Consider the following 115,343-nt stretch of genomic DNA (forward strand, 5'->3'; position numbering starts at 1 on the left):
CCCACACAGTAACCCATTCTGGTAGGAGCCGCTTTATGCGGCGAGCAGTTAAGAGATCGCGAGGTGAACTCGCTCCCACACAATGAGCCGGATCCCACAAAATAAACTCGTTCTCACAACTCTCTCATACAAAATAACCCATCGCGCTGCGCTTGCTTCTTTCCTCAAGGCTTGGCTACCATCTCGCTAAATCAACTAAAAAGACTCAAAAATGAATCCTTTACTACGTGCTGCATGTACCTCCCTTGCTGCTTTCGTGACGTCAATCACCTCTGCAAAAGCGGTTTACCCAGATGTACCTAAGCAGATTAACCCATCCGCCAAATACGTTTTTTACTCTCATGGCTATATCGTTGAAGGTGATAATGAAACGCCTATTCATAAGCGCTGGGGGAAATATGACTTTCCAGCCATCAAACAAGCTTTAAGTGATGATGCCTATACGCTAATTGCTGAGCACCGGCCTAAAGGCGTCGCACCAGAAACATATACAAAAACCCTCGTTAACAAGGTTCACAAATTACTGGACGCGGGCGTCAGCGCCAGCAACATTACTCTGGTGGGGTTTTCTCGTGGTGGTGCATTAACGATAATGGCAAGCGATGCATTAAAAAATGATGCTATTCACTACGTGGTACTAGCAGGCTGCGCTGGACTTATCAAAAGTAAAACCGAGACTCAGCTCTATGGCAACGTATTGTCCGTTTACGAAACCTCAGATCAAGTGGGCTCTTGCGATTTTCTGAAAGCCCGCTCTGCAAACCTCAAAAGCTTTACAGAGTTTTCTATTTCAACTGGTAAAGAACACGGTGCTTTTTATCTCCCGAGAGACGAGTGGTTAAAGCCCGTTAAAAGTTGGATTTTAAATCACTAAATAATTAGCATGGCGTTCTATCAGAGGAACGCCGCACAGAGTCTTCATTTCACCTCCCCTCGATATCTTTAAATCCTATTTTCAAGCAAACAATACCCTGTTTACTTATTGCACTTTTAAAAATGCTCTCTATAATTGAACCTTATTCGAATATCATTCGAATAAGGTTCAAACTCTAAGGAGAAACGATGGCACCGGCACCTAAATATGATAAAGAAACCCAGCAACGCATGATTTTAAACGCTGCGGAACAATGCATTAATGAGTCTTCAGTCACTGACTTTACAATGGCAAAGGTCTCTTTGCTTGCAGGATTGTCTATGGGCTCAATCTATAAATTTGTGCAGACCAAAGAAGACCTAGTCATGGCGCTGGCCTATGAGTCTTTTACCCATACATCCAGTGTTTTTAAGCAGGTGTTATCCTTACCACTTAGCACGCCAGAACGCATGCTCGCGGTGTGTCTTATCTCGCCACAAAAGCTAAAACGCTTCTCTTTTGATTATGAATTACAGTCCTACTCAACCAATGAGGCGGTGATCAAAAGGGCTTCTGAGTTTTGGACCAATAAAATTATCGAATCCTGTGGTGGTTGTGAAAACGTGTTTAAACAAGCGCTAATTGATGGCATTGAAGCGGGTGAGTTGCAAGCTACACCTGACCTACACGACATGATAGAAGAAATTATCATCACCGGGTGGGCGCTTACCGTAGGATATGAGCAAGTAATGCGTTTACAACAAACTAAACAAATTGTAGAGGGCACGGCTTCATTGCTCGCACCACTTGAGCTTAATGACCCTGTTATTCGCAGCACGGTGAGGCTACTTAACAGTTATCCATGGCAACAGCCCATTACCCAAGATTCTCTGGTACGCATAGATAAAGAATTGCAAGCGCTCAAGCTTCGTTAACTTAAGGAAATCACAATGAACATCAAACGTTGGCTTATGGCCGTTGTCATCATTCTCATCGTTATTACCAGCCTTGGTTTTGTGAAATTTACACAAATCCAAGCGGCAATCGCCTTTGGGGAATCTTTCCCAGAGCCTTCGGCTTCTGTAAAAAGCACGTATGTATCAACCACTGAACATATTAAATCGGTTAAGGTTATAGGTCAGCTCCATGCCAAGCGCACCGTCACCATTAGTAACGAGTATCCAGGTCTTATCACTTACGTCGGCTTTAAGCCCGGCGAGCAAGTAGAAGCGAACCAAGTATTACTGCGCTTAGATAGTAGCATTGATGAGGCGGATCTATTAGCGGCTAAAGCTCGAGTAAAGCTTGCTAAATCAACCTATCAACGGGTTGCCAAATTACTAGAACAAAAACGGATCAGCCCAGATGAGGTAGACAAAGCCGAAGCCGAGGTGGCAATTAATCAGGCAGACGTAAAACGGCTAACAACATTAATAGAGAAAAAAACCATTCGTGCCCCTTACCCGGGTCAAACGGGGTTAGAGCAATATCAGGTTGGCCAATTACTTGATGCCAATAGCGAAATCACGTTTTTGGTTGGGTTAGACGACAGCATTTGGGTGGATTTCAAAATTCCACAAACCCTGCCACAACCTAACCTAGGCGAAGAGGTTGGCGTGGCAATTTCTAATGCCAACGGCCAAGTGCCTGCTCGCGTATCAGCCAAAATGCCAATGGTCGATGTCGCATCGCGTCAACAAAGTTATCGCGCTGAGCTACAAAACGGCAATGGCACACTAAGTCACAATCAAATGGTGTTAGTCAATGTACCAACGGAGGTAGTGAACGCCGCGGTAGTGCCAACCAATGCGATTACGCGCAATCACTTTGGCGAATTTGTTTATGTACTTGAAAAGGACGACAGCCAAAATTGGCGAGCAAAACCGGTAAAAGTTACATTAGGCGATAAGGTCAACGACCAGCAACTTGTACTATCTGGCCTGCGCGGTGGTGAGTTTATTGCTGCTGAAGGGGCATTCAAGCTACAAGAAAACTTACTGGTTTACACCGATCAGGTTGCCGCCGTTGATGGCAATAACGGAGGCCAGTAATGAGCGCATTACACGAAAATAAGCCGTCTATCATGGATATTTTTGTTAACCGGCCGGTACTGGCGATAGTGGTGTCATTGCTTATTGTGCTAGCGGGTTTTAATGCCGCCCGAGATATATCGGTGCAGCAATATCCAAAAATAGAAAGCGCCTCACTGGTGATCAACACTGTCTATACGGGCGCTGCCGCAGACGTCGTAAAAGGCTATGTTACCGAGCCCATCGAGCGAGTAGCCTCTACCGTTCCGGGTGTCGACTATGTAGACTCGATAACTACCTCGGGACTTAGCAAAGTCACCGCTTGGCTTGAACTTAATCACAGTACCACCGACGCTTTGGCTGAACTGACCACCCGATTAAACCAGATTAAGTTTGAGTTACCGAGCGGAGCGGAAGATCCAGCCATTCAAATCGTGCGTGCCGACAGCCCTTATGCGGTATTCTATCTTGATGTGGAATCTCAAGGTCTGCCACGTAATAACGTGAGCGATTATTTGATCCGTAATGTTGTCCCTTCTATGTCTGATATTCCCGGTGTCCAAAAAGTGACACTGGAAGGTGGCCGCGATCCCGCTATGCGAATTTGGCTTGATACCGAAAAACTCGCTATCTATGGCGTAAGTGCTAGAGATGTATTTACCGCGCTACAAACAAACAACACCATTGCCACCTTAGGTTACAGCGAAAATAACAGACAACGCATCGACCTGATGGCCAATACCTCGTTAAAAACGGTAGCTGATTTTAACAACCTAGTGGTAAAAGAAATCGATGGCACGCAACTCAAGCTTGGTAACATCGCCACGGTAGAAGTCGGTGAAGCCGAAGGCATGGTAACCGCACGCCTTGATGACCACGATACGGTATTCTTAGCGGTGTGGGCATTACCAGGTGCCAATGAAATCGATATTGGTGACGCGCTGTATAAAAAGATTGATGAGATAAATACCATCTTACCCGACGGCATGCATTTAAGAATTGGCTACGATGGCACGCTTTATATGCGTGATTCCATAAAAGAAATCTTCACTACGCTTGGGGAAACCGTCCTACTCGTGGGAATTGTTGTACTCGCGATGATGGGCTCGTTTAGAACCGCCATGGTGCCGCTGGTTACCATTCCTATCTCGATTTTAGGCGCAATCGCGGTGATCTCAGCAATGGGCTTTTCACTCAACCTACTGACTATTTTGGCTATCGTGCTTTCTGTTGGTTTAGTAGTGGATGATGCCATCGTGGTGGTTGAAAACGTTGCGCGTCATATGCGTGAAGGCAAACCCAGATTACAAGCGGCGCTTATCAGTTCACGTCAATTACTCGTCCCAATAATTGCCATGACGCTGACCCTTGCAGCAGTCTACGCGCCGATCGGCTTTTTAACAGGTTTAACGGGGTTCTTATTCAGAGAGTTCGCGTTCACCCTAGCCATTGCGGTATTAATTTCTGGACTGGTTGCTATTACCTTATCGCCCATCATGAGTGCTTACGTTAATCCCGAAGGCGGTAAAGAAGGTAAATTAACGCAAAAGGTCAATGGCTATTTTGATCGATTACAAGCGTTCTACTTTCGAGCGCTCGATACCTTGTTTAAGTGGCGTCCACAGGTCTTTTTTGTCGCTATCGTGTTCTCTTTATTGTCGGTGCCGTTTTACCTGTTATCACAAAAAGAGCTTGCCCCTATCGAAGATCAAAGCAGTATCCAAGTCGTAGTGGAAGCACCACCCGAATCTTCTCAAGCTTATACTTCAGCGAAAATGAATGACACTGCCGAAGTCATGAACGCCACTGAAGGCGCTGAGTTTACTTGGCAGATTATTACGGCGGCAGCAGGTTTTGGTGGTGTAGAGCTTGCACCATTTGATGAGCGAGAAAACTCAGTACACGACTTGCTATACAATCTATACGGCCGGTTAGGCAGCGTAACTGGACTAAGTTTATTCCCTATTCTACCGGCATCGCTTCCTACCGCAGGGCAGTTTGACGTTGAAGTAGTATTCCGTGCCAGTGACGACCCAACCGCGATGAAGCAGTACGCCGATGAGATTATTCAACGCGCCACCGCCAGTGGCAGCTTTATGTTCGTCAATACCGACCTAAAAATCGACCTGCCGCAAGCCGAGCTTGAAATCGACCGAGAGCTGGTTGCAGACTTAGGTCTCAGCTTATCGTCGGTAAACGAGCAACTTAGTATTTATATGTCGAATAATTTTGCCAACTACTTCAACAAAGAAGGTAAAGCCTACCGCGTCATTCCCATTGTCGGCGATGGCGAAAGGTACAATCCTGAGAACATTCTTAATATGCAAGTAAGAACGGATGCTGGCGATCTTATTCCGATTTCAGCGTTTGCTACCTTGCGCACCTTTACAAGCCCTAGGGTGCTTGGCTCATTCAACCAGCAAAACTCGTTTAGAATATTGGCAGGCACACTACCACACATTACCAAAGAGCAAGCGCTCACACAGGTAGAGGAAATTGCAGCAGACGTCTTACCTAGTCACTACTCCATTGACTACGCAGGTGAATCAAGACAGCTAAGAAAAGAAGGCAACACCATGGTTGGCGTACTTTTGTTTGCCATGATAGTGGTATTTTTCTTACTGACGATCCAGTTCAACAGCTTTAGAGATCCGCTCGTGGTACTACTCGGCTGCGCACCGCTGGCACTCGCAGGCGCATTGATGCTACCGTTTTTATCACTCACGACCGTCAACATTTACAGTCAAATCGGCCTAATTACGCTCATCGGTTTAATAGCCAAAAATGGCATATTGATTGTTGAATTTGCGAACCATTTACAGCTTGAAGGTAAATCGAAATTTGAGGCGGTAAAAGGGGCTGCGGCCACACGACTGAGACCCATCCTAATGACTACAGGTGCAACCGTGCTTGGTCACTTCCCGTTGGTCTTGGTAACCGGCGCAGGCGCAGAAGCGCGCAACAGCATAGGTATTATCTTAGTCGCAGGCATGCTCATCGGTACTTTCTTCACTTTGATTGTCTTACCGCTACTTTATGAAAAGCTAGCCAGCGATCACCGTGGCGAAGCCGAAACCATTGAAACCTATCCTGAAGAACAGTTAGTAGGCAAGGTCAGTATGACGTGACAACTGGCTAACAATCAAAAGGACACTAAGTGCCATACTTAGTGTCCTTTTTAATTGGTAAAACCTTTCTTTTGATAAGCCGGAATTTATAGCACTATAGTTTCTGGAGCAGATAAACCGCATAACGAAAAGCATCAATAGCAAGCCTCGCACGCGATTACTATTTATATACAGCTGAAACTGAGAGCAAATAAGTCGAAGCGACATTATTTTTCGGCTTCTTCCCTTGATAAATTATCTAATTTATATAAATTAGCTAAATCATATCCAAAAGAAGAATCGCCTTATGAATGAGCAAGCAATCTTCGATCATATCAAACAAGCATTAATTGAAGCGCCACGCAACCAGTACACCACTGAACTACACCTGCAAATGATCAAATACGCAGACGATTTAAAAAGCATGACAGCCAAAGAATTTTGCGAAGGCGTTGGCTTAAAACCTAGCTTTGGTACTGAATTTTCGAAAATGCGTAATCTCACTCACCGTTTAAAAGCCGCTGGCTTAAACACCGACTTGCTCTAACAGCGCTCTATCACAAGGTTTTTTAGGAACACACATGGCAATTAAAAAGACAGAACTTTATTCATCATTATGGGCAAGCTGTGACGAACTGCGTGGCGGTATGGATGCCAGCCAGTATAAAGACTATGTGCTAACGATGCTTTTTATGAAGTACGTCAGCGACAAATACAAAGGCGACCCATACGGGATGATTGTTGTGCCAGAAGGTGCAAGCTATGACGATATGATAGCCGCCAAAAACGACAAAGAAATTGGCGATAAAATTAATAAAATTATTTCAGCCCTTGCCGAAGAAAATGACTTAAAAGGCGTGATAGACGTTGCCGACTTCAACGATGAAGACAAGCTCGGAAAAGGCAAAGAAATGGTTGATCGCCTAACTAAGTTAGTCGGTATTTTCCAAGGTTTAGATTTATCTTCAAACCGTGCTGGCGGTGATGACTTATTAGGTGACGCTTACGAATATTTAATGCGTCATTTCGCAACAGAATCAGGTAAATCAAAAGGTCAATTCTATACGCCATCCGAAGTATCACAAATTCTGGCAAAAGTTGTTGGCATAACAGAAGACACGCCACAAGATGCCACCGTATATGACCCAACTTGTGGTTCAGGCTCACTATTATTAAAAGCCAGTGATGAGGCCCCGCGAGGTTTATCTATATTCGGGCAAGAGATGGATGTAACTACATCAGCTCTATCTAAAATGAACATGATTTTACATGGGCATGTATCCGATATACGTACAATTGCACAAGGTAATACGCTTTCGTCACCAGCATTTAAAAATGGAGCCGCGCTAAAAACCTTTGACTTTGCAGTTGCTAACCCGCCTTTTTCAAATAAAAACTGGACCAGCGGTTTAAACCCTGAAGCAGATATTTATGATCGTTTTACTTGGGGCATTCCGCCTGAGAAAAACGGTGACTACACCTTCTTACTACACATTATCAAAAGCTTAAAAAGCACAGGTAAAGGTGCAGTGATCTTACCGCACGGTGTGTTATTCCGTGGTAATGCAGAAGCTACTATCCGTGAAAACCTTATCAAACAAGGTTACATCAAAGGCATTATTGGTTTACCTGCTAACTTGTTCTACGGTACAGGTATTCCTGCGTGTATTATTGTGATTGATAAAGAACATGCACAAAAAGCCATTATCGAGTCAAGTGGTAGCTTTACCGAAGATGATGCAGAGTTACCAACTATATCAGGCCGCCCAATCTTTATGATTGATGCCAGCAAAGGCTTTATTAAAGATGGCAATAAAAACCGCCTGCGCAGCCAAGATATCCATAAAATTGTTGATGTCTTTAACAAAGGCTTAGAGCTTGAGCGTTACAGCCGTTTAGTGGAAATTGATGAAATTGCCGCTAACAATTACAACCTTAATATCCCACGTTATATCGACTCCTCTGAACCAGAAGACCTACACGACTTAAGTGCGCATCTGCAAGGTGGTATTCCAAACCGCGATATTGATGCCCTTGAACATTACTGGCGGGTATTTCCTAGCATTCGTGCAACGCTTTTCAAGCCAGAACCCAACCCAAAAAGAAGCGGCTATAGCCATGCACTCGTTGAAGCAAGCCAAGTAAAAAGCACCATTTTGGCGCATCAAGAATTTAAAGACTTTGCCGCTCGTAGCCTATTGCCATTTAAACAGTGGATATCAGTAGCAAAACTTAAAGAAATCAAGGTTGGCGATAACCCGAAGAACTTTATCTTTACCATTTCAGAAAACTTACTGAACAGCTATGCCAATAGCGACCTATTAAGCAAATACGACATTTACCAAATCCTTATGGATTACTGGGCAGATACCATGCAGGATGATGTATATGTATTGGTACAGGATGATTGGCAAGCGGGTAATAGGTTAAGACTGCTTTTACCCGTAAAAGATGACAAGGGGAAAAACGTATACAAAGAGCCTCATGATTTCATTCTGAATAAATCTCGTTATAAGGGAGAGCTAATACCTACACCATTGGTAATTGCTAAATACTTTTCAGCAGAACAAGATCATATTGATAGCCTAAAAGTATCTTTGGAAGGTGTACAAAGTGAAATGCAACAGCTACTTGAAGAACATGGTGGCGAGGATATGGCGCTTGAGCTATTTACTGATGGAGATAAAAAACCAAATAAAGCTGTAATAACAAATTGTGTTTTTGAGTGGGAAGAAACGGTTGTAAATCTACTTAACCGTCCCCTAGCCAACTCAATCTCAGCGAAAAGAACGGAACTAGCAAACTCAGAGCAATCGCTGTCGGAATTTGAAAACGATCCAGAACATAAAGCAGTCTTTGAGTCATTATTAAACAACAAAGGTAAATTAACCAAAACCAATGTTAATAAACGTATAAAAGCTATTGGTGAATTGGATACGGCTAATGAGCTTGTAACACTAAACAGCTATATCAATTTAAGCAATGACGTTGCAACAGTTAAGAAAGAACTTAAGTCTTTAGAGGCTCAAAAAGCCGAATTTATTGTAAGAGCATTAGAGCTTTATGGTGATGATGAAAATGTTGAATGCTTGAAGATTGCATACCAATATCAATCCCTCGCAGAAAAAGAAACACTGCTTAATTCTGAAATCAAAGATGCAGAAAATACGCTTTATCAATTGTTAATCGATAAGTACCCAACTATTCCATTAACAGAAGTGAAAGAATTAATTGTCGATGACAAATGGCTAGCAACACTGCAAGCCAATATCATTGCCGAAATTGAACGTGTTACCCAGCAAATGGCAAATCGTGTAAGACAACTGGAGGAGCGCTATAGTACGCCATTACCAACTCTTTCCAAATCAGTCGATGACCTTAGCGATAAAGTCGCAAGTCACTTAAAAGCAATGGGGTTGGAGATTGGCTAGTGAAAGAAAATAATACTGATTTCAAAAATACAAGATTTGGTTTCTTGCCTATTGATTGGGACTGTCTACCTTTAGGCGAACTAGTTCATGACGTGGCATATGGCTCGTCTGCTAAATCCTCTAGCGATGGTTCTACCCCTGTTTTGAGAATGGGGAATATGCAAGATGGCTTTATTGATTGGACAGACCTTGTCTATACCAGTGATGAGCTTGAGATCAAGAAGTATAAATTAGAGAAAAATACAGTGCTTTTCAATAGGACTAATACTGTAGACCTAGTTGGCAAAGCAGCAATTTATAAGGGTGAACGACCTGCCATTTATGCTGGGTACTTGATTAAAATAAACAATAAACCTGAATTACTTAATGCTGAATATTTAAACTACATTTTAAATACTTACCAAATTAAATCTTATAACAAGCTTGTTCTTAGTGTTGCGGTGAGTCAGGCCAATATTAATGGACAAAAACTAAAAACTTATCCAATTCCTGTTCCCCCCAACATAGAGGAACAGAAGGCCATTGCCAATGCCTTGTCCGATGTGGATGCGCTATTAACAGAATTGGAAAAGCTGATCGCGAAAAAACAAACGATTAAAACCGCCACCATGCAACAACTGCTGACAGGCAAAACCCGTTTACCTCAATTCGCCACTTACACTGAAGGCGAAAAGAAAGGTCAACAAAAAGGCACAAAGCCCAGCGAACTAGGCGAAATCCCTGAGGATTGGGATGTCATAACGATTGATGAAGCACTATCTAAAAAAATGATCATTGATCAAATGGATGGAAACCACGGGGAACTATACCCCAAAAGCCATGAGTTTAGTCAGGATGGTGTTCCATATGTTGGAGCAACAGATTTTTATAATGGCATCATTGATTATAAAAACTGTAAAAAGCTTCCTCTTGGTAGAGCAAAAAAGTTCAAAAAAGGTATAGCATTAAATGGCGATATCCTTTTTGCTCACAATGCTACAGTTGGTCCAACTACTCTGGTTGAGACTGAAGAAGATTTCATAATTATAAGTACAACTGCAACTTACTACAGATGTGACAATGAAAAACTCAAGAACACTTACTTGTTGAGCTTTTTCAAGTCGGATTTATTCGTAAAACAGTTCTCAGCCGTCATGTCTCAATCTACAAGGAATCAAGTACCAATTTTAGCTCAGCGCAAGTTCTACATTGCTATACCAAGTATTGAAGAACAAACCGCTATCGCAGCCATCCTCTCGGATATGGATAACGAAATCCAAACCCTTGAACAGCGCTTAGCGAAAACCCGCCAAATCAAACAAGGTATGATGCAAGCACTACTCACAGGCCGCATACGTTTACCTTTTAACCAAGCTAAGGGAATATAAAAGTGGTTTACAACTATAGTCAAACCCTTAACCCACAAAAAGCGTTGATTTGGCGCATAGTGCATCGTAACAATATACCGTGGATCTTAGATAACGGTTTGTATTGTGGTAATAGTCAGGTGCAGTCACCTAATTGGGAGGCTATAGGTAGTTCGGAGTTAATACAAAAACGAGCAACTCATCCTGTCCCGATTGCTCCTTTTGGTTCATTAAATGACTATGTGCCTTTTTACTTTACTCCTTTCTCACCTATGTTGCTCAACATAAAGTCAGGGCGAGGCGTTATTCAGCGGGCTAACGAAGACATTGTTATTTTGGTATCATCATTACATAAAGTTGAACAATTAAACTTGGAATTTGTCTATACGGACATGCATGCCTATTACCTATGGGCTAAATTTTATTCTGATTTAAAGCACTTAGGAGCTGTAGATTGGCCTATTTTACAGGCAAGAGATTTTGCTAGAGATCAGAATGATCCCGCCAAGTTTGAGCGATATCAGGCAGAGGCATTAATCAAACAGCATTGCCCTATCAATGCTTTATTAGGCGTAGTTTGTTACAACGCGCAAGTTGAACAACAATTAAAACAGCATATTCAACAGCGCAATATGAATTTGGATGTCATTGTGCGTCCTGGATGGTACTTTTAATGATCACATATACACAAGGTAATTTACTCGAAGCTAACGCAGATGCTCTAGTCAATACAGTTAATACTGTAGGGGTTATGGGTAAAGGCATTGCGTTAATGTTCAAAGAGCGCTTTCCTAAAAACATGGCTGAATATGCAGCTGCCTGCAAGGCTAAGCGAGTAAACACCGGTCAAATGTTTGTTACTGAAACAGGCGAATTAATGGGACCTAGGTGGATCGTAAACTTCCCTACCAAGCAGCACTGGCGTGCAAAATCTAAAATGGAATGGATTCAAGATGGTTTAATCGATCTTCGCCACTTTATAGAAAACAATAATGTTGGTTCTATAGCAATTCCTCCACTTGGCGCAGGGCAAGGCGGCTTGTCTTGGCCTGACGTAAAACTAGAAATTGAAAAAGCATTATCCGATATTGAAAATACAAATATCATTGTATTTGAACCTACCAGTAAATATCAAAATGTAGCCAAAAAAGCAGGTGTAAAGAAACTAACACCAGCGAGAGCTTTAGTTGCCGAGTTAGTAAGACGTTATTGGATATTAGGCATGGAGTGTAGCCTGCTAGAAATTCAAAAGCTAGCTTGGTTTTTGCAAAGAACCATTGAAAGATCAGGCTTGAAAAATGAGTTAAAGCTTAATTTCGAAGCAAATTATTATGGGCCCTATGCCAATAACTTAGAGCACTTGTTAAATGCTTTAGATGGTAGTTATTTGAAATCAGATAAACGTATTCCTGATTGTGATCCTTTAGATGTCATCTGGTTCAATGAAAACGAGAGACAAAAAGTTTCGACCTACTTAAGCACCGAGGCGAAAGAGTATTTACCTGCATTAGAAGAAGCAACTCAAGTAATTAATGGCTTCGAATCTCCTTTTGGCTTAGAGCTTTTGTCTACAGTGGATTGGCTTATTACTAAGCAAGGATGTGATAAAACGGTTGAGTCAATAAAAGAAGGCATAGCCAACTGGCCTACTGGAGATAAATGGGCACTGCGCAAGTTAACCTTATTTGGCGATAGAGAAATTCAATTTGCTTTGACTAATTTGGAAAACCTACATTAGCTGAATCGATCCAATAAAAACGAAATAAAGGAATAATATGAGTAATGTCGGTCAATTAGAGCGTAAAACTCAAAACCGCGTAGTTAAGTTTTTTAAAGAACAACTTGATTACGACTATCTAGGTAATTGGGAATACCGTGAAGGTAATAGCAATATTGAAAGAGAGCTGCTTACTACGTGGTTAGAAAATAAAGGTTATTCTGATGTCCTCATCACCCGAGCTTTACGAGTGCTTGACCTTAAAGCCGCATGCGGCGGGGCAAGAAAACTCTATGATGCCAATAGAACGGTTTACCGACTTTTACGTTATGGCATCAAGGTAAAAGAAGGTGCGGGTCAAAAAAATCAAACGGTTTGGCTGATTGACTGGGAAAATCCTGAAAATAATGACTTTGCCATTGCCGAAGAAGTCACCGTAAAAGGCGAATTAAAGAAACGCCCAGATATTGTTATTTACGTAAACGGCATCGCGCTTGGCGTGATTGAATTAAAACGTTCTTCAGTTTCTGTCAGTGAAGGCATTCGCCAAAATTTAGACAATCAAAAAAAAGCCTTTATCCGTAATTTCTTCACTACTATGCAGCTTGTGATGGCAGGGAACGATACCCAAGGTATTCGCTACGGCACAATAGAGACATCCGAAAAGTATTATCTTGAATGGAAAGAAAGCAGCGGCAAAGAAAACCCAAACCCACTGCCTTCAAGTAAAATTAAAGCAGAAAATTTACTCGATACCCATATCGCGCAATTGTGTGATAAAACACGTTTTCTGCAACTCATTCATGACTTTATAGTGTTTGATGCTGGTGTGAAGAAGACCTGCCGACACAATCAATTTTTTGGTATTCAAGCCGCTCAAAAATACGTTAAAAAGCACGATGATGGCATTATCTGGCACACACAAGGCTCAGGCAAAAGCTTAACCATGGTTTGGCTTGCTAAGTGGATACGCGAAAACGTGACAGACTCGCGGGTACTTATCGTAACTGACAGAACCGAGTTAGACGAACAAATAGAAAAAGTGTTCTCAGGTGTTGATGAAGATATTTATCGAACAGTAAGTGGCGGTGATTTAGTTGCGACGCTCAATGAGCCCAACCCCTGGCTATTTTGCTCTCTCGTTCATAAATTTGGCCGAAATGGTGAGGCACTTAGTGAAAAAGAAAGTGAAGAAGCCAAGACGCAAGCGACAACAGACTACATTGAAGCCCTAACTAAAAACTTACCAAGTGATTTTGTCGCAAAAGGCAACTTGTTTGTGTTTGTCGATGAGTGCCACCGAACACAGTCAGGTAAGTTGCACGAGGCCATGAAAACTATTTTGCCCAAAGCCATGTTTATCGGTTTTACGGGTACGCCACTGATGAAAAAAGACAAGAAAAAGTCTTTAGAAGTGTTTGGCCCTTATATTCACACCTATAAATTTGATGAAGCCGTGAGTGACGGCGTAGTGCTCGACCTTCGTTATGAAGCAAGAGATATTGATCAGCACTTAACTTCAAAGAAAAAGGTAGATCAATGGTTTGAAGCTAAAACCAAGGGCCTTTCGAATCTTGCTAAGATGCAGCTCAAACAAAAATGGGGCACAATGCAGAAGGTGCTCTCGAGTAAATCTCGCTTAGAACAAATTGTTAGCGACATGCTGATGGATATGGAGGTAAAGCCAGCATTGATGTCAGGCAGAGGTAACGCCATGTTGGTATGTGCCAGCGTTCATCAAGCTTGTGTGGTTTATGACTTGTTTAGTAAAACCGACCTTGCCGGAAAATGCGCGGTAGTAACCAGTTATCAGCCTGCTGCAAGCTCTATAAAAGGTGAAGAATCTGGTGAAGGCTTAACAGAAAAGCTATTTAAATATGACACCTATCGCAAGATGTTAGCGGATTACTTTGAGCAAAGTGAAGACGAAGCCGCGAAGCGTGTTGAAGAGTTTGAAAAAGCCGTTAAGAAACGTTTTGTTGAAGAGCCGGGACAAATGCGCCTACTCATTGTGGTCGATAAACTATTAACTGGCTTTGATGCCCCTTCCGCTACTTACCTCTATATTGACAAAAAGATGGCCGATCATAACCTTTTCCAAGCTATATGCCGGGTAAACCGTCTAGATGGTGAAGACAAAGACTACGGTTATATCATAGATTACAAAGACTTATTCCGCTCTCTTGATAAAGCCATTAAAGATTATACAGCAGAAGCGTTTGATGGATATGACGCTGATGATGTGAAAGGGCTTTTGAAAGACCGCTTACAAGAGTCTCGTGCTGATTTAGATAATTCGCTGGAAGCGGTAAGAGCACTATGTGAACCAGTGAAAGCGCCTAGAAATACCATAGATTTCATTCACTATTTTTGTGGTGAGTCTGGAGTTGCACCAAAAGATGAGAATGAGCGCACCGAAAAAGAAGCGCTGCGTTTAACCTTATATCAATCTGTTGCCAAGCTGCTCCGCGCATACACCAACCTTGCAAATGAAATGGAGCAAGCTGGCTACACCTTCGTGCAAGCAGAAAATATTAAGAAAGAAGTCGCGTACTTCGAAAAGGTTCGTGACGAAGTAAAGCTTGCCAGTGGTGACTTACTAGAAATGAAGCGGTTTGAGCCAGCCATGCGCCACTTGTTAGATATGTATATTCGAGCGGATGACAGTGAAGTGCTAATGGATTTTGAGGAGTTGGGTTTAATTGATCTAGTAGTGAACAACAATGGTAAGGGACTAGAGTCTTTACCTGAAAACTTGCGTGACAATGAAGATGCAATGGCTGAAGCCATTGAGAATAACGTAAGAAAGACCATCGTTGATGAAAACCCAGTAAACCCTAAATATTTTGACAGCATGGCAATTTTGCTAGATGAAATCATTAAGCAGCGAAGAGAACAAGCGATAAGCTATCAGGAGTACCTAGAGCAAATTAAAGTACTTGCCAAGAAAGTAGTTAACCCAACTGAAAATAGCGCACAGAATTACCCAGAATCTGTCAATACGCCAGCCAAACAGGCAATTTATGACAACTTAGGGAGTGACGAAGTGCTCACAACTAAAATTGATACAGCGGTTCGTTACACTAAAAAAGCCGATTGGCTTGGTGATAAATTTAAAGAGCGCGAGATTGCCAATGCTGTGCGAGAAGAAGCGGCGGGTTATGATGTAAATATTGTTGATGTGATGGAGCTAATAAAAGCTCAAAAGGAATATCACTAGTGCGTCATACCAAAAGTAATGTAGAGCGTGTTGAAGTAATTCGCATAGGTGACATTGATGTTGAGCTAAATCGCAGAGCGATTAAAAACATCCACCTAAGCGTGCTACCACCCAATGGCAAAGTGAGGCTGTCTATTCCCAATGAAACGAGTGAGCAGAAGATAAGACTGGCTATTGTTAATAAACTTGCGTGGATTAAAAAGCAGCAAGCTGACTTTGCAGACCAAGAACGCCAATCAATTCGTGAAATGGTTAATGGCGAATGCCACTACCTTTGGGGTAAGAAATATCGCTTAAAGCTAATTGAGGCCAACGGTAGATACAGTGTTACTGCAAAAGGCAACGGTAATTTAGTGTTAGCTGTTGCAGAAAATACGTCAACCGACAACAAGCTCAAACTGCTTAACCGTTTCTATCGAGATGAAATTCAGCGCTCACTTGAAAAACTATTACCTCAATGGGAAAAAAAACTAGGTGTAAACGCAGGTTCTATCAACATCAAAAAAATGAAAACCAAATGGGGAAGCTGCAATATTCAAGTTAAGCGTATATGGCTTAACCTCGAACTCGCTAAGAAGCCACCAGAGTGCATGGAGTTTATCCTTGCCCACGAGCTAGTTCATTTACTAGAGCGTCACCACAACGAAAGATTCCGTTCCCTCATGGACAAACACATGCCTAATTGGCGTGAACGCAGAGACTTACTTAATAGCTTGCCTCTAGCTTATGAGGATTGGAACTATTAATGAAACTTAAAACGAGACAAACTAATCAACACTTTCACATTTTATTAGATTGTCTCTTTTACTATTCAGAATACATCTAACAAGCCTGTCCGCATGCCCAGCCGGAGCTCCATGCGTATTGGAAATTATAGCCCCCGAGCCATCCGGTGACATCGGTGACTTCGCCGATAAAGTACAGGCCTTTTTGTTTTTTAGCTTCGAAGGTTTTTGAGCTTAATTCGTCGGTATCTACACCACCTAACGTAACCTCTGCGGTACGGTAACCTTCTGTTCCATTTGGTTTTATTTTCCAGCTAGTGAGAATTGCGGTGAGCTTTTCAATCTCTGTGTGGCTGAGTTGATTGGCGTTTTTATCTGGAATGCTGCCGTCGCTGATTAAGGCCTCAATAAAGCGCTTTGGTAAGATGGTCGAAAGCAAGTTCTTCAGGCTCTTTTGCCCTTGCTCACTGCGCCAGTCATGAAGTTGTGCTTGCACATCTAAGTCAGGTAGTAAATTGATGCTAACAAACTCGCCTGCTTTCCAAAATGAGCTGATCTGCAAAATTGCAGGGCCAGATAAGCCTCTGTGAGTAAAGAGAATATTTTCTCTAAATTGGATACCGCTTGCACTGGTCACTAGGCTATCTACGCTAATACCAGACAAACCATCAAAGCGTGCATTGTCGTGATCATGAAGTGTAAATGGCACAAGCGCTGCCGTGGTTGGTAATACCGTTAAGCCAAATTGCTCCGCTATTTTGTAGCCGATTGGCGTTGCGCCAAGTTTTGGCATGGTTAGGCCACCAGCGGCGATCACCACAGACTCGCAGTTAAAGGTTTGAGTTGTGGTTTTGACTAAGTAGCGACCATCAGCTTGATGTTCAACCGCAAGGACTTCTTGACGTAAGTTAAGTGACACGCCCGCCCAGTCACATTCTGTAAGAAGAATGTCGACAATGTCTTGCGCGCTATTGTCACAAAACAACTGCCCAAGTGTTTTGTGGTGGTATGCAAGACCGTGGCGGTCTACCAGTTCAATAAAATCATGTTGGGTATAGCGGCTCAAGCACGACTTTACAAAGTGTGGGTTTTTACATAGATAGTTAGCAGGTGAAGCATTTTCGTTGGTAAAATTACAGCGGCCACCGCCACTGATCAAAATTTTACGACCAGGCTTTTTTCCCATATCAACCACTGCAACTTGTCGCCCTCGGTATCCAGCCTGTGCAGCACACATCAACCCTGCAGCACCTGCGCCGATAACGACTACCTCTATTTGTTGCATAAACTCACTCAACTTTTTATCTAAGATTTCTACACTTACCGTTTTGCCAACAGTTTAGCTTTAAACGGCAAAATCGCGACCAAGCGAAAATTATACCTAGATTCTTTATCTAATCACAGCTGCGAATGTCAATAGCCACTCGCATACCTTTTAAACACTTGTAAACATTATGTCAGCGCTATCATTTCTTAAACCTTCAAAAACAAGAAAATACAACTAGAACAACCAAAAAAAACCAACCTTTCATACTAAGCAAGTCTCCACTCTATTGGCTACAAATGCTTCACAAAGTTAAAAACACTATTTTGTTTACAGTCATTTACAATGTAACTGAAATTTATTCTCCCTCTCACAAAAATGAAAAATATCGATTAAAAACAATACAGTAAGAATTTTTTATAGCCATTTATCCGTCCACATATAACTAAAAAATTAGTGCAAATAACAAAACAGCGCTTTCTTTTTTTTAACTAGGAGTTTACTTTCACTGACCATCAGCTTTTTATTAACAGCTGAACAACAAGTTAGAAACTAGGGAAACATTATGACAATCAATAAAAACTTTAAGCGCGCTGCACTAAGCGTCGCAGTGAGCGCATTATTCACTGCAACAGCAGTTACAGCCGCACCAGCACAATCAATCGGCCAAGATGCAGCACTTGCAGCAACGGCACAAAAACTATCATCACAAAGCACGCTTGGTACACAGTTCATCATCAAATACAAAGATGCTAGTTCGCAAATGATGGGCCTTTCAGCTGCGGATCTTGCTCCTGCTAAAATGCAACAACGTGCAGAAAGCTTTGTACAAGGCTTTAAGAGCAGTAAAGCGAGTGCTCGCGCTCAATACGTACGCCCAATGGCACTTAGCAATCACCACGTTATGCGTGCTGACAAAAAGCTTTCAGCAAAAGAAGCACAAGCATTCATGAATGAAGTGATGGCTTCTGGCAATGTTGAATACATCGAAATTGACCAAATGCTAAAGCCATTCGCAACGCCTAACGATCCTCGTTATAACGATCAATGGCATTACTTTGAAGCCGCGGCGGGTATTAATGCCCCTGCTGCGTGGGATAAAGCAACAGGTCAAGGTGTGGTAGTTGCGGTACTAGATACAGGTTATCGCCCACATTTAGACTTAAATGCCAACATTCTGCCTGGCTATGACATGATCTCTAATACCTTTGTTGCTAACGATGGTGGCGCACGTGACAACGATGCTCGTGACCCAGGTGATGCAGTCACTCGCGGTGAATGTGGAACTGACTCTTCAGGTCAACCTGTACCACGCGCGGATCAAGACTCAAGCTGGCATGGTACACACGTGGCGGGAACAGTTGCTGCGGTAACAAATAATGGTGAAGGTGTAGCAGGTGTTGCTTACGACGCTAAAGTAGTGCCTGTACGTGTTCTTGGTAAATGTGGTGGTTTAACGTCTGATATCGCTGACGGCATCATTTGGGCATCTGGCGGCTCTGTATCTGGTGTGCCTGCAAATGCTAACCCTGCTGATGTTATCAACATGAGTTTAGGTGGTGGCGGTGCATGTAGCGCAACCACACAAAATGCAATCAACCAAGCACGTAACAACGGTACAGTCATTGTTATTGCGGCAGGTAACGATAACGATAACTCAGCAAACTACAACCCAGGTAACTGTAATGGCGTAGTAAACGTAGCATCTGTAGGTCGTGATGGTAGCCGAGCTTATTACTCAAACTATGGTGCAAACATCGACGTTGCCGCTCCGGGTGGCGCACAAAGTTTTGCGAATGATCCTGAAGGTATCCTATCTACCCATAACTCAGGCCCTGGTGCTCCTTCAAATGATAGCTACCATTACTCACAAGGTACGTCTATGGCGGCACCTCACGTTGCGGGTGTTGCTGCGCTAATCAAGCAAGCAAAACCATCTGCTACGCCTGACGAAGTAGAAACTATCTTGAAAAACACCACACGTAGCTTTGCTGGTAGCTGTTCAAACTGTGGTACGGGTGTTGTTGATGCAGCCGCTGCGGTAAATGAAGCTTTAGGCGATGTTGTCACGCCACCTACAGGTAATACGCTTGAAGATGGTGTAGCGAAAACAGGCTTAAGCGGCGCGGCTGGCAGCAATCAATTTTTCACTTTTGATGTACCAGCTGGAAAAACCAATGTGACCTTCACAATGAGTGGTGGAACAGGTGATGCTGACCTTTATGTAAAACTTGGCAGTCAACCAACTTCAAGCAGCTATGACTGTCGCCCATATGAAGGCGGTAATGCCGAAGTTTGTAGCTTTGACGCACCTCAAGCTGGTACATATCACGTAATGATTAATGGCTATCAAGCTTATTCAGGCGTAAGTTTAGTTGCGACAACTTCGGGTTCTAGCACCGGTGGTCCACAAGCAGGTGGTGGTACAATTGAAGATATTTCGGCTTCAAGCGGTCAGTGGGTTCACTACACAATCGAAGTACCAGAGGGTATGAGCGACTTCACCGTGAAAACATTTGGTGGCTCAGGTGACGCTGACTTATTCGTTAAGTTTGGCTCTCAACCTACCGCAAGCAGCTATGACTGTCGTCCATATGAAAATGGTAATACCGAGACTTGTGTAATCACTAATCCGCAAGCGGGTACATGGCACCTAAGCATTAATGCTTACCGTACATTCTCGGGTCTAACATTAGACGCGCAGTACAAGCCATAAGCAAAATTTAGTAGGCTCAGATTGAGTCTTCTTTCCCCAATGAGAGGCCGCATTTGCGGCCTTTTTTAATTATTTTGTAGAGCGGCTCCTACGTTTCAACTTGCAGTAGTCGAGATAAATCTCGACCTACAAAACTCGCTGGTGGGAGCGAGTTTACCTCGCGATCTTTTAACTGCTCGCCGCGTGAAGCGGCTCCGACGTTTCAACTTGCAATAGTCGAGATAAATCTCGACCTACAAAACTCGCTGGTGGGAGCGAGTTTACCTCGCGATCTTTTAACTGCTCGCCGCGTGAAGCGGCTCCGACGTTTCAACTTGCAATAGTCGAGATAAATCTCGACCTACAACACTCCTAGTGGGAGCGAGTTTACCTCGCGATCTTTTAACTGCTCGCCGCGTGAAGCGGCTCCTGCGTTTTGGCTTATGCTGTCGAGATAAATCTCGACCTACAAAACACGCTGGTAGGAACGAGTTTACCTCGCGATCTTTTAACTGCTCGCCGCGTGAAGCGGCTCCGACGTTTCAACTTGCAGTAGTCGAGATAAATCTCGATCTACGGCACAATCCTGATTACCGCAGGCCTAAGGTACCTCTGATCTCCCGCATTTTTTCTTTAAGGCTTTGTTGAATTTGCTGAACTTGCTCATGTGAGCTATTAACCTGACCTTTCATGCTGTCCATGGCGTGGCCAAAGGTATCTAGTAGATCTGATTGCTGATTGGCAAGATCCATTGCATGGGCGGCAACTTGGTTGGCGCTTTGTGCGCTCTCTGCCACACCTTCTGAATTGCGTTTCAACTCTTGTGCATGGCCTGTTTGCTGCTGTGCCTCGTCTGCCAAAGCCGAGATTTGTGTCGATACTTTGTTTGAATTGTCACTCAAAACATTTAATTGCTGGTGAATATCAGTCAGTGAGGCTTGTGTTTGCTGTGCAAGCTTTCGTACTTCATCCGCAACGACCGCAAATCCACGGCCATGCTCACCTGCGCGCGCCGACTCAATCGCCGCATTAAGCGCGAGTAGGTTTGTTTGTTCTGCGATGGAGCTGATCATATCAATCACTTTGCTCACATCTGAAACACCATTAAGTAATTCATTTAAGCTCTCCAACCCCTGCTCTACCCGCTTTTGCGTGGTAGATGAAGCGCTCAACATAGCATCCGCATAGGACACACTTTGTGTCATTGCTTCAAAGGTGTTGTTAGCATTGTCGGCAACTTGTGCGTTGATTTGATTGGCATCCGCCCCTAGCGCTCTAAGCGAGTCGAGCTGTGCTTGATTTTGCTCCACCTGCTCGAAAGTGTCTCCAGCTTGTGCAGAGATCTGCGCCAAGTTAGTGTTCATCTCTTCCATAAAGGTATTGATCACACTCAGCATTTCTGAGCGTTCGTCCGCTTCTGCTCGCTGCCTATCGATTAACTGATTAAAGTAACTCGCAATTTCGCCAATTTCAGTGTCTTGGTTTTTACTTTCAATATTGCGTAGCTCATTACTTTCGATAAGCTGAGCGAAGCCATCGCGTAGTTGTCTTAGCGGAGTTAATACTTGATTGAACTGCACAAAGTAGACACCACCCGCAAGGAGCACGAGTAACCCAATTGCCACACCAAACAGCATAAATACATTGGTTTTTACGTCAGCCTGCTCTGTTTTTAAGTTGGTTTCTGCTTGCAGGATATTCTCTGAGATTGCTTTAATGTCACCTCGCAGTGCCAGCATGCCAGCTTGGCGTTGTTTGGACTGCTGTAAGGTATTTTCTAAGTCGCGGGCATAACGTTTAGGCCAGCTCACAAGCTCCGCTTTTATTTCTAGCGCCAAGTCTTCCGCTTGTGCACCTAAAAATAGCTCGTCTTCGTCTACCTCACTCATTACCCCTAAGTTTTCGAGTCGGTCTATTCGCGCGGCAATATCCTGCAACCGGCTTAAGCTCGACATTAAACTCTGCTCGGTCTGCTGTTCGTAAGCCATGACTAATTGGTAGGTATATAAGCTCAAATTCGAGACTTCGCTAAAGTAGTCTGAGGCGAGATTAAAGTAGGATTCTTTGGCGGCACTATCTTGTGCTTTAATTGCATACTTTACGAGACTCGATGCTGAGCCTGACATTTGTCTGAGCGCATTATCCAAAAGCGCAAGTTCATTACCTGAAAGCTTACCGAGTGCACGGTATTTACCTGCAATATCTTGTTGTAGTTGTGTGAGTTTAGTTTTAAGTTGCTCGGCAAGCGCTGGTGGTAACTGTTCCACACTTTGCTGTAATGCTTTGATTTGTTCATCGGCTTTACTTAAATACTGACTGTCGCCCGCACTTAAATAATCTTCAACTGTACCCTCTAGCTCGATGATCACCGAATTTTTAACTTGATTATAAGCGGCATCTTGCGCATCAAGCTCAGTTAACACTTGGCTCGCCCAAAACAGACTCGCCCCAAGTAGAATACTCGCAGTGGTCAATAATATTGCCAATAACCGAGTAAATGTAGACACGCGCATAGAATCACAACCCTTTTATCAAAATGCTCCGCAAGAGTATTAAGGATTTATGACAACTTGATTAAATCTGGTTACCTTTTCTGTGCAATAGTACAAAACCATACTTTTTACGTATATCCATCTAGATATCTACTGAACAAAATTAAATCAGGTAGCGGTGTGCTATTTCATTGCGGCATTAACATAAACGTCAAAGCGGTTTTTCTTGGTTTTTATTTGCATACTTGGCGTTTTATCATTTAAAAAGCCGGCGTAGTCTGGACGTTTTACCACTACCCTTTTTGTGGCTAATTGCAAAGCAAAAGGCAAAAGCGCATCCGCATCCAAGTCATTGCCAACTAAGTCTTGGAATACACGCATTTCTTTTTTCACTTGTGCTGATTTTTCACGATGCGGAAACATAGGATCAAGATACACCACATCTGGACGCCAACCCGCTTGCTCTAGCAAGTCATGGCTGGAGCCAAACTCCAGTCGCATGGTTGACTGCACCCATTCGCCAATCTCAGCATCTTGATAGGCGCGTTGCAAGCCGTCATATAGCAGCGCTGCAACTACCGGGTTACGCTCGTGTAACACAACTTTGCAACCCATAGACGCAAGCACAAAGGCATCGCGCCCAAGTCCCGCAGTTGCATCCAATACCGTAGGCACAGCACCTTTATTTAAGCCAACGGCTTTTGCAATTGCTTGCCCTTTACCACCACCAAATTTGCGTCGATGAGCAACTGCGCCGGTCACAAAGTCAACTCGGATAGCGCCGAGCTTTGGTTCATTTTTTTTGAATAATTGTAAGCCTAACTCATCATAAACCAATTGAAACTCCGCCTCGTTAATATCAAGCGCGGATAAATTGAACAGCTCAGTTAGCGTATCTAGGTAGGATCTGTTTTCTTCAAAAGGGGTGTGAATATACAAGCTAAGCTCCCAAGGGTGACCAACCGTGGCAGTATACCCCTTTCCCTTTCTAGTGTCTTTGATTATCCAGTGACTTAAAACAGTTCAATATCTGCTTGCGACGCCACTTCATCCTCGCCCCAAGGTTTCGCTATTTTGTTTAAACTCTCTATAAGCTGCTGACGTACCTCAGTCACCTCTCCTAACTTATATTTAATTATGGTTAGCTCATCGCTTAAATAAGTGAAATGTTCATAAAGCTCTTGCAGTCGCTCTCTTTCACTTGAGGCTAAAACTGCAAGCTTGTCGCTTTCTAGCACAGCCTGAAATTCAGCGACTTTGCCGCTGTAATGATCGCCAACGCCGCTTAAATGATCGCTCAGCTCAGCAAATACCTGCCCGATATGTTCCACTTTATTGAGCGCATCTTCACTGACTTCCATGTCTCTGATTTTGGCATCAGTGGCTTCCAGTATGTGCGGAAACAGATCTTTATAGCGACCATAAACCGCAACATCGTCCACTGGCATATTCTTAATCAGCAAAGAAACTTTAGGATAGTTAATGATTGTTCTGCGGCCAAAATCAACAAAGCGACTGCCATCTTTGTGTTTCTCAAATAACTCTTGCTCTATTGGTTGAATCGCCCCTTCACTGGAGTAAAACATCGCGTCTTGGTGGTACCAAAAAGCCACCGCAACATCGAGCTCCATCGGCATAAAAAACTCTAAAAAATGAGCGCTCAAAGTATTGAGGTCATGCGCGTGATACGATTGCCCAACGTAGCGCATTATACGACCCATATCACCAGAGTCGGTCATGGCTATTTCGGCTGTAGTTTGGGCGCGCTGTACGTCTTGTTTGAGCTGCAACGAGGTTTTTCTGTAGTCATCAAGGACATTAATACGCGCTAGCAACTCTTCAGCGTTAAAAGGTTTGACTATGTAGTCCGCTGCGCCGGCGTTATAACCCCGCATCCGCTCTGAAATATCGGCACGAGAAGACAAAAACATAACTGGGATCTCAGTGGTGTCGTCTTGCTTTTTAAGTTGCTCACATACCTCAAAACCCGATATACCGGGCATCTCGACATCGAGTAAAATAATATCCGGACGATATTTTTTAGCCAACCGTAAGCCTTCCTCACCATTTTTCGCATGTAATATTTTGCACGTACGCGATAACGCCTCATCAACAATGTGATGGACGAGTTTGTCATCATCAATGGCAAGAACCAGTTTCGTCATGTGGCTTTCCCTATTAATTCATATCTTTATAGAATAGTCAGAGATATTGAATTTGCTAACAAAAAGTCACACTTTCTAAGACAAAAAAAACGCCTTCAGAAGAAGACGCTTGGAGTGGAAATATAACTAAGCGGCAATCCCGCTGTGGCGTAGTAGCGCATCCACTTTTGGCTCTCGACCACGGAAGCGGGTAAACAGCACCATTGGCGCTTCTGAGCCACCCTTTTCAAGGATATGATGCATAAACTCACGTCCGGTTTGCGAGTTGAATATTCCTTCTTCTTCAAACTTAGAAAACGCATCCGCAGACAGCACTTCTGCCCACTTATAAGAGTAGTAGCCCGCGCTATAACCACCAGCAAAGATATGGCTAAAACTATGCTGGAAGCGATTAAACTCCGGAGCTTTAACAACTGCTGTACGCTCACGCACCGCATTAAGCATTGCTTGAATTTGGCAATCTGTGTTTGGCTCAAAGTCTGCGTGGATATGAAAATCAAACAACGAAAATTCCAACTGACGCAGCATCTGCATGGCTGATTGGAAGTTCTTTGCCGCCAGTAACTTGTCTAACATTTCTTTTGGTAACGGTTCACCCGTTTCATAGTGCCCTGAAATGAAGCTCAGCGCTTCTTCTTCATAGCACCAGTTCTCTAAAAACTGACTTGGCAGCTCAACCGCATCCCATGCCACACCGTTAATACCAGCAACCGGCGCTGCATCCACTTGCGTTAGCATGTGATGAATACCGTGACCAAACTCATGGAACAAAGTGGTTACTTCATTATGGGTAAATAGCGCAGGTTTATTGCCAACGGCTTTGTTAAAGTTACACACTAAATAAGCGACAGGAGTCTGTAGCTCACCATTTGCGCGTACTTTTCGGCCCATGCAGTCATCCATCCAAGCACCACCACGCTTATGTTCACGGGCATATAGATCGAGATAGAAATGACCACGCAACTCACCTTTATCATCATGAATAGCAAAAAAGCGTACGTCAGGATGATAAGTGTCAACGTCTTTGACTTCACTCACGCGGATCCCAAACAGGCGATTTACAGTTTCAAATAAACCGGCAAGTACTTTATGCTCAGGGAAGTAAGGGCGCAGCGCTTCGTCAGAAATCGCATACTTAGCTTGTTTTAACTTTTCGCCATAATATGCGTAATCCCAAGGTTTTAGCTCACTTACACCGTGTTCTTTATTCGCAAAGTCGCGTAGTTCAGCCACTTCTTGCTCGGCTTGTGGTTTTGACTTAGCAGCAAGGTCGTTTAAAAACTTAAACACTTGCTCTGGCGTCTCAGCCATTTTAGTTGCCAGTGATTTTTCTGCAAAACTAGAAAAGCCAAGTAACTGAGCCAGTTCGTGTCTAAGCGTAAGTTCTTCATGCATAATCGCTGAGTTATCGAACTCGCCAGCGTTGGGCCCTTGATCCGAGGCGCGTGTTACAAACGCACGATAAGCCTCTTCACGGAGCGTTTGATTATCTGCGTAAGTCATCACAGGAAGGTAAGAAGGAATATCTAGCGTAAATACCCAGCCTTCTAATCCTTTGGCTTCGGCTGTATGAGCGGCAAGTGCTAAGGCAGACTCAGGCAGCCCAGCTAAATCAGACTCGTCAGTAATATGCTTTTGCCATGCCTGAGTGGCGTCCATTACGTTGTTGCCAAACTTTGATGCCAACTCCGACAGTCGTGCCACAATTTCGCCATAACGTTTTTGCTTCGCAGCTTCAAGCGCAATACCCGAAAGTTGAAAATCACGCAGTGCATTATCCACCGACGTCTGCTGAGCAATCGTTAAGTTACCAAACTCAGCTGACTCTTTTACTGCTTTATAGGCTTCATATAGCCCTTGATGTTGGCCACAGTAAGTCGAATATTCTGAGATTAATGGCAAACACTCATCATACGCTTTGCGCAGCGCTTCTGAATTGACCACTGAGTGCATATGCGACACTGGCGACCACATGCGGCTAAGTTTATCGTCCGCTTCTTCTAGCGGTAGTACAAAGTTGTCCCAGGTATAATTCGACTGCGCTAAAACAGTGTCGATGGTTTCACGACAGTGCGCGATGGCAGATTTTAATGCTTCAACAATATGTTCAGGCTTAATTTTCGAAAAAGGAGGCAATCCTTCTAGCCCGATTAATGGGTTACTCATGGGCACGCTCTTTATTTTCTAATCTAATATTTAGGTTGAAATAAGGGTGAATGACCGCATTTACAAGTATCTGAACAGATTTTTGCTTAATATCGGTCTTCGGTTGTGCACTTTTGCTAGTTACTTAATATAAAGTAGTAGGATTTAAGCAAAACAAATAATTGGCGAGGAATTTTTATGGCTCAACATTTTGACTATATCGCAATCGGTGGCGGTAGCGGCGGGATCGCATCGGCAAACCGAGCGGCGATGCGAGGTGCCAAGGTGGCACTAATAGAAGCAAAGCACTTAGGCGGTACTTGTGTAAACGTGGGCTGTGTTCCAAAAAAAGCGATGTGGCATGGCGCTCAAGTTGCTGAAGCAATTAAACTATACGCACCAGATTATGGCTTTGATGTTGAACTTAAAAACTTCGATTGGGGTAAGCTGGTAGAAAGCCGCGAAGCCTACATTGGTCGTATTCACCAAGGTTACAACAGCTACCTAGCAAAAAATGGCGTCACCGTGATTAATGGCTTTGCCAAGTTTGTTGATAACAACACCATTGAAGTCAATGGTGAGCACTACACTGCCGATCATATCAATATTACCGTAGGTGGCCGCCCAACGATCCCTAATATTCCAGGCGCTGAGCATGGTATAGATTCAAACGGTTTCTTTGAGCTTAAAGAGCAACCTCGCCGCGTAGCTGTTGTGGGCGCGGGTTATATCGCGGTAGAGCTTGCGGGCGTATTGCACAGCTTGGGCACAGAAACCCACCTATTTGTTCGTAAGCACGCTCCACTTCGTAACTTTGATCCTATCTTGGTTGAAACCTTAACTGAGGTAATGGAAAAGGAAGGTCCAACGCTGCACACTCACTCAGTGCCACAGTCAGTGACCAAAGAAGAGGATGGCTCAGTCACCTTACATCTTAAAAATGGCGAGTCGTACACCGTAGACAAACTGATCTGGGCAATTGGCCGTGAACCAATGACAGATCTTATCAATCTCGCTGCGACAGATGTAGAAACCACACCTAGCGGCCATATTAAAGTCGACGAATGGCAAAACACCACAGCCAAAGGTATTTACGCGCTCGGTGATATTATGGATGGTGGTATAGAGCTGACTCCTGTTGCCGTGAAAGCAGGTCGAATGCTAGCCGAGCGCTTATTTAATCCAGAATTGCCAAACGCAAAAATGGATTACGATCTAGTCCCTACCGTCGTCTTTAGCCACCCACCGATTGGCACCATTGGCCTAACAGAGCCAGAAGCGGAAGAAAAGTACGGTAAAGACAATATCAAGGTCTATACCTCTACCTTTGCTGCTATGTACACCGCGGTCACTCAGCACCGCCAACCATGTCGCATGAAGCTTGTATGCGCAGGCCCAGAAGAAACCGTAGTTGGCCTACACGGCATCGGCTTTGCAGTAGATGAGATGATCCAAGGATTCGCCGTCGCAATGAAGATGGGCGCAACCAAAGCAGACTTTGACTCGGTAGTCGCAATACACCCAACCGGTTCCGAAGAATTTGTTACCATGAGGGGTTAGTGTAGGAAAAGCATCTTACACACGTACATAAATCTGGAAAATAATTAATCACTGTCCATACTGGATAGATGGGCAGTGATATTTTTCAGAGTGATTTATGACATACCTTGTACACTCCAGCGATACTTTCAAAGAGACTGAGCTACAAAAACTGGATAATGGTACATTCCATTGCCTCCCTTCCAATGACAATATCGGTTCGCTGCCAACCCTCTTTTCGCAAGATGGTGTATTCAATCACGAAGCCAACAGCTACCTGTTTTATCTCAAAGCCGTAAAGAAGGCAAAAGACTTATCTCCCTGTGCACAGGCCTTGCGTGCCTACTACCAATTTCTTGAGGATAAAGGGTTGAATTGGGGTAAATTCCCGCCAGTCAAACGGCTCAAACCAACTTACCTATACCGCTCTCACCTGCTCAAGCAAATAAAGCAAGGCGAGCTTGCACACAGCACCGCCAGTGTTCGTATGAACCAAATCGTCAATTACTATAAGTGGCTAATGCATGATGGTTACTTACGCGTAAAGAGTGAGAAGGAAGCGCCATTCAAAATGGAGTTTGTCTCTGTTCAGAACAGTGGGATATTTGCCCACATATCCCCAACTTTCATTGTTGCGACCAGTGATTTACGCATAAAGGTTCCGAGGGATGCGGATAGTAAAAACATCAGACCACTATCTCCATTAAGCCGTGATGCTCTTGGTATTTTAACTCAACATCTTCCACAGACGTCTGAAGAGTTACGCTTACAAGCCTTGCTTGCAATTGATACTGGGATGAGAGTTGAAGAAGTAGCCACGTTATCATTAGATGCGTTAGATACTGCAACTCCGCTTGCTGAGAGCCAACATCGCTTTGAAATTCTGTTATGCCCCCGCTCAACAGGCGTACAAACCAAGTTCCTAAAAGCTCGGTCTGTCGAGATTTCATCGGACTTGCTCCAAGCATTGAATGAGTATCGATTTTCAGAACGTCGCCTGAAGCGTACTACTAGGCTCAACGAGAAAATAGAACAATTAAACAGCGATGCTTCCTCCTTCAACCAGAAGACCATTGAAATACTGGAGCGCTGTGACCGTCATGAACCATTATTTGTTAGCCAACAAGGCAACCCTGCTACGGGGAAATCCATTGAAGCTCGATGGATTGAGTTCAGAGCAGAAATAAAACAGGCAGAGTCATCATTTTCCCATCGCTTCCATGATTTACGCGCCACCTATGGCACCTATCGCCTCAGTGACTTATTAGAGGCTGGATTGCCCGTTGTCGACTGTATGGAGCTTCTAATGGGCTGGATGGGGCATAAAGATGAAAGTACTACTTGGAAGTATTTACGCTTTCTAAAACGCAAAGAGGCGTTCAAAGTGAAGTTTGGTATCCTCGATTCCATCATGCACGACGCACTGGGAGGTAACGATGACTGAGCCAACCTACCTTTCTGGCTGGAAACCAGATCTTTGCTTTCAACTAAATACTAACAACTACGTTTTAGCTGACTTGAACCGCCTGTTATTTAAACACTTTCCTCCAACTAGCAAGCTTCAGCAAGGTTATCAATTCGAAGACGCTAACCGTAAACAGTTTGTCCTTAAATTAAAAGAAAGAATTAGTGAGAAGATAGATGAAGGTTCCAGCCATATATCTATCTATGGGGTTTTTATTGAATCATCACAATATCTTCGATGGTGCGATAAACAGAATCAGTCAGCATTTAGTCAACTGTCACTTGAAGGCTACATGGAGCATTTGCAAACTCGTGTCATGCTAGGGGAGTTAAAAAGAAATACATATAAAGGCAGAAGGGGAAATATGGTAACGCTGTTCACTAGATACCTTGATTTGCCACACAGCTATTTTAATAACGTTGTTGTCATGGATAATAGCGATCGAGAACCATTCGAGAGCTATACACGTAGCGATTTAAATCAGCTACTTCCTTTCCTAAGACGCCTTTTCAATCAAACCTATTCACAGTTTATTCGAGATCCTGAGAAGCACATTCATGCACCAAGAGTCGTGCCGACTATGACCTTTGAGTGGCAAGGTAAAAAATATCCACTTTGTGGAGGATTATCTAAGATGATGTGTGCTGCCACATACCTATTGGCTTATTACACTTATGCCAACACAAGCACCCTATTGCAACTAAAGCAACCCAACAATGCTTCGATATCTACAGGTGAAATCTGGTACACAATGCCAGCTTTCAAACGTCGTGCCTTTAAAACCATTCAAATTGAAATTGGCGAGCATGAATTAGAGATCCCCAAGTATGCCATGACTTTTTTCGACAAATTACTAAAGGTATCAAGAATAATAAGCAACGACGAACAAGCAACACTTCTTCAGACCATTTCACCGAAAAAGATACAACCATTACAGAGCGGTACTCTACAGGCTTTTATTAAACGTTGGGTCGAAAAAAACTTCACATTCACCGATCAAACAGGACGGCGTTTACGCCCTAACATTTGTCGGTTTCGTGAAACTGGAGCTCAGCTAACTGCTTACCATCAAGGGGAAATGGTTAATAACTTAATGCTTAACAATACGCCCAGTACCCGTAGGCGTCACTATAGCGAGGGAAATAAGCTAGCCAATAATGGTATGATGCAAGATACGATGTTAATTCGGGAGGAGCAGGTCAAAAGCAGCGTCAGCACCAAGCAAGCTCAGGAAAACCTCAATATAGAGGTGCTGGTCATCGAGGAAGAGAACAAGATTAACTTTCCTGACTTAAGCCGTATCTCTAATGGCGGCAGTTGCGCCTCCCCATTTGGTGAAAAGTCTCAAAAATACACCAAGAAAGCTCAAACACTGGGGCTTGCTAGGGAGAGAGAACGATTAGCCTGTGCAGACCTCCTGGGGTGCTTTGGTTGTCCTGAGCAAGTGATTGTACAGTCGGTCTCAGATATCTGGTGCCTGCTCTCATTCAAAGCTTGTATTGAGGAGTCACTATTCCTTCATCTGGATGCCAGCCATTACCAAAAGAACTTTAATAATATCGTACGGTTCATTGAGAAAAAAATACTACCGAACATAAATCAGCACATCTTGAGACAGGCAGAAACCAAACTTAATGATGATGGCCTGCACCCAGCATGGAGCGACAACGAGTCAGTTTTAAGCTTAATTCCAAAATCACCAGTCGAGGTAGGATAATGGATACATCTAAACTCTACTTACTCGATTTCCCACAGCAGCATAAGGTCACGGATGTTGATGTAGTCACGCTCTACCATGAAAGAAGATTTAAAGAGTTGGACGCCGTCGTCATCTGTAAGGATCACGACGGTAAAGTTACTGCCACCTTTGGACAAAACAGTTGGAACTGCTTACCTTTCTCTCGAAAAAAAGATAACAACAGTCTAAATTTTGAGGAACTTAACAGTTTCCTCATGTTACAGCGGGAACTTAAGTTATTGAGTCTTGGCTGGCTATTTAATAAGAGTCCGAAACAGAGGAAAGCAATAGAATTTTCAAGTGTGCGAAGTAGATTACGTAATATGAATGTGGTTTATAAATTCTTACTAAAAAATAAGCACAGTTCATTGAAATGTCTTTCTTCATCAGTGATATGGTCTAAGTTCGAACACTTTTTACAGGAAAATAACTATGCCCAAGGAACCATCGAATCTACTTTTGTGGCAATAAACGCAGCCATAAATGATGAGTCATGGCACAAACTTCAACTTGGCCTCAATCCAATAAAATCGAAAACTGAAGCAAGACGGATAAGTATCAATGAAGCACAACAAACTCTTGTTATACCTGAGCGTCTATGTGATGCAATTTATGGAAAAGCTATAGAATTGGTCAACGGTGCTCACCCACATAGACAATTAATTTTGGATATTGAGAAGTCTCTACAGCATAACTATGAAGAGGGAGTACGCAATCTTGAAGAAAAAATAAAGCAAGGGAACCGTTACTCCTTCATGGGTGAGGGCGGTAGAATTGATAAGAGAAAATACATTTCCGCAGCTCAAGTATTACAACCACATAAAGTAAAAGACCTTGTCGCTCCATTAGCAGCTAAAGTGCCAAGTATTAGACTAAAAAATGGAACGGACTTTAATCGCTACTGGGGTCAACTAACTAATGCTTGCTATATCGTTTGTGTAGGTTTTAGCGGTATGCGAGATTCCGAAATCGATAAATTAACGCCTAAAAGTTATTACAAGGATAGCTTTGAAGGACGTGATTTCCACATGCTGCAATCTCACACTTTTAAGTTAGGCCATAAGCGAGAAACATGGGTCACAGCCTCGTCTTCCAAAACTGCAATAGAGTTAATGGCCACATTAACTGAAGAATGGCGCAAAGAAATCACTTACCCAGATAAAAAATACAGAGACTCCATTTGGGTAAATAAAGCATACCGCTCCAAGCCCCCCGCATTAATTACAGGCTGGAATCACCGACTACAACGCTTTTGTAAACAATTTAATTTCATTGTAACTGAAGAGGATTCCGCTGAATGCTTTGAGTCGAACCCTCGCTCATTTAACCGTATAAAAAAAGATGTAACTGTTGGAAATCCATGGCACATGACAACTCATCAGTTCAGGCGCACCTTGGCTTTTTACTGCATCAAGAACCGCCTAGGGACATTAGTAGCGATAAAACAACAGTTCAAGCACTTATACCTCGCGATGACCGAGTGGTACACCAATGGTGGAAAGCTGGCGAGTCTACGGGACCTGAAAGTAGATGAGCAAGTGCAAAAGGCACTCGATGAAATCAATGCAGAAACCACAGCAAATAAAATATTTAAACAATGGCACTCTGATGAAAAACTATCTGGTATATACGGTAAAGCAATCATAAAAATGCGGGGGGATGTACCGACCATTTATAGCTCATGGGATGTTATCTATAAAGCCGTAAAGGATGGTAAGTTGACACTGCATGGCTCAATGCACAGCTATTGTAAATCTGGTTATGACTGCGATATGGACGGTGTGGTCACTCCCCAATTCTGTGTGGACTGTGGGTCTGGTAGTAGCATCATTGATGAACAACAAGCTAAGTGGTGGCAGAAGAAACACCACAGCTTGGTTGCTTATATGGAGTCTGGAGAAGAAATTTCGGTAAGTGAGCTGAGCCACTATATCACTCAAGTAAGAGCCGCTGAGAAAGTCATGACTGACTTTGATATGCCCTTCACCCCTTTCGAACCTGATTTGAAGGGAGCGAACTTATGAATAAGAGTCAAAACACACTGCTAGCACTAGAGGCTGCTCTAGAACGTATTAAACAGGGCAAGCCTAAGCGTATTCCAACCACGCGAAAACTTAGTGTAAGAGCAGTTGAGGAAGAAGCAAATCTAGGTAACGGCAGCGGCTATTACTACCCTGAGTTTGTAGAAAAGGTTAAAAAAACTAAAGCTGATATTGCAGCAGGAAAAGGTGAGACAGTCCAACCAGAGATCCAGGCAGTACGCATAAAGCTCAAAGAGCAAAAGCGGATAAAGGAAAACTATAAAGAGAAGTATGAAGCAGCCAAAGAGCAGCTAGCTTTGTTTGCCGCAGCGCAGCACCACCTCAATGATAAGTTAGTACAAGCGCTAACTAAAATCGATGAATTAGAGTTTGAAAACGAAAGCTTAAAAGCTGAGTTGGTCGAGTTTAAAAGGAGTAAAATAGCTTCTATCGACTCAATGAAGTCTTAATTTAACCAGTCAGATTTGGTTGGTAAAGTGCAACTAAATTTGACTACACTCTTGTGCCAATGGTGGGCGGTAGTAACGCCAAAACAGCGATGAACATTTATTGTAGGACAAAACTTAGAAATATGTGTAAAAACAGCCTAAATTCAATCTTTATCAACGGCTTTTTATTACTCAAAGCAAGTTACTCATAGCCGTTCCAAATTATCTAAAACGAAAAGTTAAAAGGAATAAATGAGTTAATTTTTAGCCACATATAAAAGGATATATTACAGATGCCACAGAACACAAAATATGTATATCACTACACAACAATAAAGGGCTTGGAAGGAATAGTTAAACATAGAACTCTAAGATTTACAGACCACCGTTTTTTAAATGATTTTGGTGAGTTTGTGCGAGCATATGAAAAACTAAAAGAGCTTGAACCTAAGATGCAAACGATTCTAACTGACTTATACAAGACTCTAAACGCGAGTTATTCGCTTGCTTTCTGTTGCGTGTCAAAGACTTGTGACTCTCTCGCTCAAATGAGGCTTTACGGTGATGACTGTAGAGGTGCAGCTATTGCTCTCTCAACCAATACATGGGAGCTAGCTAGCGAGTCAAATGGTCGACTTTTTCCTGCCGTTAAACTGTTTGATTCACCGAATAATTCGATATTTCGAGAGCCTGTATTCACACAGCTTGAGGACTGTGAATATACGGATCTAGATCATTACTGCACGCAAATTATTGACAACCACAAAGAGTTCCTAAATCAGCTAAACATTAGCAGTGAAGGAATCGTAAATTTACGAAATCTCTCTGCTTTGGAGGCAGAAGAACTTTTTAAATTTCTCGCGGACATCGCAAAATGGAAAGACAAGTCATTCAGTGAAGAACAAGAAATGCGATCTATCGCACTTGTACCTAAAGATAACTTATTGTTCGAAAGTCGAGCCAACGATATCCGACCTTATTGGGACTGGCAAACACAAGGAAACAATCTTGACCATCTGATCTTGGGAGTGATCTTAGGTGCTAAATGTTCAACCAATACTGCAGGCTTTCTTGCATACAAGTTAGGTTCAAGCAATTATTTTAGAGAACATCGCTCCCAAATAGAATGGAGGGAAAAGGTAGGTGATGAAATGTTCGACGTACTTGAACCTACAAATAATTACTTCTGCTTCAAACAAAAAACAACGTATCAATAGTTTAAACTGTAGTAACTAGGATTTGAGCTAACAGTATCAACTAATAAGTATAGAATCCAACTGATTGGCAATTATGTGCTAATTGAGAGAGTTGATTTTGGCGAGGGTTCATTCCTCGCTTATTTAAAGTTTGGCAATATCTCAACGTCGAGAAAAAGAATAGCAGACGGTCGATTTAACACTCTTTTGGACATTTAAGAGTTACGTAATTGTCGTTTACTGTAAATCTACTGAACTTTTGGCTTGAACACCTTGCCAGTCAAATAACTCAATAAGATCACTGAATGATTGAGCTGTATAGTTTGGTTTCGAGTCACTTAAGGCTTTTTTAAGTGATTCTTCTCTTTCTACATCTGCCGGTGTCCAGTGTGTGATAGAGACTAAAAGCTGCCAGAATTCTGGCGAATGCTGTTTCCCATACTCCGCCCATACTGAAGAAATACCAGCTTCATTAGCCATAGAAATATCTTTAACAATTGAGTCACCTATGTAGACAGCTTCGCTTGGTTGAACCCCTTCTTTTGAGCAAATATCTAAAAGTAGGTTGGGATTTGGCTTGAGCTCATTTTTTGATAGCAACCTTAGTGAGTTTTCGTGTTTTTGAAGCCACTGAAGCGTATGCTCATCTAAGTCATCATGAAATTTATCTTTGGGCGCATATAAGTGACTGAAATATCTTTTTATCCCTAATTTTTCTAAACGGTATAAGGAGTTTCTTACAGGGGCTTCCGTATGTGCGACAATTTTGACTCCTTTTTGACTCATGTACTCTAAAGTATCGATAACACCACTGTAACACTTTAGTACTTTTTTTCTCTTCGAGTTAAAACTGTATAGTGCTTCATCTAAATGCAGCTTCAGTACTTCTTTGTCTTTAGTTTTATATTTTTTTTGAATAGAGTCTAACTCGAAAATAGAAAACGGGTATTCGGTATTACTGTGGTACTGGTGAACTTGCTTAAAATCATCAACAAGTTCATCGCGATCTATCCCTGTGATTTCAACTGTTTTTTCAAGCATTGCACCAAAAGATTGGGCGAAAAAACTAACCCAATCGTAAAGTGTATTATCTAAATCAGTAATCAATAATTTTTTCATATTTATTCCAAAATTATGGGGTTTCCGTCTTCCATAACTCTATTTTCGTTAATAGTGTAAAATTGAATAGCTATATTTTTATTTGAGAAATCTAGTTCCGCAAGTTGGTTTAAGTGTCCCGGTATAAGGTGCGTGTGGTGCGCACTGGTACTTCCTAATCCAACTAACCAGACTGACTTTCTATCTACAAATGTATGGTCTTCCAATTTAACTACGCTTCTCTGGTGAGTATGACCATGCAGGATCACGTCTACATCATGCTCGTAACACCACTTTATAGTAGCCTGAGAATCATATACATAACTACCGGGTGATGATGTAACTCCCCCAAAAAATGAAACAGTTTATAAGTAGAATTTTCCATTAACTAAAATAGGAAAATTTACGATGAGAAAAAGCAAGTTCACCGAAACCCAAATTGTCAGCATGATCAAAGAAGCTGAGGCGGGTATTCCTGTTCCAGAAATCTGCCGCAAACATGGTATCGGCCAAAGTACGTTTTATAAATGGCGCTCAAAATATGGCGGGATGGAAGCTTCAGACGTTAAGCGACTTAAAGAGCTTGAAGAAGAAAACCGTAAGCTAAAAGATATGTTTGCAACGCTTAGCCTAAAGCACTCGATGCTTGAGGATATCATCGCAAAAAAGCTGTAAAAACAAGTAGGCGCAGAGCTTGGGTAGAGCATTTAAGAGCTCAATTTAACGTCAGCGTCGCATTTGCTTGTGAAGTGGCAGGGCTAAGCCGCTCAGTTTTTTATTACAAACATAAACGGCCGTCAGATGATGAAGTTATCGACGCATTACTTGCGCTGGTAGAGCGCCATCCTAGGTGGGGGCTGCCTAAGCTATTCAAAAGGCTTCGCAATAAAGGTAAGCCGTGGAATAAAAAGCGTGTTGAACGCGTTTACAACATGCTAAAACTAAACTTGAGACGTAAGGGGAAGCGCCGTGTTCCAACAAGAACACCTGAACCATTAAGTGCACCGACACAATATAATGAATCGTGGTCAATGGACTTTATGAGTGACGCATTAAGCTATGGACATCGTTTTAGAACACTGAATGTGCTGGATGATTTCAACCGACAAGCACTGGCGATTGAGGTCGATACAAGCTTAACTTCTGAACGAGTTATTAGAACGCTACAACAAATTATTGCTTGGCGAGGAAAACCAAAGCAGATTAGAGTGGATAATGGTCCAGAATTTACTTCAACGGCACTCGAAGATTGGGCAATGAAAAATGACATCAAGTTGGAATTTATAGAGCCAGGCAGTCCTTACCAAAATGGTTTTGTGGAAAGGTTTAATCGGAGTTACCGTGAAGAAGTGCTAGATTTATACTTGTTTGAGTCACTGCAAGAAGTACGTGAAATCACTGATGAGTGGTTAGATATTTATAATTATGAGCGACCTCATGATTCACTAGGTGATATGACACCGGTTGGTTACCTTGAGGCTGCATAAAATTCTACGAAATAGCTGTACTAAATTGGGTGGAGTTACAATGACCCAAGATAGGGTGTATTGCTATATTCAACAGGCAACAAGTTGTGGTGTACCACTACAATTCTTATGGTTCCGTATGCTTTAGGAATCGTCCACCCCATTTCTTTTGCAGCATCTACACGCTGGTCTTCACCAATTAATCCATTGCCTTGAAACAGATCTTTATATTGTTGCATTCGGTTTGAATTAAGGAAACAAATGTCTACAGACCTTTGTTGATTGACAAGAAACTTCTTCCCCATAGAAAGGTACTGATTAGGTGCGGTTGAAGCAACTGCTTCAAAGTGTGCTTCATAAGCAGCGACAGAAATTTCTGAATTTTCTATTGCTCTCAGATTATCAATCTCTTGTTGTGATAGCCTGTCCGGTGCATTTTCTTCTCCTCTTTGTAGCATTTGATACTTTTCTAAGGCACTTTTTTGTTCTTCTGTTAATTCTCCATTATATGCGAGGTCATGATTGCCGGGGCAGAAACCAATTTTATCGAAGCTTAGCTTAGTGTTTGAGCATAAGTACTCATAGAAATCTGAAGTCTTTCTAAACTCAGATGCAGAAGCTCTCCATGTCATATCACCAGAGACTATTAGCGCTTGAATTTGCTCTTTAAATTTATCTTCAATCAGTCGCTCAAGAGATTGATCTTGAAGTCTGTTATCAAAACCGTGTTGGTTGTCACCATCGGAAAAGTGTAAATCGGTCATCCAATGGAGTTTGGATGTGTAAACTTTACTGTGATTCTTCGGAAAAACACTCGGGTTAACACTATTATTATTATATAAGAGTATTTCGTGCGAGTCGTGCTCTGAAGCCACATAATCAGTCAAAAACCAAATAGTTCTGTCTTGATGTCTTAACTCATCAGGGCTAATAACACGCTTGTTAAAGAAATCTTTAAAGGGCTCACTTTCTTTAAATAGTCCATAGTTATTACCTTCGTAACTAAATTGATTAAGTATATCTTTTACGCTAGCGTTACCTATTTCGTTAATTGATGTAAGTCTAAACCAAGCTTTAAAAGACCTTTCTCTGTAGTAAGATGGCGTATATTCAGGTTCTGGGCATTCTATACCCGATGGTGCATTGTCGAACCTTATCGCAGATAATTGGGCTCGAAATAGCTTATTTTGTCCACTATCGAACAGAAATATTTCTTGTTCCCCCTCTGCCAATAATTCTTGAAAGTCATTAAACTTCGATGGGCATTTTTCGCCAGCTTTGCACCACCATCCCCAATAAACAAAACCATTATCTTCAATCATTTTCTTATGAATATTAATAGTGCCATCAGGCGGGGTAACGAGATCTCTAAACCTAAGTGCTAACTTTGTCATAATTATTATTCCTTTTTAGATATTCCGATACTGCTCTAAATATTAACAACAGGCGCAGTTTTGTTAAACCCTAGCTGCAACGCTGTCATTAACGGGGAAATGGATATTAGTTCTTCAGCTAGTTTCTACCAGGGGTAAAAGTGACTCTCAATAATCTTCATAATTTATAGTTGAGTCAACTCATATTGGGGCATTCGCCTAAACACGTTTAGGCGCAGAAACGAGTTACGCTGATGCTCCGCTCCTGGCACTGAACAGGCTCCGATTTAATAAATTCCTACTTAGCGAATCTGACAAATTAAGTTAAAACTTGTTCACTCAAAAGTACTTTTCAGAGTGTTGTGCTTGCCATGTATTTTTAACTCTTTGGTATCATGCTCAACGCTGCTTTGACTTGGTCTTTCTTTGCCTCATTAAATAAATGAGTATTGGTAATAAGCGTATTAATTGCCAAACCATTTTCAGCTGATTGTTTACGAATACGCTCTTTAGTTGCAAATGCAGACTTTTACCGGTGATAAACATCTTCCCACCAATCATGCCCATATCTTTTTCGCAGACTAGTTTTAATTGATCTAAAGCGAACTTTACTGTCAAAACCTTCTGCTGACGCTAAGACACTTGCCCATATCATACGCAGTTGCAGATCATTCGGAATCCACTTTTGATCGCGAAGCTGGCCAATCACTTCAGGGTGTAAATATAGCGTTCCCTCAGAGGCTTTTCGTTTTATCCACAGAGGTTGAGCTGTTTGAAATGCTACTTTCTTATCTTGCGCACTATATCCTTGACAATGTAGCTTCCATGTTTCCAACTCATCTATTGACGCTAGTTTCTGTATTAACTCTTCCATGGCTCAATTTCTCCGATAATTGCCTACACTCTCACACTTTCAACTTCTGCGGGCGTAGATTTTTTCCACACTTTATCTTTACGGCCATTAGCATTTACGAGAGCCGGCTCTATACCGTCCATATAGTTATGCTCATAAGTGATTTCTTTGGTGGGAGTTTTTAAAACGGCTTTAATGCTTACATGGCAACTTTGCCCATCTTCCAAACCAGCGATATGGTCCGCTTGTTCAGCGGTCAAATTGCCTTCAACAAGAATAACATCGTTAAAAGATAATCTAGGGACTATGCACCTATGTATGAAGTTGTCACATTTAACATTCACACCACCATAGTTAAACTCAATAGTTATTTGCTTTATCGTGATATCAAACGGATTGAAGTTTGCGCCTCGCAACCAAAGTTTAAACTTGGGTAACCCATCCAGCCATAACTCGAAAGGTTTATGTCTTGGACGCAGATCAATGTTCATATTATTTGCAGTGTGACTTTCCAGATAAAAAATACTAATCACATTGCTATAAGTTTTAACTATGACCTTTATGAGAACTTTTAGTATTGCCTTTACATTCAGTTTTGCGAACCACGCCAAGAGAACTACACCAATACCACTAAAAATCCACTCTTTGTGATCCATCAACATTTCTATCATGCAAATATCCTTAAATTAGTGCCGTTATGCACTCATGAGCGAGACAGACTAATTCACATTTATTTAGTGACTTAGCTTCTAGTACTGTCAGATTGAGCTCGAATTAATGTTATCTACTCATTGTTAAACAATCCTACCTTGTTCTACAAGTGTTAATTTTTAGTATCAAAGATATACCCATGGAGGGAGCGCAGCTGTCTTGTGCGACACACGAAATTAAAATCCAGTCGCAAGCAGAAAGTTACTCTAAATAGCAGGAGATTCGCCTACAGGGTATGTGAAGCTAGTTGCAAGGTTAGAGGTGGTATATTCAAATGAGTTAAGGGCAACCCAAGAAATAAGTTTACAATTAGCTAGTACTCAGCAACTAAAACAATAATCTCAGTTCAGTACAGCTCTTTGGCAAATATTGACGCTGCCTTGATGAGGATATCACGCTCTTTTGACACCTCTTCGAGGCGCTGTTTTAATGATTTAACGACCAAGCTACCGTTTGAGCTGTCATCTTGTTTAGCCGCTTTGATCCAAGCATATAACGTGCTTTGGCCTATCTCCAAGTCTTTAGCTACTTCAGCTACTCGCTCTCCCCCGGACAGTACTCTTTTTGTCGCCAATAACTTCATTTCATTTGAGTAAGTTTTACTCACTTTCATATTCCCCGATCAAGGCTTAGGATTCCTAAGTATACATGATAGAGTAAAGCTTAGAGAATCTAAGTACCAGCTTTTTATTATGATTTACCTTTGGATTTTATTAACCCCCTCCCAATTAGGCTTAAAGAAGCTAGGACAAGAGCAAATATTTCTCAAAGAGATTTGGGAATTAGAATTGGTCTGGAGCCAGGCTCTGCGAGTGGGCGTATGAATCATTACGAAAAAGGCAGGCATACACCTGATCTGCAAACATTAAAACGAATAGCTGAAGAGCTGGGTGTTCCGCTAAACTACTTCTTTTGTGAAAACGATGAAATGGCCAAGTTTGTTATTTTATTTGAACAGCTATCTAAGGCTGAAAAGCTTGAGTTAATCGACCAATTAGAATTAAGCATCAGTTCAAAGACCTAACAAAATCTAAATCTTAACAGTTTAAATCTCTCTTATTTACATAATTTTGCACTTGCGTTAGACTTTTCTTGTTACCACTCGGGTAATTCTCCAGCCGACTGAACCAAAGTAGCTTATTACGTTGCGTGATGAGGCTGCCTGTGGCAAACACAGGCACTAAATGGAGATTTGCCGATGAGACCAAAGATTGTGCATGTACGTCAGTACACTCGATTTCGTCTAGGCAAGCTTGAGGTTGTGTGTAAGCACCGCCGCTCGCTACCAAGACGATAAGTTGAATGAATACCTTAGTGGTAACATCCTATGAATGCATCATAGAGTCGTAATGCTCTTCCTCGTTACTAGTAACAAAAATCAACCTAAACCTTTCCAAATATACATCTGGTGCCACATCCACCATCAAACCTATGTTTGTCGGATCTGAGTGAGAACCTCGATTAATATAGCGATAAAAGGCTTTGTGCCCCTGATCCATTTCTTTTTCCGTTAGTTCATTTAAAACATCAGCAAGTTTGCTTTTTTTACGAACAAATCCAAAATAGTATTCAATGATATTTCTCATCACATTAGGCAACACAACTGTAGCAGCTCGACCGTCAACCACATCTGTAGTGGCATAGTTAATTTGGCCACCCATTAAGAAAGAAATGTTATGCTATTTGCATACAAATTTGGGTGAAAAAATGACGAAATTAAAACGCGCAACGTATTCTGCTGCAATCAAATTAGAAACAGCTCAGCTTGTAGTTGATCAAGGCTACACGCAAGAAGATGCAGCCAAAGCTATGGGGGTTGGTAAATCAACTGTAAGTAAGTGGGTAACTCAATTAAAGCAAGAACGGAATGGCCAGTCCCCATTAGCTTCACCAATGACACCCGAACAAATTGAAATCCGCGAACTTAAAAAGCAAATCCAACGTATTGAATTAGAAAAGGATATATTAAAAAAGGCTACCGCTCTCTTGATGTCAGACTCCCTGAACAATTCTCGTTAATTGAGAAATTAAATCAACGAGAGCGTTACCCAATTAGCGTGTTGTGTAGCGTATTCAATGTGCATCGCAGCAGCTATAAATATTGGGCCATACGGGATACAACGCCAACACCAGAGCAAATAAGGCTAGAAGCTGAAGTTAAAGCCATACATGCAATGAGCGGCGGTTCAGCTGGGGCACGGACAATCGCAGCAATCGCAACGAATAACGATTTTGAATTAAGCCGTTATCGCGCCGCTAAGCTAATGGTTAAACTAAAACTAGAGAGCTGCCAAGTACCACAACATCAATATAAAAGGGGTGGTAATGAGCATCTTGAAATCCCAAATTTGCTAGATAGGCAGTTTGATGTTGTTGAGCCGAATAGGGTGTGGTGCGGTGATGTGACGTATATTTGGACAGGCAATCGCTGGGCCTATTTAGCGGTCGTTGTTGATTTATTTGCACGTAAAGTCGTTGGTTGGGCAATGTCGTTGTCGCCAGATACTAACTTAACGCTAAAAGCGCTTGAACTCGCGTATGAAAGCAGAGGTAAACCAAGTGGATTGATGTTTCACTCAGACCAAGGAAGCCATTATACAAGCTTGAAGTACCGCCAACGTTTATGGCGCTATAAAATTACACAAAGTATGAGCAGGCGCGGAAATTGTTGGGATAATGCGCCAATGGAGCGATTTTTTAGAAGCTTTAAAACGGAGTGGATGCCAAAGGTTGGATACGAAAACTTTAAAGATGCTAAATATGGTGTGAGTGATTATATCAACGGATATTATAACAACGTTAGGCCTCATCATTATAATGCTGGTTTAGCGCCAAATGAATCTGAGGTTAGATACCAAGATTCTAAAACTGTGGCCAAAATTAGTTGACCACTACAACCTCGGCTCAACACAAAGTAGTTCTTTTGCTCTTGCTCTCTTGAAGCTATAATTTCAAAGCCTGTGATACCAAGGCTTTTTAGACTTTCGTTAATTCTATCTATCGTATCGTCAATATTTGAGGTTTTAGAACGAAGAGTGCTAATCCTGTTGGCAACTTTAAGACCGATCTGTTTCACTCTCTCCAGTTTATTTTCTAAAAGCCTAATCTCACTACTTTTTTCTTCAACTATACGCTGTTTCAATGAAAAAATTCCATCAGTGTGGTACCTTAGAGAGTCCCACATCCGATTTCTAATATCTTTTTCGTTTTCTTCGAATTTTTTGATTTTTAATGCGACTGAATCAACGAGTTTATTAATTTCATCAGCTAACTTATTGATTGGGTTTAGCTTGTCGCTACAATCATTAAGCTCTATACCTAGACTAGGGCTTTTTACCTTTGATTTTATTAAATCAAGGTTGTCCCGGTAGGCTCGCTCTAATAGTTCAATTAGGGGATCTACATCGTGCTGTTCTTGGTCGTACATCGAACAATTAGTAAATTCTGTTTTGATAGAATCTATATATCGCGTGAAATTCTGGCAATAAGAGCTTTCAATAGCCTGAACCTTTTCTACTCCGTGCTCATATGTTTTATCAAACAAAGCTGAAAGCTCACTACGGAATGATTCATCAATAGTCTCTTTTTGACAGAACGGACATTTTGTTTGATGCTCCTTCAAATACTCCTCTTTACCGCTTTTTACCCAGTACAAGTTATCTAGCTTTGCAATGAAATCACATAGCTGACTGTTAGTCGACCCAACTATCGGTTCAGAAAGCACAATTATGTCTTCCAGTGAAAGCTCTGGAGGAGCCGGTAATATAATGGCTTTTGGTAAGTTCTTATCGAATTGATTTAAAGATTGATATTCAATATCTAAATCATTTATAGATTGACTATTTTCTCCTTTTTGCCTTTCAACTTGCTCATAAAACTTGCGCTTGGGTGTCTTAAAGGACTTTAAGAATGGTTCCAGAGAGCTTTTTTCAATTACATGCTTTTGTTTAAAAACCTCATCAATGGCGGATTTTAACGCATCATCTTGCGCTTGTTTGGCTAAAGATATGTCAGACTTTATCTTATTATAAATAGCTAGGAGCTTTTCTCTAAGCTTAGACTTCTCTACTACTCTGGCCTCTAAATCAGCATTATCTTTGCTTAACGTAAATACACCTTCTTGCATTGAACTATTTACAAAGTTGTCATCGATAAAGGATTGGTTGTACACCGTTGGAGAAAAACTTCCATCAATATTAAAATTGCAACTTGGAAATCTATCAAGGTCGTAAAGAAATTTAGAAATCGTAGATTTTCCAGTACCATTCAACCCAAATATCAGGGTATTTTGTTTTTATATATCAATAACTTCTGATTCTGTAGGATGGTCAGGGTGAGAGCATACTTCGTTAACGACCATTAACCGAAGATAAGCTCTGCCCTGAATTCATCGTCAAAACTGGCCCGAACGCACTTACCACGTATCGAATCTTTACGACCTGTGTGCTGTTTTACCAAGTTGCGAACGACCCGTCTGAACAGCGCCATGTTTTCCGCCGAAATCGGCTCACTGATCTGGCAAGCATCTTCCTTAAACACCACATCCAGTACCCAATGCTGCTGGTTCTCGATGTGCCAATGGTGGCGGATAGCTTTTTGTAACATCTGTGCATCAGGCTCAACTGAAGTGACATAAAAGTGCGTGTCTATTTTTGTTATCGACTCGGATTTTTTGTGTCTTTCAACCGCGACTAGCGAAGTGAGTTCAGGCCATTTTTCTCTTATCTCTTCAGGCAGATTGTCGGCCTTCAGAACATAAGTGATGCGTGTTTCCTGACGTCCATGACCATTGCTGACTTGTACATCTTCAGGCAAATTCTTTTCTTCTTCAAAGGCTGTTTCAAAACATGAAGTGACTGCTTTATAGAGTGTTTTCTGATTTGCTTTGACCTGAACCAGATAGTCAGCCCCTCTTGAAATCAATGCTGAAAGTGTCGCTTTCTGACAATGTAGTGCGTCTAGTGTGACGATAGAATCTGAAATATCGAGCACATCTAATAAGGCCCTAACTGCCGGTATCTCATTGGACTTATTTTCTACCGTTCGCTGATACAAAGTTAAACCAGACTCGCAATCAAAAGCAGACACCAAATGTAAGTTATCCTCACGTTTTTTACTGGCACCGCGCAGGGTTTTGCCATCAAACGCAATAATTGGCTTACCAGACTGAGAGCGCTGTTCGTTGACCCAACTGAACAAGGCCAAAACCAGAGAGTCAGTTTCTACTGTTTTAAGAATACGTGCAATGCTATGTCGCGTTGGAATACCGTGCTTAAATGCTCTGAACTGCCTGAGCCAAGGCAGTTTACTGTGCCCGAACACCTCGATATCTTTCCAGCCTTCACAACCAGATAAAACCGCCGAGATGATAAGAAACAAAACATCAGCAAGATCATGATGTTGATTGATAGAAGAACGCTTATCTTCAACAAGTTCAAGGTGGCTAAATAACGACATAATTAACAAGTAGATAGTGATAATGTGGGCGTTATTAGATCAGAAAAAGACCGAGTGTTAAAGCCTTTTTACAAAGTGTGATCCCGCCGTGGTAGGATGGTAGCTTGTTACACCTTTAATTGAGATTGATTCACTCAAGTTAGTATTCCCTCTAAGTTGGCTGAAACTAGTGTTCATAAATATAGTAATACAGCTTTATCATCTCGCTGACCAGCAATAGTTGATGTATAACTTCGTTAGCCCGTTTCTCATAGCTAAGAATGGTTGATGTAGACCAGCAATATCAAATCAGGCAATCAAGTTCTAAAAGAGAGAAGTATTCTGTTAAAAAGTTATGCTAATTTTTTCTGGATTCTGATATGGTGAAACCTAGATTTTCTAGAAAATGACTAATAAAGTTCGATTGTTCTGGAAAACACTAATAGCCATTATGATTAAAGGCTTTACAGAAATCTTCCAGATTCTACGTGTGGTAGTAGTTTGCTACTATGCGATAACAAATTGATTTTATTGGTTATCAGATAAGAATAAAACGCGAGCGGCAGACAAGCTCGCGTTTTTTATTTCCACCCAGCACCTCAACACTAGCACTCATTCGGTATGCGAAGCAGCGTCATCCAACGCTGATAAAAGCTTCACCTAATGACTTCTAGAAAGATAACTACACCTACATCAATCCGATTAGCAAAGCTCTTCCTGTTAGAGTCGGTAACCCCCACGATCAGCACGCGAGCTTAACCGCGCTGAGCTGAATCGCTGCTATAAAAGCCCGCAGCGCATGGCGGGATAATAGTTTGTAAACAGTGTATTATATCAACTCACTCTTCTTTGTCTTCAAATCTATCAAGAGGTAGTGAAATTGAATATATGCACCCTTTATTGGCTTCAGATTCAACTGATAGCGTCCCTTTCAGGGCAAAAACAACTAAGTTATACACAATACTCATTCCAAGTCCGGTGTGCTCTGCAGCACCTTTTTTTGTGGTATAGAAAGGCGTAAATACTTGTTCTTTTGTTTCAGTGGTCATCCCTACACCATTATCTGAAAATGTGATTTGAAGCGCTTTTTGTGAGTACTCAACTTGTACTTTTATCCATTGTTCTTCAAGTTGTGCTTGATCAATATTTGCAAACCCATGCGTAATCGAGTTTGAGATTAAGTTATTGAATATATTTGTGATAATATTGATATCTGCTTCAAAGCTACAGATCGGACATTCTATATATTTTTTTATGTTTTTTAGCCCAAGTTGCTTTTCGTATCCCTCAAAAACTCTGTATAGAAACTCGCGAAATTCTATTACTTTAGACTCGGAATAGAGCTGAGAGACGGAAATCTCTTTAAATTTCCGTGTTAACTCACTACAGCGATTTAATGAGCTTTCAATTAGCTTGTTACTTTCTATCGCTGACATTATGAATTGATTAAGATGACTTGGTGTTAATTTTTTATTCTCCATCATTTGATGTAAGGTCTTAGTTTGGTCTCCAATAATACTACTAGAAGTTAGTGCTACCCCTATTGGAGTATTCATTTCGTGTGCTACGCCAGTTACTAAGTGGCCAATTGAGGCCATTTTTTCAGACTCTGCAAGTCGCTGTTGAGTTTCGAGTAAACTGTTAAGAGTACGTGCATTATTCAGTGCGACCGCAGCGTAAGCACCAATCGTGAGAAGAATTTGTATACTATTTTCGTCATACGCGCCTTGACGCTGGCTTTGAATACTCAAGCACCCAACCACTAACTTGTTAATTTCAAGAGGTAAATAAATAATCGACTCACATTGTGATCCTGCAAAAGGCTCAGGCCGCTTACCTAGAATTTGTGCTTGTTCTTCACCATTCTCTGCGTAAAATAACTGGTTTTTTGTAACACACCATGGACCTGGCCTGTCAGTTTTTCTCAGGTCTAGACTACGGTAAGGTAACTCTTGTCCATCCTCATAACTTGCAATATAGTCAAGTGTTTCCTTTTCTTCATTGATAATCCCAACCAAAAACACATAGCAATCCATTATGCTCGATATATTGTTGTAAAGCTGTTTAACTACTTCTTCAACCTCTAAATGAGCAGTCAGCTTTTTTCCAATTAGCCCTAGCTTCTCTATTTCTTTTGTTCTTTCATCAACTAAGTTGTTTAATCTCTGCTGCTCTTCCTTTAACTTTTTCACCTTCACCCAGTTAAAAAGGCTATTAACAAAATAAACTAGCAATATGAGTAGCGACACAAGCACAATTTTAGTACTCGTTTTTTCAAAAAACTTTTGTTCCTTAATTATCGCTAATTCCAGCCGCTTTTTACTCCACATGCCATCACTATTACTGCCTTTTACAACAAAGCGATATTCTCCACCATGCAGGCGGGGGTAGGTTACTTTCCTATTGGTACCAACACGCCAACCTTCATCATATCCTTCAAGCTTATAAGCATACTGATTTTGTAACGGTTGAAAATAATCAAGCGCAGAAAACTCTATATCTAGAGTTTTAACATCACTGTCAATCATCAACCTGTTAGACTCAGCACTCAACTCTTCACCGTCAGCACTTATTCTGGTAAAAACAAGCTCAGGTTCGTACGAATTTCCTTCATACTGTTCCGGGAAGGAGAGAATAACTCCTTTGCTTCCTCCTCTGAGAGTTAAACCGGAGCCTGACTGGAAGCGACTCCCATTCCAATGATCCCCGATGTCCCAACCTGCTGCTTTTTTTAGTTTATTATAAGTCCAGTGTTCAGTATCAATGATAAATTTACTGGTCCAGACCCTCCCTCGACGATCCTGAAGCAAGTTTGACCCAAGGTTCGTATTATCAAGACCTAGCTTCTTATTTACACTGTCGAAATAATATTTTCCCGAGTTTCTTTCTGTTAGCTGATATATACCATCGTCATTTTCAACCCATAATATACCGCTATTATCAATGAGTAAGCTGTTCACTGGTGCCTCGCCCAAGTTACTTGCGGTGCCTGTGCGTTCGTTGATTGCTAGCAAAGTTCGGTAGTCTTCACTTAACTGGTACAGTCCGGTTTCAGTACCGAGCCAGTAACCTCCTTGCTCACCTTTCTCCATCACGATAATACCTAGCTTTTCTGTATGTGGCACGTTGGATAGCACCTTTGAATCCTTTTCGTATTTGAATAACCCCCTACTACTTTTGATCAATACAGTATTATCATTAACAATAAAGACACCTTCATAAATAACACTTAGCTCTTCCTCATTGCCAAGCACCCTCTCAAGTCTCGCCAATTCGGGATTATATAGATAGACGCCATCTATCGTACTAATCCATAAGTCTCCGTCTCTATCTTCCGACATACCATATATTTCAGCTTGATTCCTTGCATTGAAGAATGAGTCTGATTTCACCTTGCCACTGTGAGGGGATGCCACCTCTAACTTGCCACTTCCGGAGCCCAGCCATAGTTCTCCATTTTTCCTTACGGTTAATGCTAAAATATTTTCAAAGCTAAGCCCCTTCCCCTTGACTGCACTATACTTCAGTGTCCTGATGTTTTGATTCCCTCTATTAAGCTTATTAACACCAGCCCCCCAAGTACCAACCCAAATGATCCCAGAGACGTCTTGGATCATTTCACCTATTTTGTCTAGAGATATTGTAGAGTAGTTACTAGGGTCATTGTTTAATGTTTCGAGTAACCGTAATGTACTGCGATCTATTATGTGAATCCCATTGCCGAAGGTTGACACCCATATTTCATTATTGTGGATTTTTAAGATATCCATTACAGGCTTAGTCGTTAGGGAGGCTGTACTTGTTTCGTTAATGACGAAGTGAATGCTGTTGTTATTGAGTTTTAATCTTGCAATCTTGTTCGCTGTGCCAACCCAAAGGTATTCTTCATCTAAAAGTAGTGAGCGAACATAGTATCCATTAAATTCTGGTATGCTCGTACCTGAAAAACGCTTTTCACTAAAGTCAATTTTTAACCTACATAACCCATCTTCATTTCCCGCCCACAATATTGACTCCGACTGCCAAACAACATATCTTACAAAATTGCTACTATAGTTACTGTCACACCCTTTCACTTCAGTGATATCAAGCGTATTTCCATTATTAATGTCGATAATCGTAAGCCCGCCTTTTGTCGCAACCGCAACGAGCCCGGAATCATGACCAGATATTTTGTACACTTCATTACCAAGCAGCTTATAAAGGCTATCATCAGAAGCACTTAAGTTTATAAACTTCTTTTTTTCAACATCTAAAATTGAAACGCCATTACTGTATGTCCCCAACCAGATATTATTATCAGGTGCTTGCCAAATAGTATCGACGTAATTTGCTGTTAATGAATTCTGATTATTTTGATCTTTCCTGAATAAGGTATAATCATACCCATCAAATTTCACTAAACCTTCTTGTGTCCCAAACCAAATAAATCCTGCCTTATCTTGGAAAACCGCTGAAATTGTATTGCTAGGGAAGCTTTCAGTGTCCAATCTTTCAAAGTGCAGCTCTCCCATTCTAAATAAAGTGGTACTTAGATCATCGCTTGCATAAATTGGACTCTTTATTAGAGAAAAAAACAAAAGAGAAAAAATGAAAGGTTTAAGGATCGATTTCATCACTAACCAATTAAAAAGGCATTATTTTCTTACGATAAAGAAAAATAAAAACCACCATTATGGACAAAGCTGCATATTGCACCTTTTCGCTTAATTCATTATCAACCTGTGTACAGAGGAGTACGACTTACTCATACAAGACACTAATCCTGCCATTTAAGCTGTCTAAACTAGAAATAACAAAGCTGTTAGCGTGAAACTTTCTGCCTCTACTGGAGCATGTATTAAGTTAATTCGATACTTGTTAGCAACCACTCTTAAGCTTCTACTACAACTAAGTGTAGCAATGAATTTAAAGATTGCTTATCTTCCGTCCTGAGCTCAAAGCAGCGTCAATTTAGATAAAGCGAATTAGTTAAATAGCATGAGGTTTGGATAAGGAGTTAACTTATTGTTTTTATATATGACCTTAAATTCCAACCTTTCCTAGGCTGCTAAAGAGGCATTTGTTACCCGAAGCTCAAGTGAAATACATTATTACAACCAATTAAAGGCTAGATTATTAAGTCAGTGTGTGATTCTACAAACTCTCAAAAAATAATGACTGGCAAAAAATATGCAGCTTATGCAAGCACCTCTGTAGCCACTAAAGTGATTGAAAGTCATCTAGACTTATAAAAGCTATTACATTCAACGCTAAGGCCATAATGAGTCTGGAAAACCATTTTCCAGATCTCAAAAAAGCCCAAATTTCTTTGCGATTTTTCACTGTTTTTGGAAAAGCCTTCTAAGCTAGATCGAGTGTAGGTTTCCAGAGTGTTTCCAGATTTGGATGTACAGAGATACTATGAGGTAACAAATTGATTTAATTCATTAGATCTTAAAAGTAAAAAGCGCGACTAGGTTTCTATCTCGCGCTTTTATAAGTTAACCCAACGCCTCAAGCGTTCATCTGGCAAATTAGATAAGCGCAATCATTGACTCGCAAGTTCAATCAACGCCTTCTTAATGAGCTCAGGATGGGTAAATGGGATCAAGTGCTCCGTTGAGGCAATTGGTAAGTATTGCCCACCACTGGTTTCAGCAACTTCTTGCGACCATTTTCTCCCCTCCGCTTCCCATTTCATTAGATTGGCTTTAACTTCTTCAGAGTCTGCATTCACGATATCTAGCTTTTCAAACTTACTGTCTATCACTGAGATCGGAACACTGCTGTCTGGCTGCCAGTTTCTTACTAACTCCAAATCATCATGGTAGTTCATCATCTCGTGTACTCGAGTAAGTTGAGCTTCAATACTATGGCGGGTTTGCATGATGTGATTGAAATATTGCCAATCCATGTAGTCTGCAAACTCGCTTCCTTCAAGTAGTGTTTCAATATGCGCCTGTTCTTCAGCTATTTTTCCATCCATTTTTTCTTGCCAATTACCTGCAGCAACATGATCAATCAAGTCTTGTCCGTATTGACGATAAACATCAACAGGGTAACCTTGATACTGAGCAATAGAATGTGGCAGTAAAATATCAGGGTCTAACCACAACATGCTTGCTATCTTTTGTTGAAACTCCTGTGATTTTTGCATTGCAATTAGCGGCACCGAGTTACTATTTGCGTAACTCAACAAATGCACATCACTGAGATTGAGCTTTTCAAATAGTACAGGGAGATCGAGTGCAAATTTATTCATGGAAGGCGCGTCATCAACACTACTTAATCCCTGCCCTAGCCTATCAATGACGTAAACATTAAAACTGTCTGCCAAGTAAGGCTGTAGTAACGCGAACCAAGCACTGTCACTATGAAAATGCATATTCGCGCCCGAGAGCATGACCACAATTGGTTTATCAGCGTGCTGTTTTAATTGCCGCACATGGTAATAATCGTTATTTACTGCGATAAGATCAGAACCTTGGGGCAGCGCATAACGACTTGTCGATTCAAAAAATGTCATTATCGATTCGGTGGTTTGGACAGGTGGTAAATTCCAGCTATGACGAGCCCCGTCTACACTAATTAGCTGCGTTTGAATATTGCGATTAGGATAGTGAGTTAGCGTCACGCCTTCCGCTACTTCTTCATCAACAGATAAAGCAGCCTCATAGTTTAGATTAGCAATAATTTTAATTGCTTGAGGTGACGAGAGTAGCCCAAAATTTGCGTGACTTTTGCCATTGTAAGGCAATACCGAGTCTGCTTTACCGTGCATAATTCGGTAGTTTGTAGGTGTCGAAAAATTACAGCTATCACCTAATTGGTAGGACATAGGTGCGGCAACCGTTACTATCGCATTAAACGTCTCCGAGCGGTTACATAATAGGTTTTGTACGAATAACCCGCCTTGAGAAAAGCCGGTCGCATAAATTTCACCGTCAATGACATCATATTTGGCTTTTATTTCCGCAATCATCTGATCAACAAAGCCTAAATCATCTACACCTAAACGATGCGCCTTGTTACAACCGCACCCTTCATTCCATTCTTCATTTTTTGACTTAGGATAGACGACGATGTAATCATCGCTTTGTTCATGTAATTTGGTCATACTAGCCATACCGTAAGCAGTGCCACCAGAACCATGAAATGCTAACATCAGCTTGTACGCTTTATGTGGCTTTTCAATCGGCTTCATATAATAGTAACGCTCATTAAGTTGATGAACCTCTAAACCATTTACGGGCTTTAACACTCCGTCATCATTGCTTGACGTCTTTTTGCTGTCGCTACTACTGCCGCAGCCCGCGACTAAAGCTGCGAGCGTTAGACCTAACGCCTGTTTTAAAAACATTCGACTTGTCATGTTGGCTATTCCTATTTTATTGTTTTCATGTACTCTAAATACCTTGAAAAAAGGCGCGACGAATTCACATGAAATCGTTGTGAGGAATTCCTTACCAATAAATATAAACAATATAATCAAAGGGATAATAAATGCGCTATGAGATTGCAGCCATTCGGTTTGATACGGTTAATCGAACGCTGACAAGTAGCACAGACTCCATCAGACTTGAGCCTAAGCCATACTTATTGCTACAAACCTTAATTGCAGCAAATGGTAATGTTGTTTCGCGCGATAAGCTCATTGAAGAAGTGTGGCAAGGTCGCGTGGTCACAGAGAGCGCAATCAATAAAGCCGTGTCGACATTGCGCCAGCATATAAATAAATTAGATGATAAAACTGAGTATATAGAGACTATCCCTACCCTTGGATATCGACTTATTCCCGCTGTCACAAGGCATACTCCGGCTACAATAAATAAGACCAGATCCCGGGTCGCGCCACTTTTGGGTGTTTCACTACTTATTACCAGTGTATGTGCATTTGTTGCCTATCAGCTCATGCAGCCAGCGCAAAATAACGAACCACTCGAGCCCCAAAAATTAACGAGCCAGAGCGGTATCGAACTGCAGTTAAGTAGCGCACCAAAATATAAAAGCTTTAGTTACCTACATCCTACCGACACTCAGCAGTCGGAGTTGTGGCTCAATCACAGCGAGCAACATAGAAAGCTGTTTTCTGGCAACATCAGCGCACAAGCCTTAAGCTCAGACGCCAAACACATCGTGTATATTGACGATGATAATGGCTGTACCGTAAAACAGTTTGATATCACGCAGGCACAGCACATGACGCTATTTTCTTGCCAGCCTATCGAAAACATTAAACTAATATGGGGCGCAAATCCGCACGAAATCATTTATCGAAAACGCACAAATATACATAGTGGATACGGCCTTTACCGTTTCGACTCGAATACAAAACAACATATCCAGCTAACGCTTCCTCCAATCTCAGGAAACCTCAGAGGCGACCATCTATTTAGTTTATCCACAACCAAAGACCAACTCGCCGCCGCACGCTATCTTGGAGAAGATAAGCACGAACTGACGGTGTACGATTACCCAAGCATGTCAGTAAAGAGCACCGTTAAGTTACCTTATAATCTCACAGCACTAACTTGGTCTGCCTGCGGGCAATCTATTTACTTTAGCGCAGGCAGTCGCATTTATCGCGCTGATATAAAATCGAGCAAAGTAGAACTGCTTCACAAGCTCACTGCACCAATCGAAAGCCTAGTATTAAGAGATAGCAATGAGACCCTGCTCTTTAACCAATATAAGTTAACTAGCCTAATTCACCTTTTCGACGCATCGGATCAAACCTTTTCACCACTTGTTGATAATCAGGCATTGAATCGCTTACCTCGCGCAAATCAAATGCCGCGAGTTTGGTATATTTCAGATCATGGCACGCATTCCGCTTTATGGTCTATGGACACTGAAACACAACAACACACTCAAGTTGACTTGCCTCACGTATTTAATTTTCAGCGCTTTCAACTTAACCACGATGCCTCAACAATACTGTATGAGTATCAAGATGCCATTTACCAGTTTGCTATCCACGAACAAAAAACAACACAACTTATAGTTCCTGAGCTTAAACCTTATGTCGCCAATTACAGCCAAGATAACGATGAAATTATTTACAGCAGTGAACGTTCTGGTAGTTGGCAGTTATGGTCTCTAAATCTAATAACAAACCAACATCAGCAGCTTACAACACAAGGTGGCTACAGCGGCTACAAGCTTAATAATGCTTTGTATTTTACCAAATTTACACAACCCGGAATTTGGCAATGGGAAGACGGGCAAGAGTCTGTTGTTGTGACGGATGTGCCGGTGAGAAATTGGCTGAATTGGCGACTTAGAGGTAATTCGCTTTACTATGAAAAAGACAAAAGCATCTGGCGATTTGACCTGAAGACTAAACAAGAAAAGTTGTATTTCACCCCGCCACAACGATTTATTGGACAGTTTGATATATTGCAAAATGGCGATGTGGTTTTTAGTGAGCTGAAGCAACCAAGTGGTGAGCTTTGGCAATTAACCGTGAAAAACTAAAGTACAAAAACAAAAAACCCAGCCGAGGCTGGGTTTTTATTGATTCTTGAAACGAATTACTTGATTTTCGCTTCTTTGAAGATCACGTGTTTACGAACCTTAGGGTCGAACTTTTTGATCTCCATTTTTTCAGGCATGTTACGCTTGTTCTTGTCGGTAGTGTAGAAATAACCAGTACCAGCAGTTGAAACTAAACGGATCTTATCACGCATGATTCAGCTCCTTAAACTTTTTCGCCGCGAGCACGGATATCTACTAATACCGCGTCGATGCCTTTTTTATCGATAATACGCATACCTTTAGTAGTAGTGCGTAGAGAAACGAAACGCTTTTCGCTTTCAACCCAAAAACGGTGTGTTTGTAGGTTAGGTAGGAAGCGACGCTTAGTAGCGTTGCGCGCGTGCGAACGGTGGTTACCAACCACTGGGCGCTTACCTGTAACTTGACAGACTTTAGACATGTCTATGTATCTCCAATAACTTCGCTCGAGCTTAATTTTCCCTTAAAGGCCTTTTAACTGCGTGCCCTAGGTAAAATCAAAGGGCGCTCTTTATACAGTATCTACAGGCAGAGATCAAGGATCTGATCCTACTGAAATCAGCTCATGGGTAAATTTGATAGCGGCCAATTATAATGATCCGAAGCCCACTAGGAAAGTAAAAACTGCATTTAAATTGAACTAATTTATAAAATTTATACAAATATGCTGATTTAACGAGCAAATTTCTTTTTTGGCCCTTTGTAGATGGTGATTTTGACTGTTTAATTTTCGTGCTTATGCGCATATTTGGGCAGCAACACTCCACCAGCCACCTCCCACTTCGAGTAAAAGTTGAGTGACCAAGCTCCATTCCATTTTGCTCAGTTCAAAAGGACAACTTGAGACAGCTAAACCCACCTGATAAAACAGGAACTCAGCTTAAATCAGTCCTCGTTCGGCAAACGAAATACAATGACTTCCGGCGACGATTAAATGATCAAGCACATTAATATCGACCAGTGCTAAGCCTTGCTGCAATTTTTTCGTGATGAGTTTATCCGCTTCGCTGGGCTCTGCCACGCCCGATGGATGGTTATGGGCAAAAATCACAGCTGCACAGTGGTATTTGAGCGCCGCCTTTACTACTTCCCTTGGATAAACCGAGGCTGCATTGATCGTGCCGTGAAACAGCACTTCATCTTTTATCAGGCGATTTTGGTTGTCTAGATACAGCACCATAAACACTTCATGCCCAAGCCCTCGTAGTTGAGCACTCAAATAGTCACGTACCGCAGTGGGGTTTTGAAATACCGTTTCTCTTAAGCACTCTTCTTTTAGATAACGCCGGCTTAACTCCAAAACGGCCTGTAACTGAGTGTATTTAGCAACGCCTAAACCTTTTAACGCTGAAAACTCTTCTAATGAGGCATTAAATAAACGCTGTAAAGTTTGCTGTTCTTGTAACAGGGATTCGGCAAGCTCTATGGCATTCAATCCTTTGATCCCAGTGCGTAAAAAGATAGCCAATAACTCGGCATTCGATAACGCCTCAGGACCTTGTTCTATTAACTTTTCTCTTGGCCGTGCGGATTTGGGTAAGGCTGATATTTGCATCCTACTATTCCTTATCGTTGTATGTCTCCTTGACTAAATTAAGCTTAGCGGGAGATCACGATTATTCAAAAGCAAACACAGACTGTGATATCTTTAGTTTATTGATACTGTGATCGTATAAAATAAACATGCAAAGAAACAAACGCCTCTTACTTGGGATCAGCGGTGGTATCGCTGCTTACAAATGCGCAGAACTCGTTCGCCGCCTAAAAGAACACCAGATAGATATCAAAGTGGTGATGACGGAGTCAGCTAAGCACTTTATCACGCCACTGACAATGCAGGCGGTCTCTGGTGAAATCGTTTCTGACTCTTTGCTTGACCCACAAGCAGAAGCATCAATGGGCCATATCGAATTTGCAAAATGGGCAGATCTAGTACTGGTTGCTCCAGCGACCTCAAATATCCTCGCCAAAATGGCGGCGGGTATTGCGGATGATTTACTGACCACATTACTGCTCGCAACTCCCGCGCCTGTTGCTGTGGCGCCGGCAATGAATCAACAGATGTATGCACATCTATCGACTCAAGCAAACCTCAACACCCTAGCTTCACGCCATGTCCAAATCTGGGGACCCGGTAAAGGCGAGCAAGCCTGCGGAGATGTAGGCGCAGGACGCATGCTTGAACCCCATGAGTTGGTACAACTGTGTTTAGCTGCACTTCGCCCTGCTGAGCAAGTATTAGCAGGAAAAACGGTAACTATCACCGCAGGACCGACACGCGAAGCATTAGATCCGGTGCGTTTTATTACCAACCACAGTTCAGGAAAAATGGGTTTTAGTCTTGCCGAGGCAGCAAAGGCTTTAGGTGCAACCGTAAACCTGATCGCGGGTCCTGTTTCACTGAATACCCCCACTGGAATTACTCGAATTAACGTAGAAAGTGCTGAGCAGATGCAACAAGCCGCACTCGAATATGCCGTACAATCGGATATTTTTATCGGCTGCGCTGCGGTCGCTGATTACCGTGCAGCCACCATTGCCGAGCAAAAAATTAAAAAGCAAGGCGATGAAATCATACTAACACTGGTTAAAAACCCCGATATTATCGCCAGTGTCGCAGCACTAAAACAGTCTCGTCCTTATACCGTTGGCTTTGCAGCTGAGACGCAGAATGTCGCCGAATATGCGCAAGGAAAATTGGTAAATAAAGGGTTGGATATGATCTGTGCGAATGATGTGTCGGATAGCACAGGTGGTTTTAATTCTGATAACAACACATTGACCCTATATTGGAAAAAAGACCGACTTGAACTCCCTCATTCTAGCAAAAAAGAGTTAGCACTTACTGTCATGCAAGCTATTGCCGAAAAGATAAAATAACCTTCATGTAAAAGACTGGAAAGAAACTGAATAAAACATTAACATGATACCCCGATAACGTGTAAACGAGTCGGGGTTTGCACTTCTGCGCATCACTCTCTGTGCTTAATAAACCCGGCAAAAACAATATAACAATTAGAAAAATAAGGGAAATTTCATGCCAGCGACAAAACGTAGTAATCGCAAAGAGCAAATTCTTCAATCACTCGCACAAATGCTGGAAACCAGCCCGGGACAGCGTATTACCACAGCTAAACTCGCTGCTGAAGTCGGGGTTTCAGAAGCTGCGCTTTATCGCCACTTTCCAAGTAAAGCGAGAATGTTTGAGGGGCTTATTGAGTTCATCGAAGATACGTTACTGTCACGCATTAATTTAATCCTAGAAAACGAAAAAGAAACCCGTAACCGGATCTACAACATTCTTACTCTACTCCTAGCCTTTGCAGAGAAAAACCCTGGGATCACACGTATTTTAACGGGTGATGCACTACAAGGTGAGCAAGAACGCTTACGTGAACGAGTACAAAGCTTATTTGAAAAGCTTGAGACACAATTCAAACAAGTATTAAGAGAGCGTAAACTGCGAGAAGGTAAGGCATTCACGAGCGAAGAAAGTGTACTGGCTAACCTATTCTTAGCTTTTGTTGAGGGTAAGATGAATCAGTTTGTCAGAAGTGACTTTAAAGCAAAACCAACCGCGCAATTCGATAAACAGTGGGTTGAGCTTGAGAAAATCTGGCTTTAAACACCTGCGGCTAGCCGCTTAAATACATCCGCACACCGCAGAGCATTTTAGTTTCACTGTTAAAAGTGATAGAAACATCATAAATACATACTAAAATGCTCTAAATATGACTCTAAAACTCTCTCTATTAAGCGCAGCACTTTTTAGTGTAAGCAGCTTAGCAGCTAAACCCAGCCTAGAATTTAAAGACGTTTTTGATTTTCGTTACCCACAGGGTACGGTGATCTCTGAACAAGGCACATTCCTCGGCCTAAGTGCAAAGCCTTACCGTGGTGACAGCGAAGGTCAAGTGTATTCTCTCAATAATAAAGCACTGATTGCATCAGTTCCCCGTGGCACGAATCCAGTTATCAATAAAGGCGCTCAATGGATTGGCTTTACCCAACGCCCTACCCTACTTGAAAAAGAAACTGCAGATAAAAAGAAGAAAAAAACGCTAAAGAACAACTTAGTGTTGGTGAACACCACAACCAAGGCCCTGCAAACCTTTAGCTCAGTTAAAGATTATCAACTTTCAGATGATGGCCTGTGGTTGGTGTACCGTGAGGATTTAAAAAAAGGCGACAACAAGTCAGACGCAAAAGCGAATACAGACGAGCAAACTGATGAACTCAAAATCAATGCAGATAAAGGTGATGACGCCTTAACGCTTGTAGTGCTGAATCTTTCTAACAATGAAAGCACTCGCTATGACGATATCGCAGCATACAAAGTAGCACCAAATAGTAACGCGATACTGGTCAATCAGCGCAGTGAAGACGGCAGTAAAAACCGTGTTGCCGTTATTGACTTAGCAAGCACTCAAATCACAAGTCTTATTGATGAGCCCGGTGTGACTTTAGGAGACATTGCTTGGCAACCCAATTCTCAACATGTCGCTTTTTATTTAGGTAATTATGTCAACGATGACAAACGCCGCCGCGACTACCAACTCAAATTATGGTCTCCAACAAGCAATAAAATTACCGACATCCACAACCCAAGCGGTTGGTTTTCAGGCAAGACAGCATCAATCAAATGGTCTGAAGATGGCTCACGACTGTTTTTTGAAAATCGTCCACAGCTTGAAGAAAAAGCCAAAGTACTCAAATACACAGATGAAAGCTCACTTTTTGATTACGATACCATTCGCCAGCAAAAAGGCTTAAAGGTTTGGCACAATGCCGATCCTGAAATCAAAACTCGAGAAATAAAAACATGGAATGAAAGCCGTCGAGATCAACATTATCAAGCGGTTTATCATATTAATGGCGAGCGTGTAGTACAGCTTGAAAACCTTCAAGTGCCGTCTATTTCACTGCGCACAAACGCAAATTTTGTGCTGGGCAGCGACGATACCCCTTACCTAAAGCAAATTATGTACAAGGGCTTTTATCGCGACTACTATAGCGTTGATATCAGCAGTGGTGATAAACAACTCATTGTTAAAGAAAGTTCAAATCGCCCTACTGTCGCGCCTGATGGTAAACATGCGGCCTATTTCGACGGTGAACAAGTCTGGTTGAAATCACTATCCACTCAACAGCTTACCCCAGTAAGCAAAGCCGTTAAAAATGCACTGTTTGCTGATGATAAACACGATAAGCCAGAACCAAATGAAGGGTTTGGATTTGCTGGTTGGCAGCTCGATGGTTCGACGCTCTACGCCTACAGTAAATATGATATTTGGGCATTTGATACCAAAACGGCAAAAGCAACTCGACTAACTGACGGCTATAAGACCCAAACGCAATACCGCATTGAGTATAAAGACAAGGACAAACTAGGTTTTAACCCGGACGATACCTTACTGTTAAGTGCGCACAACCTCGAAAATAAACAAACGCATATTGCAACGCTTTCCCTACAAGATAACAAGTTGCAAACTGTTTTGTCTGGCGAAGCTAAATATAGCGTAGTGAGAAAAGCCAAAGAGGCGGACACTTATATTTTCACAAGACAGTCTTATCAAGAATTTCCTGATTATTGGGTCTCAGATGGCAGCTTTAATAACCCGACAAAACTCACAGATTTAAACCCACAGCAGCAGACATTTGCTTGGGGCCAAAAACCTGAACTTGTGAAGTACAAAGGCTACGATGGTGAAGATCTTCAAGGCGTGTTAATCAAACCTGCAAATTATAAAGCAGGTGATAAAGTGCCGGTTGTTATCTACTTCTACCGCTATATGAGCCAGCGCATGTATGACTTCCCGAAAATGGAGTTAAATCACAGACCAAACCTGCCAATGTATACCTCTAACGGTTATGCGATATTCTTGCCTGATATTCGTTTTGAAATCGGTCACCCTGGGCGCTCTTCAACACAAACCATGATCAATGCAGCACAGGCGCTTATTGATACAGGTGTTGCGGATCCGGATAAAATTGGCTTACAGGGCCACTCTTGGGCTGGTTACCAAAGTGCATTTATGATCACACAGACGGATATGTTTAAAGCAGTTGTGTCTGGCGCACCAGTATCCAATATGACCTCTGCGTTCAGTGGGATCCGTTTAGAATCTGGCCTTGCAAGACAGTTCCAGTACGAAACAGGCCAAAGCCGTATAGGTAAACCATTAACGGAGGCGCCTGAATTATATATAGAAAATTCTCCAGTGTTTTACGCGGATAAAGTAAACACGCCGATTTTGATCATGTTTGGCGATAACGACGGAGCAGTGCCCTGGCAAGAAGGTATTCAATACTACTTAGCCTTAAGAAGACATGATAAAGACGCCATTTTCTTACAATACGAAGGTGAACCGCACCATCTGAAAAAGCTGCCAAATCAGCTAGATTATTCAATTCGTATGAAAGAATACTTTGATTATCACCTGAAAGGATCACCACCAGCAGAGTGGATTCAATCCGGTGAAGCATTTATCACTGAAGAGTAAGCAACTCCACAGGCATTCATCATCAAGGACACCATCGCGGTGTCCTTTTTTTTGGCAGCATCTTACCCATTCCTTTGTTTTACTTTTATCTAGAAATGTTTTGTTTCAACTTTCATCCGTATAATTTCGTTATAAAAAAACTCATATCTCCATTACATTTGACGGTTTTACAAACGAATCATTGAACTTTCAGTAGATGCGTTGTAAGTTCTATGTTGCAGGAACATTTTCCTACTCTGCTAATAAATAAATAAATAAGGAAATAAGATGAAACTTTCTAACCTATCAGCAACGATCAGGCTATCTCTACTGGCTTGTTCAACGCTGACTGCAGGCGTATCAGGTATCGCCCACGCTGAAGAAACAGATGCCAACGCTACTAATAGCGTAGAACGAATTGAGGTTACTGGTACTCGTATCAAGCGAGCAGCCATGACTGGTGCGAGCCCTGTAACAAGTGTTACGGCCGAAGACATTAAAGTTGCAGGTATTACTAGGGTAGAAGATCTACTCAACGATATGCCTGCAATCTTTGCTGACCAAACTTCAGGCCAAGCAAATGGAGCTACAGGTACCGCAACAGTAAACCTTCGTAACTTAGGCACAGAACGTACATTGGTACTCGTTAATGGACGTCGCTTGCCTTCTGGTTCTCCTGTTGCTGGTGGTATCGGTGCTGACCTTAACCAAATCCCAGCAGCTTTAGTTGATCGTGTCGATGTGTTAACTGGTGGTTCGTCAGCAACATACGGCTCAGACGCTGTTGCTGGTGTTGTAAACTTTATCATGAAAGACGACTTTGAAGGCTTCCAAGTTGAGTATCAAGGTAGTGTTTATCAACATGATAACGACCACAAAGACATGCAACGAGCACTAAAAGATAGAGGCTTCCCGGTACCTGACGGAAGTCAATGGGATGGTGACACCCATGATATCTCTCTGACTTTTGGTGCAAACTCTGCAGATGGCCGTGCTAACATCACAGGTTACGCGACTTGGCGTGATATCGAAGAAGTGACACAGGATAACCGTGACTACAGTGCCTGTGCTATGAATATCGATGCCACAGGTAAACGTGTCTGTGGTGGTTCAGGAACAATTCCTGATGGCCGTATTACCGATTTCGATACCTATGACTACAAAGTAGCTGGTACCGATTTCGTTCCTACGGCTGGCACAGTGTACAACTACGGCCCACTAAACTATTTCCAACGTCCAGACAAACGTAAAACATTTGGTTTACTAGGTCACTATGATTTTAACGACAGCCATACGTTTTATGCTGAGTTTAACTACATGGACAACCGCACAGTAGCTCAGATCGCACCTTCTGGTTCTTTCTTCAACCAAGTTGATATTAGCTGTGATAACCCGCTACTTTCAGCTTCACAAAGAAATACGCTTTGTGGACCTGGTGGTGTTGCAGTTGATGGTGTTGTAGAAGGTGCTTTCATCGGTAAACGTAATGTTGAAGGTGGCCCTCGTCAAGACGATATTCGCCATACCTCAACTCGTTTTGTACTAGGTGTTCGCGGTGAAATCGATGACAACTGGACTTATGATGCGTATATGAACTTTGGTAACGTATCATATGCTCAAACTTACCAAAACGACATGTCTACAACCAGAATCATTCGTTCATTACAAGCAACAACAGATGATGACGGCAACGTGGTATGTAAGTCAGTTGTAGATGGTAGCGATCCAACTTGTATTCCTTGGAATATTTTCGATCCATCGAAAATCACTCAAGAGCAAATCGACTACCTAACTATGCCTCTATTTGCTCGTGGTGACACGAGAACAAAACAAATTAGTGGTTATGTTACTGGTGACCTTACTGAGTACGGCGTTGTAGTACCTGGTACTTCCACTGGTGTGGGCGTGGTATTTGGTCTTGAGCACAGAAAAGAGTCGCTAGACTTCAATCCAGATCAAGGCTTCCAGTCAGGTGACGGTGCAGGCCAAGGTGGTCCAGTTCTTGGTGTAAGTGGTGAGTTTGACGTTAATGAATTCTTTACAGAATTCAACGTGCCTTTAGTTGAAGACTCTGAATTTGCTGATTATATAACATTAGAGTTAGCGTACCGCTATTCTGATTATTCAACAGATAAGACAACCAACACTTATAAAGGTGCGTTTGATATCCGCGTTAATGACCAACTTGGTTTGAGAACAAGCTTCCAACGTGCAGTACGTGCAGGTAACGTGCGTGACCTATTTAGATCTGCTGGACAAGGTTTGTTTAACTGGGAAGATCCATGTGGTGGTGACAACCCAACTCTAACCGTTGAACAGTGTGCTAGAACAGGTCTTGATCCATCTAAATATGGTTCAAACGCACTGATCAACCCAGCAGGTCAATACAACAGTATCACTGGTGGTAACCCAGACCTAGAGCCTGAGAAGTCAGATACTATCTCGTTTGGTATTCTATTATCTCCTGAAGCCATTGAAGGTTTAGATATTGCGATTGACTACTTCGACATTACTGTTGAAGACGCAATTCAAGCAATTCCTGAAGCAACAATCTTCAATCAGTGTGCGATTAATGGTAACGACGAGTTCTGTGGACTGATTAACCGTGGTCCGACAGGTTCTTTATGGCTAGGCCAAGATTCTATCACTGCAATCGATAGAAACATTGGTAGTGTAGATACAAGCGGTATCGATTTTGATGCATCTTACCGTTATAACCTACCTGATGATATGGGTCTTTTACGCTTCAAGCTAATCGGTACATGGCTAGATAAGTTTGCAACGCAAAACTTACCAGGTGGTGATATTGACGATTGTGCTGGTCGTTGGGATAGAGCGGTATGTGAATACCCAGTTCCTGACTTTAAGTCAAACTTCTCAACAACTTGGGTAACACCTTGGGATGCAAACGTTACAGCAACCTATCGTTATGTAAGTGAAGTGAAGGAATTCGCACGAAATGACGACGGTCAAGTAATCGATGGACCAGTTCCAATGACTGCGCGTGACTACGTTGATATTGCAGTAACATGGAATGCTTCTGATAACCTGCAATTCCGCGGTGGTGTAAATAATATCTTTGATAATACTGCTCCACTAGTACCAAATGGTCCTGCAGGCCCAGCAAATGGTAACACTTACCCTGGTTTCTATGATTCTTTGGGTCGCTATATCTTCGCAGGTTTCACATTTAGACTGTAGTCTAAAGCCTGCAAGATTTAGTCGTAATTATCAGCCCCCGCAAGTTTAAAGCTGCGGGGGCTTTTTAGTTTAACGTCACTCACACCACTGCTTAATCATGATGTCTAGAAGGCAAACATCTGTTAACTACTCACCTAACATCAAAACCTTTTTAATAAGGTGAGCTATTTTTGAGGTTAGAAAGTCTTGTCGCTTGCTCCACATCCAGCTAGCAACAAGGCACCTAGTCGTTCTAAAAAGAAGTTGTTAACGCAGCTAGCGTCAGATTTACCCCCTCACATTGAGTGGGTATTAAGGCTATTTGGTATTAAAACATGAGATACCATGCACACAATAATATCTGTCACCGCTAACGTTCATACACCGTAATCACAATTAAATAAATGGAGATAGTAAGGAAAGATAAAGCGTAATTTAAACTTGAGAGAAAGAAAGGTAATTGCTCTAAAAGAGGAGTTTTCAGCGCAACTCGCAACCGTTTCCTCAATTAGAGCAAATAATTAGACTGCTCGTGCTAGTCTAACAAAGCGAAATTTACTGACCGCCCTGAACGCCAACAGTACTCTGCTGTCGGTTAAGCATGTCTTTTGCCGCACGTCGATCATGCTCGATCTGGTCTTTAGTACGACATCTTCGTTTTGTAAACTTACTACCCGTGATGATATCTTGCTTACAGTATAAATCATCTTGATTCTTAGCTATCGTGCTCTCGTTATTGTTTTTTGCCGACTCGGTCGTTGAGTTACAACCCGACAGAAGCACCAATAGGACAACACAAACTCCTGCGATTTTCATAGCAAATCCTTTATTATTAATAATACAAAGTACCTAAGTACACTTAAGAACGGAGTGTTCGAACTTTAGTCTAATCAACATTACAAAGAAAAGCAATTGCACCGATTTTCACAACACAATTGACTAATTTGATTCTAAAAATTCAAGTAAGTCTCGCTCAGGCATCGGTTTTGCTAATAAAAATCCCTGTACCTCATCGCAGCCGAGTTTTTGTAACACCGCCATTTGCTCTTCTGTCTCAACGCCTTCAGCAATCGTTTTTAGACCAAGATGTTGACCTAAAGAAATCACAAGATCGGCAATTGCACCGCTGTCATCGTGAGGGATATCTTTGATAAACGCACGGTCGATTTTAAGCCGTGCTAAAGGTAGTTTTTGCAAATAGCTCAAAGAAGAAAATCCAGTACCAAAATCATCAATTGCAACCTCAACACCAAATTCTTGTAACTCTTGGAGTGTATTGATCACCGAATTTACCTCATCCATGACCACACTTTCTGTCACTTCGAGCTCAATATGCTTTGGCTCCACATTAAACGACAAAATAGTGTCTTTAACCTGCTGTGCATAGTTTGGCACCTTAAACTGCGGTACAGAAACATTCACAGCAATACTAAGATCACCAAACCCCTGCTGTTGCAAAGTTGCCTGCAACTGACAGGCTTGTTCTAATACCCATTGGCCAATTTCGACAATAAGCCCTGCATTTTCCGCAAGCGGAACAAAAATCGCAGGGGAAATATAATTCCCGTTTCCAGAAGGCCAACGCAACAAAGCCTCACAGCCAATCACCTTGCGATCAGCAATAGAAAACTGAGGCTGATACCAGACCTCGAGTTTTTTCATCTCAAAATCTTGCCTGAGCTGTCTTATTAACCCCAGCTTCCAAGCCATTTTTTCTTCTAAATCTGGGGTATACCAATCCAGTGGAATACTCGACTGTTTTGCTTGGTTAAGCGCAATATACGCAAGTTTTAAAGTTTCTATTCCTTGCGGTTGAAAGTCTTCTTGACGGCACACTCCAATATGAAAGTGCATAGTCAACAAATGCTCCCCGACATGGTAGGGCACGCACAAGTTATCAATAAAAGACTCTTCATCAAACTGCGACTCTGGCATTAAAAAGCCAAACACATCCGCGCCAATTCGTGAAATCAACTGGGCTTCAGGAAATTCAATACTAATTCGCTCAGCAACCCCTAATAACAACAAGTTCCCAACTTCTTGGCCTAAACCGTTATTGATGTCAGAAAATTGAGCAATATCAACAAGAATAAAAACGAGCGACTGCTGCTGGTTAAAGTAAGACTCTATTTTCTCAATAAAATTAGCGCGATTAGGCAGTTTGGTGAGATTATCTTTGTAAGCAACCTCACGTAATTCATTGAATAGCTTAATATTATCAAGACCAACACCAACGTTCGTCAGGAATATCTCAGCAAACTTCAATTGCGCTTCCGATGGCTCAGCCTCTAGCTCTAAATAAATGGCTGCCTTTTTGTTTTTGCTTTCAAGTAAGAAGGTAATGTCATGCGCGGTAGATTGGTGGGATTCGGTATCAATACAGTTTTGCACTTGCATGATGACACGACCATTATCAAGTTGCTCTATACCATGGCCAAAGAATTCACGGTACTGCTCACTACCGCCAAACACCCTTAAATGCGTATCATCGTCTAGGTAGCCACTCACTAAGCCTTCGCCTGACGCATCTAAAATATTTGCCAATTGGGCAATGACCGCTGCTGCAAAGGAGCCCATATCGGTATGGCCAAGTATGGCGCGAGAAGCTGAAAGGATCTGCTCTAGTGCATGGCTTTGCGCTTCGAGCTCACAAATTTGTTGATAAGAACGGATAGCGGTAAGTAAAGAAGTAACCAGTTTGCTGCGGGTGAGCTCAGTCTTCATTTTATAATCGTTAATGTCGAACTCACGAATGATCTTTTCTTCCGGTGCATATCCGGGTTGACCTGTACGCATAATAATACGTACTGCCATATTTTTGATCTCTTCGCGCACTCGACGGACGACATTTAGACCTGCGTCGTCGGTTTCCATCACCACATCAAGTAAAAGGATACTGATATTATTTTGTTCTTTTAAAATCTCAATGGCTTCTTTGCCAGAATAGGCGTGAAAAAACCTGAGCTTTTTGCCCCAAAACTCTAAATTAGACAGCGCAAGTTTAGTAACAGAATGGATCTCAGGATCATCATCAACGACTAAGACATCCCAAAAAGCACTTGTCGTTTCTTCTTCTTGAGTAACTTCTTCGTGCTCTGCAAACAAATAATCTTCTTGCTCAGGTGCCATGTTTTACCCTTTAAATCCGCACTACTCTTTAATTATAGGCACTGATTCACTCCAGTGTTTACCATCTTACAAAATATGGTACATTTTTACTATTACAGTTCTGTTTGATTAACATACATGAAATATTATAGTCGAGCATAGAACAAAATAGATGATTTAGCATACTTTTTACCAAAGAGGATTCTGTATCAAACGTTTATCTACTCCTATTAGAATGCTGATGATTTTGGCACTTGTCATTGTGATTGCTGGTTTAGCGATGCCACACCATTATAAAATGGTAAAAAGCACCGATATTTCTGCAAATAACACAACACTCTCTCCATTGGTGTTATCCCATTGGCCAGCATTATTTAATTGGCAAACAACTGAAGACATCCATTTTCGTATTTTGCCAAAAAAGCAACGAGTGGGCGGCTCAGCAGTATTAGTGCATCCTTGGGGAGAAGCTGAAATGACCATCACCAAAATCAACGAACAGAGTTTAGAGCTGTCATTACATGTAGACGATGAACATTTAGCCAAAATTAGCCTTAATTTGTTGACCGTTCAGGCCGATAAAAAACTGACCATCACGATTGAAGGAAGAGCCAATACGCCCTTTATTGGCAGCTTTATCGCACTTTTTATGCAGCAGTATTTACAGCAACTAACTAACTCTGCAGTGAACCATATGCACACACTGTATAAACTACGAGCTTGATATGGCAGTCAAAAATGCACAAGTAAAGTCAGCCTTAGCGCTTTCGATTGAAGAAAAGCTCGGCTACCCTATGGTGAAACGGATCACACCGCTTGTCACTCAAAATGACCGTTATCAGTCTGATAAAAATAAAGACAACCAATACACGGTGCGAACTCAACATGGCACACTAAAACGCGCTCTAAAGCGCCAACAATTAATCAAAATCCAGCGCCAGCAAAATCTTGAGGCCATTATGGGCATGGCGCTTACATTATGCCCCGAGGTTACCGCCCGAGGTCGCCCTGATCCCGATTGGTTGGAGCACTTCATCACCCTTGCAGAAGACATTGCCAACCACTCTATGCAAAAGTTGTGGGCAAAGATATTAGTGGGTGAAAGTATTACACCCGGTACTTTTTCAATTAAAAGTCTGCAAACCCTAAAGATGATGACCCAACGTGAAGCAACCGCTTTACAAAGATGTGCACCATTGTGTGGCTACTTAGAAAAAGAAGACAGCTACCTTATTCTTCATGGATACTATAAAAAGCCGTCTATTTTTGATTTGCTACGTAAAGGCAGTACTGAATCCATCAACTTAAGCCAAGCTGGGCTGAACTTCCCAAATATACTTACGCTGATGGATATTAATATCCTTTATCGGCAAGAAATTGAGTCCGCATCGCTACAAAAAGGACAGTCAATGCAGCTGGTGTATTTACGTAAAAAAATGACCTTAACGGCCAAATCCAATGATTTGGTACTGAGCTATTACAAGTTGACACAAACCGGAGACGAGCTAAAAAAATTACTCCAAAGCCCAATCAATAAACAATACAAGCAACTTGTAGAAAAGGCCTTTGAAAGCGAATTTTCTCTCGAGTGGGAAGAGAGATAAAGAAGCTGTTCTATTTATTCAACACAAACAAAAACGGCTTGGTCGATCACTCGTACCAAGCCGCTAAAGGAGTAAACTAGACTATCTTAGAAGTGTAGTTGGATCCCTGCAAATGGACCTGAGACATCCAAATCAGTGTAGATATCGTCAATATCATCTAGCTCAAGTACCATAGAGCGGTAACCCACTTTTACCGCGACATCAACAGCCATATTGTCGATAAACTCATAAGCGATACCAATTTGATAATCTTGAATTTTGCTGTCATCAATTGCCAGCATGCTGCCTTCGGCAAAAACGCTAAGTCCAGTAAACGGTAAGCCAACTTCACCACGTAAGTAACCTAGAGGAACAAAGCCAGAGAATTCAACTTCTTCTGTGCGAGTTTGACCATTTGCAGTACCAGTTACCATAATAGAACCGTCAAACTGCTTAAAGTTCACACCAAAGTCTAACGTCAACAAGTCATTGTCTAGCACTTCGTAATACAATGTGTAGTCGATGTGGTTTAGATCTGCGTTTGTTGTCGCGTCAGTACCTACTGTATAAACTTGGCCGCCAAAGTCAAAAGACTCTGTTAACGTCGTTTGACCATTTAACTCAAGCTCGGTATAGCGTAACTTGATATTTGGTACTAGCGGCACTGGGTGCTCAAGTGCAGCATAAAAACTCGTAAAAGTTTCATCGTCAAAGTTAAAGGTTTGCATATTGCCTTTTTCAGCAAAGCTACCTTCGCTTTCGGTATCCCACCCTTCTGCACCGACATAAAGCCCGAGTACCGTATCTGCATGTGCAGCTGGTGCTAAGCAAGCGAGAGATAATGCCGCTGCTAAAAAGTGTTTTTTCATGATGTTATCCTTGCGCTAAAAGTTCACTAAGTTCGATGAGAGCCGCATTGGCTCGCGAAATATAATTTGCCATAACCAGAGAATGGTTCGCTACCAAGCCAAAGCCACTGCCGTTTAACACCATAGGGCTCCACACTGTCTCTTGAGTCGCCTCTAACTCTCTGATGATCTGCTGTAGGCTGACAAGTGCATTTTTCTTTTCAAGCACTGGTCTAAAGTCATGCTCTACCGCTTTCATATAGTGCAGTAACGCCCATGTGGCACCTCTGGCTTCATAAAATACATCATCAATCTGCCACCAAGAGGTTTTCACCATATTATGGCTTGGCGTCATGGTTGCTTGATCGGCTGCCGAATCCCCAGCTAAATCGGTATTTAATCTGTCTTGCCCTACGCTCGCACTTAATCTTTGGCTTAAGCTGCCCATGCGCTTTTCGGCCTCTTTTAGCCAAGCTCTCAAGTTATCAGCACGCGCATAAAACTGACTGTCGCGGTTACTGTTATCAGAAATTTGAGTCAAATACTGACGTAGTAAGTCATTACCTTTTTGATACTCACCCTCAGCACTTGGCCACATCCACGCTGTTGAACTGATATTAAACTGTGGTTGGGCTAGTTTTAAACTCGGGTGTTCAGTCGATTGAGATTGTGAACGACTAAAATCTTTACGCATCGAAAGCGTAAGATCTCGTGTCATCTCAAGCACGCCGTATTCCCAAGCAGGCATGTTATCCATCATTACGCTAGGTGGCATCATGTCGTTCGACAAGTAACCACCCGGCTTATTCAAAAGCGTATCTGTCACTTTAATCAAGGTATGTGTCGTCACGTACCCAGTGACCAATGTATTGCCATTTTTCTGCGCATCCGCTTTTGCAGCCGCGACGACGTCAAACTGTTCTGGTTCCACACTCCAATACACGGCTATAACATAACCCAGAAGTATGACAGCGATAATGCCAGAGATGATTTTTCCCGTATGATTTCCCATTTAATACCTCACTGTTTTTAGTGATGAGAGTGATGTCCTGCGTTTGATTTTTCTTTGCCACCAAACATGTCTGCAAGTGCGACGACTTCCGCCATGGTGAAGATCCTATCGCCATCAGCAAAATATAGCGTAAGCTTACGCTTCTCACCGACTTTTAATGTTTCTACTGGTTCAAACACCATTAAGTGATAACCACCAGGCTGAAATGTCACTGACTTACCAGCGGGAATAGCGAGCTCGTCAACACGTTGCATTCTCATCATATCTTCTTTATGAACGTGTTCGTGAATTTCAACCCGCTTAACGCCTTCAAGCGCTGCCTTAACCAGCACTTTATTTTGCTGCGTTGGATTTTCAATAACGAGATAACCTGCAGTTGAAGGTGCTGCTGGTAAAAAAGTACGCACGGTTGCGTTGTGAACAGAAAGTTGCTCCGAACCATGATGATGTTCACCATGCTCATGCCCTTGATGAGCTGAAGCGTTAAAGCCGATAAAAGTTGATAAAGCAAAAATTAAGGTTTTGATTACACTTGATTTCATGTTGGCTTTCCTTGGATTTATAACTGCAAATAACTATATCACAGATCCCAATTTAGCGTGTTTTTTATCTCCTACCGCCAACAAAAACCCACTGCTCACACTTTTGCTTGAGCAGATTTGTCTACCACTAACCACACAATTGCAATAATACAGATGAGTGGAAATAGCACAATCAGCGAATTAAATAGCAATGTCATTACTAGCCCAATGAACACAATAAGGAGCAACCCTAAAACACCCGCGCTCAAGAGTGCTCCTAGCACCACCAGCGCTACAATTGCAAATAGCAACGTGAGTATTTCAAAGCCAAACCAACCTAGGTCGAATCCCATATCGAGTTGCAGATCGCTGATGTCTAACCATACCAGTGGCAGCGACACCCAAGATAGCGCCAATAAAAATACCAGCGCTAATAATATACCGGCCACGACTTTCATAGTGCCTACCTCATCGCCGTTACTTAGTTTTCGTATTGCGCTTTTGGCATTGCAAACCAAGCGACGCCATACGCCAATAACACCAACATTGGAAACTTAAAAAACAGCAATACCGTTAGTAAACGCGTTAACCAAATTGGCATATCAAAACGTTGTGCTAGTTGCGCACATACGCCACCAATTTTCTTTGAACTATTCATTTGAGACAGTGTTGATTGATATCTGCTTTTCATCTTTATCCCCTTTCGTCTTGATTGCTCAGTCGTTGCTTTGGGCGAGCCTAGCTCGCCATTTTTTGCTTCAGTTGGGCTAATTCATCGTCGATTTGTTGTTGCTTTTGCTCATCTTCAAAGCGCTGCCATACATCAGGTTGCCCTAAGTCATAGGATTCGACTTCGGCTTCAAGACGCGCCACCTTACGTTCTAACTCGTCGAACTTGCGCGTTGCGGAGCGCATGTCATCGCTATTAAGCGTTTGTTTGATGGTTAACCTTGCCTTACCAGTTTCCAAGCGGCGCAACATGGCCTTTTCTTTTGCCTTTAATTGCTGAATTTTGCTTTGCAACTTGTCCGCATCTGCGCTGAGTTTTTCAAGTGCAGGCGCAAGATCATCAATTTTTTGCTGTGCTTCTTGTGCTTTTTCGGTTTCTTGCTGCTTTTGCTCAAGGGCTGAGCGGGCAAGATCTTCACGACCTTTTTCAAGGGCATGTTCGGCTTTGCTTTGCCACGTTGTCGCAGCTTTATTTGCTTGCTCAACTTGACGCTGTGCTACTTTTTGTTGGCAAATAAGCTCAGCTGCCGTTGCACGACAATCAGATAGTGCTTCTTCTAAATCACGCACTAACTGAGTTGCCATTTTTTGTGGGTCTTCGGCTTTGTCTAATAAAGCGTTAAGTTCTGCTTTGATAAGATCTTCAATTCTGTTGATGATGGTCATTGTTCGGCTCCTTTTATAATATAGTTAGACTATTCCAAGAGCCGTGCCAAAAATAAAAACAAAATTAAATCATTGAGTTAAGGTTTTTTGAAAAGAAAAATAGATTTATTGAGAGACATTAAATAGTGAAAAAGACGATAAAATCGTCTTTTTCACACACGGGATTGAGCTAACATATTTTACGCTTCAGGTACAAAAGACAGCGCCTTTTCCATCACCTCAATGCCAGCCTCTTTTTTATGGCCATTTTCTGATAAATGACGACGGAACCCTCTCGCACCGGGCTGATTTTGAAAAATACCCAACATGTGACGCGCAATATGCCAAAAGTTTGCACCATTCGACATTTCACTTTCAAAGTAGTCATACATGCTTCTTACGACTTGATGGCGAGTTTGCGTAAACGCAGCTTCGCCATACAGCAGCTCATCAACCTGCGACAACATAAACGGGTTGCTGTAGGCTTCGCGGCCAACCATGACGCCGTCAAGGTGAGCCAAATGATGCTGACATTCCTCAAGAGTTTTAACACCACCATTAATACTGATATGCAGATCTGGATAGTCTTTCTTTAATTGATACACACGGGGATAATCAAGTGGTGGGATCTCACGGTTTTCTTTCGGGCTTAACCCTTGCAACCATGCTTTACGGGCATGAATGATAAAGTCATCACAGCCCACCGCCTGCGAGGCTTCAATCAACGCCGTAAGAAACTCATAGGAATCTTGTTCATCAATACCAATGCGCGTTTTTACCGTTACCGGAATATTCACTTGTGCCTTCATCGCCGCCACACAATCAGCAACGAGCTGAGGCTCAGCCATTAAACACGCACCAAAGCGACCATTTTGCACACGATCTGACGGGCAACCCACGTTTAGGTTTACCTCACTGTAGCCATATTCCTCAGCACGCTTAGCACACTCTGCCAGCGCCTTAGGATCAGAACCACCCAACTGCAATGCCACAGGCAACTCATGCGCACCAAATGCTAAATAATCCCCTTTACCAAAAATAATCGCACCTGTGGTGATCATTTCTGTATAAAGCACCGCATGTTTAGTCAGCTTGCGGTGAAAGGTTCTGCAATGGCGATCCGTCCAATCCAGCATGGGTGCAACGCTAAAGCGGCGAAAGGCTGAATCACTTGTATTTTCTGGCTTAGCGCCTGATTTAACTGAACTTTGCATAGTACCTCTAGTGCTCTGGATCGCCTTGAAATTCCATAAAATTCGGTATACAGTCACCCTCATGTCACCCCTCACGGGTAGGACAGATCAATAACTTATAAGGAATTCCTGTGGCTGGTTTTAGAATCGAAAAACGCAAGCTTAGCTCTGGCGAACTCCGCTATAAATGTATAGTTCGCGAGAAAAGCCAAGGCAAGATTATACACAATGAAAGCAAAACATTCAGCACAAAAGCACTTGCCGATACATGGGGCAAAAAGCGTGTACATGAACTTGAAACCGAAAGGGTGACTGAAAAGAAACGCACAGTCACCCTAGGCACCCTACTCAATATGTACTTTGAAGATCACGACTTGTGGAATAGAACAGGTCGCACTAAGCAGTACGTTATTAAAATGCTGATGGATTGTGATATAGCTAAAATCCAATCTAATGCACTTAAAGTAAGTGATGTCATAGAGCATTGCAGAAACCGCCGCGATGCTGGCGCAAGCCCTTCAACTATTTATCATGATGTTGCTTATCTGCGCTCGGTGATGAAGGTGGCCTATCCCGTTTGGAACATAGACGCCAACTATAAAATATTTGAAGATGCCGTACCGGTGTTAATTGATATGGGGCTGGTTGGCAAAAGCCAAAAGCGCACCCGCCGCCCAACAAGTGATGAACTCGAACGACTACGTGAAGGACTACAAAAGCGTATGGAGTACCGCCCGAACGGCACCAAGCGCATTCCTTACCTTGATATTTTAGACTTTAGCCTGCTGACCTGTATGCGAATTGGTGAGGTATGCAAAATCACTTGGGATGACCTAAACACCCAGCATAAAACGGTGATGGTCAGAGATAGAAAAGACCCCCGCAAAAAAGCAGGTAATCACATGATAGTGCCGCTACTTGGTGGCTCGTTTGATATTGCACAGCGCCAACCAAAAATAGATGAGCGAATATTTCCCCACAACCCACGCAGCGTAACCGCAGGATTTCAGCGGGTACGTAATGAGTTAGGGATTGAAGATCTGCGCTATCACGACCTGCGCCGCGAGGGAGCAAGTCGACTATTTGAAAAGGGCTATACGATTGAAGAAGTCGCCCAAGTTACTGGGCATCGGAATTTAAATATTCTTTGGCAGGTTTATACGCAGTTGTTTCCGCATAAGTTGCATTCAAAAAGTCTTTGAATATATTAAAGTAGTGGATATAGAAACCATTAATAATTAGTTTTTTCACGATTGAACCCATAAGTGCAGTGTTCCTGCACTTATCTTAACTTTTAAAATTAATCCAACTTTCATTTGTTAACTGAGTTTACGTACCACAGAGTCAATAGCCTCCAACGCTTGATCCCTGTAATCTTTCTTTACCTGTACTCTTCTACCTGCCACTGTTAGCTTACCTACAGGCATCGAAGAGAAAGGACAGCCTCTAGCAAAGGCTACAACTCCTGTCGTTCCAAAATCACGAACACTTGCCATAGCTCTTGATGGATCCTTGAAAGTAAAGGAAGTTGGATATTGTTTTACTAAATCCCTTAGGTCTGCATCCATTCCTAGCAACACAGCTTTGTAAGCAGAAGCATCCCCCATATACTGAGTAATTCGATTTTTAATTAGCAGATGAATTTTTGGCAGCGAGCGATCAGCATCTCCCAACTTTTTTGCAAATGTATAGTTTTTATAAACCTCTGAAGGCAAGCGAAGTCCGTAAATGAGCGAAAAAGCATTCTGAATTGCTCTTCTAGAGGAGTCATCAGCCATAACTGGCAAGATCACTCTATCAGAAGCTGCAAGTGCAATTTGGGTATACATAGAAAAGCTGGGATTGGTATCTATGAACACATAATCATGATCCAATTTGCTCAGTAGATCTTTTAGCCAATCAATTATTGCAATCCACGCATTTATGCCGGGAATATCATTATTAGCCAACGTATTCATTGCTATTGCTTGCAACTCAAGTAATGGGTCTCCACATACCAACTCTAGATTACGAGGTATAGTATCATTATCCACACTAGGGGTTGTTATAAAATCATTAGCATTAAAGTTAGGCACTGAGAATGGAGAACCTAGTCGATAATCAAAATATCCACCAATACTACAGCGTGGTATTTTGGCCTGATTGGCTAGTAGAGCACTACTGCCATTGCTTTCTTGGCCTCCTAGCAGTAACTCAGACATATTTGCCTGAGGACACATATCGATAACAAGTATCTTTTTGTCAGGATTAAGTTCTGCAAATCGAGTAACACACTGAAATGCAAGACTCGTTTTCCCTGTTCCACCTTTGTTGTTCCAAATTGAGTAAACCAGCATAATAAGCCTCCCTTATGTCCAAATTAAACAATAGCACGTACAAAAAGAACATCAATGCTTTTTATTTAACCTATATCAGCAAGCCTTGCTTATAACCAGCCTGGTTTTTTGTGTAGGTAACGGGCTGGTTCTTGCTTTCCAAGACATATTTAACAATTTAACGCTTCATCAAGGGCGTCGACTAACTCATCATCCAGCCTGTTCGATGACTTGCTCGCTAGGTGCTTAGCAGTAGCTAAGCACACTCTTTTAATAAATGCTTCCGTTGCCAGCTTGGTTAACAGGTATTTGCCTATCTTGCCTAGCATTTGCGATCCTCCAACTTGTTTAGCCGTGCTTTAATTGATCTCAGTTCCTCTTTAAAGGTGTCTTTTATCCACTTTACGTCTGTTTTGATGGTAGCAATGGTGGCAATGCCCACCCCAGCTTGAATTAAAATGCCTAAAATTGCGCTATCGCTCATTGTTACCTCGCTTGCACGGTTGCTATGGTTTGTGGTGATACCTCAGCGTCTAGCAATACTTGGTATTCTGGCCGCAAACGCATATCAGCATCAAAGATGGTATCTACTAATGCTTGGTTCTGTGGGTTTAACTTTAAAATGGCCTCAAGCCACAGTTCGTCTTTTACGCGATAGCTAAAATCGAGCTTTGACCTATCGAGAAAAAACCCCGCCCATTCGCGCTCAATATCATGTGAACCGTTCGCCTTAAATTGCAGTTTAGCGAGCCAGTTGCCCAGCGGCTCAGTAACCGACTTAGAGCCACTATCAATATATTTATAGACGTAATAAATACCGCCAATAGTGAGCAAAAGGCTCAAGTTTTTACTGATAAAATTACCCATAAAACCCCCATTCAAAACCGCGTTGTATTTGCTCAGGTTGATAAGGTTGCTCGCCATTTTCCATGGTTATCATGGCTGCTATCACCTTTGGGTAATCACTTTCAGACAATGGCTGCTGACTATCAACTCCCACTCGCTTCGATACGAACTCGATATAATTGGCCGTGTCGTTTTCGGTTGGCGGTGCCCATCTATTGATAATGCCGTCTATATTCACAATGCCGTATTTAGTGGCGTAGGTTCGCAAGATACGCGCGGCTGCACGAATACCATGTTCAGCGGTTTCAAAAATGGCAAAGCGGCCATCAGTGCCAACTAAGCCAACCCAATTTTCACCCGCTTCAATATTAAGTGGATTGTTATTGCGGATCCCCCGCGCTGATTGCTGCGTCGTCATATATACCCCAATTCCCAAAACAATTAACGCTGTGACGATGTGTGATGTTTCGAGCCTCATTACGCCCGTTCCTCAAGAATTTGCACATCACCCAACGAAAGCAGCGCATCTTGATTGGTGAACACCGATTCAAAATACATCACAGATGGTGTGAAGTTGGCGTGGCCGTTTTCCCGAGCGGTTGTTTTGGGTGGTGATACACAGGCCATAAATAACCTGTGCCACCCCTTTGATAGCGTGATACTTAACGTTTTATTGCCATAAGGCCAGTTTGTATCACCTTCAGGCGTAGACACTTTGCTCGTATTTACACTTCGGTCATACTTGAACAGCTTTAACACTTCCGTACCAATATCCCCAACCGTTGCGTATATTCCCGCTTCGTATGGACCGCCCCCTGTCTCAGTCCACGGATAGGTTCTGACTGTGTCGTCTATTTGCAAATCAAACGGGACGTTGTCCAGCTCATCAGGGATAAACACATCAAAATAAGGCACGCTCTCGCCCTCTAACTGAGAGCGCGTATATGGCATGTTATTGTTGTAGTTTAGCCACTTAACAACATACGGTAGCTGGATACTTTGGGATTGAAACACGCGCTTATTTTCGGCTGAGATAAAATAATAAATATCACCGAAGTTTGTGAGCTCAATCTCGGAACCACCTTTGAATAGCCGCCCATTTTTAATTGCGCCAAACTCGGCTTTCATATTCGCACCGCCAATCCACATATCAAAAGGTGCTTCTATTAATGCTCGTAATCGTGGTGGGTCGAAATCAAGTAATTTATTTACACCGGGTCTGGTTGCAATTGTTCGAGAAACTATTGAGACCGCACGTTCAGGCTGTGGAGTATAGTCATACTTATGCTTTCCAACCCATACTGTCACTCGCATATCTCGTTCAGCGTGAAGGTAGAGCGAGGCAAAGCGAATATCATTCAGATTAAGTCCCTGAACAACATCACTATCTAGTACCGCCTTACCATGTTCATCGAACATTTTCACTCTCAACCCAAGCGAGGAACGAACAACTGCGAATGCTGTTCCAGCATCGTTAACCTCCCAAACATCTCCCGCCTTTAACTCGTTACTTATCAACATTAGCTTGCCCTCATCATTGCTACGGCCATCGACATTCCACCTAAGCCCAGCATTACGTACATCATGGTTTTATTGGTGCTGATTGCGAGCTGTTGCCCATCGGAACGGCTCGCATGATCGGCAAATTGCAAAGCCTGTTTATGGGCAAGCAATGTTTGGTCATTAAAGGTCTCTTGTACCTTGAATGTTGACTCCATAAATTGAAGCCCCAAGTCTTTTGCCAAATTGGATGCGTTATCCATCGAATAGACCGCAACGTCACTCATCCGCGCATTCGCACCATCAAGAGCGCTTACGGTGGTGTCGATGGTGTCGCCCGCAAAACCGACAACGTCGCTACTTATTCCCGCTGAAATGGTCATCATCTCTCGGGCGAGATCGCTGTTTTCCGCTATCACGTCACGGCTAAGTGTGCTTTGCGCCTGAATGCTATCAGCTGCAATATCACTGGTATGCGCCATTGCATTTTCACCAAACAGCATTGCGTTACTGGCCGTATCACTCACTTGTGTAAGTGCGCGCTCTCCAAATACCATAGCGTCAGTCATCGCGCCGCCTGCAAATTCGAGCGAATCGCGATTAACTTGGCTGGAATAGTCAAAACCATCCCGAGCTAGGTCACTGGCATAATCAAAGCCCGCTATATTTGCAGCCATCATATCCGCCCCAAGTGACTCAACCGCCCCCACAAGGCCGTGATCGGTTTGTGTTATGTTGTAAGTGTTTCCATCACCATTAGTGATATAACCATTGTTATCACCCTGCACCCCAAGACTTGTGCTGGTATTGTGCGTGGTTTGGCTTGATCTGCTTCTGGATTTACTACCCATCTAGAGCCATCCTATAAACTGCATAGCCTTCTTCATCTGTCGATTCGTAGACAAATGAATAAGCCGACAATAAACGGTTTAACGCCTTGCGCTTTGTGTGATACACGATAGAGGGGGCTTGTAGTTTACGTGCCAGCGCGACAATACTTGGCGCGATTAATCGCAAGTTCTTGCCCTCTGCACAGACCACACAAAGCCCGTCGCGGTCTTGGCGAAGCACGCAATAGCAACCAGCGAACTCAACCAAGACCGCCAAGCCTTTTTCTACCTCTGCTTTTATGACTTCAAAATCTTGTGCTGCCGCAGATTGAATGTGGTGAATTTCGCTAATATTTGCCACTCGCATATCGCCCCCTACTTTTTCAACAAGTACCATGCGGCAACGGCCACAACCCCAATAATCAGCAATTGATTATTGTTACTGCCACCGAAGTTAATATTGCCGCCTGTAAAACCAATTGACTGTGTTTGGTCGCCTGTTCGAGATGACGCGCTAGAGCTAATCGGGCTGCCCGCGCCATTCGTCAGGTTAGGCACAGCCCCCGTTGCGCCTAACATTGCGCCAACCATCAGGCTTGATCCTTGTCACGCATCCAGTCGCGAACATAGTCCGCAACAATTGCACCGACTACCGAAATAGCCACCCCATACGCAAAATATTTCAAGTTCTTTGGATTATTCATTTATTTCATTGCCTTCATCACTAAAGCCACTGCTAGCAGCCCACCAAAGCTATACAGCACGGTTTTTTGAGGTAAACCGAAAACCATTGGCTCTCTAGGCTGCGCCGTTTGGGTTTTTGGCGCATCCACAAGCACAGCCGCGCCATTATCTAGCTCAGCTGTGTTCATGTGCTCTTTTTGGGTGATCCCGTTGGACGACTTAACCGCTTTTACTTTCTCGTAATCGCCCCACATTTTGAGCGCGTTCCCCAAAAATGAGTTCGCGCCATCCCAAAAGCCACCACCGGTATTTGTTGCCGCCACTGTTGGCGCTCCCTCTGGTTGCATAGCTCAACCCCCTTAGAATGTTGATTTCGCGTAATCGTCAAAGTAATGAACGACGACTTCAGCGCTGCCCGCTTCCGATGCCTCAACACGTAAGCGCATATCGTTAATGCTGTTGTCTAGTGCCAGCGCGCTAAACACATCACCAGATAAGAACAAGTCGATGGCGTGAGTATTCGCTCGCGGTGAGCGCCCGCGCTGTTTAAGGTGGTGTTTGTGTAGTGATGCTGGAATGTGATCGCGCCATTTCACGTTATTCACAAGAAATTCGGCTGAATCAACACCCGCCTTTTTAATCTCAATCAAGGCAATTTTTGCACCTAATGGGCGTGGTAAGTTCTCAATCTCGTTGATACCCACTGCAAAGTTGTAGCGAAATGTTCGACGCTTAAACAGCCAACCAGGTGCGCTTGGAGATGACTTTTCAGCAAATGCTTTAATTACTGGTGCGGTTGCATCTTGGGCAATATCAAACTTAATTTGCACGATAGAAAGCCCCACCGTACCAAGGGAGAAAAAGCGTTGTTCGACCAAAGACGGGTTTAATACACCTTGGATCTCAGGACGGGCAAAATACAATGTTGCATACCCTGCGGCTTGCTCACGCTTAAAGTAGGCGTTCTCATCCAGCAGGTCTTGCAGCGTACCGTACTCGGTAAGTGTGCGGCCTTGCAGCTCTACACGTAAATTTTTAATTTGCTCAGGCGTGACACCAGAATATTCAAAATGAATTTTCTCGTAAGTACGGCCAACTGGTAGTGTGACAGATACACTCCCGCCAGCGGCAACGCCAGTTAGATTATTGAGTGGAGAAACTTCTAACATTACGCCCCCTTAACCTACGATTGTGCGCTTGATTGGACGAAGTGCGCGGACGTTAGTTAGTACGGCTAGAACGCCCAAGGTCATACCCACGGACGTTAAAACTGTTTTACTGATCATGCGATTTACCTATGTGCTTGAAAAAATCGCTAAGTAATAAATCAGCCGTTTCGCTCCGCTGTACAATGGTTTTCGCTCCCCCTATAGCGAAAAGAGCGAAATTTCCGCTCTTTTTGTTGCTTTTTTATGCAGCTCGAAGTTGGTCAAAGGTGAGTTTTTTGGCTTGCCCTGTTTTTAAATAGATAACTTTTGGCTCAATGTTGCCTATCCCTCCTTTGTATTTCATCAGGTAATAAAGGCGTTCATCTTCGTAGTGAGCGTTTAATTTGCTGAGCTGATAAATGTCTTGCAGATCGGCATCTAGCTCTACCGCAACACGCTTTGCATCAGCTTGCGCTTCTTGTGCGCCTAATACTTTGCGCGGTGAATTATTCCAAATGGTTTTTGGTACTTCTTGAGAACGTTGAAAAACCGTATGAAGTACCACACCAAACTTGCGCCCACCTGTCGCCAGCTCTCCAATAATCGAGTCATCTTTACCAACGGTATCGCTTAACTTGGCGAGTTCTTCAATCACAACATGTAGTTCACGGTTCCCGTCTGCCGCTTCCCACATTAACTGACCAAACCAATACAGTTCGTTCTGCTTAGCCTTTTTCAGTTTTTCGCCCTTCAAGGATTTTGGAAAGTCGGGGCTATAAGCAACCACAAACTTTTTCCCCGAGCGCCACGCATCCACAAAGGCTTGAGCAAACTGCTTTCTGCTGCTGAAGTGATAAACCGCACGGCCACCCAAGCCATTAAAGTGACCGCGCTTGCGGCCATCATATTTATAGTCGCCATATAAATCGAAAATCGCGCACTGCTCGCCAACTAAATCTAATAGCTTAACGGCCGTTGTTTTACCGCCGCCAGTTCCTGCCAAATAACAAACATGCTTTGCTTTTAAAGCATTGTTAGGGTTAATGGGCACTAACCACCTCCTGTTTTTCGCTTTGGTTTTCGCTGCTGCTCTGCTCTTTTTCGTGTGCTTTGATCTGTTTGTAAACTGATATTGCAGCCGTACCAAGCACAAGGCCAAGTTCGATTTCTTCCTTCCACCTCGCAAACCAAGGCGGCATGTCACCTTTGCAATATTTACGAACAACAGGCGTTGCCTTTTCCGCTATTACCTCTCGGGTGTCATGGTCAATAATGACGGGGGCTTCAATCGTCGATTCAATAAAGTCAGCCAGTGACGACACTCCGTAACCTGCAAGGGCGCTAATATCTGTGTCGGTCATTGTTTCCGCTTCGCTCACTTCACCCGCTTGCGGTTCGTGACTCGACTCAGCGGTAAATTTATCGAGATGGCTGTATTCTTCCACCTGTGGCAATGGCTGCGACTCCAAGTGCGCAGACTGCGAGCCAGCCCCAAAGGTTAGATCCTCCATGGCTGTCGCTATCGGTGTCTTTTGCATCTCGTTCGGTAGTGATTTCGCTGGTTCTTGCATCTGCTTTTGCTCCTAGTTCGCTATTGTTTTGCTCAAATGTCGGTGTCCACTCGTCAGGTGCTGGAGTATAGTGGCTCACCGTTTGCTCTGGTTTTGAAATTTCGCTTTGTAAAGCTTGTGATTGCTGGCTTTGCTGGGTGATGGCCTTTGCCCATTTCGCTTGTAAATTCGCTCCGCTTCTTTGGTCTAATCCGCAGTTTTTGCAGTGCAAATACAAAAGCTTTTTGCCATTTTTACGACGGCGGATACTGGCAAATGTGCCGCATCCATCGCACTCAATTACACCTAATTCCTCGTTACTCGATTTCGCCATAGTGCGCCTCCAAAATTTCTATGCGGCTGACCATTTCATAAAGTAGTGAAACAGTTTCATCTAATACGCTTTCGGCAAGCTCGATTTTCTTGCCCGCTTTCAACGCTGGTAAGCGCTGCGCTTGTTCTATTTTGTCTTTGATTAATCTAACTCTGTGCTGCATAACTCATTGACTCCTGCATTAGCTGCCCACCGCTAACCCAATAATGGGTAACGGTTTGGTTTCTTTCGTCTGTTTCTTGGTAAGTTGCCCCCCGCATTACTGCATTGCGGTGCTCTGGGGGTATTAAAAAGATGGGATCTAACTTATCCCCGTGTCCGACCTGCCAATCATGGACTTGGGTATTACAGTTATTTCCAGTGCTCCAAGGAGAATCGCTGTCGCGCTTCTTTAGTAGCCACTGCGTGGCTCTGGTTACATAAGTCACCCCATCTGAAATAATCCCGACTACTCGCTTTTTATCCTCGCCATAGTGGTTAGTGCCGTTGAGTTCTTTGGCAAGTTCAACGGGGCATTCCCGTTCACGGAGCGCACCGCCTAGCAGTTCAATAAATTCTGCAAAGCGGCTATTGTCTGCGGCCTCGAATATCTCTTTTGCAATTTCAGAAAGCTTTTCAACAGATTCCTTTGGCACACGGCGAAACTCACGCCAAAGGCCAACGGGTGCGCCACCGATAAACTGGAATTGACGAATACGCCAACGACTCGCCCACGCAGCCACATTCATCACAATGCCGTTTTCTGGCTCTATTGGCTGGCCTGTTTCGTCGTCGTACATATCATCCATGTGCGCGCCGTTGATGTTCTTAGAAATGTATTTGATGATATAAGACACGGCATCACCTTTGCTTTTGTCTTCAGGCGTAGCATCAAAGCGGTTTTTCGCGGCTCCTTCTTCGCCGCCGTCATGTTGTAAAGCATAACGGCGCAGGGTGTTGGTTACTGTGGGCTCGTCACTCGGCTTCATAAACAGCACCATGTGCCAATGCGGGGTTGCATCGGCATGAGGCTCAACAATACGTAAGCCAAACACTTTTACTTTAGCTTTGGATAGTTCAGCACGAACCTTTGCCCACTGCTTTACCAAATACTCTTGGGTTTCACGTGGTGAAGCATTGTTGTATTTATCACTGTTAGCGTGGTACTTGGACGGTGCTGTGATGGTGTAAAACATGCAGGACATGCCTTGTTGTTCTGCCCACTCTTTGTAACCTCTGATCCGCACTATCATTTCAATGCGTCTGATCTCAGGGTTTGAAATAGACCCCTCGAATACTTTGACAAGATCAATGGTGTCGCCGTCTTTACTTTCTAACTGCATAGACTCGACCCACTCGGCCTGTGACTTTTTGCTGTGGCGAAACTCTTGCACCGCATCTTTACTGGCATAAGGGGAGAGCCCTTTTTTGACCTGCCCCATAGTGATATTCAAATGCTCAAGCGTGGTGTCACGCAAACGGTCGAGCTTTCGCAGCCACCACTTATCACATTGCATGCGGCGAATACCGCGTTCTAATCGGTCGGCCAGCAAATGAGTATTACAACGCTGCCAGCTATCCTCTATTCGCGTGGACTTGGCGGCATTAAACGTTGCTTGGTAAGGCGGCTTTATCCCCTGTGACAAAGTAAAGTCGTGCATTGCGATGTAACCTGCAAATACAAGTTGCTCTAAATCTTCCTCTGTCATTGAGTGAGTAAATTCGACAATACCCATTTGCTGGCAGATCGTTGCCAGTTGTTTGGCTTTATCTTTACGGGCTTTTTTACTATTTAATTCGCGGACGGTAAGCGGTGAACGCTCGATAATTTCGCTCACTCGCTCTGTGGTTTTGCGCAGATAAATATTGGCAGAACGTTCGGGGTTTTTAGCACTGCTTGAGTTAAAACGTTTGGCATATTCACGGGCAGCAATACGGCGCAAACGATTGGTAGGTATTTGCGCCAAACGCTCTTTTACTTGCTCTGCGGTTTTATCAAATCCAAACATGCCCCAACAATGAGGCGCAGCCCGTGTAATGGTAATGGGCTGCATCCTTGGGTTATCGGTATTGGTATCAACCAGCTCCCAGCAAATAGGGAGGGAGCGAGACTCAGGTGTCACGCTCACAGCACAACCCGCTCATTCATGCGATTGCGGGCGGCCATCGCCAGTGCCGACTTTAATAACTGATTGCTACGCTCACCATTTTTGCGCGCACGCTGTTCTTGCTCTAGGCGCTTGGCCTCTGCTTCACGCCTTGCCTTGTGCGCCCGAATTTGTGCGCGTAGTTGCTGAACTTTCATTACTTGGATTTCCCAATGGCTTGGATCAGTGATCAGCTCTTCAACTTCAACAACGGTATGGCTCATGATTGCACACGCTCCCACTCAGCTCGGGCGCTGTCGTATTGTGCTTGAAGATAATCAGCCAAATCATTCACGTTAACGAATGTTGGCGCACGTTCAGAGTCGCGCATTTTGAATGTAGGAATTGGAAACTTACCCGCTTTGGCATGTTGCTCAGCGGTCTTTGGGTTTACACCAAAAAACTCTTTACATACATCCCTTAACGGAACCACTGGATTATTAAAACGAGCTAAAAGCGCAAAAGTCATATTCATCGCTATGTCCTTATTTCTCGTGATCAGATAACAGCTCACTGACTGAAACCTGACCATTAGTCAGTTTTGAAATTTTGTTGATGTACTTTGCTGGGGCTTGTCCGTGACGATTTACCCAATGCCAAACAACGGACTGTTTGGTTTTAAGTAAGCGGGCTACTTGAGTTTGCCCACCAACCACCTCTACGGCTTTCTTGATAAACGACATAAAACCACCTAAAGATTACTTTTGGTAATAATAAGATCACCAAATTGAATTTTCAATAGTTAAATCACTAAAAGTAATCTTTTTGATTACCAAAAGGGGTTTGACGTTAATTACTAAAAGTTGTGATAATCAAACCAAGAAATCACTAATTGTGATAAAAGTAATCAACAGGAATAAATATGGACATTGCAAATAGAGTAAAAGAGCGCCGCAAGTCATTAGGGCTAACACAGTACCAACTTGCCGAAATGACCAACTCAGCACAGACATCAATTCAGAAGATTGAGCGCGGGGCTACTAAGAATCCAAGGAATATAGAGGCTATAGCAAAGGCGTTACAATGCACGCCTGAATATTTACGTTTTGGTGTGGGTGATTTTGACAATGCGTCAATCGGGCCCGAACTAAAAAGCAGACTACCGCTGATCAGCTGGGTACAAGCTGGCGCATGGATGGATATTCAAGAAGTGAGTACTTTGGAAGCAGAACACTTTCTTTGCCCTGTTAACTGTAGTGAAAAATCATTTGTGCTTCGTGTTCAAGGTGTGAGCATGGAACCAAAGTTCCAAGATGGTGATTTAATATTTGTTGATCCAGAAGCCGCCTGTATTCATGGCTCCTATGTGGTGGCTAGACTTGATGATGATAACCAAGCTACCTTCAAGCAACTTATTATCGAAGGCGGGCAAAAATACCTAAAAGCACTAAACCCTAATTGGCCGGAGCAGCTAGTGCCTATCAATGGGAATTGTACGCTTGTTGGCAGGGTTGTGTTTACTGGGAAGTCGCTTTAAGCAAAGTTTTCTATATTAAGCTTTTCAAAACGGACGTTTTGATTAGCTTCAGACTTTTCCAACTTCCCGAGAACTTTAAAAAGGTTTATACCTCTTGGCTTGGGCGATTTAACTTGTAAGGAACATTCTTATTTTTTCCAAAAGCCCCCCCAAAATGCTTACTTAGATCAATCTTATCGAAAACTTTCTCTTTTTGATACTGAAGAAACATTTCGTCATTCGCTAGAGGCTTTTCAGATCCAGCTAACTTATATCCACCCTCAACAGCTTGAATAGGTAAATGTTCGAGCATTTCATATCTGATTAATAAATTTTTGAACTCACCATTATCCGAAACGCCTTCAATACAATTTAAAAAAAGGATTGCCAGTTCTTTTGTAGATAGCTGAGCTCTCAATATGCTCGTATACTTCCTTTTATCAGCTTCTGAAAGCTTATTATCATCATAATTATTTATTATTTTTAATGCTTGATAAAGATTCCTAAAATAGTGACCAAGAATATGGTTAAGATTATTTTGAATAAATTTATACCTTTCCAAAGAGTTTTCTGCGGACTCAGAGTTGGATGTAAGAAACTTGATAATTGTTTCAAACACTTCTCTTCCTTCAACTATTTCATCCTTATCAAGAAGTGCGTTGCCCATAGTTCTTTGAAAGAATGTTTCCGCTATCTCAGTGAAAATTCGCTCAGCTTTTGTTTTGTTAGATAACTCTTTCATGTCTAGTTTTAGGTTTGAAACAAGATTATGATGAAGATCAAGAATATTAAAAAAAGTTGTCTCAATTGCTGTAGTACCCAAGGCATCAGCTGTTTTTTCATATTCAAACCTAGCAAGGCGGAATTCTTTTCTTTGAATTACTATCGTTACTATCAAACCAAATAGAGTAAAAAATGTAAGAATTGGGTTTAAAATTCCGCCAAAAAAATCACCAAAAGCACCTGCTTTATCAGTGATAAATATTAAAACTAAATTAACTAGAAATAATAGGCCTGCGATAGCTATCGCTAATGAAATTATCGTAAAGAGTACCTTATGCAACAATATATCTTCTTTCGACTCTCCTGAGTCCATAAGCATCCCTTGAAAGGAAGAATACTTTTTCTCCCAAAGGCCTTTCATTTTCTTTACCATCTTATCCATAAATTAATCCAATAGAAGTCAAATAGCTACGGACTAAATATTACTTAACTAAATAGCTCACAACAATCATTTAACAATTAAAAGTTTAAGTTACTTTCTTACCCCCCGAAAAAAGCATTCACCCTAATGTCACCCTTAACACCCTAAGCCTATTATTCTAACTATAAGTCCGTCCAATCCAGCATGGGTGCAACGCTAAAGCGGCGAAAGGCATCAACACAGTGGTTAGGTGTTTGTGGCTCAAAGGGTGGAGTAGGTTGTTGGCTCATGGTATGACTTTCTCAATCAGGTTTACTATCAATGACCTGTACTAGTTATGTCCATAGCAGTACATAGCTCAATTAGGTGATTGCGTAGTATACCGCAGCTTCTAATACTTCGTTAAGTATAGACAGCAATTTATTGCCAATAGTAAATAACCTGAGCTTCGGATAATCAGTGCCTTTCTAGCAGCCAGTTTTTGCGCTAACTGCGTTGAATTCACTTCCAATAGCCAGCTATTGGTGCGTAAATTCGCCTTGCCTACAAGGATGTAGGTACCAGGGCGGTAGCAGGACGCGAGAGCGGAGTTATCCCAAAACTCTCTGGCTAGATAAGGAAATAATTTAATGTGATTTTAAAAACAATGAGTTAGCTCATTTCTTATCCAAACCTCAGGTTAAATACTAAAAAGCCGCAAGTAATTGAACTTGCGGCTTTTAATTTGATTAGCCTACAGCCTCATGATGACTTACAGATACTCCTTTACTTCCGCCACTTTATTTTTTGCAAGCTGACTGTTTGGGTTTATCGCAAGTAACTGCTGATAATGCTCAAGTGCTTGTGCATATTGCTTGTTTAACTCATACGCTTCAGCGATACTGTTGTGATAATAAGGCTGCTCGTTATTTTGTGTAAGCGCAAATTTAAAGATTTCGATACCATTATTAACTTGGCCATTTTCGACAAGCTTATTGCCCCACTCCACCAAGATCTCTAAGTCATACATTACACCGGTATCTTGCTGCGCTTTTGCAAACGTAGCCGCGAAGTCGGCAAAACCTTGTTTATCTGTAAGCTGCTTTAAGTACGCCATCGGCTGATAGGCCTTTTGCTTACTAGCGTCGTTAAAATTAGGAATATAGTAAGCGGCAATATCATCAACAAAGGTAATGGGTAATCCGCCCAACAGATTAGTAAGTACAATCACAGAAACCTTGTCTTCAGGGTAAGTGATCACTGTGGTCGCATTTCCACCGCTCGCGCTGATGGTTGGGTGATATTTACGCTGAGTCACTTGCCAGCCCATTGCATAGCCGTTTTCTTTGTTGTTAAAGGCTTCTGTGCGACCGTTGTTAAGCTTAACTGGTGTCCATAGCATATCCAACTCTTTAACCAGCTCACCTTGTTGTAGTGATACAAAGTAGTTAGCTAGTTCCGTTGCTGTTGAACTCATTCCCGCTGCGGTTCTTAGCATATAAGGGAATTCGCCGTAAAAGTTTTTGTAATTCCCTTCACCTAAATGAATATATTGGCGAGCCTGATTTGGCACCATAAGTTCAAGATAATCAAAACCTGCCTGTGCTGTCTTCGGCATGTTGGCACGTGCTAACTGCATCTTGGTAATAAAAGCAGGAAACCCTTCAGGTGCATATTTATCAATGATTTTACCCAAAATCACATAACCGGTTTGGTTATAACTAAAACGCGAGTTAGGTGTAAATTGAAGAGGCTGCTTTTGCACAGCTTGCCATGAGGCTTCCGCATCATTCGGTACGATGGTTTCTAGGGCATAATTTGATGCCAGGATCGGCGGCAATCCTGTGGTATGACCCATTAATTGGTTAATTTTAAGTTGCTGCCAAGCCTTTGGTAAATCAGGTAAGTGCTTACCAATTTCATCGTCAATGTTTAGATAACCTTGCTCAGCGAGCTGTACAATCGCAACACCAGTAAACGCCTTTGTCATCGAATTGATCGGAAATAACGTCTGCTCAGTAACAGGCACCTTATGCTGTAAGTCTGCAAAACCATAACTTCCTTGCTTAATGATTTTATCGTCTTTAACAACGGCCAACTGTAAGCCCGGAATATGCCTTTCCTTCATGAGGGTTTTGATCAGCTTGTCTACCGACTCAGCCTTCACTAAGGATGAAAATAATGCCGACCATAAAAGCGTGCCAAACCATAACACTGTTGATAGTAATACTTTGTTGTTCTTGTACATGAGAGTTCCATCGTTCATTTACATTAAGATATGGTTATTTATTATCAAGTCTTATGCCAAAGATAAAACCTATTAAATTTCAAAATCTTAATGTTTTTTAAGAATATCCATTTAGTAAAAAAATTAAAACCTTTAGTGAAATACACCGTTTATTAGCCTTTTTCACAATGGTTTTAGAAATCAATCGTTTCCCCTAAGGTTGGAATATTCGCTAGAATGCGATGCTGGTGTTCGAGTGCGCATGCTAGGGTTTCTAATGCGTCTGGCTCACCGTGGACGAGCACCACTTTAGGGTGGCTTTTAAAGTAGCTAGCCCATTCAATTAATGCTGCTTGCCCGGCATGTGCCGAAAAGCCATTTAAGGTTTCAATATTGGCTTTCACTACAATATCGTCACCAAATAATTTAACGTGTTGGGCGCCGTCAACCAACACCCGCCCCAGCGTGCCATTGGCCTGATATCCGACAAAAATAATGGTATTGCGGCTATCCCAAATACGATGCTTAAAGTGGTGAGTGATCCGCCCACCAGTGCACATTCCGCTGCCAGCGATAATTAATGCACCGCTACTTATTTTGTTGATCGCCATTGAGTCTTCAGCATCTACCATCAAATGCAACGTAGATAAAAAGTTTTTGAGTAGACTTTGCTCTCCGGTGTGCAGTGTTTTAACACCCTCACAATCCAAAGTGGGGAGCCATTGGTCGTAAACTTCAGTGACCTCAATTGCCATCGGACTATCGAGAAAAATTTGCCAATTATCAAGCTCTCCAGCTTGTTGTAACTTTCCAAGATAGAGCAACAGCTCCTGCGCTCTACCCACTGCAAATGCGGGGATCATCACGTTACCACCTCTTGCGAAAGCATCATCCAAAATAGCTTTCAGTTGCGTTTGTGTATCACCTAACGACTTGTGGTCACGGTCCCCATAAGTGCCTTCCATCAATACAATATCAGCTTGTTCTAGCAACGCGGGGGCATTCATCAATAGCGTATCTTTATTGCCAAGATCCCCAGAAAAAACTAATTTTTTCTGCTTACCCTGATCATCAAATGTTAGTTCTGTGATTGCCGAGCCTAGTATATGCCCTGCATCGTGAAAACACAGACTTGCTCCTTTTGCAATCTTGACTTCTTGCATATAGGTTAGAGGTTTGAGGCAATCCAAAACGTCCAGTACATCTTCTTTGGTATACTGTGCGGGAATATCATCTAGACCCTTACGTGCGCGCTTTCTGTTTTCTCTACGCAAATCATTTTCGTATAAACTTAACGCATCAAACAGCATGATAGGTAACAGCTGTGACGTTGCTTCTGTGCAATAAATCGGCCCTGCAAAGCCATCATGTAACAAACAAGGTAACCTGCCTGAATGATCTAAGTGAGCATGGGAGAGAATAACCATATCAATGCTATTTGGATTAAATTCAAATTGCTCGCGCGAGATAAGGTGTTTTGCTCTCATTCCTTGGTGCATACCACAATCTAGTAGTACATCACCTAATGAAGGTGAGCTAATGAGGTGGCAAGACCCGGTAACTTCTTGCGCGGCCCCGTAGAAAGTAATTGTTGCCATTGCTTTTACTCAACGATTTAGCAGCGGGGTTAATGGTTAACCCCTCGGATTTATGTAAGTTTAGTTACAAAAACCCGAGTTGCTTATGCGCTGCATCAAAATAGTTGTCGCAACTAGCTTTATGGGCACATATAGCTCTGACGATTTATCTCTTCCGAATCCACAAAGCGGTGTACTTAGTCGATTCTGAATATTGACTTTTTCGTGCTCAGACATGTTGAATTAAATCATTCAGACCCAAATGACCGTTTTGTTTCATGTGTCCTATAATTGGAATAGGCTTTGCGCCTGCCCATGATGCGCTGAAACGATATCAACAAGCTCAAATTGCAAGTTTGGTTGTGCGATACAAAAAGTTGCAATTTGAGCGTAGTCAGATTGTTTATAACTTTAAGTAATTCAATAAATTAAATTGCTACAGGGTGGACAACTTATGCACAGCGGATACTACTTGTTTATTTCATAAGCTTCAGCAACACTGCTGACCGCATTAGCATGCCAAACCTAATCAAAAGCTGGGCCAAGAGATGTAATAAGGGCTCATATAGAGCCACTTAACTACTATGGAGAATGGACAAAAAGAATGTTAGTTAGCTCTATTTCTGAACAACACTATCGGCCAAAATAGTAACAACCATGCAAATGAACCTGAACTAGAGTTAGTCTCTGGCTCTGGTTTTATTGTCACAGGAGGTTCTTGTCCATCAGAAATGACTTTCAGATTAAAACCAGTTGACACCTTGTCTGATGGGTTTTCTATATCTGCGACAGTCACCGTGACTTCGGTATCCCCATGAAAATGAGCCTCAGGTAGAATGGTGACAGTATCTCCATCGACTTCGACATTAAAATGCTCTCCTGCCACAAGAATTTCATTCGCAGTGTTGTATTCGTCAATATAATGCACTTCAAATGATATTGACTCATTTTCTGCGGTTTCCAAATCATTCAGCGGAGCCAGTGTGATGTTACTGGGCACGGATAAATTGTGTGACTTAACTACGCTTTCCATACCATCGATTTCAATATTGGCGACGAAATTCAATTCTCGACCAACTGATGCGGGAGTGATGTCCGCCCATACTGTAATTTCAAATCGTGAAGACTCTGGCCCGATATAGTCTAGGCACAAGACCATACCATCTTTAACGACACGATCTACTTCATTGAAATTTATAGTGCGTCCCAAATACCCCTCAAGTGGCCCACGAAAATGTAGTGCCCCTTTGAAGCCTTGGATCCCGATACTACCTCTACGGTCTGTTGAGCCAAAATCAATATTATCGTAAGCAAGGTATATTTCGTGTTGATTGCCACCAAAGCGTGTATTTGCATTAAAGATGACTTCGAAATCAAACGAATTATCACGCTTTTGCCATTGATATTGTCCCGTACCTTGGTCATAGATTGGGTCACCATAATCCGAAGCATTATCCCATTCAACAATTCCCCAACCAGTCGCTGTTGTAGCAAGCGTAATCCCTTCCGACTGGCTTAAACCAAGGCTCATTACATCCATAGCATACCCAGGAAACCAACCTCTCCATAATGCGCTTAGCCCTTCATAAGGAAAGCTTTCATAAGGATATTTATCATGGAAAGGGAAGAATTGAGGACCTGGTCCGAAATCAAGCTTACCGTTAGGTCGCACCGTTATAAGGCCAAAACCAGTATTCACTGCCTCTGCATTGTTATACAAGCTTAGGTTGTCATAACTACCATCAAACAATGCTTTTACTGGAATTTCATAGCCTTTACGAAAGGTTATTTGATTTTTTTCATCAAAACCGGACAGTAGTGGCACTAACCCAAACTCTCGAAGATCAACATACCCACCTGGATTCGAGTTACCAAAGTCAGGCACACGACAAAACTCATCCGATATATTATTAGTGACGATGTAATCTGGAGTAACATCTCTGGTGTCTTTTTGCAGGCCAGATATCACTAATTTTCCTTCAGCCAATTCGATATTTACATCACTTCGCGAACTCTTTACTTTTTGTTTATCGACATGTAATCCCTCGGGGATATCAATACTAAAGGTGAAGTTACGATCCTGCCCGCTATTGTTTTCTAGTACTTCTAAGGTGAAAGGAACTGAATCGCCAATTTTAGCGCGAGTCTGTGGCACATCTAGGTGGACACGATCCGTGCTACGTTTTAGATCAAGTGGAATTGAACCTAAGTTGCTTGAATTCACTGCTGAAGAACCAACATCTATCACGCTGTAATAGACATCTTCTTCCGCCATATCAATATCCCAAGCAATCTTCATATCTACTTTATTATTACCGTCACTTGTGGGTAAAGACGCTGTAATTTCATTACTTACCTGACTGCCTACTACAGCTACCGCATATTTGAAGGTTTCTTCTAGCCCAACATATCCTTCTTCACGGTTGTTATACAGCATGTACCAATATTCTCCCTCCTCTGGGTTGTTAATATTACAAAAGTTATGGTAGATACTATGATTTGACACGCACAAAATTTCGTCTTGTGGCTGGATAATACCGTCACTATTGTAGTCTTTACCCACAAAAATGAGAGGGTTTCCTATTTTTAAACTTTTCTTTAATTGAGATTTTTCAACATCAAGTAGCTCCACCACTAAACGCTTAGCATTTCGGGCAACGCTAATAAAACCTGTATGTACCGCTTCGTCAATAATGTCTTCTTCACTGACCTCGCCAACACGATGTAATGACCAAGGAAAGATGCGATCATCGTCTTTGGGTAACACAACCGTTCTTATATCTGCTTTTTCTGGCCGATACGCTTGAGCTATAGGGGAGTCAACCAAAGGAAATACCATTCCTTTGGCAATATAAATATCCTGGTTTGCATGTGCAACCACGTTCAAACGCGAAGGCAAATCACCACGATCATATTTGAATGCGACGGGCCAGTGCGCTTCTGGAATATTCGCTTCTTGAGCTTTGAAAACTAAGTTGGTGTGTAACTCCACCTCCGAGTTGCTAAACCAATCTTGAGTATCCATCACAGAAGCTTTAACTATGATAGTTTGCGTTTCACCGGCTTTCAAAGAGAATGTATCGGGTAAAATCTCAATGTTTACACCGTTTTGAGCCGATTGTTGGCGCATATCATACGCCCAGTTAACAACATCTTCGTGACTAACATTCCAAGTTCCATCTTTCGTGGCTTTGACTGTACGTATCCATTGACATTCTGGTGCACAAGCAAAGTTAACTAGATTTGGCATATTTAGCTTATGTGGCGTACCACCATTGAAAGGATCTGCGGCAAAGAAGTTATCTACGGTTTCATCCATCACTAAACCTGATTTAACCGCATTTGCAACATTGATTCGCCCCGCACCTGCTCGGTAGATTTGAGCTTTGTCAAACTCCCCCCCTTTTTGGTTCAAACGATAATATTTCACTGTATTATCAGCTGTCATCACTAGTGCTGACTGAACCTCAGCCGCACTCCATTCTGGATGAGCTTGACGGATAAGTGCCATTGCACCAGCAACATGGGGAGATGCCATTGAAGTGCCACTGCTCATAGAATAATCCATACCGTAAGGCTCTGGTACAAAAGGATGTTCATCGGAGTATGCTGCATAGATAGAGACTCCAGGGGCTGCTAATGTTGGAGCTAAAATCTCAATATTATCAAATGAAGGTCCTCGTGATGAAAATTCAGCTAACCAATCGGCATCAGCATTATCAATATGTCGCCCAACTTCGGTAGCGTTAATCGTGATCATATGACCTTTTTCAGTACTACTATCAACCCAATCTGCAAGCCCCTTATTTGCTTCTACACCGTACCATTGGTCATAAGTAAAATGGACACTGGGTAAAGAATAGTTTTCTGGAACAGTACCTTGAGTGCGATTTTTATTGTACAAAATAAAACCATCAGCGCCGCCAGACTTAACATTCTCTACTTTAGCTGTGCGGGCATTAGCATCAGGGTCTTGAGGATCATGACGTTGACAGATAACAATAACATTCGTTTCTCCTTCAGCAGCACCTGGTATCTCTGTTCCATCTTTAAAGAAATTAAAAGTACTTGGCGCGAATTTATTAACACAGTAGCCATTACTGTCCATACTACCATTAGCATCCATATAATCTTTCGCCCAAACAACAACTCCTGTCAGTGCCTTTTTGTTTATTGAGCCACCAACGATCCCAGTGTTAGCCCAGTCCGGAATTTCGCTCCCCATAGTCGGATCTATAAACCCTGCATACTCTACAGGGGTTTCTACTCTAACAGTTCGACCATGAGTTGTTGCTGCAACCTGTGCTAGCCATGGGGAAGAATTATCTAGGTAACCCAAACATTCTTTTGCACCGCAAACATCTGTTCCATCATTGCCAGCCGCCGCCGCTACGTTGATACCCGCTTTTCGTGCTGACAAAAATGCCAACTGCACGGGATCCTCCCATACATTAGAGTCAGCCCCACCGATTGAAAAGTTAATAACGTCAATTCCGTCTGAAATTGCATCTTCAATACCCGCCACTAAAGCTTCCGCCGGACAACCTCTATAGCCACTATCATTTGCAGAATGACACACTTGGTAAGCAACGATATTGGCGTGCGGAGCAACCCCCGAAATTTCAGTAAAAAGACCATCTTTTATTACTTTGCCATCTTGTTCATCACCAATACCTGCGACCATATAAGGCACATCTCTAACAACATTGCCAGCTGCTGTCGATGCTACATGTGAACCATGCCCTTGATAATCCTCACCTATAGCTGGCCAATCAGGGATCATGCTAGCAAATGAGTCCGTTATCACATCGTAAGAACGCACTCCGATCAATTTATCATTACACTGGATGACATCAGCATCCTCCACACAATCACCGACATAATTCCCCGCCCCCCAAGGATTGCTATGATCATAACCATCCCCCGAAATATCAGCAAAAGAAGGGTGATCTGAATTGATCCCTGTATCAATAATACCTATGATTTGACCCTCTCCTTTATACTTCACGCCACTTGAAGAGGCTCCTCCCGACCACACTTCATCAGCTCCAATTTGCTTATGTCCTTGATCTGATAATAAATCATAGTTTTTAGAACGTATCACGGAAGCAACGCTACCCAAGTTTGCTATTCTCATCGCCTCTTGCTCAGTCATTTTCATGGAGAAGCCATTAATTGCTTTCGTGAATCGCTGACGTAGCTTAGTGCGGCCAGTCAACATGCTTATTTCATTTAGTACTTCTTCTTGTTTATCAATCAGTTGAACTTCGTAAGCTTTGAGCGCGTTGGGTATGATTTGACCACGCTGAAACAGTTTATTTGGTGCAGAATGCTGGGTTCGATCTAGCTGAGCGTTTAACTCATTCGCTGCGATTGCCACTGAGGCATCACGTAAGCGAACGATATAAATATGCTCACCACTCATACGCTCGGTAACAAATTTTCTTTTGTGTGTATTTAGATGAACATTCAGCCCCAAACGCGCCGCAATTGGCTGCCCTTGTTGATGAAGTTTTTCTTGTAAGTCTCGTATTTCCTCAAGATTAAAACTTGGTGCTTGCAACATATTCGATGATTGCTCACCTGTTTCATCCAACGCATAAAGCGACCCCGCACAAAAGAGCGCAACACCTACAGCTGCTGCAATTGCTGTTTTTTTCATAATAACCTCTCACCACACAATCTAATTGTCGAATTAATTAAAATAAAAAGTTAACAACTTGATTCAACCACATGAGAATAAGGTGAGCCTAGAAACATCTTGTACACTTTTGTACCCCCCGTTAGCTTTAGAAATAAGGCAATTAAACAAAGCGACGTCTGGTCAGGAAATGAGAGGTATTTTTGTAGCAATTTGTACAGCTATTCTTTGATAACTCGCATTCACAAAAATATAAAAATAAAATAATCAAACACTTAAATTATCATCCCTTAAAATATCACTGACCTAATTTAGTAATGGTTATTATTCAACTGCAAATTGGCTTGCTTAGCCTATGAAAATAGATAGGATTCAATAAAGACTTAATTCGGAACAATCCTGCAATATGAATAAACACCTACTTTATGCTTGCACTTTGTTTTCTGCTCACGGAATGTCACAAAGTCTCAACGCCGAATCTGAGATGTATGTTGGAGTGGATACCTATGAAGCATCGTTAGTTGTTGGATATGGCGGGATAGAAAACCCTTTATTAGGAGCTGAACATTTTAGCTCAATTTTCCTACCTCACTTTGCCTATTATGGCGATAGATGGTACGTCGACGACTTTTCTCTTGGCTATAGCTTGTATCAAGACAAGTCTATTTACATCGATCTAGTCGCCACCTTTAACGAAGACGGCTTCTTCTTTGAGCTTGACGGTGTAGATAAACTATTTACTACTTCCTTAATACGAGATATCCCCAGACCCAACAAGCCTCAACCCTCAGAGCAGACCGCAATAAAACGTAACCTCTCCTATGAAAGTGGGGTCGCATTTGGTTACGCCGCAAAAGATTGGGGAATTGAGCTCACTACTTTGCATGATGTTAGTGGGGTTCATAACAGCTTTGAAAATAAATTAATCGCTTATCATATACAAAGTTTGTATGACGGAGCATTTACCTTAGAGATTGGAGCTACATATAAAGATCGCGATTTAATAGCGTATTATTATCGTCTTAAACCTCATGAAACGGTGACAAAGACTCAACACGACTTACCTAACGAACATGCCATCAATTATCATATAAAACTGGAGTATCAATATCCTATAAATCAGCGCTATCACCTTATGTTTAGTATTTCTAACACTTGGATTGATAGGGATCTCAGTGATACAGCTATGTTTGACCGTGCCCGATACGTATCTGGTTTCACCGGGATTTTAATTAAATTTTAACCCGCTATGTTAATTGGCTTTTTTATCTCTCCTTTTATGCTTTTAACCACTTTCGCAGGTGATGGTGAAACTACGTTAGAAGTTTATCCCCATACCTGCATACAGGGCGAGCATGCTACTAACTGTACGATGGAAATAGAGATCACAGCATCATCGACAAACCACCCTCAGTTATGTTTAGAAATAGCCTTGAAGAAAGAACAGAAAGCATGTTTTAACAGCAACAAAATTTCCGTCACCTATCGCATAACGCTTGAGAGTACGACCACGATTTCGTTGACTAGTAGCAAAGGTGTAGTATTGATAAGTAAGAAACTTAATGTCGGGAAATTAGCTACAAAAAATTACCGGATCAGACGACGCTTTGGGTGGGGAATTTAGCAATGAAGCAAAACATTTTACTCATAGAAGACGACAAAGAGCTAGCCGACTTAATTTCCCGCTTTTTGGATCAAAATGGATTCGAGGTTTTAAAACTAACCAGTATCCGCGAATTTAAAGCAACATGTAGCATTCTCCGCCCAGATCTTATCATATGTGATATTATGTTACCTGATGGAGATGGCTTTAAGCTATTTCCCTTGCTTAAGAAGCACTTCAATTGCCCAATTTTTTTTCTCACTGCATTAGATTCTGATCACTCACAAATCAAAGGGTTAAATATTGGTGCAGATGACTATCTCATCAAACCCATTCACCCCGAGCTGCTATTAGCTCGTATCAATAGCACTTTACGCTTAAAAGGGATGGGAAATGTAACCAAAGTATTAGGGCCATTGACGTTAGATACAGCTCAACGCCAACTGCACTTTAATCACCTTTCATTACATCTGAATGATGATGAGACTCACCTGTTCGAATTGTTTATTCAGGCTTATCCAACACCGTTATCTCGTGAGAATTTATTTAGGGAAGTGATAGGGAGAGAATATGATGGCTTAGATAGGGCAGCAGATTTAAAAGTGAGCCGACTACGAAAAAAAATTCGCACACACGGCCTTAAAGGTCTAGATATTATTTCTGTCCGTGGCGAAGGCTATTTAATTCAAATACCGACTGTGCCAAATGCGTAAACAGTTTATCCGCCTTTATATCTTTATCATTTTTAGTGTAATTGCTGTACTGATCGCATTTGGTCAAATTTATCAAAATTATGTTTTTGAGTCTCCACCAAGTATCACACTGCCAATCACGGAATGGTCTAAGCTAGTTGCAGATAAAACGAATACATTAATTACCCTGCAACGTAATGAACTAGCACTACCAGCAGATCTTGAACGAAAACTATCACAACAACAGATGCTTACCGTTATTCAAGAAGGTAAGAACTATATCTATATTAAGGATTTGAACAAATCGAATGAAGCGATTTATCGGATTGGACCCATAACCATAGCCCCCAACCAAGAAGAACACAGCGTTTATTTTATGCTCGCGTACAGTACCATAGCCCTATTAGTTATGGCATTTATTTGGCCTGTATTTAAAGACTTAGCTAAATTAGAGCACATTGCAAAGCGGTTTTCTCAAGATAAAAAGCCATTTCCCCCCGCATTGAAATCCAGCTCCACAGTGTATTCACTGGCGCAGAGCCTTAGCGAAATGTCGACGCAAATTAGCCTTTTCATTCGGCTTCATGAAGACTTATCTCGGATAATTTCTCATGAAATTAGAACACCACTTTCACGTATGCGCTTTATGTTGTCATTGGACGAAGTGACGGACGAAGAGCTTAGGCAAACCATCAAACGCAATGTTGATGAAATAGAAAACAGACTGACCCAATACTTAGACTTTGCTCGGGTTGAGTATTTAACGCTGCCTATCCACTTCGAACAGTTGGATGCTCAAGAATTTATTAATAGAGAAGTTCAAAAGAATAATCTTTTTACACGCATTGATATCAAAACCAGCATATTAACAAACTCAATATATTGTGAACCGAATAGCTTCGCTATTTTAGTGCAAAACCTGCTTTTTAACGCAGTAAAATATGCACAGAAACAGGTATCGTTAACACTAAAAGAAGCCGATTGCGAACAAGTTCTCGAAATATATGATGACGGTGCTGGTTTGCCCAAAGATGCCGCTTCCTTACTTACTCCATTTTCATCCACAACGCACAGTAATATAGCAAGTGGCTACGGTTTAGGACTATATATAGTGGAAAGAATATGCATTTGGCACGCTGGTAACTTAACTTTACGCAATCATGACCACACTGGCGGTGCATATATCACCGTAAAATGGCCTATAAAAAAGCGTTAAATATTGTATCGCTCAATTATTACCATGTCTTGATTAAAAATTACGAATTAAATGGCACACTTTTGATTTTTTGCGTGACGCAAAAGTGGTTTAAGCGTAAGTGTTTGAGCTCTCAAACACTTACGCTTAATTCTGAGACAGCCTATAAGCCGGGTTCTGTTCACTCCCGAAGGAGATCGATAATCATTCGTCTAGGCCTAGGATCGCTCCTAGGCTCGAGCAACCTACCCGGTTCCGATGCGGGCCACACCATAAGGAACCCTATTTGGTCTTGCTCCGGGTGGAGTTTACCTTGCAACCAACTGTTACCAGTGGCCCGGTGCGCTCTTACCGCACCCTTTCACCCTTACCGGTCCCGAAGGACTTAGGCGGTCTTCTCTCTGCTGCACTTGTCGTAGGCTCACGCCCCCCAGCCGTTAGCTGGCACCCTGCCCATTGGAGCCCGGACTTTCCTCCCCCTGATCATTTTCGTCACAGGCAGCGATTATCCGGCTGACTCAGGCGGGCGATTATACGCACTTTAATGCAATAACGCACGCGATAAATTGCGTGTATTACGCTTCTCGCTCAGCAATGATAGCCTTATACAAGGCGTTCTTTTTTAGCCCTAAATATTCAGCTGCCACACCGCAGGCCTTTTTCAATGGCATTTCTGGCTCTAGTAACTCAATCAGCTTTTTCGCTTCTGGCGTTAATGCTTGTTCATCTCTTTGTTCACCGGGTAGCATCAACACCAGTTCACCTTTTTGCTTTTCAGGCGTTGCGGTTAAAAACTCAATGAGCTCAGTAACCGTGCCACTGAAAAAGGTTTCGTAGGTTTTGGTCAGTTCTTTAGCAAAAACAACTTGTTGTGTTTCGCCCAGCGCGATTTTCATATCTTCTAGACTTGCCATAATGCGGTGGGTGCTTTCGTATAAGATACTGGTGATACCAGAGGCGACTGCATCTTTAAAAAATTGCTGACGCGCTTGGCTTTTTGCAGGTGAAAATCCCACGAATTGGAATTTATCTGTTGGTAAGCCTGAACAACTCACCGCAGCAATGGCGGCACACGCGCCAGGAACGGGAGTCACAGTAGCACCTGCTTCACGGCACAGGTTTACCACGGCATAGCCCGGATCGCTGATAAGCGGCGTACCCGCATCAGACACTAGCGCGATGTCTTTACCTTCGTTTAACCAATCTAAAATTTGCTGCGCTTTTTGCTTCTCGTTGTGATCATGCAGTGCAAAAGTTTTTGCTTTAATGCTAAAGTGGCTCAATAATTTACCGGTGTGGCGCGTATCTTCGGCAGCGATTAAATCGACCTGACTTAACACTTTCAGTGCACGTTCACTGATGTCATCTAAATTACCTATTGGTGTCGCTACAATATGTAGGGTGCCGATTTTGTTTTCGTTGTGAAGATTAGCCATTGAGCTCTCCAATATCAGTCAGTAAGATATCCACTCAGTCGTGAAAAAGAAGGTTTGCCTGTGCAGTTTAAAAAGATAGCGCTTTTAGTTGCCATATTGTCGGGGTTATCCGCTTGTAGTACAAGCACAAATGTCACCAAATCCCCCCAAGAAACTAAAACAACTAAAGCCGTTAGCCAATCGGATGACAATGCCGCGTCGTTATTTGCAAAGGCGCAGAGTAAAGAAGGCGTTGCCAAAATCCAATTGCTATATGCAGCCAGAGACGCTGCTATCTTAGAAAAAGACTGGCAAATGTTAGAGCAAATTGGTTTAGCGATGGAAGCTAAAGCCAGTGTTGATCATATTCAAAACAAATTATACATCGCATATGCTCGCAAAGAATTGTCGCAGTATGCCAATGCGTTAGCCATCCTGAACACGCTAGAGGGTAGGCTCAACACCCCTGAACACCAAGCTTGGTATGAGTATTTACTGGGTAGTATTTATGCCTCGCAACAATTACCAAAAAAAGCGTTGGTTGAGTATTTTAAAGCGGCTGATATTGCCAATGAACATAACTTAGCGGTGGCTGGGTTACACGAAGAGATTTGGCTCGCGCTACAGCAGCTTTCAAGTTACGCCCTAGAGCGCTTTGATTCTGGCTCTGTTTTACAGCGTGGTTGGGTGACACTGGCTAAATATCAACAAATTTATTTGGGTTCGAGCGTCCAGCTCGACCAAGCTATGAATAATTGGCGTCGTCGTTTTACTAATCACCCTGCGGTTGCTTTGCTGCCTAAAGATTTACAAGGCGCGGTTGCGCTTGAACCTTACCAAGTTAAAAGACTTGCGGTGTTGTTACCACAATCAGGTGCGAGCGAGCGACTCGGTACAGCGCTTAAAAATGGTTTCTTGGCTGCTACTGACGAAGGGACGATTGAAGAGGTCTTCTTCATTGATGAAATGGCATCCGAGTCTGAAATCGTAACGCAACTTGCTGAGGCAAATGTCGATTTTGTCATTGGTCCATTATTAAAATCCAACGTTGAAAAACTACTCGCAGATAAAGGTTTTGCGGCTTACCCAACTTTGTTTTTAAATGCACGCGAAACGCTTACGCCTAGCAGTAGTGAACAGTACTTTTTTGCGCTTAACCCTGAGCATGAAGTCGAGCAAGCAATGAAGCACTTTCTTGCTAAAGGCTATAAAAAACCCATGTTACTGGCTCCAGCGAATGCCTCTGGTAAGCGTTTAATTGAGTATTTTGATCAAGGTTGGAAACGCTACAGTGAGACCGCACCAGAAGTGGGTTATTATACCAATAGTACCAACATGGCAGATGTCATCACGGATATTTTAGAGGTCGATGCATCCAAAGCACGCACTAGCGTCATCAAAAGTCTATTTCGCAAAGAGGTCAAAAGCGAAACACGCTCTAGACGCGACATTGATGCCATCTATATATTAGGTGATGCGATGGAAACTAGACTGCTCAAACCTTATTTAGACGTCAATGTCAGTACATTTGCCGATAGGATCCCTTTATATGCAAGCTCTCGCAGTTATAGTAAACAAATTGATGTCACTGATAAGGGCGATTTAGAAGGGCTTTATTTTACCGAGCAGCCTTGGATGCTACCGGGTGCTGTTGAAAAAGCACCGCTTCGAGATGCCTATCAATCTTTATGGCCTGAGCAGGCCGATTTAGAACAGCGCCTGTTTGCAATGGCATATGACGCCACGAATTTAGTTTTCGAGTTGCGCCAACTGGCTTGGCTCTCGGGTAAAAGTTTTGATGGCTTAACCGGTCAGCTCAGCATCCGCGGTGGCAGTGATGTTGTGCGAAAGCTCAGTTGGGCGCAGTATCATAATAAACAAATTCGTTTGGTGAGCTTAGATGAACAGCCTCCGCTACCATTATTTATGCAACAAGAGAAACCTGCGGGAGACTCTTTGATCAGATAGGATATCTGGATGTTTAAAGGATTATTTAGCAACACACGGAGTAAGGGCGAGCATTTTGAGCTGATTGCGGAGCAATTCTTGGTAAAACAAGGATTAACCCCCGTCACCAGAAACTATCTCTGTAAATACGGAGAGATAGATCTCATTATGCGAGAGTCGCAAACCTTAGTGTTTATTGAAGTAAAGTATCGCGATAGCAGCCACTTTGGTGGCGCAATTAACGCACTATCAAAAACTAAGCTTCAAAGATTAAAGCGTAGTATTTATAATTATTTAGCACAGCAAAATTTGCATAACACGCAACTTAGAGTCGACTTTGTTGCCATTCAAGGGGCCGATCCCCCTGAAATAAACTGGATTAGAAATATTTTTTAGCATGCAAGAATCTATAAAGTCTATATTTACAGAGTCAATTCAAGCGCAGATAGCGGCAGGCGAAGTATTGCCTAAAGCGCTAGAAACCGCAGCTATGACTATGGCTCAGAGCCTGATCAATGGCAATAAAATCATCTGCTGCGGCGCGCCAAGTAACCATATGTTGGCGCACCACTTCGCAACCATCTTAAGTAACTTTTACGAAACAGAACGCCCGTGTCTGCCCGCGATTGCACTAACGAATGAGCAATATAATTTGGCGTCACCAGAAAATGGCAAAGCCAGAGAGCGTTTTGCCAAACAAATACGCGCATTCGCGCAGCAAGGTGACTTGCTGGTGGCGTATGCCATAAACGGGCAAGAAAAGGCGGTTATTGGCGCAGTGGAAGCGGCTCTTACGAGAGATATGAAAGTCATCGCGTTAGTTGGCGATGATGGTGGTGAAATCACCGGCCTGTTGGGCCCACAGGATGTAGAGATCCGGATCCCAAGTAAACGCCCAAGCCGGATAATCGAGTCACAACTATTCAATACTCACTGTTTAAGTGAGCTAATCGACGCAATTTTATTCCCTCAGGACGAAGTATGATGATGAGAATAACCTCTTTACTTGCCGCCATCTTGTTACTACAAGGGTGTGCTGCTGCGGTAGTTGCTGGTACAGCCGGTGCGGTGTCTGCAGCAAATGATAGACGCACTATCGGTGCACAAATTGACGATAACAATATCGAGATCAAAGGTACGCTTGCCATCAAAGAGATTAAGCGCCTTGCAGATCATGCCAATATCACGCTGGTGAGTGTTAATGGCGTAGTATTAATGATTGGTCAGGTCACTAATCAAGAAATGAAAACGGAAGCTGAGCGTGCGCTACAGAACGTTGCAGGGATTAAGCAAGTACATAATCAGTTGAGAATAAGCTCAAATATAGGCATAACGACTCAAACACATGATACTTGGCTGACCTCCAAAGTTAAAACTAAACTGCTGGCGGCTGACGAGGTCAATGGCGCAAATATTAAGGTAGTTACTGAAAATGCCGAAGTGTTCTTAATGGGCTTAGTATCCAAACAAGAAGCAAACTCAGCGGTAGAAATCGCCAGAAATATTAATGGTGTAAAACGTGTGATTAAAGCCTTTGAGTACATATAAACAATAACGTATAGCCATAAAAAAACCTGCATCCGCAGGTTTTTTTATTTTATCACTCGAAGGTGAGAACCTTTTTTCTTTTCAGGTTCCGGCTTAGTCTCTGGCGCTTGTGAGACTTCCGTCTCTTCTACCAAATCAAACTCTTCATCTTCAAAGATTTCTTCTTCAGGTGTAAATACCGTGCCTTCACCATTTTCTCTTGCATAGATAGCCAATACTGCACCGTTAGGCACATATACCTGCATCGGTTGGCCACCAAACCGGGCGTTAAAGCTCAGCGCTTGATTGTCCATTGAGAAATTCGTCACAGCAGACGGGCTTACGTTCAACACAATTTGCCCTTCTTGCACAAATTGTGTTGGAACCTGTACCGAGGGAAAGTCTGCGTTCACCACTAAATGCGGTGTACATTCGTTATCGACAATCCACTCGTAAAATGCGCGTAGTAAGTAAGGACGATTAGACGTCATTACGATCTGATCTCACGCTCAGCATCCGTTAGCGATGCTTGGAATGAGTCACGCTCAAATAAACGCAGCATATATTCTTTTAGCTCTTTGCTACCAGCGCCATTCAGCTCAATACCAAGCTGTGGTAAACGCCAAAGTAGTGGAGCTAAATAACAATCAACTAGGCTGAACTCTTCACTCATGAAGTAAGGTGCTTCATTGAAGATAGGTGCTACAGCTAGCAGCGCTTCAGTTAACTCTTTACGAGCTTGAGCCGCTTCATCACCACCCGCAGTGATCTTTTCAGCAAGTGAGTACCAGTCAGTTTCAATGCGATGCATCATTAAACGACTACGACCACGCATTACTGGATACACAGGCATCAGAGGAGGATGCGGGAAGCGCTCGTCTAGATACTCCATAATGATATTCGCTTGGTACAAGCCAAGCTCACGATCGATTAGCGTAGGAACAGTGCCATACGGGTTAATCTCGTGTAGAGCTTCTGGTAAGTTGTCCTTTTCAGCCTGATGAATATCAACACTTACACCTTTCTCAGCAAGTACAATACGTACCTGGTGACTGTACATACAGTTTGACCCAGAAAAAAGTGTCATTACAGGGCGCTTATTGGCAGCAACGGCCATGCCTACCTCCATTAAAAAACTAAAAGTAATTAAATCACTTTAAACAGCAAAAGGGGCGAACGCCCCTATTGCAAAAATTACCTTTGAATATTCAAATTAATGAACATCTCTCCAGTATTCTTTCTTCAAGAAGAATGCCAGGATGAAGAAGATAACTAAGAAACCAATAACCTTAATACCAATAGCTTCTGACTCTAGGCGAGAAGGCTCACCTACATAAGCTAAGAAGTTTGTAAGGTCACGTGCAGCTTGGTCATATTCATCAACACTCATCTCACCGGTACCATCTGTTTCAGTGCCGACAACTTTAGTCACTGTGTGACCGTGTTCTTCCACTTCTTCAGTGATCGGTGTTGGCAAGCCTTGTAACTCTTGTAGTACGTGAGGCATACCCACCAATGGGAAAACAACGTTGTTCACACCAAATGGGCGAGACTCATCTTTATAGAATGACTTCAAGTAAGTATAGATGTAGTCCGGAGACTTAACACGAGAGATAAGTGTTAAGTCCGGTGGCGCAGCACCAAACCATTTTGCTGCATCATCTTTAGCCATAGAATTTTTAATATGGCTACCTACTTTTGAACCATCGAAAATAAGCGTTTCTTGACCAATTTCAGTTGGAATACCGATATCACGGAAAGTACGCTCATAACGCTGATATTGCATTTGGTGACAGCCAAGGCAGTAGTTCATAAATAACTTAGCGCCACGCTGCAGAGATGCTTTATCAGTTAAATCATTATTTGCTTCCATCAAAGGCACTGATGGGCCCGCTGCCATCGATAACGTTGGCAACAATGCGAATAAACCGATTACTAGCTTTTTCATCATTTCGTCAACCTCGTTGGTAGTGGCTTCGTCTTCTCGTTTTTACTGTAGAAGAATAGCAACACGAAGAACATAAAATAAGTTACTGTCGTGATTTGCGACAATAGCGTTTTAAAGTCAGTTTGCGGTGTTGCACCAATCCAGCCAAGGATAACGAATGTGACAACAAACTGAGCAATGTTCAACTTATGGAAACCACAACGGTAGCGAATTGAACGAACCGAACCACGGTCAATCCAAGGCAGTAGTGCCAATGCTACGATTGAAGCGCCCATTGCTAGTACACCAATCAACTTATCAGGAATAGCACGAAGGATCGCGTAGAATGGCGTAAAGTACCAAACTGGGAAAATGTGCTCTGGCGTTTTAAGCGGGTTTGCCGCTTCAAAGTTTGGCGCTTCAAGGAAGAAACCGTTCATTTCCGGTGCAAAGAACACAATGGCACAGAAGAAAATTAAGAATCCAGCAACACCTAAGACATCTTTTACTGTGTAGTAAGGGTGGAATGGAATTGCATCCACAATATCTTTTTTGTCAGTGTAATATTCATGGAATTTAAATTTAGGTTTGTCTTCCTCAGCCACAGAGCCTTTCTTACGCTTGATCTCAACGCCGTCAGGGTTATTTGAGCCCACTTCATGAAGTGCAACAATGTGGAGGAATACCAAGATAACCAGTACTAGTGGTAGTGCAATAACGTGCAGTGCGAAGAAGCGGTTAAGCGTTGCACCTGAAATTACGTAGTCACCACGGATCCAAAGCGTTAAGTCATCACCAATTACAGGGATTGCACCGAATAGTGAAATGATTACCTGAGCACCCCAGAAAGACATCTGACCCCATGGTAATAAGTAGCCCATGAAAGCTTCAGCCATTAGTGCTAGGAAGATAAACATACCGAACAACCACAGTAATTCACGTGGCTTTTGATAAGAACCATAGATCATACCGCGGAACATGTGAAGATAGACCACGATAAAGAATGCGGATGCGCCGGTAGAGTGTAGGTATCGCAATAACCAACCATATTCAACATCACGCATGATATATTCTACTGATGCAAATGCACCTTCAGCAGAAGGTACAAAGTTCATGGTTAGCCAGATACCAGTTACAATCTGGTTTACCAGTACTAGAATGGCTAGTGAACCAAACAAGTACCAGAAGTTAAAGTTTTTTGGCGCTGGGTATTGAGCAATGTGCATATTCCAGACGCGAGTCATCGGAATACGAGCATCGATCCAATCAACAACTTTGCCCACTACGCCCGTATTTGCTGCTTTATCTACATTAACAGACATTATGCAACCCCTTCTTCTTCACCTACCAAGATGGTAGTGTCGTCAATAAAGGTATACGGAGGGATCTCTAAGTTTAGAGGTGCAGGTACGTTTTGGAATACGCGCCCCGCCATATCAAACTTCGAACCGTGACAAGGACAGAAGAAACCACTATCAGTGCCTTCTACTTTTTCACCAAAGCTTCCATTAAGGAAAGATGGTGAACATCCTAAGTGAGTACAAATCCCAACCGCGACGAAAAGCTCAGGTCGCTTAGAACGGTAACCGTTCTGCGCGGATGCCAACTGCTGTGGCTCTTCAGAGTTAGGATCACGAAGTTGGTCTTCGTGTTGCTTCATTTGTTCTAGCATTTTTGGTGTACGATTAACAATCCAAACTGGTTTGCCTCGCCACTCAACACGAATAAGTTGTCCAGACTCAAGTTTGCTGATATCTACTTCTACAGGCGCACCTGCAGATTTAGCTCGCTCACTTGGATTCCAGGACGCAATAAAAGGAACAGCAGCTCCAACCGCACCAACGCCACCTACAACAGAGGTAGCGATAGTTAAAAAGCGACGTCGGCTGTTGTCTACAGGCGCATTGCTCATCCACTTATCTCCACTTGATTCCCAACACTTGCTATATTGAGAACATCAGTTACAGCAGGTTAATTTAAGAAATTACAAAATAGACGCGATCATAAATAAATACCTTGATTAAAACAAGGTTATTCCAGATCCATGCCCGAATAAACCCGCAGATAATCATCTATGATTACTTCGAGCATGAAACCGAGTATTTATAATATCGCATCTGACACAACAATATACTGACTAAGATCAACCCCCCGACTAAGGATACGCACCAAATCGCGTGACTGGATCTCAGGTCTTTCTACTTGCTTCGCCAATTGTAGCAAAAAAAACCGTCAAGTTACCGCTCGAATTGCACTAATTATTATATTTATTGAACTTTTTTAACTCGACGCGATATTTTTGAGCAAATAAGCAGGACAAAACGAATGAGATACCTCGTAAATACGAGAAATTGATGTGCATAGGAAATGCTAAAAACAAAAAACCCAGCATAAGCTGGGTTTTTGAATTCTTGAAACGTAATAAATTAACGCTTAGAGAACTGTGTCTTCTTACGTGCTTTCTTAAGACCAACTTTCTTACGCTCAACTTTACGAGCATCGCGAGTAACAAAGCCAGCTTTACGTAGAGTTGGACGTAGAGACTCGTCAAACTCCATTAGTGCACGTGTGATACCGTGACGGATAGCACCCGCTTGACCAGTTGTACCACCACCTGCAACAGTGATGTATAGATCAAACTTTTCTGTCATTTCAACTAGCTCTAGAGGCTGACGAACAACCATGCGAGAAGTTTCACGACCGAAGAACTCTTCTAAAGAGCGCTTATTGATTACGATGTTGCCAGTGCCTGGGCGTAGGAATACGCGAGCACTTGAACTTTTACGACGACCTGTACCGTAGTATTGATTTGCCATGATAGTGCTCCTTAAATGTCTAGAACCTGAGGCTGCTGTGCAGCGTGGTTGTGCTCGTTACCAGCGTAAACTTTAAGTTTACGGAACATTTCACGACCTAGAGGACCGCGAGGTAACATGCCTTTAACCGCTTTCTCGATGATCATTTCAGGCTTTTTAGCTTGAAGTTTCTCAAAGTTGATAGACTTAAGGCCACCTGGGTAACCAGAGTGAGCATAGTACATTTTGTCCTGAGTTTTGTTACCAGTTACAGTAACTTTCTCAGCGTTGATTACGATGATGTAGTCACCAGTGTCAACGTGTGGAGTATACTCAGCTTTGTGCTTACCGCGAAGGCGACGAGCGATTTCAGTAGCGATGCGACCTAAAGTTTTACCTTCAGCGTCAACTACGTACCAGTCACGTTTTACAGTTTCTGGTTTAGCAACAAACGTTTTCATTATAAAAATCCAAAGTTTTCAATTTTAAAACCACAGGCAGTCCTTGGACTACCGCTCTACTTGTATTTGCTTTAACCCCTTCGAGTTTAAGACTTTTATGCCGCTCAAGTCAGTGGCTAAGCCGACGAGGGCAATAGAACGCAACGTGGCAGGCCGCGGATTATAGCAAGCCTTCTGGGTGAAAACCAGCGCTTGGTGCTTTTTTCTACAAGAAAATCTGAAGAATTTCGAAAAAAATAGAAAAGGCAAAAAATCCAAGGAAATGGCGACGTGTGCGTGACAAGGACTCGTTCAAATAGGATGTTTACAAACACCCACACCGAACAAGTCCTCTTAACAAAAAAGTAATTGCCGTTAGGCTAAATGCTCTTTTGCTAAATACTCATGGGATTGCATTTCTTGCAAACGGCTAATGCAGCGTTTGAACTCAAAGTTCAGTGTACCTTCGGTATAAAGCTCAGTAATAGGCGCTGCAGCCGAGATGATAAGCGTCACATTACGCTCATAAAACTCATCGACAAGCGCAATAAAGCGCCTTGCCGCATCATCGTTTTGCTGACCCATTTGCTTCACATTAGATAGAATCACTGTGTTATATAAGCGACTGATCTCCATGTAATCCACTTGCGAACGAGCGGTTTCACATAGCGCAGGGAAATCAAACATGACAATACAATCAGACACCATTCGAGTTTGGATCATTCGACCTTCAATCTCAATCGCTTGTCCGGCTTTACCCGGCTCCGGAGAGAGTTTGTTAAAGTAGTCGAATAAGTTTTCATCCGCTTGTTTATCAAGTGGGCTGTGAAAAATTTCCGCTTGTTCCAACGTGCGCAAACGATAGTCAATACCCGAGTCCACATTAACTACCTCAGTATTGGCTTTTACCAATTCAATGGCGGGTAAGAATCGCGCACGCTGCAAACCATTTTTATACAAATCATCAGGCACAATATTCGATGTGGCCACTAACACGATACCGCGCGCAAACAGCGCCTGCATTAATCCACCCAGTAACATAGCATCTGTGATGTCTTGAACGAAAAATTCATCAAAGCAGATAATGTCAGTTTCAGATTTGAAGGTATCAGCGATGCTCTCCAGAGGATTTTTCACTTCATTAAGCTTTTTCAGCTCTGCGTGAACACGATGCATAAAGCGGTGAAAATGCACCCGCATTTTGCGCTCCGTCGGCAACGCATCGTAAAAGGTATCAACCAGATAAGTTTTACCACGCCCTACTCCCCCCCAAAAGTATAACCCTTTCACTTTTGGCAGCTCAGCTTTACCAAACAAGCGCGAGAAGAAGTTTTGTTTGACCGGAGGCTGATTGATAAGGTCGTCATACAGTCGCTGTAAATGCTTTACGGCATTTTCTTGCGCGCTGTCATATTGAAAATCATCACGTTGTAGATCTTGCTGATATTTTTCCCAAGGCGTCATCGACTTAAATATTTTTTTACGATTTGTTTGTAGGTTATATTAACACGACTGTATTCACAGCGTATATTTAACTCTAACAGAGTTTTAATTTTATTTGCCGTTGAGGCACACAGGGAGAAACCTATGACTACCGTTACTTGGCTTGGATTACTGATCATTGTTGCCATTGCTGCATTCTTTTTAGGTGGCTTTGTAACGAAAAAGCAGTTCAAACACGACGAACTGGAAGTGCAGGCACAACAAGCTAAACACGACCTCGAGCAATATCGTCAAGACGTATCAGATCACCTAGCTAGCACCAAAAAGCTAGTAAATAAAATGCAGGATAGCTATCAGCAACTGCTTACTCATGTGGAAGAAACCAACCAACTACTGACACAGGAGCGTCCATCTCATCCTGCTGATCCTTTTTTCTCGAAAGAAACCACAGAACAACTACAAGCTTCTCTTCAAGCACGCCCAGAGAGAAGACGTAAACAAGACCCAAGTTTTGAGGCACCACCAAGTGACTATGCCGAAGGTGAAACTGGGTTATTTTCTGGTCAAAAAAAAGAAAGTGAGCAAATTAAAGCCTCTTGATGAAACTTTTTGTTGACCCCATAGTCTTTAAAAGAAGTTATTGATTCTAGGGCCTATTGATCTTTCAAGTTTGTTTTTGCAGCAGTTTGATTGGTATTTATACAAGGCAGAGCCTGCGTAGCATAGTTTTTCTATGTAAGCCTGGCGATAACGCGGTAGAAATGCCAATCAAGCGCTGCCCTTCGGGTTCACCTTAGTGCGCTTTGTTCATTGTTGCTCAACTTTTACCTAGGTTACTAGGCGGCAAGTCGAGCGTCGCGACCAAAACCCACTCGGGGGAACAAAAATCAAACAGCAAAGGTCAACAGGCCCTCGTAAAGGGCTAATTATCAGCCCCTTATGACTTATATTAACGCTAATAGCGGAGCACTTCACGACTATGAAATTTAAATTATCTTTGTTATCGGCCGCTTTACTTTCTTCTAGCTTATTGCTGTTACCGCAGCAAAGCATGGCCAAACTTCCTGTTGCCGTAGACGGCCAACAATTACCAACATTAGCGCCTATGCTAGAAAAAGTAGCCCCCGGCGTTGTTAGTATCCAAGTAAAAGGCGCTAAAGAAGTCCGTCGCCGCGTCGACCCTTTCGACTTTTTCTTTGGACAACCGCAACCACGTAGCCAAAAGCGTCCTTTTAGTGGCCTCGGTTCAGGTGTCATCATCGATGCGGATAAAGGCTATGTCGTTACAAACAATCACGTTATTGATGATGCCGACGAAATGCTTGTCACTTTAAAAGATGGCAGAGAGTTTGAAGCTAAATTAATCGGTAGCGACGCCGAATCTGATATCGCATTGCTACAAATCGACGGTGAAGACCTAACAGAAATCAAACTCGCTAATTCAGACAAGTTGAGAGTGGGTGATTTTTCCGTCGCTATTGGTAACCCATTTGGATTAAGTCATACAGTCACCTCAGGAATAATCAGTGCACTAGGCCGTAGCGGCTTAAATATCGAAGGCTATGAAGATTTTATCCAAACAGATGCGGCGATCAACCAAGGTAACTCAGGTGGTGCACTAGTTAACTTAAACGGCGAACTCATTGGTATCAACACCGCTATTTTAGG

General features: G+C 42.4%; 100 protein-coding genes and 1 other RNA gene (1 of these 101 only partly in view). 40 read left to right on the forward strand and 61 right to left on the reverse strand.

Going from position 1 to position 115,343, the window contains the following annotated elements:
* Nucleotides 1-211 precede the first annotated feature (211 nt).
* The 11 genes from JJQ94_RS21765 (at nt 212) to JJQ94_RS21820 (ending at nt 16,450) form a co-directional block, all read left to right on the forward strand.
* Nucleotides 212-874, forward strand: coding sequence for an alpha/beta hydrolase (locus JJQ94_RS21765; protein ID WP_099031728.1), 663 nt, complete (start codon nt 212-214; stop codon nt 872-874).
* 188 nt (nt 875-1,062) lie between these two features.
* Entirely contained in the window at nt 1,063-1,788 is a 726-nt protein-coding gene (locus JJQ94_RS21770; RefSeq protein ID WP_099031727.1) for a TetR/AcrR family transcriptional regulator, read from the forward strand.
* 15 nt (nt 1,789-1,803) lie between these two features.
* Nucleotides 1,804-2,904, forward strand: a complete 1,101-nt coding sequence (locus tag JJQ94_RS21775; RefSeq protein ID WP_099031726.1) for an efflux RND transporter periplasmic adaptor subunit — start codon at nt 1,804-1,806, stop codon at nt 2,902-2,904.
* Nucleotides 2,904-6,011: an efflux RND transporter permease subunit gene (locus tag JJQ94_RS21780; protein WP_099031725.1), complete on the forward strand. Its 3,108-nt coding sequence runs from the start codon at nt 2,904-2,906 to the stop codon at nt 6,009-6,011. Before JJQ94_RS21775 ends, JJQ94_RS21780 begins: the two co-directional genes overlap by 1 nt.
* Nucleotides 6,012-6,297: 286 nt before the next feature.
* Entirely contained in the window at nt 6,298-6,537 is a 240-nt protein-coding gene (locus JJQ94_RS21785) for an HTH-like domain-containing protein (protein ID WP_045964924.1), read from the forward strand.
* 34 nt (nt 6,538-6,571) lie between these two features.
* The gene (locus tag JJQ94_RS21790; protein WP_099031724.1) at nt 6,572-9,421 is read left to right on the forward strand and encodes a type I restriction-modification system subunit M; all 2,850 of its coding nucleotides are present in this window, start codon (nt 6,572-6,574) and stop codon (nt 9,419-9,421) included.
* On the forward strand, nt 9,421-10,788 hold the full coding sequence (locus JJQ94_RS21800) for a restriction endonuclease subunit S (protein WP_099031723.1): 1,368 nt from the start codon (nt 9,421-9,423) through the stop codon (nt 10,786-10,788). The genes JJQ94_RS21790 and JJQ94_RS21800 overlap by 1 nt, the downstream gene beginning before the upstream one ends.
* Nucleotides 10,789-10,790: 2 nt before the next feature.
* Nucleotides 10,791-11,441: a type II toxin-antitoxin system toxin DNA ADP-ribosyl transferase DarT gene (darT, locus tag JJQ94_RS21805; protein ID WP_099031722.1), complete on the forward strand. Its 651-nt coding sequence runs from the start codon at nt 10,791-10,793 to the stop codon at nt 11,439-11,441.
* Nucleotides 11,441-12,505 (forward strand): type II toxin-antitoxin system antitoxin DNA ADP-ribosyl glycohydrolase DarG, encoded by a 1,065-nt coding sequence (gene darG / locus JJQ94_RS21810; RefSeq protein ID WP_099031721.1) that lies wholly within the window; start codon nt 11,441-11,443, stop codon nt 12,503-12,505. The genes darT and darG overlap by 1 nt, the downstream gene beginning before the upstream one ends.
* Nucleotides 12,506-12,542: 37 nt before the next feature.
* A complete protein-coding gene (locus JJQ94_RS21815) occupies nt 12,543-15,704 on the forward strand; it encodes a type I restriction endonuclease subunit R (protein ID WP_099031720.1) in 3,162 nt (1,053 codons plus the stop codon).
* Nucleotides 15,704-16,450: a M48 family metallopeptidase gene (locus JJQ94_RS21820; RefSeq protein ID WP_099031719.1), complete on the forward strand. Its 747-nt coding sequence runs from the start codon at nt 15,704-15,706 to the stop codon at nt 16,448-16,450. Before JJQ94_RS21815 ends, JJQ94_RS21820 begins: the two co-directional genes overlap by 1 nt.
* A 76-nt stretch (nt 16,451-16,526) precedes the next feature.
* On the opposite strand, the gene JJQ94_RS21825 is transcribed toward JJQ94_RS21820, so the two are convergent.
* Nucleotides 16,527-17,714 (reverse strand): NAD(P)/FAD-dependent oxidoreductase, encoded by a 1,188-nt coding sequence (locus tag JJQ94_RS21825; protein WP_099031718.1) that lies wholly within the window; start codon nt 17,712-17,714, stop codon nt 16,527-16,529.
* Nucleotides 17,715-18,258: 544 nt separating this feature from the next.
* Here JJQ94_RS21825 and JJQ94_RS21830 point away from each other — a divergent pair.
* A complete protein-coding gene (locus tag JJQ94_RS21830; protein ID WP_099031717.1) occupies nt 18,259-20,409 on the forward strand; it encodes a S8 family peptidase in 2,151 nt (716 codons plus the stop codon).
* Nucleotides 20,410-20,978: 569 nt separating this feature from the next.
* On the opposite strand, the gene JJQ94_RS21835 is transcribed toward JJQ94_RS21830, so the two are convergent.
* The 4 genes from JJQ94_RS21835 to prlC all read right to left on the reverse strand — a co-directional run bounded on the left by JJQ94_RS21835 (nt 20,979) and on the right by prlC (nt 27,211).
* Entirely contained in the window at nt 20,979-22,901 is a 1,923-nt protein-coding gene (locus JJQ94_RS21835; protein ID WP_099031716.1) for a methyl-accepting chemotaxis protein, read from the reverse strand.
* A gap of 162 nt (nt 22,902-23,063) precedes the next feature.
* Entirely contained in the window at nt 23,064-23,819 is a 756-nt protein-coding gene (locus JJQ94_RS21840; RefSeq protein WP_099031715.1) for a class I SAM-dependent methyltransferase, read from the reverse strand.
* A 74-nt stretch (nt 23,820-23,893) separates the two neighbouring features.
* Nucleotides 23,894-25,045 carry a response regulator gene (locus tag JJQ94_RS21845; protein ID WP_099031714.1) on the reverse strand — a complete coding sequence of 384 codons (1,152 nt, stop codon included), beginning with the start codon at nt 25,043-25,045 and terminating at the stop codon, nt 23,894-23,896.
* Nucleotides 25,046-25,171: 126 nt separating this feature from the next.
* A complete protein-coding gene (prlC, locus tag JJQ94_RS21850; protein WP_099031713.1) occupies nt 25,172-27,211 on the reverse strand; it encodes an oligopeptidase A in 2,040 nt (679 codons plus the stop codon).
* Nucleotides 27,212-27,388: 177 nt separating this feature from the next.
* On the opposite strand from prlC, the gene gorA reads away from it, so the two are divergent.
* The 6 genes from gorA (at nt 27,389) to JJQ94_RS21880 (ending at nt 35,619) form a co-directional block, all read left to right on the forward strand.
* Entirely contained in the window at nt 27,389-28,750 is a 1,362-nt protein-coding gene (gene gorA, locus JJQ94_RS21855; RefSeq protein ID WP_099031712.1) for a glutathione-disulfide reductase, read from the forward strand.
* A gap of 97 nt (nt 28,751-28,847) precedes the next feature.
* Nucleotides 28,848-30,173, forward strand: a complete 1,326-nt coding sequence (locus JJQ94_RS21860; protein WP_099031711.1) for a tyrosine-type recombinase/integrase — start codon at nt 28,848-28,850, stop codon at nt 30,171-30,173.
* Nucleotides 30,166-31,911 (forward strand): hypothetical protein, encoded by a 1,746-nt coding sequence (locus JJQ94_RS21865; protein ID WP_099031710.1) that lies wholly within the window; start codon nt 30,166-30,168, stop codon nt 31,909-31,911. The genes JJQ94_RS21860 and JJQ94_RS21865 overlap by 8 nt, the downstream gene beginning before the upstream one ends.
* Complete coding sequence (locus tag JJQ94_RS21870; protein WP_099031709.1) at nt 31,911-33,956, forward strand: hypothetical protein; 2,046 nt, start codon at nt 31,911-31,913, stop codon at nt 33,954-33,956. Before JJQ94_RS21865 ends, JJQ94_RS21870 begins: the two co-directional genes overlap by 1 nt.
* Nucleotides 33,953-34,423 (forward strand): hypothetical protein, encoded by a 471-nt coding sequence (locus JJQ94_RS21875; RefSeq protein ID WP_099031708.1) that lies wholly within the window; start codon nt 33,953-33,955, stop codon nt 34,421-34,423. Before JJQ94_RS21870 ends, JJQ94_RS21875 begins: the two co-directional genes overlap by 4 nt.
* 272 nt (nt 34,424-34,695) lie before the next feature.
* Complete coding sequence (locus tag JJQ94_RS21880; protein WP_099031707.1) at nt 34,696-35,619, forward strand: hypothetical protein; 924 nt, start codon at nt 34,696-34,698, stop codon at nt 35,617-35,619.
* Between the two features lie 216 nt (nt 35,620-35,835).
* Here JJQ94_RS21880 and JJQ94_RS21885 read toward each other — a convergent pair whose 3' ends face one another.
* Together JJQ94_RS21885 and JJQ94_RS24450 are read right to left on the reverse strand one after the other, a co-directional pair.
* On the reverse strand, nt 35,836-36,717 hold the full coding sequence (locus tag JJQ94_RS21885; RefSeq protein ID WP_099031706.1) for an HAD family hydrolase: 882 nt from the start codon (nt 36,715-36,717) through the stop codon (nt 35,836-35,838).
* Between the two features lie 2 nt (nt 36,718-36,719).
* The gene (locus tag JJQ94_RS24450; RefSeq protein ID WP_442960342.1) at nt 36,720-36,995 is read right to left on the reverse strand and encodes a hypothetical protein; all 276 of its coding nucleotides are present in this window, start codon (nt 36,993-36,995) and stop codon (nt 36,720-36,722) included.
* 109 nt (nt 36,996-37,104) lie between these two features.
* On the opposite strand from JJQ94_RS24450, the gene JJQ94_RS21895 reads away from it, so the two are divergent.
* A protein-coding gene (locus JJQ94_RS21895) for an IS3 family transposase (RefSeq protein ID WP_201435418.1) occupies nt 37,105-38,183 on the forward strand; the annotation gives its coding sequence in 2 pieces (ribosomal slippage) (nt 37,105-37,357 and nt 37,357-38,183; 1,080 coding nt in all).
* 35 nt (nt 38,184-38,218) lie between these two features.
* On the opposite strand, the gene JJQ94_RS21900 is transcribed toward JJQ94_RS21895, so the two are convergent.
* The 4 genes from JJQ94_RS21900 to JJQ94_RS21915 all read right to left on the reverse strand — a co-directional run bounded on the left by JJQ94_RS21900 (nt 38,219) and on the right by JJQ94_RS21915 (nt 41,706).
* Nucleotides 38,219-39,556 carry a metallophosphoesterase family protein gene (locus JJQ94_RS21900; protein ID WP_099032049.1) on the reverse strand — a complete coding sequence of 446 codons (1,338 nt, stop codon included), beginning with the start codon at nt 39,554-39,556 and terminating at the stop codon, nt 38,219-38,221.
* Nucleotides 39,557-40,064: 508 nt separating this feature from the next.
* Nucleotides 40,065-40,409, reverse strand: coding sequence for a hypothetical protein (locus JJQ94_RS21905; RefSeq protein WP_236596532.1), 345 nt, complete (start codon nt 40,407-40,409; stop codon nt 40,065-40,067).
* A gap of 23 nt (nt 40,410-40,432) precedes the next feature.
* Complete coding sequence (locus JJQ94_RS21910) at nt 40,433-41,059, reverse strand: hypothetical protein (protein WP_099032050.1); 627 nt, start codon at nt 41,057-41,059, stop codon at nt 40,433-40,435.
* Nucleotides 41,060-41,445: 386 nt separating this feature from the next.
* Nucleotides 41,446-41,706 (reverse strand): transposase, encoded by a 261-nt coding sequence (locus tag JJQ94_RS21915; protein ID WP_172439993.1) that lies wholly within the window; start codon nt 41,704-41,706, stop codon nt 41,446-41,448.
* 96 nt (nt 41,707-41,802) lie between these two features.
* On the opposite strand from JJQ94_RS21915, the gene JJQ94_RS21920 reads away from it, so the two are divergent.
* Complete coding sequence (locus JJQ94_RS21920) at nt 41,803-42,123, forward strand: helix-turn-helix domain-containing protein (protein WP_099032052.1); 321 nt, start codon at nt 41,803-41,805, stop codon at nt 42,121-42,123.
* 301 nt (nt 42,124-42,424) lie between these two features.
* Here JJQ94_RS21920 and JJQ94_RS21925 read toward each other — a convergent pair whose 3' ends face one another.
* Nucleotides 42,425-42,760 carry an AAA family ATPase gene (locus JJQ94_RS21925; RefSeq protein ID WP_141557637.1) on the reverse strand — a complete coding sequence of 112 codons (336 nt, stop codon included), beginning with the start codon at nt 42,758-42,760 and terminating at the stop codon, nt 42,425-42,427.
* A 46-nt stretch (nt 42,761-42,806) separates the two neighbouring features.
* Here JJQ94_RS21925 and JJQ94_RS21930 point away from each other — a divergent pair.
* A protein-coding gene (locus JJQ94_RS21930) for an IS3 family transposase (RefSeq protein ID WP_201435439.1) occupies nt 42,807-43,987 on the forward strand; the annotation gives its coding sequence in 2 pieces (ribosomal slippage) (nt 42,807-43,065 and nt 43,065-43,987; 1,182 coding nt in all).
* On the opposite strand, the gene JJQ94_RS21935 is transcribed toward JJQ94_RS21930, so the two are convergent.
* From JJQ94_RS21935 to JJQ94_RS21950, 4 genes are all read right to left on the reverse strand, one after another.
* Entirely contained in the window at nt 43,912-45,369 is a 1,458-nt protein-coding gene (locus JJQ94_RS21935) for an AAA family ATPase (RefSeq protein WP_201435440.1), read from the reverse strand. The two genes, JJQ94_RS21930 and JJQ94_RS21935, sit on opposite strands and share 76 nt — an antisense overlap.
* A gap of 89 nt (nt 45,370-45,458) precedes the next feature.
* A complete protein-coding gene (locus tag JJQ94_RS21940; protein WP_201435408.1) occupies nt 45,459-46,556 on the reverse strand; it encodes an ISAs1 family transposase in 1,098 nt (365 codons plus the stop codon).
* Between the two features lie 818 nt (nt 46,557-47,374).
* Complete coding sequence (locus JJQ94_RS21945) at nt 47,375-51,151, reverse strand: two-component regulator propeller domain-containing protein (RefSeq protein WP_099030770.1); 3,777 nt, start codon at nt 51,149-51,151, stop codon at nt 47,375-47,377.
* Between the two features lie 914 nt (nt 51,152-52,065).
* Complete coding sequence (locus JJQ94_RS21950; protein ID WP_099030769.1) at nt 52,066-53,889, reverse strand: alpha/beta hydrolase; 1,824 nt, start codon at nt 53,887-53,889, stop codon at nt 52,066-52,068.
* A gap of 131 nt (nt 53,890-54,020) precedes the next feature.
* On the opposite strand from JJQ94_RS21950, the gene JJQ94_RS21955 reads away from it, so the two are divergent.
* Complete coding sequence (locus JJQ94_RS21955; protein WP_099030768.1) at nt 54,021-55,994, forward strand: winged helix-turn-helix domain-containing protein; 1,974 nt, start codon at nt 54,021-54,023, stop codon at nt 55,992-55,994.
* A 56-nt stretch (nt 55,995-56,050) separates the two neighbouring features.
* On the opposite strand, the gene rpmG is transcribed toward JJQ94_RS21955, so the two are convergent.
* The 3 genes from rpmG to radC form a co-directional block, all read right to left on the reverse strand.
* A complete protein-coding gene (gene rpmG / locus JJQ94_RS21960) occupies nt 56,051-56,206 on the reverse strand; it encodes a 50S ribosomal protein L33 (RefSeq protein WP_010364212.1) in 156 nt (51 codons plus the stop codon).
* 11 nt (nt 56,207-56,217) lie between these two features.
* Nucleotides 56,218-56,454: a 50S ribosomal protein L28 gene (gene rpmB / locus JJQ94_RS21965; protein ID WP_010376746.1), complete on the reverse strand. Its 237-nt coding sequence runs from the start codon at nt 56,452-56,454 to the stop codon at nt 56,218-56,220.
* Between the two features lie 459 nt (nt 56,455-56,913).
* Nucleotides 56,914-57,588 carry a RadC family protein gene (radC, locus tag JJQ94_RS21970; RefSeq protein ID WP_010605891.1) on the reverse strand — a complete coding sequence of 225 codons (675 nt, stop codon included), beginning with the start codon at nt 57,586-57,588 and terminating at the stop codon, nt 56,914-56,916.
* A gap of 128 nt (nt 57,589-57,716) precedes the next feature.
* On the opposite strand from radC, the gene coaBC reads away from it, so the two are divergent.
* From coaBC to JJQ94_RS21990, 4 genes are all read left to right on the forward strand, one after another.
* Nucleotides 57,717-58,913 carry a bifunctional phosphopantothenoylcysteine decarboxylase/phosphopantothenate--cysteine ligase CoaBC gene (gene coaBC, locus JJQ94_RS21975; protein WP_099030767.1) on the forward strand — a complete coding sequence of 399 codons (1,197 nt, stop codon included), beginning with the start codon at nt 57,717-57,719 and terminating at the stop codon, nt 58,911-58,913.
* 157 nt (nt 58,914-59,070) lie between these two features.
* Nucleotides 59,071-59,658, forward strand: coding sequence for a nucleoid occlusion factor SlmA (gene slmA, locus JJQ94_RS21980; protein WP_010376740.1), 588 nt, complete (start codon nt 59,071-59,073; stop codon nt 59,656-59,658).
* 106 nt (nt 59,659-59,764) lie between these two features.
* Nucleotides 59,765-62,536 (forward strand): S9 family peptidase, encoded by a 2,772-nt coding sequence (locus tag JJQ94_RS21985; protein WP_099030766.1) that lies wholly within the window; start codon nt 59,765-59,767, stop codon nt 62,534-62,536.
* A 267-nt stretch (nt 62,537-62,803) separates the two neighbouring features.
* Nucleotides 62,804-65,716 (forward strand): TonB-dependent receptor plug domain-containing protein, encoded by a 2,913-nt coding sequence (locus JJQ94_RS21990; protein ID WP_099030765.1) that lies wholly within the window; start codon nt 62,804-62,806, stop codon nt 65,714-65,716.
* Between the two features lie 534 nt (nt 65,717-66,250).
* Here JJQ94_RS21990 and JJQ94_RS21995 read toward each other — a convergent pair.
* Entirely contained in the window at nt 66,251-66,511 is a 261-nt protein-coding gene (locus tag JJQ94_RS21995) for a hypothetical protein (RefSeq protein ID WP_069020010.1), read from the reverse strand.
* A 123-nt stretch (nt 66,512-66,634) separates the two neighbouring features.
* Nucleotides 66,635-68,824, reverse strand: coding sequence for a bifunctional diguanylate cyclase/phosphodiesterase (locus tag JJQ94_RS22000; RefSeq protein ID WP_099030764.1), 2,190 nt, complete (start codon nt 68,822-68,824; stop codon nt 66,635-66,637).
* 220 nt (nt 68,825-69,044) lie between these two features.
* Here JJQ94_RS22000 and JJQ94_RS22005 point away from each other — a divergent pair, with 220 nt between their 5' ends.
* On the forward strand, nt 69,045-69,527 hold the full coding sequence (locus JJQ94_RS22005) for a hypothetical protein (RefSeq protein ID WP_099030763.1): 483 nt from the start codon (nt 69,045-69,047) through the stop codon (nt 69,525-69,527).
* A 1-nt stretch (nt 69,528) separates the two neighbouring features.
* Nucleotides 69,529-70,407 carry a TIGR03899 family protein gene (locus JJQ94_RS22010; protein ID WP_010376727.1) on the forward strand — a complete coding sequence of 293 codons (879 nt, stop codon included), beginning with the start codon at nt 69,529-69,531 and terminating at the stop codon, nt 70,405-70,407.
* Nucleotides 70,408-70,493: 86 nt separating this feature from the next.
* On the opposite strand, the gene JJQ94_RS22015 is transcribed toward JJQ94_RS22010, so the two are convergent.
* The 7 genes from JJQ94_RS22015 to dusA all read right to left on the reverse strand — a co-directional run bounded on the left by JJQ94_RS22015 (nt 70,494) and on the right by dusA (nt 75,355).
* The gene (locus JJQ94_RS22015; protein WP_099030762.1) at nt 70,494-71,255 is read right to left on the reverse strand and encodes a TIGR04219 family outer membrane beta-barrel protein; all 762 of its coding nucleotides are present in this window, start codon (nt 71,253-71,255) and stop codon (nt 70,494-70,496) included.
* Nucleotides 71,256-71,259: 4 nt separating this feature from the next.
* Entirely contained in the window at nt 71,260-72,246 is a 987-nt protein-coding gene (locus JJQ94_RS22020; protein WP_010376722.1) for a DUF2333 family protein, read from the reverse strand.
* Nucleotides 72,247-72,263: 17 nt separating this feature from the next.
* The gene (locus tag JJQ94_RS22025) at nt 72,264-72,788 is read right to left on the reverse strand and encodes a copper chaperone PCu(A)C (RefSeq protein WP_099030761.1); all 525 of its coding nucleotides are present in this window, start codon (nt 72,786-72,788) and stop codon (nt 72,264-72,266) included.
* A gap of 95 nt (nt 72,789-72,883) precedes the next feature.
* On the reverse strand, nt 72,884-73,225 hold the full coding sequence (locus JJQ94_RS22030) for a hypothetical protein (protein ID WP_099030760.1): 342 nt from the start codon (nt 73,223-73,225) through the stop codon (nt 72,884-72,886).
* A gap of 23 nt (nt 73,226-73,248) precedes the next feature.
* Complete coding sequence (locus JJQ94_RS22035) at nt 73,249-73,458, reverse strand: PspC domain-containing protein (RefSeq protein WP_099030759.1); 210 nt, start codon at nt 73,456-73,458, stop codon at nt 73,249-73,251.
* A gap of 47 nt (nt 73,459-73,505) precedes the next feature.
* Entirely contained in the window at nt 73,506-74,162 is a 657-nt protein-coding gene (locus tag JJQ94_RS22040; RefSeq protein ID WP_099030758.1) for a PspA/IM30 family protein, read from the reverse strand.
* A gap of 179 nt (nt 74,163-74,341) precedes the next feature.
* Nucleotides 74,342-75,355, reverse strand: coding sequence for a tRNA dihydrouridine(20/20a) synthase DusA (gene dusA, locus JJQ94_RS22045; protein ID WP_099030757.1), 1,014 nt, complete (start codon nt 75,353-75,355; stop codon nt 74,342-74,344).
* Nucleotides 75,356-75,465: 110 nt separating this feature from the next.
* Between dusA and JJQ94_RS22050 the strand changes: the two genes are divergently transcribed.
* The gene (locus tag JJQ94_RS22050; RefSeq protein WP_099030756.1) at nt 75,466-76,536 is read left to right on the forward strand and encodes a site-specific integrase; all 1,071 of its coding nucleotides are present in this window, start codon (nt 75,466-75,468) and stop codon (nt 76,534-76,536) included.
* A gap of 117 nt (nt 76,537-76,653) precedes the next feature.
* On the opposite strand, the gene JJQ94_RS22055 is transcribed toward JJQ94_RS22050, so the two are convergent.
* The 19 genes from JJQ94_RS22055 to JJQ94_RS22145 form a co-directional block, all read right to left on the reverse strand.
* Complete coding sequence (locus tag JJQ94_RS22055) at nt 76,654-77,670, reverse strand: ParA family protein (RefSeq protein ID WP_099030755.1); 1,017 nt, start codon at nt 77,668-77,670, stop codon at nt 76,654-76,656.
* 149 nt (nt 77,671-77,819) lie between these two features.
* Complete coding sequence (locus JJQ94_RS22060; RefSeq protein WP_172439948.1) at nt 77,820-77,978, reverse strand: hypothetical protein; 159 nt, start codon at nt 77,976-77,978, stop codon at nt 77,820-77,822.
* Nucleotides 77,972-78,133, reverse strand: coding sequence for a hypothetical protein (locus JJQ94_RS22065; RefSeq protein WP_172439947.1), 162 nt, complete (start codon nt 78,131-78,133; stop codon nt 77,972-77,974). Before JJQ94_RS22065 ends, JJQ94_RS22060 begins: the two co-directional genes overlap by 7 nt.
* 2 nt (nt 78,134-78,135) lie before the next feature.
* Nucleotides 78,136-78,516 (reverse strand): hypothetical protein, encoded by a 381-nt coding sequence (locus JJQ94_RS22070; RefSeq protein WP_099030754.1) that lies wholly within the window; start codon nt 78,514-78,516, stop codon nt 78,136-78,138.
* Nucleotides 78,509-78,973: a virion protein gene (locus tag JJQ94_RS22075; RefSeq protein WP_099030753.1), complete on the reverse strand. Its 465-nt coding sequence runs from the start codon at nt 78,971-78,973 to the stop codon at nt 78,509-78,511. The genes JJQ94_RS22070 and JJQ94_RS22075 overlap by 8 nt, the downstream gene beginning before the upstream one ends.
* A complete protein-coding gene (locus JJQ94_RS22080; RefSeq protein WP_099030752.1) occupies nt 78,973-80,016 on the reverse strand; it encodes a hypothetical protein in 1,044 nt (347 codons plus the stop codon). The genes JJQ94_RS22075 and JJQ94_RS22080 overlap by 1 nt, the downstream gene beginning before the upstream one ends.
* The gene (locus JJQ94_RS22085; RefSeq protein WP_099030751.1) at nt 80,016-80,846 is read right to left on the reverse strand and encodes a hypothetical protein; all 831 of its coding nucleotides are present in this window, start codon (nt 80,844-80,846) and stop codon (nt 80,016-80,018) included. Before JJQ94_RS22085 ends, JJQ94_RS22080 begins: the two co-directional genes overlap by 1 nt.
* Nucleotides 80,839-81,192, reverse strand: a complete 354-nt coding sequence (locus JJQ94_RS22090; protein ID WP_099030773.1) for a hypothetical protein — start codon at nt 81,190-81,192, stop codon at nt 80,839-80,841. Before JJQ94_RS22090 ends, JJQ94_RS22085 begins: the two co-directional genes overlap by 8 nt.
* A gap of 8 nt (nt 81,193-81,200) precedes the next feature.
* Nucleotides 81,201-81,416, reverse strand: a complete 216-nt coding sequence (locus JJQ94_RS22095; protein WP_099030750.1) for a hypothetical protein — start codon at nt 81,414-81,416, stop codon at nt 81,201-81,203.
* Between the two features lie 113 nt (nt 81,417-81,529).
* Nucleotides 81,530-81,856, reverse strand: a complete 327-nt coding sequence (locus JJQ94_RS22100) for a hypothetical protein (protein WP_099030749.1) — start codon at nt 81,854-81,856, stop codon at nt 81,530-81,532.
* A 12-nt stretch (nt 81,857-81,868) separates the two neighbouring features.
* Nucleotides 81,869-82,678: a major capsid protein P2 gene (locus JJQ94_RS22105; protein ID WP_099030748.1), complete on the reverse strand. Its 810-nt coding sequence runs from the start codon at nt 82,676-82,678 to the stop codon at nt 81,869-81,871.
* A 241-nt stretch (nt 82,679-82,919) separates the two neighbouring features.
* Nucleotides 82,920-83,708 (reverse strand): ATP-binding protein, encoded by a 789-nt coding sequence (locus JJQ94_RS22110; RefSeq protein ID WP_223191951.1) that lies wholly within the window; start codon nt 83,706-83,708, stop codon nt 82,920-82,922.
* Nucleotides 83,698-84,168 carry a hypothetical protein gene (locus JJQ94_RS22115; protein WP_141557612.1) on the reverse strand — a complete coding sequence of 157 codons (471 nt, stop codon included), beginning with the start codon at nt 84,166-84,168 and terminating at the stop codon, nt 83,698-83,700. The genes JJQ94_RS22110 and JJQ94_RS22115 overlap by 11 nt, the downstream gene beginning before the upstream one ends.
* A complete protein-coding gene (locus JJQ94_RS22120) occupies nt 84,077-84,541 on the reverse strand; it encodes a hypothetical protein (protein ID WP_099030746.1) in 465 nt (154 codons plus the stop codon). The genes JJQ94_RS22115 and JJQ94_RS22120 overlap by 92 nt, the downstream gene beginning before the upstream one ends.
* Entirely contained in the window at nt 84,525-84,704 is a 180-nt protein-coding gene (locus JJQ94_RS22125) for a hypothetical protein (RefSeq protein WP_088531940.1), read from the reverse strand. Before JJQ94_RS22125 ends, JJQ94_RS22120 begins: the two co-directional genes overlap by 17 nt.
* Nucleotides 84,688-86,649, reverse strand: a complete 1,962-nt coding sequence (locus tag JJQ94_RS22130; protein ID WP_201435441.1) for a replication endonuclease — start codon at nt 86,647-86,649, stop codon at nt 84,688-84,690. Before JJQ94_RS22130 ends, JJQ94_RS22125 begins: the two co-directional genes overlap by 17 nt.
* Nucleotides 86,646-86,891, reverse strand: coding sequence for a hypothetical protein (locus tag JJQ94_RS22135; RefSeq protein WP_088531941.1), 246 nt, complete (start codon nt 86,889-86,891; stop codon nt 86,646-86,648). Before JJQ94_RS22135 ends, JJQ94_RS22130 begins: the two co-directional genes overlap by 4 nt.
* A complete protein-coding gene (locus tag JJQ94_RS22140) occupies nt 86,888-87,142 on the reverse strand; it encodes a pyocin activator PrtN family protein (RefSeq protein WP_088531942.1) in 255 nt (84 codons plus the stop codon). The genes JJQ94_RS22135 and JJQ94_RS22140 overlap by 4 nt, the downstream gene beginning before the upstream one ends.
* A gap of 10 nt (nt 87,143-87,152) precedes the next feature.
* Complete coding sequence (locus JJQ94_RS22145) at nt 87,153-87,350, reverse strand: YdaS family helix-turn-helix protein (RefSeq protein ID WP_099030745.1); 198 nt, start codon at nt 87,348-87,350, stop codon at nt 87,153-87,155.
* Nucleotides 87,351-87,529: 179 nt separating this feature from the next.
* Between JJQ94_RS22145 and JJQ94_RS22150 the strand changes: the two genes are divergently transcribed.
* Entirely contained in the window at nt 87,530-88,144 is a 615-nt protein-coding gene (locus tag JJQ94_RS22150) for a LexA family protein (protein ID WP_099030744.1), read from the forward strand.
* Between the two features lie 85 nt (nt 88,145-88,229).
* Here JJQ94_RS22150 and JJQ94_RS22155 read toward each other — a convergent pair whose 3' ends face one another.
* The 4 genes from JJQ94_RS22155 to JJQ94_RS22175 form a co-directional block, all read right to left on the reverse strand.
* Nucleotides 88,230-89,288 (reverse strand): putative phage abortive infection protein, encoded by a 1,059-nt coding sequence (locus JJQ94_RS22155; RefSeq protein ID WP_099030743.1) that lies wholly within the window; start codon nt 89,286-89,288, stop codon nt 88,230-88,232.
* A 730-nt stretch (nt 89,289-90,018) separates the two neighbouring features.
* Nucleotides 90,019-91,494: a serine hydrolase gene (locus JJQ94_RS22165; protein ID WP_099030742.1), complete on the reverse strand. Its 1,476-nt coding sequence runs from the start codon at nt 91,492-91,494 to the stop codon at nt 90,019-90,021.
* 173 nt (nt 91,495-91,667) lie between these two features.
* Nucleotides 91,668-93,071, reverse strand: a complete 1,404-nt coding sequence (locus JJQ94_RS22170) for an MBL fold metallo-hydrolase RNA specificity domain-containing protein (RefSeq protein WP_099030741.1) — start codon at nt 93,069-93,071, stop codon at nt 91,668-91,670.
* Nucleotides 93,072-93,657: 586 nt separating this feature from the next.
* A complete protein-coding gene (locus JJQ94_RS22175; protein WP_099030740.1) occupies nt 93,658-98,712 on the reverse strand; it encodes a S8 family serine peptidase in 5,055 nt (1,684 codons plus the stop codon).
* A 385-nt stretch (nt 98,713-99,097) separates the two neighbouring features.
* On the opposite strand from JJQ94_RS22175, the gene JJQ94_RS22180 reads away from it, so the two are divergent.
* The 4 genes from JJQ94_RS22180 to JJQ94_RS22195 all read left to right on the forward strand — a co-directional run bounded on the left by JJQ94_RS22180 (nt 99,098) and on the right by JJQ94_RS22195 (nt 102,202).
* Nucleotides 99,098-99,934 (forward strand): MipA/OmpV family protein, encoded by an 837-nt coding sequence (locus tag JJQ94_RS22180; protein ID WP_099030739.1) that lies wholly within the window; start codon nt 99,098-99,100, stop codon nt 99,932-99,934.
* Between the two features lie 129 nt (nt 99,935-100,063).
* Nucleotides 100,064-100,315, forward strand: a complete 252-nt coding sequence (locus JJQ94_RS24455; protein ID WP_442960343.1) for a DUF3019 domain-containing protein — start codon at nt 100,064-100,066, stop codon at nt 100,313-100,315.
* Between the two features lie 2 nt (nt 100,316-100,317).
* Nucleotides 100,318-101,007 carry a response regulator transcription factor gene (locus JJQ94_RS22190; RefSeq protein WP_099030737.1) on the forward strand — a complete coding sequence of 230 codons (690 nt, stop codon included), beginning with the start codon at nt 100,318-100,320 and terminating at the stop codon, nt 101,005-101,007.
* Nucleotides 101,000-102,202 (forward strand): sensor histidine kinase, encoded by a 1,203-nt coding sequence (locus JJQ94_RS22195; RefSeq protein WP_099030736.1) that lies wholly within the window; start codon nt 101,000-101,002, stop codon nt 102,200-102,202. The genes JJQ94_RS22190 and JJQ94_RS22195 overlap by 8 nt, the downstream gene beginning before the upstream one ends.
* A gap of 129 nt (nt 102,203-102,331) precedes the next feature.
* On the opposite strand, the gene rnpB is transcribed toward JJQ94_RS22195, so the two are convergent.
* Together rnpB and rsmI are read right to left on the reverse strand one after the other, a co-directional pair.
* Nucleotides 102,332-102,702, reverse strand: an RNA gene (gene rnpB, locus JJQ94_RS22200) — RNase P RNA component class A.
* Nucleotides 102,703-102,756: 54 nt separating this feature from the next.
* Complete coding sequence (rsmI, locus tag JJQ94_RS22205) at nt 102,757-103,617, reverse strand: 16S rRNA (cytidine(1402)-2'-O)-methyltransferase (RefSeq protein WP_017219056.1); 861 nt, start codon at nt 103,615-103,617, stop codon at nt 102,757-102,759.
* Between the two features lie 60 nt (nt 103,618-103,677).
* Between rsmI and JJQ94_RS22210 the strand changes: the two genes are divergently transcribed.
* The 4 genes from JJQ94_RS22210 to dolP are packed head-to-tail and all read left to right on the forward strand — an operon-like array spanning nt 103,678 to nt 107,091.
* Entirely contained in the window at nt 103,678-105,564 is a 1,887-nt protein-coding gene (locus JJQ94_RS22210) for a penicillin-binding protein activator (protein ID WP_099030735.1), read from the forward strand.
* A 9-nt stretch (nt 105,565-105,573) separates the two neighbouring features.
* Entirely contained in the window at nt 105,574-105,939 is a 366-nt protein-coding gene (locus JJQ94_RS22215) for a YraN family protein (protein WP_010605918.1), read from the forward strand.
* A 1-nt stretch (nt 105,940) separates the two neighbouring features.
* A complete protein-coding gene (locus JJQ94_RS22220; RefSeq protein WP_010376705.1) occupies nt 105,941-106,528 on the forward strand; it encodes an SIS domain-containing protein in 588 nt (195 codons plus the stop codon).
* Complete coding sequence (gene dolP, locus JJQ94_RS22225) at nt 106,525-107,091, forward strand: division/outer membrane stress-associated lipid-binding lipoprotein (protein WP_017219053.1); 567 nt, start codon at nt 106,525-106,527, stop codon at nt 107,089-107,091. Before JJQ94_RS22220 ends, dolP begins: the two co-directional genes overlap by 4 nt.
* Nucleotides 107,092-107,135: 44 nt before the next feature.
* Here the strand turns inward: dolP and JJQ94_RS22230 are convergent, their stop codons facing one another.
* From JJQ94_RS22230 to zapE, 8 genes are all read right to left on the reverse strand, one after another.
* Nucleotides 107,136-107,561 carry a ClpXP protease specificity-enhancing factor gene (locus JJQ94_RS22230; protein WP_099030734.1) on the reverse strand — a complete coding sequence of 142 codons (426 nt, stop codon included), beginning with the start codon at nt 107,559-107,561 and terminating at the stop codon, nt 107,136-107,138.
* Nucleotides 107,561-108,187, reverse strand: coding sequence for a stringent starvation protein SspA (gene sspA / locus JJQ94_RS22235; RefSeq protein WP_017219052.1), 627 nt, complete (start codon nt 108,185-108,187; stop codon nt 107,561-107,563). The genes JJQ94_RS22230 and sspA overlap by 1 nt, the downstream gene beginning before the upstream one ends.
* Before the next feature lie 96 nt (nt 108,188-108,283).
* On the reverse strand, nt 108,284-109,021 hold the full coding sequence (locus JJQ94_RS22240; protein WP_029215832.1) for a cytochrome c1: 738 nt from the start codon (nt 109,019-109,021) through the stop codon (nt 108,284-108,286).
* Nucleotides 109,018-110,319 (reverse strand): cytochrome b, encoded by a 1,302-nt coding sequence (locus tag JJQ94_RS22245; protein ID WP_017219050.1) that lies wholly within the window; start codon nt 110,317-110,319, stop codon nt 109,018-109,020. The genes JJQ94_RS22240 and JJQ94_RS22245 overlap by 4 nt, the downstream gene beginning before the upstream one ends.
* Complete coding sequence (gene petA, locus JJQ94_RS22250) at nt 110,319-110,909, reverse strand: ubiquinol-cytochrome c reductase iron-sulfur subunit (RefSeq protein ID WP_099030733.1); 591 nt, start codon at nt 110,907-110,909, stop codon at nt 110,319-110,321. Before petA ends, JJQ94_RS22245 begins: the two co-directional genes overlap by 1 nt.
* A gap of 514 nt (nt 110,910-111,423) precedes the next feature.
* A complete protein-coding gene (rpsI, locus tag JJQ94_RS22255) occupies nt 111,424-111,816 on the reverse strand; it encodes a 30S ribosomal protein S9 (protein ID WP_161568695.1) in 393 nt (130 codons plus the stop codon).
* 8 nt (nt 111,817-111,824) lie between these two features.
* A complete protein-coding gene (rplM, locus tag JJQ94_RS22260; protein WP_010376694.1) occupies nt 111,825-112,253 on the reverse strand; it encodes a 50S ribosomal protein L13 in 429 nt (142 codons plus the stop codon).
* A 354-nt stretch (nt 112,254-112,607) separates the two neighbouring features.
* Nucleotides 112,608-113,696 carry a cell division protein ZapE gene (zapE, locus tag JJQ94_RS22265; protein WP_099030732.1) on the reverse strand — a complete coding sequence of 363 codons (1,089 nt, stop codon included), beginning with the start codon at nt 113,694-113,696 and terminating at the stop codon, nt 112,608-112,610.
* Between the two features lie 123 nt (nt 113,697-113,819).
* On the opposite strand from zapE, the gene JJQ94_RS22270 reads away from it, so the two are divergent.
* Both JJQ94_RS22270 and JJQ94_RS22275 read left to right on the forward strand, forming a co-directional pair.
* Entirely contained in the window at nt 113,820-114,275 is a 456-nt protein-coding gene (locus JJQ94_RS22270) for a YhcB family protein (protein WP_099030731.1), read from the forward strand.
* 379 nt (nt 114,276-114,654) lie between these two features.
* Nucleotides 114,655-115,343, forward strand: partial view of a DegQ family serine endoprotease gene (locus JJQ94_RS22275; protein WP_010376687.1) — the 5' portion only. Its footprint extends 664 nt past the window's final position; the window shows 689 of its 1,353 coding nt (coding positions 1-689); its start codon is at nt 114,655-114,657; the stop codon falls past the right edge of the window.

The sequence above is a fragment of the Pseudoalteromonas sp. GCY genome, from assembly GCF_016695175.1.
Taxonomy (GTDB): domain Bacteria; phylum Pseudomonadota; class Gammaproteobacteria; order Enterobacterales; family Alteromonadaceae; genus Pseudoalteromonas.

What these genes read in the sequence shown, in the direction of transcription:
- JJQ94_RS21845 (WP_099031714.1), bottom strand. Translation starts at nt 25,045, where the DNA reads ATGACGAAACTGGTTCTTGCCATTGATGATGACAAACTCGTCCATCAC.
- JJQ94_RS22100 (WP_099030749.1), bottom strand. Translation starts at nt 81,856, where the DNA reads ATGCAACCAGAGGGAGCGCCAACAGTGGCGGCAACAAATACCGGTGGT.
- JJQ94_RS22095 (WP_099030750.1), bottom strand. Translation starts at nt 81,416, where the DNA reads ATGGTTGGCGCAATGTTAGGCGCAACGGGGGCTGTGCCTAACCTGACG.
- rsmI (WP_017219056.1), bottom strand. Translation starts at nt 103,617, where the DNA reads ATGGCTAATCTTCACAACGAAAACAAAATCGGCACCCTACATATTGTA.
- JJQ94_RS21835 (WP_099031716.1), bottom strand. Translation starts at nt 22,901, where the DNA reads ATGCGCGTGTCTACATTTACTCGGTTATTGGCAATATTATTGACCACT.
- JJQ94_RS22030 (WP_099030760.1), bottom strand. Translation starts at nt 73,225, where the DNA reads ATGAAAGTCGTGGCCGGTATATTATTAGCGCTGGTATTTTTATTGGCG.
- JJQ94_RS21870 (WP_099031709.1), top strand. Translation starts at nt 31,911, where the DNA reads ATGGATACATCTAAACTCTACTTACTCGATTTCCCACAGCAGCATAAG.
- JJQ94_RS21865 (WP_099031710.1), top strand. Translation starts at nt 30,166, where the DNA reads ATGACTGAGCCAACCTACCTTTCTGGCTGGAAACCAGATCTTTGCTTT.
- JJQ94_RS22155 (WP_099030743.1), bottom strand. Translation starts at nt 89,288, where the DNA reads ATGGATAAGATGGTAAAGAAAATGAAAGGCCTTTGGGAGAAAAAGTAT.
- JJQ94_RS22090 (WP_099030773.1), bottom strand. Translation starts at nt 81,192, where the DNA reads ATGCGAGTGGCAAATATTAGCGAAATTCACCACATTCAATCTGCGGCA.
- JJQ94_RS21905 (WP_236596532.1), bottom strand. Translation starts at nt 40,409, where the DNA reads ATGGAAGAGTTAATACAGAAACTAGCGTCAATAGATGAGTTGGAAACA.
- JJQ94_RS22080 (WP_099030752.1), bottom strand. Translation starts at nt 80,016, where the DNA reads ATGTTGATAAGTAACGAGTTAAAGGCGGGAGATGTTTGGGAGGTTAAC.
- JJQ94_RS22075 (WP_099030753.1), bottom strand. Translation starts at nt 78,973, where the DNA reads ATGAGGCTCGAAACATCACACATCGTCACAGCGTTAATTGTTTTGGGA.
- JJQ94_RS22195 (WP_099030736.1), top strand. Translation starts at nt 101,000, where the DNA reads ATGCGTAAACAGTTTATCCGCCTTTATATCTTTATCATTTTTAGTGTA.
- JJQ94_RS22150 (WP_099030744.1), top strand. Translation starts at nt 87,530, where the DNA reads ATGGACATTGCAAATAGAGTAAAAGAGCGCCGCAAGTCATTAGGGCTA.
- JJQ94_RS21875 (WP_099031708.1), top strand. Translation starts at nt 33,953, where the DNA reads ATGAATAAGAGTCAAAACACACTGCTAGCACTAGAGGCTGCTCTAGAA.
- JJQ94_RS22140 (WP_088531942.1), bottom strand. Translation starts at nt 87,142, where the DNA reads ATGAATATGACTTTTGCGCTTTTAGCTCGTTTTAATAATCCAGTGGTT.
- JJQ94_RS22135 (WP_088531941.1), bottom strand. Translation starts at nt 86,891, where the DNA reads ATGAGCCATACCGTTGTTGAAGTTGAAGAGCTGATCACTGATCCAAGC.
- JJQ94_RS22010 (WP_010376727.1), top strand. Translation starts at nt 69,529, where the DNA reads ATGGCAGTCAAAAATGCACAAGTAAAGTCAGCCTTAGCGCTTTCGATT.
- JJQ94_RS21815 (WP_099031720.1), top strand. Translation starts at nt 12,543, where the DNA reads ATGAGTAATGTCGGTCAATTAGAGCGTAAAACTCAAAACCGCGTAGTT.
- JJQ94_RS22245 (WP_017219050.1), bottom strand. Translation starts at nt 110,319, where the DNA reads ATGTCTGTTAATGTAGATAAAGCAGCAAATACGGGCGTAGTGGGCAAA.
- JJQ94_RS22070 (WP_099030754.1), bottom strand. Translation starts at nt 78,516, where the DNA reads ATGGGTAATTTTATCAGTAAAAACTTGAGCCTTTTGCTCACTATTGGC.
- JJQ94_RS21860 (WP_099031711.1), top strand. Translation starts at nt 28,848, where the DNA reads ATGACATACCTTGTACACTCCAGCGATACTTTCAAAGAGACTGAGCTA.
- JJQ94_RS22145 (WP_099030745.1), bottom strand. Translation starts at nt 87,350, where the DNA reads ATGTCGTTTATCAAGAAAGCCGTAGAGGTGGTTGGTGGGCAAACTCAA.
- JJQ94_RS22060 (WP_172439948.1), bottom strand. Translation starts at nt 77,978, where the DNA reads ATGCTAGGCAAGATAGGCAAATACCTGTTAACCAAGCTGGCAACGGAA.
- JJQ94_RS22125 (WP_088531940.1), bottom strand. Translation starts at nt 84,704, where the DNA reads ATGCAGCACAGAGTTAGATTAATCAAAGACAAAATAGAACAAGCGCAG.
- JJQ94_RS22230 (WP_099030734.1), bottom strand. Translation starts at nt 107,561, where the DNA reads ATGACGTCTAATCGTCCTTACTTACTACGCGCATTTTACGAGTGGATT.
- rplM (WP_010376694.1), bottom strand. Translation starts at nt 112,253, where the DNA reads ATGAAAACGTTTGTTGCTAAACCAGAAACTGTAAAACGTGACTGGTAC.
- petA (WP_099030733.1), bottom strand. Translation starts at nt 110,909, where the DNA reads ATGAGCAATGCGCCTGTAGACAACAGCCGACGTCGCTTTTTAACTATC.
- JJQ94_RS21775 (WP_099031726.1), top strand. Translation starts at nt 1,804, where the DNA reads ATGAACATCAAACGTTGGCTTATGGCCGTTGTCATCATTCTCATCGTT.
- JJQ94_RS21995 (WP_069020010.1), bottom strand. Translation starts at nt 66,511, where the DNA reads ATGAAAATCGCAGGAGTTTGTGTTGTCCTATTGGTGCTTCTGTCGGGT.
- JJQ94_RS21925 (WP_141557637.1), bottom strand. Translation starts at nt 42,760, where the DNA reads ATGGGTGGCCAAATTAACTATGCCACTACAGATGTGGTTGACGGTCGA.
- JJQ94_RS21770 (WP_099031727.1), top strand. Translation starts at nt 1,063, where the DNA reads ATGGCACCGGCACCTAAATATGATAAAGAAACCCAGCAACGCATGATT.
- rpmG (WP_010364212.1), bottom strand. Translation starts at nt 56,206, where the DNA reads ATGCGTGATAAGATCCGTTTAGTTTCAACTGCTGGTACTGGTTATTTC.
- JJQ94_RS22065 (WP_172439947.1), bottom strand. Translation starts at nt 78,133, where the DNA reads ATGAGCGATAGCGCAATTTTAGGCATTTTAATTCAAGCTGGGGTGGGC.
- JJQ94_RS21780 (WP_099031725.1), top strand. Translation starts at nt 2,904, where the DNA reads ATGAGCGCATTACACGAAAATAAGCCGTCTATCATGGATATTTTTGTT.
- JJQ94_RS21785 (WP_045964924.1), top strand. Translation starts at nt 6,298, where the DNA reads ATGAATGAGCAAGCAATCTTCGATCATATCAAACAAGCATTAATTGAA.
- JJQ94_RS22020 (WP_010376722.1), bottom strand. Translation starts at nt 72,246, where the DNA reads ATGGGAAATCATACGGGAAAAATCATCTCTGGCATTATCGCTGTCATA.
- JJQ94_RS21900 (WP_099032049.1), bottom strand. Translation starts at nt 39,556, where the DNA reads ATGACAAAGTTAGCACTTAGGTTTAGAGATCTCGTTACCCCGCCTGAT.
- JJQ94_RS22105 (WP_099030748.1), bottom strand. Translation starts at nt 82,678, where the DNA reads ATGTTAGAAGTTTCTCCACTCAATAATCTAACTGGCGTTGCCGCTGGC.
- JJQ94_RS21825 (WP_099031718.1), bottom strand. Translation starts at nt 17,714, where the DNA reads ATGCAACAAATAGAGGTAGTCGTTATCGGCGCAGGTGCTGCAGGGTTG.
- JJQ94_RS22190 (WP_099030737.1), top strand. Translation starts at nt 100,318, where the DNA reads ATGAAGCAAAACATTTTACTCATAGAAGACGACAAAGAGCTAGCCGAC.
- JJQ94_RS21885 (WP_099031706.1), bottom strand. Translation starts at nt 36,717, where the DNA reads ATGAAAAAATTATTGATTACTGATTTAGATAATACACTTTACGATTGG.
- JJQ94_RS22120 (WP_099030746.1), bottom strand. Translation starts at nt 84,541, where the DNA reads ATGGCGAAATCGAGTAACGAGGAATTAGGTGTAATTGAGTGCGATGGA.
- dusA (WP_099030757.1), bottom strand. Translation starts at nt 75,355, where the DNA reads ATGCAAAGTTCAGTTAAATCAGGCGCTAAGCCAGAAAATACAAGTGAT.
- rpmB (WP_010376746.1), bottom strand. Translation starts at nt 56,454, where the DNA reads ATGTCTAAAGTCTGTCAAGTTACAGGTAAGCGCCCAGTGGTTGGTAAC.
- JJQ94_RS22035 (WP_099030759.1), bottom strand. Translation starts at nt 73,458, where the DNA reads ATGAAAAGCAGATATCAATCAACACTGTCTCAAATGAATAGTTCAAAG.
- sspA (WP_017219052.1), bottom strand. Translation starts at nt 108,187, where the DNA reads ATGGCCGTTGCTGCCAATAAGCGCCCTGTAATGACACTTTTTTCTGGG.
- JJQ94_RS22015 (WP_099030762.1), bottom strand. Translation starts at nt 71,255, where the DNA reads ATGAAAAAACACTTTTTAGCAGCGGCATTATCTCTCGCTTGCTTAGCA.
- JJQ94_RS22240 (WP_029215832.1), bottom strand. Translation starts at nt 109,021, where the DNA reads ATGATGAAAAAGCTAGTAATCGGTTTATTCGCATTGTTGCCAACGTTA.
- JJQ94_RS21955 (WP_099030768.1), top strand. Translation starts at nt 54,021, where the DNA reads ATGCGCTATGAGATTGCAGCCATTCGGTTTGATACGGTTAATCGAACG.
- JJQ94_RS21765 (WP_099031728.1), top strand. Translation starts at nt 212, where the DNA reads ATGAATCCTTTACTACGTGCTGCATGTACCTCCCTTGCTGCTTTCGTG.
- JJQ94_RS21985 (WP_099030766.1), top strand. Translation starts at nt 59,765, where the DNA reads ATGACTCTAAAACTCTCTCTATTAAGCGCAGCACTTTTTAGTGTAAGC.
- JJQ94_RS21940 (WP_201435408.1), bottom strand. Translation starts at nt 46,556, where the DNA reads ATGTCGTTATTTAGCCACCTTGAACTTGTTGAAGATAAGCGTTCTTCT.
- JJQ94_RS21830 (WP_099031717.1), top strand. Translation starts at nt 18,259, where the DNA reads ATGACAATCAATAAAAACTTTAAGCGCGCTGCACTAAGCGTCGCAGTG.
- radC (WP_010605891.1), bottom strand. Translation starts at nt 57,588, where the DNA reads ATGCAAATATCAGCCTTACCCAAATCCGCACGGCCAAGAGAAAAGTTA.
- JJQ94_RS24455 (WP_442960343.1), top strand. Translation starts at nt 100,064, where the DNA reads ATGGAAATAGAGATCACAGCATCATCGACAAACCACCCTCAGTTATGT.
- JJQ94_RS22025 (WP_099030761.1), bottom strand. Translation starts at nt 72,788, where the DNA reads ATGAAATCAAGTGTAATCAAAACCTTAATTTTTGCTTTATCAACTTTT.
- JJQ94_RS22005 (WP_099030763.1), top strand. Translation starts at nt 69,045, where the DNA reads ATGATTTTGGCACTTGTCATTGTGATTGCTGGTTTAGCGATGCCACAC.
- JJQ94_RS22220 (WP_010376705.1), top strand. Translation starts at nt 105,941, where the DNA reads ATGCAAGAATCTATAAAGTCTATATTTACAGAGTCAATTCAAGCGCAG.
- JJQ94_RS21910 (WP_099032050.1), bottom strand. Translation starts at nt 41,059, where the DNA reads ATGATAGAAATGTTGATGGATCACAAAGAGTGGATTTTTAGTGGTATT.
- dolP (WP_017219053.1), top strand. Translation starts at nt 106,525, where the DNA reads ATGATGATGAGAATAACCTCTTTACTTGCCGCCATCTTGTTACTACAA.
- coaBC (WP_099030767.1), top strand. Translation starts at nt 57,717, where the DNA reads ATGCAAAGAAACAAACGCCTCTTACTTGGGATCAGCGGTGGTATCGCT.
- JJQ94_RS21945 (WP_099030770.1), bottom strand. Translation starts at nt 51,151, where the DNA reads ATGAAATCGATCCTTAAACCTTTCATTTTTTCTCTTTTGTTTTTTTCT.
- gorA (WP_099031712.1), top strand. Translation starts at nt 27,389, where the DNA reads ATGGCTCAACATTTTGACTATATCGCAATCGGTGGCGGTAGCGGCGGG.
- JJQ94_RS22055 (WP_099030755.1), bottom strand. Translation starts at nt 77,670, where the DNA reads ATGCTGGTTTACTCAATTTGGAACAACAAAGGTGGAACAGGGAAAACG.
- JJQ94_RS22180 (WP_099030739.1), top strand. Translation starts at nt 99,098, where the DNA reads ATGAATAAACACCTACTTTATGCTTGCACTTTGTTTTCTGCTCACGGA.
- JJQ94_RS22115 (WP_141557612.1), bottom strand. Translation starts at nt 84,168, where the DNA reads ATGGAGGATCTAACCTTTGGGGCTGGCTCGCAGTCTGCGCACTTGGAG.
- JJQ94_RS22170 (WP_099030741.1), bottom strand. Translation starts at nt 93,071, where the DNA reads ATGGCAACAATTACTTTCTACGGGGCCGCGCAAGAAGTTACCGGGTCT.
- JJQ94_RS22165 (WP_099030742.1), bottom strand. Translation starts at nt 91,494, where the DNA reads ATGTACAAGAACAACAAAGTATTACTATCAACAGTGTTATGGTTTGGC.
- JJQ94_RS22175 (WP_099030740.1), bottom strand. Translation starts at nt 98,712, where the DNA reads ATGAAAAAAACAGCAATTGCAGCAGCTGTAGGTGTTGCGCTCTTTTGT.
- darG (WP_099031721.1), top strand. Translation starts at nt 11,441, where the DNA reads ATGATCACATATACACAAGGTAATTTACTCGAAGCTAACGCAGATGCT.
- JJQ94_RS22085 (WP_099030751.1), bottom strand. Translation starts at nt 80,846, where the DNA reads ATGGGTAGTAAATCCAGAAGCAGATCAAGCCAAACCACGCACAATACC.
- JJQ94_RS22270 (WP_099030731.1), top strand. Translation starts at nt 113,820, where the DNA reads ATGACTACCGTTACTTGGCTTGGATTACTGATCATTGTTGCCATTGCT.
- JJQ94_RS21990 (WP_099030765.1), top strand. Translation starts at nt 62,804, where the DNA reads ATGAAACTTTCTAACCTATCAGCAACGATCAGGCTATCTCTACTGGCT.
- JJQ94_RS21880 (WP_099031707.1), top strand. Translation starts at nt 34,696, where the DNA reads ATGCCACAGAACACAAAATATGTATATCACTACACAACAATAAAGGGC.
- slmA (WP_010376740.1), top strand. Translation starts at nt 59,071, where the DNA reads ATGCCAGCGACAAAACGTAGTAATCGCAAAGAGCAAATTCTTCAATCA.
- JJQ94_RS22000 (WP_099030764.1), bottom strand. Translation starts at nt 68,824, where the DNA reads ATGGCACCTGAGCAAGAAGATTATTTGTTTGCAGAGCACGAAGAAGTT.
- JJQ94_RS21950 (WP_099030769.1), bottom strand. Translation starts at nt 53,889, where the DNA reads ATGACAAGTCGAATGTTTTTAAAACAGGCGTTAGGTCTAACGCTCGCA.
- JJQ94_RS21790 (WP_099031724.1), top strand. Translation starts at nt 6,572, where the DNA reads ATGGCAATTAAAAAGACAGAACTTTATTCATCATTATGGGCAAGCTGT.
- JJQ94_RS22040 (WP_099030758.1), bottom strand. Translation starts at nt 74,162, where the DNA reads ATGACCATCATCAACAGAATTGAAGATCTTATCAAAGCAGAACTTAAC.
- prlC (WP_099031713.1), bottom strand. Translation starts at nt 27,211, where the DNA reads ATGAGTAACCCATTAATCGGGCTAGAAGGATTGCCTCCTTTTTCGAAA.
- JJQ94_RS22215 (WP_010605918.1), top strand. Translation starts at nt 105,574, where the DNA reads ATGTTTAAAGGATTATTTAGCAACACACGGAGTAAGGGCGAGCATTTT.
- zapE (WP_099030732.1), bottom strand. Translation starts at nt 113,696, where the DNA reads ATGACGCCTTGGGAAAAATATCAGCAAGATCTACAACGTGATGATTTT.